Genomic DNA, 112,619 nt, shown 5'->3' with positions numbered 1-112,619 from the left:
CCATCAAACCGCCAGCCCGAGAGCGTGGAGCGTTGGAACTGTTCGTCGAGCTCACCTTCAAAGCCATGCACCACATGCTGCACATCAGAAAAACCGGCCGCTTCCAGTGCCTTGCCGGCGTCCAGCGTGCGCTTGCCGGATCGGCAAATCAGCAGCACCGGCTGCGCCTTGCCGGCAGCTTCGCGCGCCACGGCGTCGGCGAACTTTTGCGGGTCCGGCTGCAGGTCGGGGTATTCGTACCACGGCACGTTGACCACGCCTGGGGGGCGGCCGACGTACAGCGACTCGATCTCCATGCGCACGTCCACAAACAGTGCGTCAGGATGTGCCTGCAGCCAGGACCAGGCTTCTTTGGGTTGAAAGTTTTTCATGTTCAGGGCAATACCCCTATTGTGGCTGATGGCGCCCCCACGGTCGCTCACTGCGTGTAGCTCCCTGCCCCCAAGGGGGCGCTGCGCCTGCGGCCCGGCAAAGCCGGTTCCGCGGCCCTTGCTGGTTGAAGAGAACCCGTCGAAGTCTGCTGAAAAAGCTGCCGCGCCTTAAAATCGGAGCATGAAGCCAATCATCTACACACGCGGGCAGCAGCTGCCGGCCATCCTGGAACAACGTATCGCCATCCTTGACGGTGCGATGGGCACAATGATCCAGCGCTTCAAGCTCAACGAGGCCCAGTACCGGGGCGAACGCTTCAGGAATTTTCACAAAGACGTGAAGGGCAACAACGAGTTGCTGAGCCTGACGCGCCCCGACGTGATCCAGGACATCCATGAGGGCTACCTGGCTGCGGGCGCCGACATGATTGAAACCAACACCTTCGGCGCGACTACCGTGGCGCAGGCCGACTACGACATGGCCGACCTGGCCGTCGAGATGAATTACGAGTCGGCCCGCATCGCCCGTGCCGCCTGCGACAAGTATTCGACGCCCGACAAGCCGCGTTTTGTCGTCGGCGCCCTTGGCCCTACGCCCAAGACGGCGAGCATCAGCCCCGACGTGAACGACCCGGGCGCGCGCAACACCAGTTTCGAGGAGTTGCGCAAGGCGTACTACGAACAGACCGAGGCACTGGTCAAGGGCGGCAGCGACGTACTGCTGGTCGAGACCATCTTCGACACGCTCAATGCCAAGGCGGCGCTGTTTGCCATTGACGAATACTTCGACAACTCCGGCGAGCGCCTGCCCCTGATCATCAGCGGCACCGTGACCGACGCTTCGGGCCGCATCCTGAGCGGGCAAACCGTGACGGCCTTCTGGCACAGCGTGCGCCATGCCGCACCACTGGCAGTCGGCCTCAACTGCGCACTGGGCGCCACCCTGATGCGCCCCTACATCCAGGAGCTGGCCCGCGTGGCCGGAGACACCTTCATCAGCTGCTACCCCAATGCCGGCCTGCCCAACCCCATGAGCGACACCGGCTTTGACGAAACGCCCGACGTAACGTCCCGCCTGCTGCGCGAGTTCGCCGAGGAAGGCCTTGTCAACATCGTGGGCGGTTGCTGCGGCACCACGCCGGATCACATAGGTGCCATCGCCCACGCGGTCGCCCCGGTCGCCAGCCGCTCCTTGCAGCGTGGCGCCTTCTACAAAGAGGCCGCCTGAGGGCAGCGCTGCCCTGCATCACTTCCGGGTGATGCCGTCGGCTGGCCGAAAAAGCCGGTTCCCTGATGCACGTGTACTTAATAAGTATGCATATGAGATGACGTGCCCGGCGATGTCCCGAAAAGTCATATTTCGCGGCTATAGTCAGGCCCTTTTGCCGAACCCTGTTTTCATTCTCCGGCGCTGCGCCCTGCAGCGTTGATGGTTCGGCAAAACAACGCAACACAACACAACCAAGGAAATCATGAAGGTGGGTTTATTCATCAAGGCCGCAGCGGCATTCACGTTGGCGATGACGGCTTTCGCAGGCCATGCACAACTGTCGCCCCAAAAACCGGTGACGATCGTCGTGCCCTATCCAGCCGGCGGCCCGCTGGACAACGCTGCGCGCATCCTGGCCGAGAAGCTGCGTCCCCTGCTCAAAACCGAAGTCACGGTTGACAACCGGCCGGGGTCCGGCGGAAACGTGGGTGCGGCCCTCGTCGCCAAGGCGCCTGCAGACGGCCATACGCTGGTGATGGGGGCGGTGGCCACACATGCCATCAACCCGTGGCTCTACCCGAACATGCCCTATGACGCATTGAAGGACTTCACGCCCATCACGTTGGTGGCCCGTGTGCCGAACGTGCTGGTCATGAATGCCGAAACAGCCAGGCGGCTGAAAATCAAGGACACCAAGGACTTGATTGCCTACGCACGCAAGAATCCCGGCCGGCTGAACTATGCCTCCGGCGGCAATGGAAGCGCCGGCCACCTCGCGGGCGAGCTGTTCAAAAGCCTGGCCAAGATCAGCGTGGTGCACCTGCCTTCCAGCGGCTCGGCGCAGGCGCAGGCTGGCCTGCTGTCGGGCCAGACCGACCTGATGTTCGACAACCTGGCCTCTGCCAGCGCCAACATCAAGTCGGGCAAGCTGGTCGCTTTTGGCGTGACCACCATCAACCGCTCCAGCAGCTTTACGGAAATTCCGACCATCAACGACGTATTGCCCGGCTTTCACATCAGCACCTGGTTCGGCATCTTTGGCCCGGCCAACCTTCCCAAAGCTACGGCAGACCAGCTTCAGCGGGCATTCGCCGACGCGCTCAACACGCCCGACACCGCGGAAAAGTTTGCACGCATGAGCGCGACCCCCAGCCCCATGAGCTCTGCCGACTTTGCCTACATGGTGATGAAAGAGCATGCCGACTATGGACGCCTGATCAAGGTCGCCAAAATCAAGCTCGACTAAGTCGAAGGGGGCGGCCAGCCTGGCGCCTTCCCCGCTTTTCTGCCAGACGGAAATCAGCCCGGCATCAGCCGGTCGATTTCCTGCTGCATGGCTTGTACCAGCTGGCTGTACATCTTGAGTTTTTCGCTGGTGTCGCGCAGCCGTTCGGCGATGCGCAGTGAAACGGCAAACATCAGTTTGGCCGCAGTCACCGGTTGCTCTTCCCCCATTTTTTCAAGCGCTGCGCGCGACAGCACGGCGCAGCTCACGTCGCTGCTGGCAGTGCATGACGCCAGCCGCGCCTGGCCGTCGACCAGGCCCATCTCGCCGATCAGGCTGCCGGGGCCCAGCACCGTGATGGTGACCGGCGTGCGGCGGCTGACCACAATGCTTTCGACCGTGACTTCGCCTTCGAGCAGCAGCACCATATAACCGGTATCGCTCTTGTCCCCTTCGCGGATGAAGGTCGTTCCCTCGGAAATCCTGCGCGGCGTCATATAGCTGACGACGGTGAAAGCCTCTTCGGGCGTGAGCTGCATCAGGGCGGTTGGTGCAATCAGCAGCCTGGCGGCAAGCTCGGCCGTGCTGGAGCCTTCAATGGCCCGCATGCGGTCTTTGGGACGCATGGACTCGGGCGCATCGGGCGTTCCCTTCTGTTTTCTGCCGAACAGGTTTTCAAACATGGTGGCTCCGGCTATCCCCTGGACTTTTGTTGGTATCTCTTGCCATTGGCGCAAGGATATGGCGCGGGCGGCGTTCAGCCCTTAAAATGATGGTAACCCAAGGAGCGTTGCAGCGAACACAAGCGTTCGTCAGGCTTGGGTTACAGGCGGCGGCTTCCGGCGGCCCCTGCAGCAACGACGCTCACCTTTGCCTCAAGGTGAGTCCGTGTCTGAAACTGAATCTTTACCCAATGTCCCCCCCATGAAGCTGTCCGGCCTGGAGCCGGTCGCCATCGGCGCGGGCACGCTGTTCGTCAATATTGGCGAGCGTACCAACGTCACCGGCTCCAAGGCCTTCGCCCGCATGATCCTCAACGGTGAATACGAGCAGGCGCTGGCCGTGGCCCGCCAGCAGGTCGAAAACGGCGCGCAGATCATCGACATCAACATGGATGAAGCCATGCTCGACAGCCAGGCCGCCATGGTGCGTTTCCTGAACCTGATCGCCAGTGAGCCCGACATCGCCCGCGTGCCCATCATGATCGACAGCTCCAAGTGGAGCGTCATCGAAGCCGGCCTGCGCTGCATTCAGGGCAAGGGCATCGTCAACTCGATCTCGATGAAAGAGGGGCTGGAGCCCTTCAAGCAGCAGGCCAGACTGCTCAAGCGCTATGGCGCGGCGGCAGTGGTGATGGCTTTTGATGAAAAAGGCCAGGCCGACACCTATGAGCGCAAAGTCGAAATCTGCGAGCGCGCCTACCGCGTGCTGGTCGATGAGCTGGACTTTCCGCCCGAAGACATCATCTTCGACCCGAACATTTTCGCGATCGCCACCGGCATCGAAGAGCACAACAACTACGCGGTCGATTTCATCAACGCCACGCGCTGGATCAAGCAGAACCTGCCGGGCGCCAAGGTCTCTGGCGGTGTGTCCAACGTGTCCTTCAGCTTTCGCGGCAACGACCCGGTGCGTGAAGCCATCCACACCGTGTTCCTGTACCACGCGATCCAGGCCGGTATGGACATGGGCATCGTCAACGCCGGCATGGTCGGCGTGTATGACGACCTCGATCCGGTGCTGCGCGAGCGTGTGGAAGACGTGGTGCTCAACCGTACACCGGCCTACAAGTCCGGTGAGCCCGAACTCACGCCCGGTGAGCGTCTGATCGAAGTGGCCGAGACCGCCAGGAGCGGCGCCAAGGACGACAGCAAGAAGAATGAATGGCGTGCCCTGCCGGTGCGCCAGCGCCTGTCGCACGCGCTGGTCCACGGCATGAACGAGCACATCGTGACCGACACCGAAGAGGTCTACCAGGAGATCCTTGCAGAGGGCGGCCGGCCGCTGCATGTGATTGAAGGCCCGCTGATGGACGGCATGAACATCGTCGGCGACCTGTTCGGCCAAGGCAAGATGTTTTTGCCCCAGGTCGTGAAAAGCGCCCGTGTGATGAAGCAGGCCGTGGCGCATCTGCTGCCCTACATCGAAGCCGAAAAGCTGCTGCTCGAAGCCGCCGGCGGCGACGTCAAGACCAAAGGCAAGATCATCATCGCCACGGTCAAGGGCGACGTGCACGACATCGGCAAGAACATCGTGACGGTGGTCTTGCAGTGCAACAACTTTGAAGTCGTCAACATGGGCGTGATGGTGCCCTGCCATGAAATATTGGCGCGCGCCAAGGTTGAAGGCGCCGACATCGTCGGCCTGTCGGGCCTCATCACACCCAGCCTGGAAGAGATGCAGTACGTCGCCGCCGAGATGCAGAAAGACGATCACTTCCGCATAAAAAAAATCCCGCTGCTGATAGGCGGCGCCACCACCAGCCGCGTGCACACGGCCGTCAAGATCTCCCCGCACTACGAAGGCCCGGTGGTGTATGTGCCCGATGCGTCCCGCAGCGTGAGCGTGGCGCAAAGCCTGCTGTCCGACCAGGCCGCCAGATACATCGAAGAGCTGTATACCGACTACGACAAGGTGCGCACCCAGCACGCCAACAAAAAGCAGGTGCCGATGTGGCCGCTGGCCAAGGCCCGCGCCAATCCCACGTCAATGGACTGGGCCCACTACACACCGCCCGTGCCCAAGTTCATTGGCCGTCGCGTGTTCAAGAACTTCGACCTGTCGGAGCTGGCCCAGTACATCGACTGGGGTCCTTTCTTCCAGACCTGGGACCTGGCCGGAGCCTTCCCGGCCATCCTGAAGGACGAAGTCGTGGGCACCGAAGCTGTGCGCGTGTACGCCGACGCCCAGCGCATGCTCAAGCGCCTGATTGAAGGCCGCTGGCTCACCGCCAACGGCGTGATGGCGCTGTACCCCGCCAACAGCGTGGGTGACGACATCGAGATCTACACCGACGAGTCGCGCAGCGAAGTGGCCATGACCTGGTACGGCCTGCGCCAGCAAACCGAAAAAACCGCGATTCACGGCGTGATGCGCCCCAGCCGTTGCCTGGCTGATTTTGTCGCGCCCAAGGTGCTTGCTCCTGAATTGATAGCTGCTCGCGCTGAATATACGGGCGCTGCAGGCCAAAATGCCTCACAAATTCCGGACTACATCGGTCTTTTTGCCGTCACGGCAGGCATTGGCGCCGAGAAAAAGGAAAAGTACTTCCTGGATGACCACGACGATTATTCGTCCATCATGCTCAAGGCGCTGGCTGACCGCCTGGCCGAAGCGTTTGCCGAAAGCCTGCACCAGCGCGTACGCAAGGATTTGTGGGGCTATGTGCCGGCCGAGTCACTGGACAGCGAGGCGTTGATCGCCGAAAAATACCAGGGCATACGCCCGGCGCCAGGCTACCCGGCCTGCCCGGACCACAGCGTCAAGAAAGAAATGTTCGAGCTGCTCAAGGCCGAAGAGGTCGGCATGGCCCTGACCGAAAGCCTGGCCATGACGCCGGCTGCCAGTGTGAGCGGCTTTTACCTGAGCCACCCCGAGAGCACCTATTTCAACGTTGGCAAAATCGGCGACGATCAGCTGCAGGACCTCGCGCAGCGGCGTGGTCTGAAAGCCGGGGAATTGCAGCGCCTGCTGGCACCCAATCTTTAAGAGCCACTAATGAAACTCGAAGCGCTGCGGCAGGGATCAGGCGCCACGATCGGCGGCTTTTGCAATAGTGGTACATGCCTTAAAAAATGAAGTGGCAGATGGACAAGCAGCTTAAAGAGTACCTTGCGATCGTATGGAAGAAGAATTCAGGCGAGCCGGGCGTGCATGAAACGTTCTACGCACATAGCTATGAAGAAGTAAAGACAATGCTTGCAGAAAAGTACGGCGACGAGACAATAGTTTCCCTTACCGATGTTGAGGCCGCTGCCCGGCCACGTTAAGGTCGATGTCATTGGGGCAAATGGGAGTGATACGGAAATTCACTTCCACCGAAAACCCTCTTGGCGTTGTGCGCCGCCTTCCGCGGACCGTTTCGCTGGATTCTGTGGGCGTCTCCAGGAACAACAGGCCGCGTTACCGTTGCAATTCGCGTTTACGGCGACTTTGCCGGAGAATAACCTGCGTTTACATAAATACACAGCTGCCTGCCAAAGCATGTTTACCTTCGCGGCATGGGAAACGTTGAACAACGACAGATGAAACCCCGTTGCGGGACCAATTGATTTCACAGAGGGAAATGCCATGAACACATCCACCGAAAATCTTCAGCCGGGCCAGCAGGCCCCGTCGGCCAGCAAGCCCTTGTGGGCGGCCGTCGGCATACTGGGAGTGGCCGTCCTGGCCATGGGCGGGACCATGATTTACCAGATGCGTAACCCGGTTACGGCGACCCCGGTGGCACTCGCAGCACCGCAAGCCGCGCCGCAAGTGGCGCCCCCCATGGCCGCGGCCAGCAATGTGGCGGACGACATGGCTGAAAAGCCGGTTGCCGCACCCGCCAAGCCCGCGCCCGTGCCGACCAAAAAAGTGGTCAAGCCGACGCCAAAACCGGCACCCGCCCCGAGTTATGCGGGTATTTCGCCCGCACCGGCCCCTTACCCTGCACCGGTCGCTGTGGCGCCGGCGCCTGTGTGCCATCTATGCGGTGCGGTGGAGTCAGTGACACCGGTTGAGCGTTCCACCAAGCCGGCAGGCCCTGGCGTAGGTGCTGTGGCGGGTGGCGTGCTGGGCGCCGTGCTGGGTAACCAGGTCGGCCATGGCGGTGGGCGTACGGCGGCCACCATCCTGGGTGCGGTGGGTGGCGGTTTCGCCGGCAACGCCATCGAAGGGCATGTTCGCAAGGAAACGGTTTACCAGGTCGGCGTGCGCATGGAAGACGGTTCCCAACGCATGGTAGAAGTTGCCCGCGCTCCCAGCGTTGGCAGCCGCGTGACAGTGGAAGGGTCGACCTTGCGGACCCAGGATGGCGCCAGTTACGGTCCCAAGCCGCCGCCGGCCCCTGTGGTCACGCAGCAGCAGTCTCCCGACTACAGCAACCGCTGATCCAGTCAAAGACCGGAAGGCGTGCAGACTTCAGCACGATTGCCCGGTGATCTTTTCCCCATGTGCCGTGCGAAGGGATCCCTTCGCGCGGCACGCTCTTATGCTTCGACGGTGCGATGCTTGGCGCTATGATGGCCCCGCCATCACAAGGAGGATCGCATGCGTCGTTTTTTTGTGGCCGTGCTGGTACTTGCCGGAGGTCTGCACGCCTTTGCGGCAGGACCCAAACCCGGACTGAACAACCTGGAATTTGCCGGTGCGCATGACCAGAACACTCCTGTACTGCTGAGCGCCGCCTCACGCCCCGTGCCTTTTCGCGGCGCTGATGGGCGTGTGCACATCGATTACGAGCTGCAGGTCACCAATGCGCGGGCCGTGCCGGTCAAGCTGGTATCGCTGGAGGTATTGGATGCCGCTTCGGGCAAGGTGCTGACCACCGTCGCCGGGGCGGATGTTGCGGGCACTTTTTCGTTGCTGGACGGCGCGGGTGGTGACAGCATCGGCGCGGCACAGGCCGGTTTGTTCTGGATTGACGTGGTGCTGGAGGCCGGTCAGGCCATTCCGAAAGTCCTGTCGCACCGTGTGGTCACCGCCGGGCCCGAAATCAAGCTCACGGCAGCCGTCAAAACTGCCGGTGAGAGCAGCGTTCAGACCACGCAGACCGGTGGCAATGTTTCCGTCAGCACCCGGCCGGCTCCGCTGATCGGCCCGCCGCTTGAGGGGACCGGCTGGGTTGCATTCAATGGCTGCTGCAAAGAGGCGCCGCACCGGCGTGCCGGTATCCCGGTGAACGGCGTTCTTTATGTCAGTCAGCGGTTTGCGATCGACTGGATCAAGATAGACGCGAACTCGCAGCAAAGCAACGGCGACAGCAACAAGAACGAAAACTGGCCGACCTACGGGCAAAAAGCGATTGCCGTGGCGGATGCCAAAGTGGTTTCCGTGCTCGACGGGCTGCCTGAGCGGGTGCCCAATGCCTTGCCACCCGACACGACCATGCAGAACGTGACGGGCAACCATGTGATCCTCGATCTGGGGCGCGGCTATTACGCGTTTTATGCACACCTGCAGCCGGGTTCACTGAAGGTGCGCGTGGGCGACCGCGTCAGGCGCGGCCAGGTGCTGGCGTTGCTGGGCAATTCCGGCAACACCACGGCGCCGCACCTGCATTTCCACGTGTCGGACGGTATCGGTCCCTTGTCATCCCAGGGCGTGCCCTACGTGATCGACGCGTTCACGGCCAGGGGTGTTGCCACGGACGCGACCGAGCAGGGCAAAGTGCTGTGGACCGCGCTGCCGCAGCAGCAGGCCGTCCAGCGTGCAACCATGCCAATGAATGGCTATGTGGTTGACTTCCCCTCTTTGAAGTGAAGCCTGGGCGCTGCGAGCTACGCATTCCCCTGACGCGTAGCACGGTCCCGGCGGTCACCGCACCAACATGTTCAGACTTGCACTAACCCTTTTTGGCGGCGATGCGCTCGTGAAGCGCTGGAAGATCTTTCTGGTGGCGGGCCTGCTCGCGGTGTTGCTGGGTGCCGTGGTGCTGATAGACCTGGTCGATGGCGTGACCGACATGGCAGGCTGGGTGTTCGGCGCCGTGTTGCTGTTGCAAGGCCTGGTGGAGCTGGTGATAGGCACCACACACACACGTGCGCGGCGGCGCTTTGAAATGTTGCGCGGCGCGGCCATGGTGGTGTTTGCCTGTCTGCTGCTGGATTTCCCCTGGGACAATTCGATTGCTGCAGCCGTTCTTTTCGCCGCTGCTTTTACCTTCAACGGACTGGTGCGTATTGCGTCAAGTCTTTTAATCCGGTATCCGAACTGGCGCATCTCCAACGTCATCGGTTGGGGTTATCTGGTCATGGCGATATTGCTGGTGACCGACTGGCCCCTGCCTTCTGCGATGAACGTGTCTTTTTGCACCGGCCTTGCATTGATGGCGGGCGGCTACGTCGTGATGCGCGGCGCCTGGCGCCTGCAACGCTTGCCGCCGGGGTCACGGCTTGCGGCCATTGAGCTCTATAAAAGGAAAAGGGAGATGGGTGCCAGTACGCCCCCATCCGCCCCGCCCGCAGGTGCCGGCATGCCCGGCGAACAGATGGTGGTTCACATCTGGACCGCCGTGGATCAAAGCGAAGAGCGCATCCGCCTTCCGCTGGTCGACCGGTACATTGCGGCCCTCTCCCGCAAAGGCAGCGTTACCACCGGCCATGTCGCGCTGGAGTGCGGGCCGCAACTGTACATCAGCCACCATCCACGCGTGCGCCTGACCATCACGCAGCACAATCTTGTAAACCAGGTGCGCGCTACACAAAGCAACGACCATCCGGGGATGTGGCTTCCCTCTTATGAGCAGGAAGCCGGTGCGACGCGCCCTTCAACCTTTCGCATCCGCTTTCGCCTGTTTAACCGCAGCCACCTGCAGTCGTTCTGGGAAGCGTACCGTCAGGACGACACCTATAACCTGACGCATCGGAACTGCTCGGTGGTCGTGACCGAGGCTATCGACGCCGCGATGGAAGGTGTATTTGCCGACAAACCTTTCTGGCGAACCCTGCTGCGCCTGGCCTTTCACCCCGACATGTGGCTGGCCGGAAGCGTACGGGTGCGTGCCGAATCGATCGCGTGGACACCCGGGCTGGCGCTGGATTATGCCGGCGCGATCCGGCGCATCACCCACCCACATCAGGACTTGAGGGTGCACCTTGCGCGCTGGTGGAAGACACGCCGGCCCCAACGTCAGCGCGCAAAAAAAATCCCTTGAAAACTCGGCGAGGAGGTTGACCTGCGCTGTGTGAAGGGCGGACTCCAGAAGTCCGGATTTAGTGGCCGTTCCAAGGTCTGGCGGCCCCCATCCAAAAGGAAAAAGCATCAGGGCTGACGAACCTCAAAGGCGCAGCCCTGCCGCAGGCAACCTGTCTGCGTTTGACAGCCGGTGCATGTACGGCGCGTGTCGCACGGGTGTTATTGGCCATTCCCGCTTGCGGGAGCTGCATGGGCCGTAGATGCCGCCCCTCTGTCCGTTGTGAGGGATTCCGTTCACAAAAGCCGCAGTCATGCCTGGCTCAACAGCGGTTTCTTCAGGTATTTCCGCCTGCTGCCAAAAATGTCCACTTGGTTTGCATCGGCACAACGAAAAATTACAGAAAGAAACATATACAACTAATAGGGTTGTTAAAAAGTTCCACTTTTGTCACTTCAAACTAACAAAGTAGTAAATTTAGTATTAGAAAAAACGCAACATAGTTAATCTTCGCACTGTTTGTTACCGGTACGTTGTCTGACATGAGACATGCCGAGTAAACGCAGTGCGTCCTCTGCCAGCGTTGACTCGGTGCTCCTGCGGACTGCTTACCGGCACGGTTCCCAAGCATTCAAAGAGTCGAACTGCCTACTATGTTGTCCTCGAAATTTCTGGCGAAAGCCGCTGCCGGCTCCTTGCTTCGTGCTGCGGCTCTCGGATTGGCCATTGGATTGATGCCCGTTGCGGCCCAAGCCTTGACGGCTTCGGTGACCGCGATCATTCCGGCGCAAGGGATGTATCCCGGCGAGACGGCCACCTTGCGAATTACCCTGTCCAACAGCGATCCGGTGCCCGTCACCAATGTGGACTTCAGCAACAGCTTGCCTGGCCTTCTGCCCAACGGCCTCAGTGTTGCGTCTGCGGCCATCAATGGTTGCGGTGGGGCTTTAACCGCCAACCCGGGAACGCAGGCGCTTGCCCTGGCTGGCGGCACCATACCTGCCGCCGCCGGCGGGATTGACGGCCAGTGTGTCATCGACATTCCGGTCACGGTCGGCACCTCGACGGGTAACGCAACCTCCTACGCGTATCAAATCCTCAATGGTGCGGTGACCAGCAGCGGCGGCAGCAATGTAGGAGATGTCTCCCAGACCTTCGTGGTCAGGGCATTGCAGCAGCCGCAAATTTCAAAGGCATTCACCAGCTCGACGCTGGTGCTCGGCGGCGCTTCGACGCCTCTGACCATCACGCTGGTCAACCCGAACCCGGTGGCAATTTCCGGGTTCAGCATCACCGACAACTTTCCCCAGCTCGGCGGCAGCGCCATCATGAAGGTCGCGGCAGCGCCAGGCGCGAATGCAACGTGCACCAGCGGTCCGGTACCGGCCTTCAATCCCGCACCGGCAGCGGGCGCAACCAGTGTGACCGGCACCGGAGATCTGCCGGCGAACGGAAGTTGCACCTTCGTTGTGAACGTGGAGGCGAACCAGACCAACGGCCAGTTCTCGACCGGTGCCCAGAACAACATCATCAACCGGAGCACCGACTTCACCAATGTGCTTGGACTGCCCGCCCAGGCCAATGCGCAGGCCAGCGTGACGGTCCGGTCTCCGCTCGGTGTGTCCAAGGGCTTTACGCCCAGCACCTCCCTTTCAAGCGGTGCCTCGGGCTTTCTTACCCTTACCTTGAGCAATAGCGGCAATACGCCACTGACTGTCACCACCTTTGATGACACGCCGATCGACGGGATTGGTGGCGTCGACCCGACAAAAGGGTTAAACGTCACATCGGCGGTGACCAGCTGTGCGGGCGGCGCCGCTGCCGCGATCAACAGCAACAAAGGCGTCAGGCTGACCGGCGGGACCATTCCCGCCAATGGCAGCTGCACGGTGACAGTGAACTTCACCGCGGCTGTTCAGGCGAACGGCGTGCCGGTGACCTACACCAACAGCATCCCCCAAGGCGCCGTGGATGTGGGCGACCCCGCCATCAAGAGCCAGGCGGTATCGGCCACCATCCTGGTTGCCGACGACCTCCGTGTTCTCAAATCGGTACAACCCACGACACCCGTGGCGCCGGGCAACCCGATCCAGTACCAGATCACCGTGCAAAACTTCGGCGCTGGTGCGATCAATACCGTATCGGTGACGGACAACTTCACCAACGGCCAGACATTCCTCACCGGCACGATCAACGGCCTTAATTACACGCCGACTGTCAGCGCCGCTTGCGGCAACGTCAACTCTGCGAGCCCACTGGGCAGCAATGCGCCGGTCTTTACCATCGACACCGTCCCGGCCCGCACCAGTGTCAGCGTACCGGGTGCCTGCACCATCACCGTGTGGGCCATGGCGTCCACTGTTGCGGTGGCCACCTCGAACAACGTCATCGCTGCCGGTGGGGTTTGCTACAACGGCGGCGCCACTTGCAACGGGGGTGCTTCCAATTCCACCAGCGTAGGCACCAACCCGCCCGTGCTCGCAGCAACGAAGGCGTTTGCCCAGTCCTCTCCCGGCGCCAGCACGTTTGCCGAGGGAACCATTGTCCGCATGACCATCACGCTGACGAACAAGTCGGCGAACCCACTGACCAACGTTGCGGTTTCGGATACTCTGCAATTGGCAACCAGCGGTGGGGGCCAGCTCCGCATCGCAAATCCGGCCAACGCGGCAAGCACCTGCGGCGCCCCCGCCATCACGGCGGTTGCCGGCTCCACTTCGATCGGCATCACCGGCGGCACCGTTCCGGCTCGCGCCAACAACGGCACGGGTGCGGACGGCAGCTGTAACTTGCAGGTGGATGTCGTAGGGCCGGCCGGCGTTTATAACAACACCGCGACGGTCGACGGCACCGAAACCTACGGGAACGGCACGACACACACACTGGGTACGGTATCAACCAACACCCCCCAGCTGACCTACACCTCCGCGCTGACCGCGAACAAGAGCTTCAATCCACCCGGCGTGTCCTCGGGCGGCAAATCAACGGTCACGGTTCAGCTCCTGAATTCGAGCGCGCTCGCGCTGACAAACGTCAGTGTGACCGATCCGCTCCCGGCGGGCATGGTGCTGGCCACTCCGCCCAATGCGCAGACGACCTGCGCGGGAAGCACGTCCATCACGGCTGTTGCAGGGGCAGGCAGCGCAACGTTGACCGGCGCCAATGTGGCGGGCGGCGGAAATTGCGCTTTCCTGTTTGATGTGGTGGCAACAGGCGGCGCGAACTGGGTCAACAGCATCCCCCCCAACGGCATCCTCGCGGACGGCGGCGTGCGTAACGTCACCGCCGTTGTCGGCACGCTGCTTTTCAATGCTCCTACCGGCCTGGCCGTCAGCAAAACGACTTCCATCAGTTCCCTGGCTTTCCCCGGCCAGGTGAGCCGGCTGACGATCAACATATCCAACGGGTCCCAGGCGGTTACCAACCTGGATATCACCGACTACTTCACGGTCGGCGGTGTTGCAGGCGGCACCAACAATGGGTGGGTGGTGACGCCTACCCCGGCAACCGCAACGACATGCCCGGGCGGGGTTGTGACCGCTGCGGCGGGCGCGCGATCGGTCCGTCTGTCAGGGGTAAACCTGGCTGCAAACGCGACCTGCCAGGTATCGGTCAACGTGACGTCTGCCGTGACCGGTGGCAACACGAACACCATTCCGCCGGGTGCCATCATCACCGACCAGAACCTGACCAATGCCAACCCGGCAACGACCAGCCTGGCGATCAGCACGAACATTGGCATCGTCAAGCAGTTCACGCCTAACGTGGTGGCGCCGGGTACCCGGTCCCGCTTGCGCATCACTTTCTATAACCCGCTTTCACAGCCCGTCAGCGACCTGGCGGTCACCGACACCTTGCCGGCTGGTGTGACCGTTCCCAGTGGCGCGAATCCGACGACGACATGCCAGGGTGCGACGGTCTCTTCGACGGTCAACACGGTGCAGCTTTCGGGCGGCATCATCGTCGCCGCGGCCGGAAATGTGCCGGCAACCTGCCAGGTTGAAATCGACGTCTTTGTGGCGGCGCAAGGCGACTATGTCAATACCATTCCAGCCAACGCACTAACGGCAACCGCGGGCGGCAATGCCCTGGCGAACACCCAGCCTACGAGCGATACGCTGCGCGCGAGGTCACCAGTTGTGGTGCACAAGGCTTTCAGCGCCCGCACGCTGGACGCAGGCAATCCTGTCGGGTTCACGACCGGGTCCGACACCAAGGCGCCCGGTGCGGCGGCGGTCATGACGATCCGTTTCGACAATCCCAACAACACGCTGCTCAACGGCATGACCCTGACGGACGCATTGCCCGCCGGACTTGTCGTCGCGCCTACGCCGGCGGCGGCCACGACCTGTGCAGGCGGCACTGTTGTTGCCGCAGCGTCCGCCACCAGCGTTCGCCTGACCGGGGCCACACTCGCAGCCAATGGGTTCTGTACCGTCACGGTGAATGTTCTGAGCAACATTTCGGGCGTGTACACCAACACCATCCCGACCGGGAGCATTACTACCACCGAGGGCGTCACCAACCAGGAGCCCACCAGCGCACAGCTCATTACCTCCACCCCGCCGACCGTCGGCAAGCAGTTCACCCCTGCGGTGATCCCACCGAGCGGCGTATCGCGCCTGAGCATCGTCATCGGCAACACGAATGCCGCAGCAATGACCTTGAGCGCGGATTTTGACGACGTCCTGCCGACGGCACCCGGCCAGATCCGTTTGACGGCAGCTCCGGGCATGACGACCTCCTGCGGCGGTACTGTCGTGGCTGCCGCCAACGCCACCAGCGTGAGGCTCAATAGCGGCGGCACGATCCCCGCAGGTGGTTGTACGATTGATGTCAATGTGACGGGGCTGACGGCTGGCGTACACACCAACAACATTCCCGCCGGTGCCCTACAAACGAATCTGGGCAACAACCAGGCGCCTGCCAATGCGACGTTGACGATCAGCACCCTTGGCTACATCTCCGGCAAGGTTTTCAGAGACAACAACGTCACGCCCAACGGCACCTTTCAGAACGGCACCGACACGGGGATCGCCGGGGTCGGCATTGAACTGCGCAGCGGCGCAAACTGCAGTGGCGCACTGCTGACGACAGGAACCACCGATGCGCTCGGCAACTACCTGTTCTCCTCACTGGCTGCCGGCAGCTACTCCGTTTGCCAGCCGGCGCAGCCCGCGGGAACCACCAATGGCATCACGACCGCCGGCCCCATCAGTGGCATCAATGGCAGCACGGGTTCAGCCGGTACGGCATCCAACCCCACGGCTACCACCAGCCAGATCACCAACGTGGTTCTCAATGGTGACGGCGGAGCCGCCGAAATTTCGGGCTCCGCCAACAACAACTTTGCCGAAGTCGTTCCTTCGACCATTTCGGGCAAGGTGTTCAAGGACCTGAACAACAATGGCGCGCAGGACGGCGCGGATGATCCGCTCGCAGGCGTCACCATCGAGCTACGGGACGCAGGCAATGCGCTGGTCGCGACCACGGTCACCGATGCGGCGGGCAGCTATTCGTTCGGCAACCTTTTGCCTGGAACTTACAGCGTGGTGGAGCCCGCACAACCTGCCGGCACCTCTAACGGCATTACCACCGCGGGCGCTGTTCCGAACGGCGGAACACCCGGAACGGCGACCACACCGGCTGTCACACCGAGCCGGATCAGCAGCATCGTGCTGCCGCCCAATACGGTTTCGAGCGGCAACAACTTCGCCGAGGTGTCCAATGGCGGCACGATTTCCGGCAAGGTCTTCCTGGACTATGACAACAGCGGCCTGATGAATGGAAGCGATCACGGCATCGGCGGACAGACGATCAATCTGACGGGCACCGACATCAATGGGCTCGCTGTCTCCAGGTCAACGGTCACGCTGGCCGACGGTACCTATAGCTTTACGGGGCTCGCGCAGGGGACCTATACCGTGACGCAGCCCCTGCCGCAGGCCACCGGCACGACCAATGGCCAGACCATCGCGGGCAGTACCGGCGGAACGGCGACCTTGCCGGCCAACCCGGTGTCCTCGATTTCGACGATTCCACTCGCCAGCGCGAATGCCGTGTCAGCTGACAACAATTTCGCTGAAATCCCGGGCAATGCGCCTGACCTGGCGATCGCCAAAACGCACGCGCCGGTCAGCTTCGCCCAGGGATCCAGCACAGGCTTCTACACCATCACCGTTTCCAATGTCGGCGCAGCGGCAACGTCCGCCACCGTGACGGTGGTCGACACCCTGCCTGTGGGTATGACTGTAGCTGCCGTCAATGGCGGCGCAACCTGGTCCTGCTCCAACACCGCAACCACCGTCACCTGCAACACCAACAGCGTGATCGCCTCCGGTGCCACAGCGCCCGTCATCACGGTACGTGTTGCGGTGGCTGCCGGTTTGTCCGGACAGGTCCTGGTGAACACGGCGGTGGTCTCCGGCGGCAATGAGCCCAGCGGCTTTTCCGGCAACAACACGGCAACCGACCCCACGGCGATCTCCGACGTGGCGGCGGTGCAAGGCAGCGTGTGGCGCGACCTCAACCATGACCGTATCAAGGACCCAGGTGAACCATTGGTCCCGGGCTGGATCGTCGAGCTGACACTCGGCGGCGTGGTGGTGGGCACCACAACCTCCGATGCAAACGGCGCTTACAGCTTTTCCAGTGTGGCGCCGGGCTCGGGTTACCAAATCCGCTTTCGGGAGCCCACAAGCGGGCGCATCTATGGACGCCCGGTGCCCAATGAGACCGGATTGCCCTATACGAATGGACAGGTGAATTCGACCTCCAATCCGGCCGGTGCGAACAATACCGACGGAACGTTAAGAGGCCTCACGCTAACCGCCGGTACCACAACCTTGGCCCAGAGCCTGCCGCTGGATCCGAGCGGAGTGATCTACGACGCGGTCAGCCGTCAGCCTGTACCCAACGCCATCGTCACACTCTCGGCCCCAGGCCTCACCGCAGCCGATGTGATTGGCGGCAGCCTGACGCAGACGACGGGCGCTGATGGTTCTTACCAGTTCCTGTTGCTGGGCGGTGCTCCGGCAGGCGCGACCTTGTACACACTGACGGTGACGTCGCCACCGGGTTACCTGCCCGGTCCGTCGGCGATCATTCCAGCCTGTACCGCGACCCTGGGCGTGGGCCTGGCGCCTCCGAGCCCAGATCCGGCGTTGGTGCAGAACAGCAACTTCGCACCCACAGCGGGCGTGCCGCTGCACAACCCCGCAGCTTGCCCCAACAACACCCTTGCCCTTGCGGGCGGTGCGGCCACGACCCAGTACTTCTACACGTTCACTTTTGCCGCAGTACCAGGCTCGGCCAACGTGTTGAATAACCACATCCCGCTGGACCCGGTGCTGGGCGGCGCAATTGTGATGACAAAGAGCACGCCGCTGGTCAATGTGGTCCGCGGCGACCTGGTGCCGTACAACATCACGGCGACCAACACGCTGAATGCGGTGCTCGGCAACATCAACATCGTGGATGTGATTCCGGCGGGCTTCAGGTATCGCACCGGCTCGGCATCGCTCAACGGCGTGGCACTTGAGCCCACGGTGAGCGGACGCAATCTCACCTGGGCCGGCCAGACGTTTACCGCAGGTGAGCGCAAAACGCTTCGCATGCTGCTGGTGGTGGGCAGCGGTGTGTCGGAAGGCACTTACGTGAATCAGGTCGCAGCCCGCAATGCGCTGGTCAACGCCCAGGTGTCCAACACCGCCACAGCGACGGTGCGTGTGGTTCCCGATCCCACCTTCGATTGCTCCGACATCATCGGCAAGGTCTTTGACGACAAGAACGCCAACGGCTACCAGGACGAGGGGGAGCCGGGCATCGCGAATGTCCGCATTGCAACTGCGCGCGGGTTGCTGGTTACCAGCGACCATGATGGACGTTTCCACGTGGCTTGCGCGGCAATCCCGAACGCTGATCGCGGTTCCAACTTCGTGATGAAGGTGGACGAAAGAACCCTGCCTTCGGGCTATCGGTTGACAACCGAAAACCCGCGTGATGTACGGGTGACACGCGGCAAGATGGTGAAGCTCAATTTCGGCGCGACGGTCCATCGTGTGGTCCGGCTCGAACTCTCCGGCTCTGCATTCCTGAACGACGGCACGGAGTTACAGCCTGCGTATCTCGCGGTGCTGGAAAAGCTGCCTTCGCAACTCGCGACACGTCCATCCATCCTGCGCATTGCCTATCACCGAGGCGCCGAGGCGGCGGGGCTTGCGGAAAAACGCGTGTCGGCGATCGGTGACCGGATACAGGTCTTGTGGAAGGAAAGACGAAAGAAGGAGCGCGCGGAAACAGACAGTGAACCCCTCCATCCCTTGATGATTGAAACCGAGCTGGAGTCGGCGAAATGAATTTCCGTACACACACCATTGCAGTAGCCGTCAGCGTCCTTTGTGCAGGGTCTTCTGTATGGGCCGCCACCGAAGTCAGCGGCAAGCGAATTGACAATGGCCGTATCGACCTGTTCTCGGTGCCGCCGCCTGCGGAGGTGCAGCCGGCCATCAACTACCCGTTGCCTTCGGGCGTTACGCGGGAAGAGGCGGCAGGCATGCGCAGCCGCGCAGCGCAGTTGCCGCAGAGCGTGGCCTCCGTCAACAAGGCGCTGGAAGAAGCCAGGGGCCAGAGCCTTTTTGTGTCGGGCAAGGCCGAGTTGCTGCCCGCCGCCAAAGCATCCATTGAGGCGCTAGCCGCCGAGATACGCGCCAAGGGCGCGTCGTCTCCCGGTATGCGCATTGCTGTTGTCGGGCACACAGACAACCAGCGATTGGCGCCGGAGACAAAGCGGATATTCAAGGACAACCAGGGGCTTTCCGAGGCCCGCGCCCTGGCCGTTGCAGCCTATCTCAAGCAGCAGCTGAACAATCCCGCCATCACCTATTCGATCGAGGGTGCAGGCGAGAACAAACCGTTGGCATCGAACGCGACGCCTGAAGGGATGGCCCGCAATCGCCGCGTCGAGCTGCGCGTGTGGTTCGAGGCCGTAGCGCCGGCAGCCGTTCCTGTTCCGCTGGCGGCCGCCAAGCCCTGCACGCCACAGGCCGTGGGGCAGTCCACTGTGCCGTTTCGCATCACGATTGATGGCGAGCCTATCAATGCCTCCGAGATTCCCAATGAAGCAGATGGTCAGCGGTGCGCTGACGTCGCGCTCGAGAAGGCTGACATCCAGGTGCGTTATGACAGCCTGGCCATTGCGCCGGTGATGAATGCCTGGGCCACACCCAATGCAGCGGTCAAGGGCGAGGTGGTGGAGTTCCGGGCCTGGGCGAACTACATTCCCTGGATCAAAAAAGCCGAACTGCGGCTTTTCCGTGCAGGGCAGAAAACACAGGAGCAGCCTTTTGAGGTCGTGCCCATCACATGGTCAGGCGCGCTCAACTGGACCGTTCCGGCCAATACGGCCGGCGACCAGGTGTTCTACCTCCTGCGTGTTTATGACGCCCAGGGGCGTTTCGATGAGACCAGTCTGAAATCCCTGAACCTTCTGGTGCGCGCCATGCCGGTCAATGAAGATGCGGAGAAGCTCGAGCGCGAACGGCTGACGGGGTATGGCGAAAACAGCCTGGCGCTGCGCAATATTCCGGTGACCGGCGGCACCGTCACGGTCAACGGCACCAATCTCAAGCTGGGCCAGCGCATCGAAGCGCTGGGGCTGGAACTGCCGATCGATGCGCAGGGCAAGTTCGCCATGAAACAAATCATGCCGGCAGGTCCGCAGTCTGTAGAGGTGACGCTGAAAGAGTCGGACGGGCGCGCAAGCAACTTCCGCCGCAACCTCAACATCGCCGCGGATGACTGGTTTTACCTGGCACTGGGGGATTTGACGGTCGGGAAAAACAATGTCTCCGGGCCCGCCAAACTGGTGACCGGGGACTTAAGTCACTATGAAGACAAGGTGTATGTTGATGGCCGTGCCGCTTTCTACCTCAAGGGAAAAATCAAGGGCGAATGGCTGCTGACGGCTTCGGCCGATACCCGGGAAGGTCCTATCGAGGACCTGTTTTCCAACTTCTCCAGCAAGGATCCCAAATACCTTCTGCGCAGTATTGACCCCAACCTCTACTACCCCGTTTACGGTGATGACAGCACAACGGTGGATGATGCGCCGACGCAGGGCAAGTTTTTTGTCAAACTGCAAAAAGGCGACTCGCACGTCATGTGGGGTAACTTCCAGACCTCGTGGAGCGGGACGGAGCTGATGCAGTACTCGCGCGGCCTCTATGGCGCGCAGGTGCGCTACCGCTCTGAAGATGCCACGACCTATGGCGAAAAACAGACCCAGATTGATGCTTTTGCCGCCGATCCGGGAACGCTGGCTTCGCGCGAGGAATTTCGCGGCACGGGAGGCTCGCTCTACTACCTGCGCCACCTCGACATCACACAGGGCTCGGAGCGCGTCTGGATCGAGGTCCGCGACAAGGACTCCGGCATGGTGATCGAGCGCCGCGAACTCGCGCCTACGCAGGATTACGAGATCAACTACCTTCAAGGCCGTATCCTGTTGCAATCGCCCCTGTCGGCGACCGGCGCCGGCGCCGGCCTGATCATGGCGTCTGCGGTAGGCGGCCAGCCGGTCTACCTCGTGACGACATACGAGTTTGCACCCGGCGTCACGGCCATCAACAACCTGTCGACCGGCATTCGCGCGAGCCAATGGCTGAACGACCATGTGCAGCTGGGCGCCAGCAGCTACCACCAGGGCGAAACAGGCTCCAGTCAGACGCTCAAGGGGATCGACGGGACGCTGCGCTACAAGCCCGGCACCTGGCTGAAGTTTGAGGCGGCACGTTCCAAGGGGCCGGGCAATGGCGCCCAAACCTCTCTTGATGGCGGCTTTGGATTTAACACGCTGAACAACGGCGGCATCCAGTCGGCCGGCGCAGAACGTCTGGAAGGCTCGGTGGATCTCGCCGAAGTCACCGACAGCATGAAGGGGAAGATCACCTCTTATGTCCAGAACCGTGACCGCGGTTATTCGGCCCCGGGGCAGATTGGCATAGGCGGTGAGGCGGTCCGGCAGGCCGGTGCCGCTGCCGATGTGGAGCTTGTTCCGGGCACGCGCGTGCTGGTCAAGGCAGACAAGCGCGACGGCGATCTGCAGAATAACCAGAACGCCGAACTTGCGGTGCGGCAGACGCTGAACAGCGAATGGGAAGTCGCTGTCGGGGTCCGTGCGGACGATCGTTCCAATGTCACGCCAAATGCCAGCCCGTTGCTTTCCCAGACCGGATCGCGCACGGATGCGCAGGTGAGGGCGGATTACCGGCCTGATCGTGCGGGTGGGAAACCCGGGGAAAAAGAAAACTGGGAAGCTTACGGTTACGTTCAGGGGACGCTGGAGCGTGACGATACGCGCGACCCCAACAACCGCGTCGGCCTGGGTGGCGCACTGCAAGTCAGCGAACGCGTGAAGCTCAGCGGCGAAGCATCCGGCGGCAGCATGGGCGCCGGCGGCAAGCTGGGCGCCGACTACCGCATCTCCGACCGGAGCAATGCCTATCTGGCGTACACGATGGAAACAGAAAGCCCGGATGTCGCGTGGCGCGGCCGCCAAGGGACGCTGGTCTCTGGTGCAAGCACCCGCGTGTCCGATCAATTGCGGGTGTTCGGCGAGGGCCGTGCAGTCAATGGGGCCGGCCCGCAAAGCTTGACGCAAGCCTTTGGCATGGACTGGTCGCCTAATGACCGCTGGAACTGGGGCGCCAAGGTCGAGTTCGGAACCGTGTCCGACCCATTGGCCGGTGACCTCAGGCGCCGTGCGCTCGGTGGCTCTGTCGGCTACAAAAAGGACAGCCTGAAATACAGCGGTAATCTTGAGTGGCGCAACGACCGGAGCAATGTGTCCGGCGAACGTACCACCTGGCTGATGCGCAACACGGTGGGCATGCAGGTGGACCCTGCCTGGCGCGTGCTGGGCAAGCTCAATGTCTCGCGTTCAAGCAACAGCCAGGGGGCCTTTGTCGACGGTAACTACCATGAGTTTGTGCTGGGCAGCGCCTACCGGCCGGTTGACAACGACCGCTGGAACACCCTGTTCAAGTACACCAACCTGCACAACGTGCCGACCGCGGGCCAGCTGACCCCTTCGGGCCAGGCGGCCGACTACGCGCAGCGCAGCCAGGTGTTTTCCGTCGACACAATTTACGACGTGAAGCCGTGGCTTTCCGTCGGCGCCAAATACGCGTTCCGCGTCGGCGAGCTGAAAATGCCGGTTGCCGGCGGGGAGTGGTTCTCCAGCCGTGCTGATCTTCTGATCTTCCGGGCGGATCTTCACCTGGTCAAGGAGTGGGACGCCCTGATTGAATGGCGCAACCTGCGCGCCACGGAGGCGCAGGATGCAAAAGCCGGCATGCTCCTCGGTGTCTATCGCCACCTTGGCAAGGGGGTGAAGGTTGGGGTGGGATACAACTTCACCAAGTATTCCGATGACCTGACCGACCTGTCTTACCGCAGTCGGGGCTGGTTCCTGAATGTGCTTGCCACCTATTGAGCGATTGAGTTAGTCGGGCTTTTGCGCGGCTCGGCGGCCCTGGTCAATGGGCTGCCTTGAGCGCCCGACGGTACTGCACGGCTTCCGCGACGTGGACGACCTGGACGGCCTGTGCGCCTGCGAGGTCGGCAATTGTCCTGGCCACTTTCAGGCAGCGATGGATGCTGCGGCCTGACCACCCCAACCGCGCTGCTGCGGTGTTCAGGAATTTCGCGGCTGCGTCATCGAGCTGGCATTGCGCATCAATGGCCTGGCCTTCCAGCGCCTGGTTGGTGGTGCCCTGCCGGGCAATAGCACGATCACGTGCCGTGGCAACCCGGGCCCTGATAACGGCAGTGGCTTCGCCCGGCGGCGCGTTGACCAGTTCATCGGCTGCAAGCGCACCCACCTCAACATGCAGGTCGATGCGGTCCAGCAGCGGGCCGCTGAGCTTGCCCTGGTAACGCGACACCTGTTCGGGCGAACAACGGCAAGCCCGCAAGCTCGAGCCGAGGTAACCGCAGGGGCAAGGGTTCATCGCTGCGACCAGCTGAAAGCGCGCCGGGAACTCGGCGCGCTGGGCGGCTCGCGAAATGGTGATGGTGCCGGACTCCAGCGGTTCACGCAGGGCTTCCAGGGCTGCCCGCGGAAACTCCGGGAGTTCATCCAGAAACAGGATGCCGCGGTGCGCCAGGGAAATTTCACCAGGCCGCGGCGGGGAACCACCACCGACAAGCGCAACGGCGCTGGCCGTGTGGTGCGGCGCGCAGGTGGGGCGTATCGCCCATTTGTCCAGCGTGAACCGGCCGCCCAATGACGCCACCGCTGCGCTTTCCAGTGCTTCTTCGGTGGTCATGGCCGGCAGCAGGCCTGCAAAGCGCTGTGCCAGCATGGATTTTCCGGAGCCTGGGGCGCCCATCATCAGTACGCTGTGCCCGCCGGTCGCGGCAATTTCCAGGGCGCGCCGGGCCGCCGCCTGGCCTTTGACGTCGGCCAGATCAGGATATGGGGACTGCCCCGAAGGCACGATCGGCTTGACGCGAGACCAGCCTTCCCCTGCTTCAGTCGGGGTGTCGCCCGGCAAAAATTGCCTCACCACATCGAGCAAATGGTGCGCCTGAAAGATTTCGGCGCCGGGGACCAACGCTGCTTCCTGGGCACTGGCCTCTGGCAGAACCAGCTTCGGCAATTTCTCGGCGGCAAGCCGTGCCGGGCGCGCCAGGGCGAGGCTCATGGCAAGCGCTCCCCGAATGGGACGCAAGTCGCCGCCCAGCGACAACTCGCCGGCGAACTCATAGCCTTCCAGTTTGCGGGCGTCGATCTGGCCGCTGGCCGCCAGGATTCCGAGCGCGATGGGCAGATCGAAACGGCCGGAATCCTTGGGAAGATCAGCGGGTGCCAGATTGACCGTAATGCGTTTATTGGCGGGAAATTCCAGTCCGGCGTTCTGGATGGCCGAGCGCACGCGTTCACGCGCTTCCTTGACTTCCGTTTCCGCAAGCCCGACCAGCGTAAAGCTGGGCAAACCGTTGGCAAGATGCACCTCCACCTGCACGGGCCTTGCTTCCAGGCCCAACAAGGCGCGGCTATGCACTAAAGACAAGCTCATTCGAAACTTCCTCCCTCAGAGGCGGCATCACAACTGAACCCGAGGCCATCCCGGGTTGCAGGTGCACCATACCTTCACCTAAGACGAGTATCGCCTAGCGAGAGAAGCCACCCGCTGGTTCACCAGAAAGGTGTGCCCCGCTGCATCCGATAGTGGCACTCACTTTCGTCCCGTGCACTTGCCTGGTTGTGTCAGTACCAGGATCCGCCGTGGCATTCTTGCCGCCGATCTCCTGGTGCTGGCCGTCCCAGAAACGAACGTTGCAGAAGACCGCCGTGCACTAAAGACAGGCTTGGTGATGCCTTTTTAGCTTAATGCTCCAAAATTGTGCGCTTGATTGCCCTTTATTGGTGCATCGTATCCGGCGCGATTCGCGGAGGTTCGCTCGAAGTTCAGGGGCGGGCCGGTCATCCATGCAAAGCGTCTTTGGCACGTTACCTGCTAAGAAGTCCACGCAAGTTGCCAACCTTTGGAGCTTCTACGGAGACTCCATCAGCAATGACTCGTACAAAAGCCTTAATCCGGCTGAGGTGGTGCTTGACGATGCTGCTTCCCTATTCATCCCTGGAGGAACCCTGAAAATGAAACTCGTAACGGCCATCATTAAACCGTTCAAGCTGGACGAAGTGCGTGAAGCGCTTTCCGGCATTGGCGTGCAAGGCATTACTGTGACTGAAGTCAAAGGCTTCGGCCGCCAGAAAGGCCATACCGAGCTGTACCGCGGTGCAGAGTATGTCGTCGATTTTCTGCCCAAGGTCAAGATCGAAGCAGCAGTCTCCGACGATCTGGTGGATCGCGTGATTGAAGCGGTTGAGGGCGCCGCCCGCACCGGCAAGATCGGCGACGGCAAGGTTTTTGTTTACAACCTCGAGCAGGTCGTGCGCATCCGTACCGGTGAAACCGGCAAGGAAGCGCTGTAAGGCTTACCCCAAAAAACGAAGAGAACATAGACATGAAAAAACTACTTGCCTCCCTTGTACTGGGACTGAGCCTGCTGACGACCGGCGCCGTGATGGCGCAGGCCCCGGCAGCTGCACCCGCCGCTTCCGCTGCAGAAGCCAAGCCGGCTGAAGCTGCTGCTTCCGCCGCCGCGCCTGCCGCAGCGACAGCACCCGCCGCTGCAGCTGCAGCCTCTGCACCGGCTGCCGCTGCGCCCGTTCCCAACAAAGGCGACACCGCCTGGATGATGGTTTCCACGCTGCTGGTCATCATGATGACCGTGCCTGGCCTGGCCCTGTTCTACGGCGGTCTGGTCCGCAGCAAGAACATGCTGTCCGTCCTGATGCAGGTCATGGTGACGTTCTCGATGATCGTCGTGCTGTGGTTTATCTATGGCTACAGCCTGGCTTTCACCGAAGGCAACGCCTTCTTCGGCGGCTTCGACCGGCTCTTCATGAAGGGCATCTGGGACAACGTCGCGGGCACCTTTGCCAATGGCGCCACCTTCAGCAAGGGTGTCGTGATCCCCGAGATCGTGTTCGCAGCCTTCCAGGCCACTTTTGCCGGCATCACCTGCGCGCTGATCGTTGGCGCCTTTGCCGAACGCATCAAGTTCTCCGCAGTGCTGCTGTTCATGGCGATCTGGTTCACCTTCAGCTATGCACCTATTGCCCACATGGTCTGGTTCTGGATGGGCCCTGACGCCTACACCGGCAAGGAAGTCGCCGACGCCATGAGCGCCAAGGGCGGTTATATCTGGCAAATGGGCGCCCTGGATTTTGCAGGCGGTACCGTGGTGCACATCAACGCCGCTGTCGCCGGCCTGGTAGGCGCCTTCTGCATAGGCAAGCGTATCGGCTACGGCAAGGAAGCCATGGCCCCTCACAGCCTCACGTTGACCATGGTTGGCGCCGCATTGCTGTGGGTGGGCTGGTTCGGCTTCAACGCCGGCTCCGCCCTGGAAGCCAACGGTTTCGCCGCCCTGGCCTTCATCAACACGCTGGGTGCTACCGCTGCCGCTGTGCTGGCATGGTGCGTCGGTGAAGCGCTGATGCGCGGCAAGGCCTCGATGCTGGGTGCAGCGTCCGGCGCTGTCGCCGGCCTGGTGGCCATCACGCCCGCAGCCGGCAACGTCGGCATCGGCGGCGGCCTCATCATCGGCCTGATCGCCGGCTTCGCCTGCCTCTGGGGTGTGAACGGCCTGAAGAAACTGCTGGGCGCTGACGACTCGCTCGACGTGTTCGGCGTGCATGGCGTGGGCGGTATTCTGGGCGCGCTGCTCACCGGCGTCTTCAACTCGCCAGCCCTGGGTGGCCCAAGCTTCGTGGGTGACTGGGTGACCGCCACGGCCGTGACGCCTGACGCTTACACCATCGCCGGCCAGGTCTGGATCCAGGCCAAGGCCGTGCTGATCACCATCGTCTGGTCCGGTGTGGTTTCCTTCATCGCCTACAAGGTGGTTGACCTCACGATTGGCCTGCGCGTCAGCGAAGAAGACGAACGCGAAGGCCTGGACATCACCTCGCACGGTGAGACCGCCTACAACCGTTAATTCATAGTCAGACGAATTCGGGCTGCCCCAGGGCAGCCCCCTGATTGAGTATCTCCTTTGGATGTTCAGCCCGCTGGCGCAAGCCGGTGGGCTGTTTTTTTTGACGCGTGCCTCGTGGGCGTTGCACGATCGCCGGGATTCGGCTGCGGGGGCCGTTTCCGGCGGCGGCCCTGCCGGTGCTAACCTTGGGTCCCTGTCCACTTTTCAGCCTTTCAAGGAACGCCGCATGACATGGCAAACCGTTGTTGCACAACCCAGTGAACTGGGTGAATCGCCGTTCTGGCATCCCGACGAGCAAATGCTGTATTGGGTTGACATTCCAGGCCGGCAGATTCACCGTTGCAACGTCTTTATGGGGACGGTGCAAAGCTGGGCCATGCCGTCGGAGCCCGGCAGCATTGCGCCGGCCCGTACACAGGGGCAAGGCAGTGGCCTGGTGATCGCATTGCGCGACGGCATTTACCGCGCCCGCGAGTGGGGCGCCGAGCTCCAGCAGCTCATGCGGGCCGGCCATGACACCAACACGACGCGGTTCAACGACGGCAAGGCCGATCCGCGAGGCCGCTTCTGGGCCGGCACGATGTATGAACCACGGGACAAGTCCGTGGCCGAGCTTTTTTCCATCGACTGCCGCAACAGCCTTGTGCCTGCGGTGGAGCGCAAGGCAGGCGGCGCCATCATTGCCAATGGCCTGGCCTGGTCGCCGGACGCCGCAACCGTGTACTGGACGGATACCCCCACGCACACCACACATGCCTGGGACTGGGATGCCGACAGCAACGCCATGGCGAACCGCCGCGTGTTCCACCAATGGCCCGGCAAGCCTGCCGGCTGGCAGTTCGGCATGCCCGGTTATGGCGGGCGGCCCGACGGCGCAGCGGTGGACATCCAGGGCAACTACTGGGTGGCCATGTTTGAAGGTGCACGCCTTCTCAAGCTGTCACCGGCAGGAGAGTTGCTGGCCGAAATTCCCGTGCCCGCGCAGTGCCCGACCATGCCGTGTTTTGGCGGTGACGACCTGCAAACGCTTTACGTCACCACGGCACGCTACAACCGCCCGGCGGCCGAACTGCAGGCTTATCCCGAGTCCGGTTGCGTGTTTTCGATGCGGGTGGATGTGCCCGGCTTGCCGGTGAACTTTTTCGAGGACTGAGCTTCGCCCTCTGAAAAAACCGAACAGGCGGCATGCAAAAAGATCAACTCCCCAGGCGCGATACCCACGTACCATCCCAGCCATGCCTTCAGATACCGATGATGTGATGGAGTCCCTGACCGGGCGGATACGCACTGCCGCTGCCGCCGGCACGCCGCTGCGTATTCGGGGTGGCGGCACCAAGGACTTTTACGGCCAATCCCTGGAAGGTGACATCCTCGACATGACGCCATACGCGGGTGTCATCAGCTACGAACCGAGTGAACTGGTCGTGACTGCGCGCGCCGGCACGCCGCTGGCCGAACTCGAGGCCTTGCTGGCGGCCCAGGGCCAGTGCCTGCCCTTCGAGCCGCCCCGTTTTGACGGTTCAGGGGCAAAAGCCACCGTGGGCGGCATGGTTGCCAGCGGCCTGAGCGGGCCAGCACGCGCCAGCGTGGGCGCGGTGCGTGATTACATGTTGGGCCTCAAGCTCATCAACGGGCGTGGCGAACTGCTCACGTTCGGCGGGCAGGTCATGAAAAATGTGGCGGGTTATGACGTCTCCCGGCTCATGGTGGGTGCCCTGGGTACCTTGGGCGTGCTCACTGAAGTGAGCCTCAAGGTGCTGCCGGTAGCGCCTGCCGAGGCCACCCTGCGCTTTGAATGCAGCCAGGCGCAGGCGCTTGACTGGCTGAATGCCTGGGGCGGCCGGCCCTTGCCGCTCAATGCGAGCTGCTGGTCTGAAGAGGCCGGCATCGGTACGCTCTGTCTGCGATTGCGCGGCGCTGTCGCCGCCGTCGAAGCCGCCTGCAAGGTGCTGGGCGGCGAGAAACAAGGCAGCGCCGAAGCTGCCGGCTATTGGCAGGACTGTCGCAACCAGCAGCACCCGTGGTTCCGGGCACGCCAGGTCGACCAGGACTTGTGGCGGCTGTCCTTGCCGCAAACGGCCCATGTTCCGGATTTGCCCGACTCGCCGCTGGTGGAATGGCATGGCGCCCAGCGATGGGTACGGGCAGGCGCGGGGCAAGCACAGGCATTGCGTGCGGCCGCTGCACAGGCTGGCGGGCATGCTACTCTTTTTATAGCTGCCGGCGCAATACCAGCAGGTTCTACAGCCCGATTTGATGCATTAAAGCCGCCATTGGACCGGATCCACCGGGACCTCAAGCGCGAGTTCGATCCCGCCGGAATCCTTAACCGCGGCCGCATGGCGGCGGGCTGGTAATTCATGCGCCGCCTGCGCCATCTCACCGGGCAGCACCGCACGCCCACCATCAACCGCCTGCTCGGCGGCGTGCTTGCGTTCAATGCCGGGGCTGTCAACGCCGGGGGCTTCCTGCTGGTCAGCATGTACACCTCGCACATGACGGGGTTTGTCTCGATCGTGGCCGACAACCTCATCCTTGGGAACCTGACACTGGTGCTGGGTGCGGTGGGCGCCTTGCTGGCCTTCACCCTGGGTGCGGCAGTGACGGCCGTGCTGGTCAATTGGGCGCGCCACCGGCACCTTCGCAGTGAGTTCGCCCTGCCGCTGTTGCTCGAGTCCGTTCTTTTGCTGGTCTTCGGCCTGCTTGGCGCAACGCTGAACCGGCAGACGCCGTTCGCCGTGCCCCTGACCGTGCTGGTGCTGGCCTTCACCATGGGCCTGCAAAACGCGCTGGTCAGCAAAATCTCGTCCTCCCAGATCCGCACCACGCACATGACCGGCGTCATCACCGACCTTGGCATCGAGCTCGGCAAGATGTTTTACTGGAACCGTACCGCCAGCTCCATCGAGTCCCGTGTGCGTGCCAACCGCATCAAGGTACGGCTCTTGGGCACCTTGCTGGCCATGTTCATTGCCGGCGGCCTGGTCGGTGCGGCCGGCTTCAAATACGTCGGTTTCATCTGGGTCGTGCCCCTGGCCCTCATGCTGTTGACCTTGTCCTTGCCGCCGCTGTATGCGGATTTCCAGCGCGCTGCCCGGCGCAAGGCCCTCGCTCTGGCCCTGAAAGAAGGGTCCTGACGCCATGCAAACCCACCTCGCCCCTGAATTCAAAAACACCGCTGACGGCCTGGAGGCTGAAGCCATCCTGCGCAAATGTGTGCATTGCGGTTTTTGCACGGCCACCTGCCCCACCTACCAATTACTGGGCGACGAGCTTGACGGCCCGCGCGGCCGCATCTACCTCATCAAGCAAGTGCTGGAGGGTGAAGCGCCCACACGCAAGACCCAGCTGCACCTGGACCGGTGCCTCACCTGCCGCAACTGCGAAAGCACCTGCCCCAGCGGGGTGGAATACGGGCACCTGGTGGATATCGGCCGCAAGCTGGTTGACGAGCGCGTGCCGCGCCCGGCCGGTGAGCGTGCCGTGCGCTGGGCTCTCAAGGAAGGCCTTCCGTCGCCGCTTTTTGCGCCCGCCATGAAAGCCGGACAAGCCGTCCGCGGCCTCTTGCCCGCATCGCTCAAAAACAAGGTACCGGCCAGGCAGGCTGCCGGCCCATGGCCCGCGCGCCAGCACGCCCGCAAGATGCTCATGCTCGAAGGCTGCGTGCAGCCCGCCATGATGCCCAACATCAATGCCGCCACGGTGCGCGTGCTTGACGCCGCCGGCATACAAACGGTGGTGGCGCAAAAAGCCGGATGCTGCGGCGCCGTCAAATTCCACCTGAACGACCAGGAGGGCGGCAAGGAAGAAATGCGGCGCAACATCGACGCCTGGTGGCCGCATGTGGAAGCTGGCGAGGGCGCGGGTGTTGAGGCGATTGTCATGAATGCTTCGGGCTGCGGGGTCACCGTCAAGGAATACGGCCACATCCTCAGGGACGATCCCGCCTACGCGGCCAAAGCCGTACGCATCAGCGAACTCACGCGCGACCTCAGCGAGCTCATGCCGGAGCTGGTCGGTGAGCTGCAGGGCAAGGTCACGGCACGAACCGGCACGCTGGCGTTTCATCCGCCCTGCACGCTGCAGCACGGCCAGCAGCTGCGCGGCGGGGTCGAGACGCTGATGGGCACATTGGGTTTTGACGTAAAGCTGGCCGCTTGCGAAGCGCACCTCTGCTGCGGTTCGGCAGGCACCTACTCCGTGCTGCAGCCCGACATCGCGTATCAACTGCGCGACCGCAAGCTCGGCAACCTGCAAGCCGCTGCACCCGAAGCCATCATCTCGGCCAACATCGGCTGCATCACCCACCTGCAAAGCGGCACGGCAACGCCGGTGCGGCACTGGGTGGAGGTGCTGGACGCAGCACTAACTCCCACGCAGGCTTCCTGAGTCCCCGATTTTCGGTTTGGGCTGTGCCGTTCAGCCGTAGACAGCCAGGCCCAACAGCTGACGGGCACCCTCAATCAGCAACGCGCCGACGCAACCGGTGAGCCCACCCCAAAAAAGCCACCACTCCTTGCGCCCCGAAAAACCGAAAGCGGCAATCACACACGAAAGTGAGATGAAAAACAGGGCTGCAAAGAATGAGTCTGGTGGAAGCAGCGCTAATATGCCGCCCGAGCGCCCGGGGCGGTAGACGTAACGCCCGGAAATCAGTATCCATACCCCGACCGCTGCAAAACTCAACGGTAACAAGGGGCCAAGGTAGCGTGAAACAAACGAGGGCTTCTTAGCAGGTTGATCTGGCATAGCGAGCCATTATCGCGATCGACAAGGGAAGGCTACTGACATCACGCTGTCAGTAGCAGGTCAGCACCATCAAGGCGTCTTCAACACAAGGAGCCTCCCATGAAAAACGCCGTCACCTGGTTTGAAATTCCCAGCACCCAACTCGACAAAGCCCAGGCCTTTTACGAAGCGGTCCTCGAGTGCAAGATGCGCCGCGAGCCCATGGGCCCGTCCGAAGGCGCGGTGTTTCCCTATGAAGCGGAGGAGGGCGTGGGTGGTGCGATCCTGGCCGGCCCCACAGCGCCTGCTCCGGCGTCCGGCGGCACCTTGATTTATCTCGATGCCTCGCCTTCGCTGGATGCCGCACTGGCGCGCGCCGTCAAGGCCGGCGGCAAGGTCGCCTTGCCGCGCCAGGCGCTGCCGCCCGGTCTGGGTTTTTTTGCGCACATCACCGACCTGGACGGCAACCGCGTCGGCCTGCACGCCGCGGCTTGAGCGTGATGGGCCGCAAGAACTGGATTGCCGTTGCGAGCGCCGAGCATGCGCGGCGCGGCTGCGGGACGCCGGGGGCTGGCTACATGCAGGTGTGCCACGGCAAATGTGGGCCGCTGAAAAAGGTGCTGGCGGGGGACCGCGTGGCCTATTACTCGCCCGCGCTGACCATGGGCGGCAAAGACAAATTCCAGCGCTTTGTCTCTATAGGCGTGGTGCAGGCCGGTGAGCCCTATGCCTTCGACATGGGTGGCGGCTTTGTGCCCTTTCGCCGCGACGTGGCTTACGTGGCCGGGCGGGAGGTGTCCATACTGCCCTGGCTGGACGAGTTCGAGTTTGTGGAAAACCGCCAGCACTGGGGCTACAAGTTTCGCTTCGGCCTGTTCGAGGTCAGCGAGCACGACATGCGCCTGGTCGCGCGGGCCGTGCATGCGGACCTTGTGGCGCTGGGCTTTGAGGCGACTGGTACCGCCGCTGCGCCTCCGCGCCCCATGGCGCTATTTCCGGAGCTGTAGGTAACGACTAGGCCAGCTCGCGGTAAAACACCGTCGTGCCCACCAGCCCGCCGCGCGGCAGCAGCGCATAGCCGGGAATCACGCCCACGCGCTGCCAGCCCAGGCGCTGGTACAGGCGTTCGCCGTTATCGCCGGTCACGGTGTCCAGCACTAGCAACGTCTTGCCGCAGTCGCGCGCCATGTTTTCTGCGGCGCACATCAAGGCCTCACCCAGGCCCTGGCGCCGGCAGCGGCGGTGCACCAGCATCTTGGCCAGGTCGGCGCGGTGCGGCTGGTTCTCGGGCTGGGCCAGCACCAGCTGCACCGTGCCGCAGATACCCCGCGCATCCTCGGCGACCAGCAACGCGCGTTCGCCCGCGGCCACGCTCCGCGCCACACCGCGCCAGAAGCCCGCGGCGCGTTCGCGCGACAGCGGGTGCATAAAACTCACCGAAGCGTCGCCTTCGACGCAGTCGATCAGCACATCGGTGAGTCCGGCAATTTGCTCGTCAGTGACGGCGGGCAGGCGCCGCGGCGACCAGGTTGTCGTGTTCGTCATAGTTCAAGCCCGTTCGGTGGCGATCACCACCGCATAGCGCGCGGGCTTTCGCGTGGGGTTGTGGAACATGGTGGGCCGGTCCAGCTGCATGGCCAGGCAGTCGCCCTCGCGCAGCGCGTGGCGCGCGTCGCCCAGCGTGATGTCGATGGCGCCTTCGAGCACCCACACCTGCTGGTGCACACGCGCATCGCGCGCGCCGGTTTCAAAGGCCACGCGCCCGCCCGGCGGGAAATGCACTTCGACGATCTGCATGGGCTGCGGCACGCCCGGCGGCGAGATGTTGCGCCGCAGGTAGCCCGAAGCCGGGTCCTGCCACTGCAGTTGCTCCGCGTGGCGCGCCACCGGGCTGGCGGGCGCCCGGGCGGCGGGTGCGTCGAACAGTGAGGCCAGCATCACGCCCAGGCCGGTGGCCAGCCGCTCCAGCACCACGGCGGTGGGGCTGCTTTCTCCGCGCTCTATCAGCGAAATCATGGAGCGGCTCACGCCGCTTTTAGCGGCCAGTGCGTCAAGCGACAGGCTTTTGGTGGCTCGCAGCTCACGCACGCGCTCGGCGATGCGCTGGTTCAGGTCGGAGGAAGATTCTGTCATGGTGGAATTATTTTCCACCATATTGGAGGTTGTGTCCAGCGCCTGATCGTTAGGCAGACATGGGCGGCTGGCCGGGCTGAAAACACATGGGCTGCTCGTCGAATGCCAGCCAGCCTGACTGGTCGCACAGACTTTGCACCAGGGCCGAATAGTCGGCCCGCAGCGAGCAGCGCATGCTCAAGGTGTCCTCCGAGGCCGGCAACTGAAATTCGATCCAGCCTTCGTCGGCCTGCATGCGGCCGGTCTGCTCGTCATCATCCCAGGCGATAGCGGGAAGCATGCGCGAGAGCGCGGCCCGCACCGCGACAGCATCGTCCAGCGGGCGCACTGTGCTGTCGTTGAGTTCATCCGGGGTCAGCGGCAACCTTGCGGGTTCGAAGAAAAGGTAGCTATAGGCCATACAGGACTTAGACAGGCTTGAGCCGCACGACAGGCCGCTGCGGCTTGCGGCGCGCGACTTCCTTGAAGCCGGCATCGTCATACATGGACTTGGCGCCGAACCACATAGCGTCGTCATGGGAGCGGCCGGGCTTGTCCACGGGATAGGCCTCGAGCAGCGTGGCGCCCTGCTTTTTGGCGTAGGCGATGGCCCCATGCAGCAGTGCCCGCGCGACACCCTGGCCGCGATATTCAGATGGCACGACAAAACAGATGACCGACCAGACGGGTTTGTCATCGACCGGCTTCATCACCGGCGAACGTTTGAGCTTGGCATAGTCTTCGCGCGGCCCCAGCGACACCCAGCCGACAGGCACCTTGCCGCGGTAGCCGATCAGGCCGGGCGGGGTGTCGCCGCGAGTGAGTTTTTTCAGGTCGGCGCGATTGGCCTGGGGGGCGGTGGTGCCCGCGGGCAGTGGCTCGCGTGCGCCGCTGCGCCGGTAATACATGCACCAGCAGCCACGCGCGACCGAACAGCCTTTGGCTAAAAACAGCGCTTCAAGATCGGGCCAGCGCTCGGGCGTGAGGGGGCGGACGGTGAGCTTCATGGGGCTGTAAGGTCGATCCGATGTTGGCACTATAGTCAAGGCATTACGCCGGCCGCAAGCGTTAGCCCGTGTTGGCTTTGCACTGGATGGCGAAATCCACGTGGTAATGCTCGTCATGGCGAACCCAGGGCTTGCCTTTCGTGAAGTTCAGGTTTTGCTTCAGGTAAGCGCCGCGCGGCGTGGCGAACAGCCGGGGCAAAAACGGCGCATCAAGAATGACCAGGGCAATGCCGGCGCCGCGCGCTTTCGCGGCCAGGTCCAGTTGGTACAGATGCTCGGCGATCGCGGGGAAGTCGATGGTGTATTCGCCGTACTGGGCGTCGGCATTGAACTCAATGTCGTAGCTGAAGCGATTGCCGATCCCCGCCGGCAGCGGTACGGATTTTCCCTGCGCGTCGCGGACCGGCACAAAGAAGTCCACGGACAGGCCGTTCTGATGCGTACGGTGCGGCCGGAAACGCCCGCCAGAAGGCCAGCCCGTTTCGCCATAGACATAGGTGGTCGATGGGCTGGTGGCGTGGAGCGCCGCGTAGGACGCGGTGATGACGTCCGCGACCTTGGCATGCACATGCGTGCGGCCTGCCGTGGCGGCCATCGCGCTGTAAGCCGAGAAGTTGGGGCCGCTGGTCGGCAGCTTGACGCTGCCTTCGATGCGGCCCTTGCTGACCGTGCCGAAGCATTGGCTGTCGGCGGCAAGGGCTTGGACGGACAGGGTCGCCAGCATTGCGGCGATCAGGCAAGCGAGCTTATGCATGGAAGATCAGTTACCAGGCCCCGCGACCATACGAAACAGCAAGCGCGCCAAGAGTAAGTGAGCCGGCCACAAGGCCTCCCAGCGCCAGCCACTCAGCGGTGTTGAAATCCTTGAACGGAGGATCGAATGGGTTCAGGGCCTGCCACCACTTCTTCCCGAGCCGCCTGCGGTTCAGATAGAGCAGTAAATTTCCGCCGCCGACCCAGAGCACCGCTATTAACGAGAGCAGGATCAATTGACCGGGTGGCATGCTTGCCAGGACATCCTTAGCCGTCGGGATCGTGGATGGCGGTGCTGAGGCTTCCGGTATGAGACCGGCAGCCTTGGCCAGGAGGAAGGTCAACAGCATAGGCGCCACAAAGAGCGCCATGTTCTTCCAATAGACCGACTGCGTCTGGGCTCGCACCATGCGGAACCATGCGACGGGCGCGATCACCAGGGTTGCCACGATTGCGACGCAAGCGAGAATTTGAAGAAGCAGTTGCATGGTGATCACGGTTTGCACTATAGCCGGGTGGGCGCTCCCCTATCATCTGCAAACCATGCGCCGCGCCGACCGCCTTTTCCATCTCGTCCAGCTGATTCGCGGCCGCCGCCTGAGCACGGCGGAGTTCCTCGCCAAGCGGCTCGAAGTTTCCGAGCGCACGATTTACCGCGATGTGGCCGACCTGCAGCACCAGGGTGTGCCCATCGAAGGCGAGGCCGGCGTCGGTTACCGGCTGGGCGCGGGGTTTGATTTGCCGCCCTTGATGTTCACGCAAAAGGAAGCCAATGCGCTGGCCGCGTCAGTGCGCCTGGCGCAGGCCTGGCTGGACCCGGCTATGGCGGGTGATGCGGAGGCCGCCTGGGGCAAGATTTTTTCGGTGCTGCCGCCCGCGGCGCGCACAGCGGCCGAAGGCGTGCCGCTGTATGCGGTGGTGATCAATCCGGATGAGGCCATGCAGCGTAGCCTGCAGCTTTTGCGCGAAGCGGTGCATGCGCGTTGCAAGGTGGATGTGCGCTACCTTGATGCGGCCGGGCGTGAAAGCCGGCGCGTGCTCTGGCCGCTGGGCTGTTTTTACTGGGGCAGCGTCTGGACGCTGGGCGCCTGGTGCGAAGCACGGCAGGACTTCCGCAACTTTCGCGTGGACCGCATGGCCGCGATCAACGTGCTGGACGAGCGCATGGGCCATGAGGCCGGCCGTACGCTGGCGGATTATTTGCGGGCCGTCAAAGCCGGCCCCAAACCCCCTTGACGTGGGGCGCTGGCGGCTCAGGCCGCTAGCGCAGCCTCGATGTCCTTGGCCAGGTCTGCTGGCTTGTCGCTGGGCGCATAACGCCGTATGACTTTCCCGTCCTTGCCGACCAGGAACTTGGTGAAGTTCCATTTGATGGACTTGATGCCCAGCAGGCCGGGCGCCTCGGCCGACAGCCACTGGTACAGCGGGTGGGCGGCGGGGCCGTTGACGTCGATCTTGGACATCATGGGGAAACTCACGCCGTAGTTGACCTGGCAGAACTCGGCGATCTGGTCGTCACTACCGGGGTCTTGCGAGAGAAACTGGTTGCTGGGAAAACCCAGGACCGCCAGGCCTTTGCCGGCATATTGTTTGTACAGCTCTTCCAGCCCGGCGAACTGCGGCGTGAAGCCGCATTTGCTGGCGGTATTGACGATGAGCATGACCTTGCCCCTGAAAGCATCGAGTGCGACGTCTTTGCCTGTGATGTCTTTGGCCTGGAAGTCGTAAACCGTTTTTGCTGCGCTCATGGTTGTCTCCTGTGTGAACTGCCATTGAAACATGATGCAATTTCCCGCCGGGCCGCCCCAAGGGAAATTAGCCCCCCTCTTCTTGTGCAAGGGGCAGCGCATTACGCGCTAGCGAAAAGCGTGGGGGCTCTTATTTCAGTGCGATTCTGCACCGCCGGGCGCGGTTTGGGGTGTCGCCGATGGTGCGATGGCCGCCAGCACCGCGGCCAGCACGATCAGGCTGCCGCCCAGCAGCACACGCGGCGTAAGTTCGGCCGCGCCCAGCGCGGCCGACGACAGGCTGGCAAACAGGATTTCAGTCAGCATCACGATGGCGGTTGTGCCTGCAGCCAGCCGCGCCGCGCCATACTGCAGACCCGCATTGCTGGCCATGAAGGCCAGGCTGAGCGCCAACACTACCGGAATGCCCGCTGCAGCCAGTGCCGGCGCAGGCACCAGCAGCTGCGACATGCCGAGCAGCGCGGCGCCGGCCGCCATCAGGCCGCTACCCCCAAACATGGCCAGCATGCGTGATTCGCTGGGGGTGTGGTTGTACTTGCGCAGCACGGCGTTGGTCACGGCAAAACTGAAGCCGCCCATGATGGCCAGCCAGTCGGCGCCGCCTTGGGGGATGGGCCACGGCGAGTCGGGCGACTTGAGCACGATCAGCACGCCCGTCATGGCCAGCAAGAGGCGCAGCAGCGAGGCGGCCGAGGGCTTTTCGCCCAGCATGACCCAGGCCACCAGCACCGACCAGGCCGGCATCAGATAAAACAGCAGCACCACACGCACCACGTCACCCACTGTCACAGCCCAGTTGAATCCGACATTGGTGAGGCCCGAAGCCGCCGCCAGGAACCACAGCTGGGGATGCGCAACAAAACCACGCCAGGCGGTGGGGCGCAGCGTAAGCAAACCGGTCACCACGACCGCGTAAACCAGCGCCGTGGTCCACAGCGGGTGCAGGCCATGGCCTTGCAGCTGGCGCAGCGGCCACCACGAAACGCCCCAGACGAACGCATTCAGCGTGAGCGCGAGAACGGCTTTTGACGTGCCGCCGCGTACGGGAGCACCGGGAGCATCGGCCAGCATCAGTGCGATTTATCGCTGCGGGCGATGCTCAGCAGGTGGTCCACCTGCTCTTTGTATTTGACGGTGTTGCGCTTGTGCCAGCGCTGGATCACCCACATGAAGCCTGCCACCACTACGCCAAAGGCTGTGATGGCGCCGAAGGCCGACAGGCCCATGCCGGTGGAGAGGCTGTAGAAAGCCCCCAGGCTCAAAATGCAGGCCTGTTCGTTGAAGTTCTGCACGGCGATCGAGCGGCCCGCGCCCATGAGGTTGTGGCCGCGGTGCTGCAGCAGCGCGTTCATGGGCACGACCAGGAAGCCGCCCAGGCCACCCAGCAGGATCAGGAAAGGTGCGGCCACCCAGACATTGCCGATGAAGTTCATCAAGATGACCAGAAGGCCCATGGCAATACCTAGTGGCATCACGCTGGTGGCCTGGTCCAGCCGCATGCGCATGGAGGCCAGCACGGCACCGACGGCGGTTCCGATGGCGACCACACCGACCAGGGACGAGGCCTGCGTCGTGCTGTAGCCCAGGGCGGCCGCGCTCCAGGCCAGCACGATGTAGCGCAAATTACCCGACACGCCCCAAAACAGGGTGGTGGTCGCCAGGGAAATCTGACCCAGCTTGTCGCGCCACAAGGCTGAGTTGCAGTTCCAGAAATCGGGCAGTAGCTCGAGCTTGTTGCGCGGCATGGGCCGCATCTCCACGCCGGTGTCGGGGATGCGTGTGTTGAACCAGGCCGCGATGATGTAGAGCAGGATCAGCACGGAAATCGCGGCTTCAGGGGCGGTGTCGATGCCGGTAGTGAAAATGGGAAAGTCAAACGAAAGCAATAGCGACGACACTGAATGGCCCACGAGCTGGCCGCCCAGCAAAACGCCGAGGATGATGGAGGAAATCGTCAAGCCTTCAATCCAGCCGTTGGCCTTGACCAGCTGCGAAGCCGGCAGGAGTTCGGTGAGGATGCCGTATTTTGCGGGGGAGTAAGCCGCCGCCCCGAGCCCGACGATGGCATAGGCCAGCAGCGGATGGGAGCCAAACAGCATCATCAGGCAGCCGATGACCTTGATGGCATTGCTGACAAACATGACGTTGCCTTTGGGGCGGGCATCGGCAAAAGCCCCCACAAAAGGCGCTAACACCACGTAAAAGAGCGCAAACATGGGTACCAGCGCCGCCGGTTGCCATTTGGGCGCGCCGCTGGTTTTCAGCAGCTCCACGGCGGCCACAAACAGCGCGTTATCAGCCAGCGAGCTGAAAAACTGGGCCGCCATGATGGTGTAGAAACCGCGCTTCATTAAACTGTTGTGGTCACTGCATCAATGCATCAGCGGATCTGATGCGGCAAGATAAGGGTGAATGTCTCCAGACGATTCCGGTTTATAGCATGGGGGGCGGTGTCAGAATGCAAAAGACCTCATCCAGAGGCCTTTCGTCCCGACGGGCCCGCCAGCCTGCCACGCTCCCGGAAAACAATTTACTGCGCCATGCCACGTCCCATTCTTGCCACCATTCACACCGCAGCGCTTGCCCACAACCTTGCCCGCGCGCGCGCTGCCGCGCCCGATGCGCGGGTCTGGGCCGTCGTCAAGGCCAATGCCTATGGTCACGGCATCGAACGTGTTTTTGATGCGCTGCGCAGCGCCGACGGATTTGCGTTGCTGGACCTGGCTGAAGCGCAGCGCCTGCGCGCGCTTGATTGGCGCGGCCCCATCCTGCTGCTGGAGGGCTGCTTCGAGGCGCGGGATCTCGAGTTGTGCTCCCGCCTGGGCCTGTGGCATACCATTCACTGCAACGAGCAGATCGACATGCTGGCTGCCCACAAGACGCAGCTGCCGCACCGTGTCTTCCTCAAGATGAATTCGGGCATGAACCGGCTGGGCTTTGCACCCGAACGCTACCGTGCGGCGTGGACGCGCCTGAATGCATTGCCCCAGGTCGAAGAGATTACGCTGATGACGCATTTTTCCGATGCAGACGGCCCGAAAGGTATCGCCGCGGCGCTGAAGGCCTTCGACGCCGTCACACACGACCTGCCGGGTGAGCGCACCCTCAGCAACAGCGCCGCCACCTTGCGGCACGGCGATGTGCTGGCCGGGCGCTCCGACTGGGTGCGGCCCGGTATCCTGGTTTACGGCAGCGCGCCCGACTTCCCCGAGCACAGCGCGGCCGACTGGGATTTGCAGCCCACCATCACGCTGTCATCGAAAATCATCGGCATCCAGGAGCTCAAAGCCGGCGATACCGTGGGTTACGGCTCCTGTTTCACGGCCGACGGCCCGCTGCGCATCGGCGTGGTGGCCTGCGGTTACGCAGACGGCTACCCGCGCCACTGCAGCACAGGTACGCCGATGCTGGTGAATGGCGTGCGCACCAGCATGGTGGGGCGCGTCAGCATGGACATGATCACGGTGGACCTGACTCCCGTGCCCGGCGCGGGCATCGGCACCGAGGTGACGCTGTGGGGCCGCGCCTCCAGCGGCGCGGTGCTGCCGATCGACGAAGTGGCGCACGCCGGCGGCACCGTCGGTTATGAGCTCATGTGCGCGGTGGCACAGCGTGTGCCGGCGGTGGCGGACTGAATCCGCTGTGACTGCAAACTTGTTCAGGAAAAAAGAACCATGGAAACATCAGAACTTGAATATGCCGGCTTCTGGATACGCGTCTGGGCATCGCTGATTGATACCGTGTTGTTCTGCGTGCTGATCTTCCCGCTGCTGACGGTCATCTACGGCACCGCTTACTGGAACAGTACAAAGCTGGTTCAGGGGCCGGCGGATTTCCTGATCTCATGGGTTATTCCGGCTGTGGTGGTCGTGGGCTTCTGGATCGTTCGGCAGGCGACACCCGGGAAAATGGCGATTGCTGCCCGCATCGTGGACGCCAGGACCGGCCTCAAGGCCACGGCAGGCCAGTTCGTCATCCGCTACGTCGGTTATGTGCTGTCCACCATTCCCTTTTGCCTGGGTTTTTTCTGGGTGGCTTTCGACGCCCGCAAGCAGGGCTGGCACGACAAGCTCGCCGGCACGGTTGTCGTGCGCGACAAGGCCGGCACTACCCAGCCTGTCGCGTTCAACGGCTGATACCCGCTCTCTCCGGCATCAACCCTGCCTGCCATCATCAAGAGGTGCCCATGCCAGTGGCTTCATCCATCACCGTTCGTCCCATAGCGCCGCAGGATTTCGAGGCCTGGTTGCCCCTTTGGCTGGGCTACAACAAGTTCTACGGCCGATCCGGTGAGACGGCGCTGGCTGACGACATCACCGCAATGACCTGGTCGCGCTTTTTTGATGCGTATGAGCCTGTCCACGCTCTGGTGGCGGAGTCTGGCGGCGAACTCGTGGGCCTCACGCATTACCTGTATCACCGTAGCACCACCCGCATTGCGCCGGTCTGTTATTTGCAGGATCTGTTCACGGCTGAAGCCGTGCGCGGCCGGGGCGTTGGCAAGGCGCTGATTGAAGCCGTGTACGAGAAAGCCCAGGCCGCCGGTTCTACCCGCGTTTATTGGCAAACCCACAAAACCAACAACACGGCCATGAGGCTGTATGACCAGGTGGCGGAAAACTCCGGCTTCGTGGTGTACGCCAAGGCGCTTTAGGCGCCGTCGAACCGCGGCTCACTGCGGCGTGATTTTCGCGCCTGTGAGTTTTTCCTGTGCCGTCACAAGGGCGGTGACAAATTTCTTGCCCTGGCCCAGCGCGCTGGCGGTGGCCAGGCTTTGGTGCACGGCCTCGCCCACGAGAGAAGGAGCATTCACCATCTCGGCCAGGTGGGTGTAGTAGCGCAGGTCCTTGCGCGCGTTGTCCAGCTCAAACTTCAGGCCGTTGAAGTCGCCGTTCAGCGTCTTGGCCATGGCCTGGAAGAGGCCCGAGTTCACCGCGCCGGCCGAAATCACTTCCACCAGCTTTTGCGGCTGAATGCCCGCCAGTGCGCCCACGGCAAAGGCCTCGGCGGTAGCCGTGCAAATTGCCTGGCCGATGAAGTTGTTGAGCAGTTTGATCACATGCCCGGCGCTGGGGCCGCCTACGTGAAAGATGTTTTCGCAATAGGCGGCCAGTACCGGCCGGATTTTGTCGAACACGGCCTGCTCTGCGCCCACCATGGTGTTGAGCTTGCCGAGCTCGGCTTCCACCGGCGTGCGCGCCAGTGGTGCATCCACCAGCGTCGCACCGCGCTCGGCGCATAGGGCGGCCAGGCGGCGTGTGGATTCGGGTTCGCTGGTGGAGGTGTCGATCACGATCAACCCGGCGCGCGCCTTTGACAGTACGCCATTGGCCCCGAGCAGGGTCTCCTCGACCTGCGGCGATCCCGTCACGCAAATAATCACCGCGTCGCACGCGCCCAATTCGGCGGGGCTGGTGGCCTGCTTCGCACCGGCGGCCAGCAGGTCGGCCACGCGTTCCGTATTGCGGTGCACGGTCAGGCTGACGTTGAATCCCTTGGCCTGCAGGTTGCGTGCAATGCCGTGTCCCATGAGGCCCGATGCGCCGATAACGCCGATGTGTTTCATGCTGTCTCCTGAAAAGTGGTTGAGAAAAAAGCCAGAAAATCTTTGGGTCAATAAAGACCCTTGACGCGTGCCTGCAACCGGGCCAGCCCGAGTAAGGCGTCGGTATAAGGTGTGGGCACGGCCGTCAGTTGCCCCAGCTCGCGCACGGCCGTCACCAGTGCGTCCAACTCGACCGGTTTGCCGGCTTCCACGTCCTGCAGCATGGATGTCCTGAATGCGCCCAGCTTGCGTGTGATGACATGTCGCTCCGCAGGGGTCTGGTTGATCGGGATGCCGATGCGCGCCCCGATTTCCTTGGCTTCGAGCATCACGCTGTGGGTGAAACCCGTCACCAGTTCATCGTCCAGGACGCGGTCCATGGTCGCGCCGGTTAGCGCGCTGATCGGGTTGGCGGTCATGTTGCCCCAGAGCTTGAACCAGATGTCTTTCTGGATCTGCCCGGACACCGGCGCTTCAAAGCCGGCTTTTTCAAGCAAGGCCGCAAGTTGCTGCACCCGGGAGGTTTTCTCGCCGGAGGGCTCACCGATGATGAGCTTGTTGCCGAAGTGGTGGTGCACCTGGCCGGGCTCATCCAGCGAGCAGCTGGCATGCACCACGCAGCCGACGATGTGCTTTGCCGGAATGGCCTGCGCCACCTCGCCGCCGGGGTCCACTGAGGTCAACTGGGTGCCTTCAAGCGTCCCGCCGAACCCCTGCAAAAACCACCAGGGCACGCCATTCATGGCGGTCAGGACCATCGTTTCAGGGCCAATCAGCGGCGCGATCCGGCGCACCACCTCGGGCAGCGAAGGCGCTTTGACGGCCAGCACCACCAGGTCCTGCACGCCGAGGTCGGTTGGCGAGGCGCTGGAAGCCACGGCTTGCGACGTGATCTTGCCGCCCTGGTTCAGCCGCAGCCCGTGCAGCTGCAGGGCATCGAGCGTAGCGCCGCGCGCTATCACGCTGACGCGGCAACCTGCGTGAGCCAGCCCGTGGCCTATCCAGCCGCCAATGGCACCGGCGCCATAAATACATACCTTCATTGTTTCATGTCTCCATTTCCAAATTCCAAAAGCGGAAGGCCAGCAGGGGCCGCGGAACCGGCTTTGCCGGGCCGCAGGCGCAGCGCCCCCTCGGGGGGCAGCGCAGTACGCGAAGCGACAAGCGTGGGGGCTCTACTTCTAACCTTCAGGTGTAAAACCCACCGCCTTGACCAGCGGGCCCCATAACTCGGTGTCGGCCTTGAGCATGGCGGCCAGCTGTGCGGGCGAGGTCGGCGCTGCTTCCAGATAAGACACGGCCAGGCCGTCAATCACGTCCTGTGAGGCCAGCGCGGAGCGGATGCCGGCATTCAGGCGCTGCACCACATCCTGCGGCGCTTTGGCGGGCAGGAAGAAGCCGAACCATTCGGTGAACGCCATGTCCTTGAAGCCTTGCTCCAGCAGCGTCGGCGTGTTGGGGGTGAAACGACTACGTTTGGGGCCGCTGGTCGACAGCAGGCGGCACTTGCCCGATGCGACATGCTGGGTGAACTCGCCGGTAGGGCCCGACACGGCGGCAATCTGCCCGCCCACCATGTCCAGCACGGCTGGCTGGGTGCCGCGAAAAGCCACGTGGCGCAAGTCCACGTTGCCGGCCCGGCCCAGCAGCGCGCCGATGAAGTGCGGCGATGAGCCGGCGGCCGGTGAGCCGAAGTTGGCCTGGCCTGGGTTGGCCTTGCACCAGGCAAGAAAGTCCGGCACGTTTTTGACGCTGGCCGGCACCAAGGGGCCGACGGCGAAGCCGTAGTCGAAGATCGCGCCGGCAGATACCGGGGCCAGGTCGGCGACCGGGTCGTACGGCAGTTTCTTGTAGGTGTGCGGGTAGATGCCCAGCATGGACATGGGCGTCAGCAAAACGGTAGCGCCGTCGGGCGCGGCGGATTTGACGAACTGCACGGCGATTTGCCCGCCCGCGCCGGTCTTGTTTTCCACCACGGCGCTTTTGGCATATCCGGGGTGCAGCTTGTCGGCGACGCGGCGCGACACGATATCGGCGGTGCCGCCGGGCGCGAAGCCGACGATGACCTTGGTGCTTTCAAGGGCCTGGGCCCAGGCGCGCTGGCCGATGCCTGTGAGCAGTGCTGCAGCACTGGATGACTGGATGAGCTGGCGGCGCGAAATGTTCATGGTGTGTCCTCGTGAATCGGTGGGGGCTGCCGTGGCGCCGTGGCGGGCACGAAAAAGCCATTGTTGTGCAAGATGCGATTTTGTGCAGGATCAGGCGGCATCCAGATGCGCGGCGAGGTTGTTGCGCTTGCCTTCATACAAGGGCATGCCCTCGTCGATTTGCAATGTCATGCCCACAGCGTGCTGCGCGAACACTGCATCCAGGTGTGCACTGGCGCTGGCCAGCAGGGCGTCGCCGGCCCGCTTTTTCATGGCTTCGCTGCGGCCGGGGGTGATCAGGAGGTTCAGGTAGATAAAAGCGCGGTCGGGCCGCCCGTCCGCCACCGCAAAGTGTTGTGCCGGCCAGGCCATGACCCGCGTACCGGCCACCGGGAAAAGCGGCGCCACCCCGTCTTCTCCACGCAGGGCCACCAGTGTGGCGGCCAGCGTGTGGCACAAGGCGTTCATGTCGGTGAGGCTATCCAGGTTGGCGGTGTATTGAATGTTCAGGTGAGGCATGACGGAGTCTGGTGGGCTTGGCGGGTTGCACGGATGAACAGGACCCGCCATCATTACCAAAACGCAAAGGCTGGTTATTTATACAGTAATATCACGCATGGCTAAAGACAAAACGATTTACACCTGCACCGAATGCGGCGGCACCAGCCCCAAATGGCTGGGCAAATGCCCGCACTGCAATGCCTGGAACACGCTGATCGAGTCGGCCGCGGAAAACAGTGCGCCGGTCAAGAACCGCTACAGCAGCCAGTTCCAGTCACTGGCCAAGGCCTCTGACGTCACCGCCCTGGCCGACATCGAAGCCACCGACATGGAGCGCACGCCGACCGGGCACGAAGAGCTGGACCGCGTGCTGGGCGGCGGCATTGTCGAAGGCGGCGTGGTGCTCATTGGCGGTGACCCTGGCATCGGCAAGTCCACCTTGCTGCTGCAGGCGCTGGATTCATTGCAGCGCGCCGGGCTCAACACCTTGTACGTGACCGGCGAGGAGAGCGGCGCGCAGGTCGCGCTGCGTTCACGCCGGCTGGGGCTGGACGGCTCGCAGGTCAAGGTGCTGGCGGAGATCCAGCTCGAAAAAATCCTCGCCACGCTGGAGGCCACGCAGCCCGCCATCGCGGTAATCGACTCCATCCAGACGGTGTATTCCGACCAGCTCACGTCGGCGCCCGGCTCGGTGGCGCAGGTGCGTGAATGCGCGGCGCACCTGACGCGCGCCGCCAAGTCCAGCGGCGTGTGCATCGTGCTGGTGGGCCATGTGACCAAAGAAGGCGCGCTCGCCGGGCCGCGCGTGCTCGAGCACATGGTCGACACCGTGCTGTACTTTGAAGGCGACACGCATTCCAGCTTTCGCCTGGTGCGCGCCATCAAGAACCGTTTCGGCGCCGTCAACGAAATCGGTGTGTTCGCCATGACGGAAAAAGGCCTCAAAGGCGTGGCCAACCCGAGTGCGATCTTTTTGAGCCAGCACAGCGAGCCCGTGCCCGGCAGCTGCGTGCTGGTCACGCTGGAGGGCACGCGCCCCATGCTGGTTGAAATCCAGGCGCTGGTCGACAACGGCGGGCCCAGCCCGCGGCGCCTCTCGGTGGGCCTGGACCGGGACCGCCTTGCCATGCTGCTGGCGGTGCTGCACCGCCACGCCGGCGTTGCCTGCATGGACCGGGACGTGTTCGTCAACGCCGTGGGCGGCGTGCGCATCAGCGAGCCGGCAGCCGACCTGGCCGTGATGCTGGCCATCACCTCGTCCTTGCGCGGCAAGCCGCTGCCCAAGGGTTTCATCGCCTTTGGCGAGGTCGGGCTGGCCGGAGAAGTGCGCCCGGCCCCGCGCGGCCAGGAGCGCCTGAAGGAGGCCGCCAAGCTGGGTTTTAGCGTAGCCGTGGTGCCCAAGGCCAACGCGCCCAAGAAACCGATTGAAGGCCTCACCATCCACGCCGTCGAGCGCGTGGAAGAGGCCATGGAAGTGGTGCGCAGCCTGAGCTGAGGCATTGCACAATCAGGGCCATGAAACTCGCCGTCATCTCCGACATTCACGGTAACCTGCTGGCACTTGAGGCCGTGCTGGCGGACATTGCCGGGCAGGGCGTTGACCAGACCGTGAATCTGGGCGACATCCTGAGCGGCCCGTTGCAACCCGCGGAAACCGCCGACCTGCTGATGGCCCGCAACTTCACCACCATCCGCGGCAACCACGAGCGGCAGGTGCTGGAATTGCTGGACCAGGGCCAGCATCTCGACCCACTCGGTACCGACGGCTACACCGCGGGCCAGCTGACGTCGGCGCAGGTGGCGTGGATCAGGTCGCTGCCCACGCGCCTGGAGCTGGCGGGCGGTGACGTGCTGCTGTGCCACGGAACGCCCGGCAGCGATTTGATCTACTGGATGGAAACCACGGTGCCCGGTTTTCCTGACGCGCATCCGACGGGTATCCGGCCCGCCACGGCCGAAGAAGTTTTCCTGCGGCTCGGCGACGAGAGCCCCCGGGCGCATTCGCTGGTCCTCTGCGGCCACACCCATGTGCCGCGCTTGGTTCAGTGCGGCAATTTGCTGGTCGTCAATCCCGGCAGCGTCGGCCTGCAGGCCTATGACGACGACCATCCTCACCCGCATGTGGTGGAAAACGGTGCGCCGCACGCGCGCTACGCGGTCGTGGAAAAAACGGCCCAGGGCTGGCGGGTGGACTTGCGCGCAGTGCCCTACGACCATATGACGGCATCCAAAGCGGCATTTGGGCGCGGGCGCCCCGACTGGGCGTATGCCCTGGCGACCGGTTGGGCACAACGCGGCAGTTAACAAAGTGCTATTAAAAACATAGCTGCTGGCGCAATATCTGATTGGGCAGCAGCCACTTTTGGCTTAAAAAGAGCCCGCCACGCTGCCTGGAGGCCGCTTTCGGCGGTTTTTTCATGCGGCTACGCACTCCCCGCAGCGCCGGCGCCCCGGGTGGCTGCGAAAATAAGGCCATGAACTTCCAGAAAATCATTGTTCCCGTGGCCGGCATCGCCGGGGTCTTGCTGGCGTACCGCTTTTACGGCTGGGCCGGTGTAGCCGCCGCCGCCAGCGCCCTCGTGATGTGGGTGCTGCTGCATTTCACCCGCATGATGCAGGTCTTGAAGCGTGCAGCCAACCGGCCCATCGGTCATGTCGACAGCGCGGTCATGCTCAACGCCAAGCTCCGGCCCGGCATGACATTGCTGCATGTGGTGGCGATGACGCGGGCGCTGGGCCTGCTGCAGTCGGCCAAGGACGAGCAGCCCGAAATCTTCCGCTGGACAGACGGTTCCGAGTCGCATGTCACCTGCACCTTTGTGGGCGGCAAACTGTCGCACCATGAACTCTTCCGCCCCGTGCCCGCGGATTCGCCTGAGGCCGGGGGCGCAGCGCCGCCCGCACCGTAAAATCGGACTTTCGGGCTTTGCACCGCCTCCCGGGGTTGCCGGCAGGCGGGTGCGGCCGATGGCCAAAAATCATTCCACGACACTCATCACAGGATCAGCATCATGTCCCCAGTAGCACCTTCCATGGCAGACCGCGACGGCAAAATCTGGATGGACGGCCAGATGGTCGACTGGCGCGACGCCAAGATCCACGTGCTGAGCCACACCCTGCATTACGGCTGCGGCGCGTTTGAAGGCGTGCGGGCCTACAACGCCCAGGGCGGCACGGCGATCTTCCGGCTGCAAGAGCACACCGAGCGCCTCTTCAACAGCGCCAAGATCCTGCGCATGAAGATTCCCTTTAGCCAGGACGAAGTCAACGAAGCCACGAAAGCCGTCGTGCGCGAGAACAAGCTGGAGTCCTGCTACATCCGCCCGCTGACCTGGATCGGCTCGCAAAAACTCGGCGTCAGCCCCAAGGGCAACCAGATCCACCTGATGGTCGCGGCCTGGCCCTGGGGCGCCTACCTTGGCGAAGAAGGCATGAAGCGCGGCATCCGTGTGAAGACCTCCAGCTATACCCGCCACCACGTCAACATCACCATGACGCAGGCCAAGGCGGTGAGCAATTACACCAACTCCATCCTCGCCAACATGGAAGCGCTGGATGACGGCTACGATGAAGCGCTGCTGCTCGACGCGTCGGGCTTTGTCAGCGAAGGCGCGGGCGAAAACATTTTTGTGATCAAGGGCGGCGTGGTCTACACGCCCGACCTGTCTGCCGGCGCCCTCAACGGCATCACGCGCAACACCATCCTGCACATCTGCAAGGACCTGGGCCTGGAACTCGTGCAAAAACGCATCACGCGCGACGAGGTGTATATCTCCGACGAAGCCTTCTTCACCGGCACGGCCGCCGAAGTCACGCCCATCCGCGAACTCGACCGCATTGAAATCGGCGCCGGCTCGCGCGGCCCCATCACCGAGAAAATCCAGAGCGCGTTCTTTGACATCGTCAACGGCCGCAATCCCAAGTACGCTCATTGGTTGGCGAAAGTGTGAGCCCCCACGCTTGTCACTGCGTGTACTACGCTGCCCCCCGAGGGGGCCGTGCCTTGCTTGGGGCGGCCCGGCGCGGCGGCGTCTTTAACTAAAAAGGACTTTATGACCACGACGACTCTCCATTCATCCGCTGTCGAACTGCTGGCCTCCGACCTGAACGCCCAGGGCGGGGTCTACTGCCCCAGCCCCAAAGCCGACATGAAAATCTGGAACAGCCACCCCAAGGTCTACCTGGACGTGGCCCGCACCGGCCAGGCCAAGTGCCCGTATTGCGGCACGGTTTACGCGCTGAAAGCCGGCGAGCACTTCGGCGCTGGACATTGACCCACCCCCGAATCGGCCTGCGGCCGCTTCCCCCTCAAGGGGGCGCCATCTGCGGCCCGGCAAAGCCGGTTTCGCGCTGGCATTGGAAGGGAAGGCCACATGCCTGAGTCACTAATAATTTCGCCACAATGGATCGGGGATGCGGTGATGACGGAGCCGCTGATGCGCCGCCTGCATGCGCGTGGGGAACGCCTCACGGTAGGCGCCTTGCCCTGGGTGGCGCCGGTTTACCGGGCGATGCCGCAGGTGGCCGATGTCATTGAGTTCCCTTTCGCGCACGGCGGCCTGCAATTCCGCGAGCGTCGTGCGATCGCCAAACGCATCGAGGGTCGCTTCGACAAGGCCTATGTGCTGCCCAACTCGCTGAAAAGCGCGTTGCTGCCTTTTCTGGCCAGCATTCCGGAGCGCATCGGCTACTTTGGCGAAGCCCGCGTGGGCCTGCTCACGCACCGGCTTAAAAACCCCAAGAACAAGCCCCCCATGGTGGCGTTTTATTCAGCGTTGAGCGGTGGGGCGGACCTCGACAAAGACCGGCCGCAACTGCAGATGGCGCCAGCTGAAATTGAGCAGGTTCTGGCTGAACTGGGCCTGCAACGTGGCGGCTATTACGTGTTTGCGCCCGGTGCCGAATACGGCCCTGCCAAGCGCTGGCCCGCCCGTCACTTTTCAGAACTCGCCGCGCGGCTGGCTTTGCCGGTGATGTTGCTGGGCTCCGGCAAGGAAGCGGCGCTCTGCGAAGAAATTGCCGCGCCGGTGAACGCAGCGCAGCCCGGCAAGTGCCTGAACTTCGCGGGCAAGACCTCGCTGGTACAGGCGTTGTGCCTGATCGCCGCAAGCCAGAGCACGGTCAGCAATGACTCGGGACTGATGCACGTGGCTGCGGCCTTCGGTGTGTCGCAAGTGGCGATCTTCGGCTCATCCAGTCCGCTGCACACGCCGCCATTAAGCGACAAGGCCACTGTGCTGTGGCTCAAAGCCGATGCAGCCTACCAGCCGCCGCTGGACTGCGCACCCTGCTTCGAGCGCGAATGCCCGCTGGGCCATACGCGCTGCCTGAACGATTTGGGCGCCGAGCGGGTGCTTGCGGCGCTGCCACCGGTTTCCCGGGTGGAAAGTTAGGCCGGTCAGGCGGGGAAGGCCGCCAGCGGCGAAAAACCCGGTTTGCCCTGGGTCGGCGTACGCGCCACATTCATCACCCAGCACACCATCACAAAATAGCCGGCGAGGCTGACCAGCTCGACCACACCCTGTTCGCCGAAAGTTTCCACTGCCGCGGCGTAGGTGGCGTCGCAGCAGCCATGCTGGCGCAGCACTTCGAACGTGAGGTCCAGCGCGACGGCCTCATCGGCGGCCGGTTCACGGGGCTGCCTGCCTTCGGCGATCGCGTCCACAGTGGCCTGGCTCACGCCCGCAGCCACCGCCAGCGGCGCATGCATCAGCCATTCAAACTGGTTGGCGGTATGGCGGGCCGCCACGCAGGTAATGAGTTCGCGGATGCGCGCGTCCAGTGCGCTTTCAAAGCGCAGGTAAGCCCCCACGTCGCCAATGCGGCCCATGAGCTGCGGGCTGCGCAGCAGGGGAATGAAGGGGCCAAACACGGCCTTGCGCGGGCCGGCGATCAGTGCGTCCGCAGCGGCCTGCTGCGCGGGTGACATGGCCTCCCGCGGCATCAGCGGCATCCGGTCTTCGGCAAGCGGGAAGAAGCCCTGGGGGACGGCGAGAGTTGGGGGTGTGGTGGCAAGGCTCATGGGGTTCCTGTGGGTGGCTGAATCCCTGAGCGTATCAAAGGGCGCTCCGCCATGTCTTCAGGCAAAAAAAAGCCACCGCGAGGTGGCTTTTGCAAACTTCTTCCGTGAGGAAGATGTCGTTGGGAATCATTGAAATGTTTCACCGACGTTTGGTTTTTTAGTCCCTTTTAATTCCCCTGTTCCCCTACCCATTGTTGTGACAGCAACGGAAAGAAATGTCGGTGATTACACCCTGTCTGACCATTCTCCAAATAGAGGAGACACGCGGTTTAGTGTTGTTGGAGGCCATTTTTCGTGATTTATTTCACGTTTATGGATGGACAACCGGCAATTCAACAACAAAAGTCGCGCCGCCGCCGGGCCGGGCTTCGCAGCGAACGCTGCCCCCATGGCGCTGGCTGATCGACTTCACCAGGGCCAGGCCGAGCCCCACGCCGCCTTCGCGTTCACTGGCGCCGGGCAGGCGGTAAAAAGGCTCAAAAATACGCTCACGCTGCTCGGCGGGCACGCCTGGGCCGCGGTCATGGACCTTGATCACGGCCCGCTGTTTTGCCCCGGCCCGGGCCTGTGCCAGCTCCAGGCTGATCTCGCCGGTGCTATAGCGCCGCGCGTTTTCCAGCAGATTACGGATCAGCCGGCGCAAGAGGCGTGGAGAACCCTGCACCGTCAGGCTGTGGCTATCGGCATCAATGCCCAGACCGGCGCCAGGGCCGCTGGCATCCTGGTCCAGCTCGGCGCTCAATTCCGCATTGACGCGCGAGCATTCTTCCGCCGCCAGGCCGGTGAGGTCCAGGGTTTCAAAAGGCTCCGCGTCGGCCTGCTTGGCGTCGAGGCGGCTGGCCAACAGGATCTCATCGATCAGTTGGTCGAGTTCGGAGATGCTGCGGGAAATTTCCTTGCGCTGCGGCGATGCGGCGTCGGTGCCCATGAGTTCCAGCCCCATGCGGATACGCGCCAGCGGTGAGCGCAATTCGTGCGACGCGTTGGCCAGCAGCGATTTGTGCGACTCCATCAGGGTTTCGATACGCTCGGCCGCGTGGTTGAAGCGCCTGGCCAGGAAGGCCACCTCGTCCTTGCCGTCTGCATTGACGCGGGCCGACAAATCACCGGCGCCCCAGCGCTCCACGCCGCGCTGCAGGGCTTCCAGCCGCAGCGTCAACCTTCGCATCACGGGGTAGGCGCCCAGCGCCACGGCCAGGCCGACGACGACCAGCATCCAGCCAAAACCAAACGGAGGGCGATTCCACGGGTTATTGCCGGGTGGGCGTTTGGGCCGCGGCAACACCAGGTTCAGCGTCTGGCCGTCTTTGGTCAACACGTCAAATTCCAGGCCGTCACCGGGTTTGCGGTCGGGCTTGGTCTGCGCCGTGCCGATGACTTCGCCCTTGTCGTTGTGCACCAGCACTTCGCGTATCGGCAGCTGCGGCGGGTCGGCGCTCAGGCGCCACGCCGCGCCCACCAGAAAAGTGAGGACCAGCACTGTAGCGACAACAGCCAGCCAGATTCGCACATAGAGGTGCGATGTAAAACGTCCCCACATAAGAATCTAGTCCTGCTGTTTGGCAAAAACGTAGCCGACACCGCGCACCGTCAGAATGCGCTTGGGGTCTTTTGCGTCGGCCTCGATGGCGCTGCGGATGCGGCCCATGTGCACGTCGATGGAACGGTCAAAGGCCTCGAGTTCGCGGCCGCGTACGGCTTCCATGATCTGGTCGCGGCTCAGCACGCGGCCTGCACGTTCGGCCAGCGCCACCAGCAGGTCGAACTGGTAAGACGTCAGCTCGCAGGTGTTGCCGGACACCGATACGGTGCGTGCATCGCGGTCAATCTCCAGCGAACCGAAGCGCATGACCTTGTGGCCGCCGCTGGAGGCTGCCGCACCCGTTTCGCCGCCGCGGCGCAGCACGGCCCGGATGCGCGCCAGCAACTCGCGCGGCTCGAAAGGTTTGGGCAGGTAGTCGTCAGCGCCAATTTCCAGGCCGACGATGCGGTCCATCGGGTCGCCTTTGGCCGTCAGCATCAGCACGGCGGTGTTGGCGTTTTCGCTGCCCTGGCCCTTGATGCGCCGGCACACTTCCAGGCCGTCCATGTCGGGCAGCATCAGGTCGAGGATGACCAGATCGGGCGTTGCAGCTTCCAGCGCTGCCAGGCCCGCCGCGCCGTCGGCCGCGTGGGTAAAACCGTAGCCCGACTGGCGAAGGTATTCGCCCACCATATTGGCCAGGCGGGTATCGTCTTCAATCATCAAAAGCTGTTGGGTCATGGCTGGTCCTCGTGTGCAGGTGTTCCCCGTGGGGTGGAATCACAATGAAATTCATGGTGCGCCGGGCGCAACAATCCCGCTTGAAGCCACCGTAAAGTTACGGTAAACCGGGGCAGCGAGCCTCCAGCATACTCCGTGCACGGCACGTCCGCCATGGTGCGGAATTGCTATTGAATTAATAGCTGCTTGCGCTTATTCCTTCTGGGCTTGCGGCGTTTTAAGTCGTGAAGCAAAACCCACCAGAACCAGCACCGGCAGGCCCAGCAAGGCTGTTGCGGTGAAGAAGTTGCTGTAGCCAAAGGCGTCCACATACTTGCCCGAATAACCGGCAAGGAACTTGGGCAGCAATAGCATCATCGAGCTGAAGAGCGCGTACTGGGTGGCCGAGTAATTGATGTTGGTGAGGCTCGACAGGTAGGCAATGAAGGCGGCCGAGGCGATACCACTGGAAAGGTTGTCTGCCGAAATCACGAAGATCAACGCGTTGACGTCGTGCCCGCGCGTGCCCAGCCAGGCAAACAGCAGGTTGCTGGCAGCACTCAGCACGGCGCCCAGCATCAGCACGCGCATCACGCCGAAACGCATGGCCAGCGCGCCACCCACGAAGGCGCCTGCCAGCGTCATCACCACGCCGTAAATTTTGGTCACTGCAGCTACTTCGTCTTTGGTGTAGCCCATGTCGACATAGAACGGGTTGGCCATGATGCCCATGACAACGTCGCTGATGCGGTAGACCGCGATCAGGGCCAGGATCAGCAGCGCCTGCTTGCCGTAGCGGCGCAGGAAATCGGCGAACGGGTCGACCAGCGCGGTTTTAAGCCACTCTGCAGCGTTGCGCGATGGCGCCTGCGGGCGCGGCGCTGGTTCAGGCGACAGCAGCACCGTCGCCATGCCCAGCAGCATGGACGCCGCCATGACCAGGTAGGCCACTTGCCATGCGCCGTGCTGGTAAGTGAGGGCGTCGCCTGCGACTTCGGCACGCGCTGCAATCCACAGCGCCCCGGCGCCGGCCCAGATCATCGCGATGCGGTAACCCGTCTGGTAGGCGGCAGCCAGTGCGGCCTGGCGCTGGATATCGGCCGACTCGATGCGGTAGGCGTCCAGCGCGATGTCTTGTGTGGCCGACCCGAATGCCACGGCCAGTGCGCACCACACGACGGGTTGCAATGCCAGCTTGGGGTCCGTCAGCGCCATACCGACAAGCGCCGCCACGATGACCAGTTGCGACAACAGCAGCCAGCTGCGCCGGCGCCCAAGCATGCGCGTGAGCAGCGGAATCGGCATGCGGTCCACCAGCGGCGCCCACACCCACTTGAAGCCGTAGGCCAGCCCGACCCAGCTCAGGTAGCCGATGGTGGTGCGGTCTATGCCTGCTTCGCGCAGCCAGAAGCTCAGCGTGCCAAACACCAGCAGCAAGGGCAGGCCGGCGGAAAAGCCCAGAAACAGCATGCGCAGCGTGGCGGCCTCGGCATACACGTGCCAGACATCGCGCCAGGTGGGTTTGGGTGCGGCTTTCACAGTGGGGGCTGTAGATGCCGCGCTGTGCGCAGCGACAGGGGCGGGTGATGGCAGTTCGGAGGAGGGGGTTTTGTCTGACATGGGCATCTTGATTTGTGACTATTATTCACCCATGTGCTTTTTATGCGAGGCCAAACACTCTGCCTGGGCTGGCCGCCGGGCGTTCCTGCTGGCTGCCGGCGGCGCCGCAGCGACGGCCGTCACCACCCCGCTGCTCGCGCAGGTTGATGTCGGACCGTCATCGGGGCTGCGCAAGCTGATCCCTGCCGAGGAACTGGAAAACGCCGCCACGCAGGAATATGCCAAGCTGCTGGCGGAGGCGAAGTCCAAGGGCGCGCTGGCCTCGCCGGGCAACCCCCAGCTGCAGCGCATACGCGGCATCGCCACGCGGTTGGTGCCGCAGGCCGCGCAGTGGAACGACCGCGCCAACCAGTGGCGCTGGGAGGTCAACCTGCTTGGCAGCAAGCAGATCAACGCCTTCTGCATGCCCGGAGGCAAGATCGCGTTCTACACGGGCATCATCGATCAGCTCAAGCTCACCGACGATGAAATTGGAATGATCATGGGTCACGAAATGGCCCATGCGTTGCGCGAGCATGCGCGCTCCCGCATTGCCAAAAGCCAGGGCACGAGCATGGGCCTGTCCGCGTTGTCACAACTTTTTGGACTGGGACAGCTGGGCGATGTGGCCGCAAACATCGGCACTCAGCTGCTGACGCTGCGTTACAGCCGCGATGATGAAACCGACGCCGACCTCGTCGGACTGGAGCTGGCTGCGCGCGGCGGCTATAACCCGCAGGCATCCGTCAGCCTCTGGGAAAAAATGGCGCAGGCTGGTGGCGGTGCCGGCGGCCCGAGCTTTCTGTCCACCCACCCCTCCGGTCCTGAACGCATCCAGCAGCTGCAGGCCAACGTGCCCAAGGTGCAGGGTCTTTATCAACGCGCCCGCGGCTGATCGGGCTGAGCCCTGGTGACTGGGTTGACGCAGCGCGCCGCATTCTTCACGCGCGCGTGGTGGCGAGGCTTCCGGCCGGGACGCACCCGCATCAACTCACGCGAGCGGCTGCGCATTGTCATCGGGTCGCTGCTGGGCATTTTTGTGACAGGGCTGCTGTGCCACCTGGCTGACCGGATGATGCCGGGCCTGCCCTGGCTGGTGGCGCCGCTGGGCGCCAGCGCCGTGCTGGTGTATGCCGTGCCGGCCAGTCCTATGGCGCAGCCCTGGAATGTGGTGGGCGGTAATACCCTGTCGGCGCTTGCCGGCATTGCGGGCGTGCATGGCATGCATCTGCTGGGCTCGCCGGCGCTTGCGGCCGCGGTGGGCGTGGCCACGGCCATCGCGCTCATGCTGGCGTTGCGCTGCCTGCATCCGCCGGGCGGCGCCACTGCCTTGATGGTGGTGCTGGGCGGAGTTTCCGACCCGCTGTTTGCCTTCTATCCCGTGATGCTCAACTCCGTGCTGCTGGTGGCGGTCGGCGTCGCCTACAACAACGCCACGCGCAGGGCCTATCCCCACACGCAATTGGCCCCGCCGGGCCCCGCGCCGTCCGTAGAAGACCAGTTGCTTGATGCGGATCTGGACGCCGTACTGGCGCGCTACAACCAGGTGTTGGACGTCAGCCGCGACGACCTCAAGACCTTGCTGGCCGAAACCCGGCTGCGCGCGTACGACCGCAAACTGGCGGAAGTCCGCTGCGCTGACGTCATGTCGCGCGATCTCGTCACGGTGGAATTCGGCACGCCGCTGGAAGAGGCCTGGGCCCTGCTGAGGGAGCGCCGCATCAAGGCCTTGCCGGTGGTGGACCGTAGCTTCCGCATCGCGGGCATCATCACGCAGGCCGACTTCATGCGGGCGGCAGAACTCGATTTGTACGAAGGCTTTGACGCCAAGTTGAGGCAGCTGGTGCGCACCACGCGCAGCGTTTACTCCGACAAACCTGAAGTCGTCGGCCAGATCATGACCCGCAATGTGCGGGTGGCGGGCATGCACCGTCGGCTGGTGGAACTGGTGCCGCTGTTCGGCAGCACCGGTCACCACCACATTCCCATCATCGGGGAGGGGGGGCGGCTGGTGGGAATTATTACCCAGTCTGATGTGATCGCCGCGCTGGGGCGGGCTGCCGATCCATCGGCTTGATGCGCGCGGCGCCTCCAATGATTGAATACTAATGTATTTAGTTACCGCATAGATTCAGGGTTTTTTGCGATAAAGCAGTCTATAAGAATTAATTATCCGTCGGTACAGATGATTCGCTTCTGACATCCCGCCGCAAGCGGTGCACCCCAAGGCGAAACCTCGTACTTGTCCTACGCTGCGTTTTGGCACCTGCGCCGTAAGATAAGCCGCATGTGCTTTCTTCTTCATCAAGTGCAACATGCGTGCCCGCGCGGCTTGCATGCCAAGGCGACTTCGGGGCTGGTCACCAGCTTCTCCCGCGGCACCGCATCAAATAGCGCATGGCTGGCGCCAGCTTTCCGGATGCCATGACGCAACCCAACCCGGCCCTGCTCGCATTTCTGGAGGAGCAGCGCGCCGATTACACCCGCTCGTTGCCGCGTCGTCTTGAGCAGGTGGCGGCCTTATGGCAACAAATTCTCAACGGCGACGATCTGGCGCAGGCTCTGCCAACCCTGGAACGCCATGCGCACAGCCTGGCCGGATCTGCGGCAACCTTCGGATGGGTCGACCTCGGTCTTGCGGCCCAGGCGCTGGAACTGGCCATAGAACCTCATGTCGGTGCCGGCCGGCCGCTTTCGCCGCAGGTGCAGGCCGAAGTCGGACGGGCAGTTAAGGCACTGCAGCAGCGCTTTCCCGGTACTGCGTGAACGCCTACGATCAGATCGCACAAAATGTCCATGGTTTCCTCCAACGCTTTTCTGGTCAAGATCAAAATCGCATTGGCTGCAGGCCTCGTGCTGATGATGGTTGTGGGTGCGGCCTCGTACATCGGCATCGACCGCCTGATTGAAACGGCGCAATCCCGGGTGCGCACGGAAGACACGCTGGTGATGCTCGAGCGTGCGGACTCCGGCCTCCGCACGGCCGAGTCCACATTGCGGCAGTATCTTCTGAGCGGCAGCCCCCAGGAGCTGGAGGAGTTCCAGCGGGCTCGGGTCGAGTTGCGCGCGATCAGGGCACGCATGCGCAGCGCCAACGTGCTGCAGGAGGCCGTGGAGTTTGACGAACTGATCAACCAGCGCGCCCTGATCGCGAACCAGTCCATCGCGGCGCGCAAGGCGTCCGGCCCCGAAGCCGCTGCGACCGTTCTTGGCAGTGATGCCAGCCGGCAATTGAGGCTGCGCACCGACGGGTTGCTGGAAAACGCGCGTAATCGCGAGGTCCACAAGTGGCGTGACGCGCAGGCCGCGGCGGAGCATAGCGCCCAGTGGGCTCAGGGCTTCATCATCGCGGGAAACCTGTTGTTTGCCTGCATGCTGGCCTGGATGGTCTATGTGGTCAAGCACTATGAGCACGTGCGAAAACGCGGTGAGGAGCAATTGCGCGACACAGAAGTGATGAGCCGCAGCATTACCGAGGGGATGGTCGAAACGGTGATCACCACCACGTCCGACGACATCGTTCTGGAGGCCAACGCGGCGGCTTTACAGCTCTTTGGGTATGAGAAAAGCGATCTGATCGGCCGTGACGTGTCGGAATTGGTGCCGCCGCGGTTTCGCCAGCAATACAAGGATTTCACCTCCATGATGCGCGAGCAGCCGGAAACATTCCGGATATCCGGGCAGGAAGTGCGCGCCATGCGCAAAGATGGCAGCGAGTTCATGGTCAGTGTGTCTTTTAGTGATGTGCAGGTCGGCGGCCGCCGCCTTTTCACCGCGTTGATGCATGACATTACCGAGAGCAAGCGCATCAGCAAGGCCTTGCGGGCGAGCGAGTCCCAGCTGCGCCAGGTCACCGATACGGTGCCGGCCCTGATTGCCTACCTCGATACGGAGCAGCGCTTTCGCTTTCACAACCGCGCTTACGAAGCTGCTTTCGGCCTGAGCTTCGAGCAGATCGACGGGCACCCCCTGGCTGAAGTCCTGGGTCCGGAGATTTACGAAACCGTCCGGGAGAAAGTGGAAGAAGTGCTGAGCGGCAAGCCGGTCCGCTACGAACGCACCCAGGTGACGCCGCAAGGCGAGCGCAGGCACTTCGCGATGCAGTATTTCCCCCGCTACGGCGAAGGCGCAGCCAAAGACAAGGTCATCGGGTTCTTCTCAATGGGCACGGACATCACCGAGCTCAGGCGTATCGACCGCATGAAGACCGAATTCGTGTCCACCGTCAGCCACGAGCTGCGCACGCCGCTGACGTCCATACGCGGCTCTCTGGGGCTGATTTCCGGCGGCGTGGCCGGTGAGCTGCCTGCGGCGGTGAAGAACCTGGTGGGCATTGCCCAAAGCAACTGCGAGCGCCTGATCCGGCTGATCAACGACATCCTGGACAGTGAAAAAATCGAGTCCGGCAAATTGCGCCTGGACCTGCAGGTGGTGGACCTTCGGCAACTGGTGCAGCAGGCGCTGGTCGCCAACGAGGGCTTTGCCAGCCAGCACCGGGTAGACCTCGTGTTGCGGGCGCCTGACGTCGCCCTGCAGGTGCGGATCGACGCCGATCGCATGACCCAGGTTTTGACCAATCTTCTGTCCAACGCGGTCAAGTTTTCGCCGCCGGGCAGCCCGGTGGAGGTCAGGCTGTCACGGTCGGCGCAGCGCGTTCGCGTCGAGGTGGTTGATGTCGGCCCCGGCATTCCCGAGGAGTTCCACGGCCGCATTTTCCAGAAATTCTCGCAGGCAGATTCTTCCGACACCCGGCAAAAAGGCGGAACCGGCCTCGGCCTGAATATTTCCCGCGCGCTGGTGGAGAAGATGGACGGCACGATCGGCTTCAGCAGCGCGGAAGGCGTGGGAACCACCTTCTTTTTTGAAGTGCCGGAATGGACCAACCCGGTGCCACTGCTGCAACCCGTGCGGATACAGCCGGCTGTTTCAACCCGGCCCCGCATCCTGATCTGCGAAGGCGATCCCGATGTGGCCAGGCTGATCAGCATGATGCTGAGCAAGGCCGGGTTCGACTCCGACATGACACACAGCGCGGAGCAAGCGCTGGCTTGCCTGGCAGTTAACAGCTACGACGCCGTGACGGTAGACCTGAAACTGCCGGGGCAGAACGGCGTGGCTTTTATCGGCCAGCTGCGGGAGGACGAACGAACCCGCCACCTGCCTGTTGTGGTGATCTCGGCCATGGCCGAGCAAGGGCAGTTGCAGTTCAACCGCAAGCCGCACACGGTGTCGGACTGGCTGAAAAAGCCGATTGACGAGCGGCTCCTCATTCACAGCCTGCGCCGGGCCGTTGTCAGTGTGGATGAAGGCAAACCGCGCGTTCTGCATGTCGAAGACGACCAGGATATCCAGCAAATCACGGCAGCCATTGCGCAGGACTTTGCGACCTTCGAATTTGCCACCACGCTGGACGAGGCTCGCGCCCTCCTGCGCCAGCATTCATTCGACCTGATCCTGCTGGACCTGTCGCTCGGCAGCCATTCGGGCTGGGACCTGTTCGAGGATATCGACGCCCTGGATCCGCGCCCGCCGGTGATCGTGTTCTCGGCCGGCGACGTAAACCCGGCAGATGGCAAGCAGGCCGATGCGGTGCTGGTCAAGGCCCATACTTCCAATACCGAACTGCTCAATACAATCCAGCGTGTGCTCCAGATTCCCGCCGACTACCGCCCCACCCAATCCCAACCCCTGATCTGATCATGACCAAACCACTGACCCGTATCCTGTATGTCGAAGACGAACCCGACATTCGTATGGTTGCGCAAATGGCGCTGGAAGCCGTAGGCGGCTTCACCGTTATCGCCTGCGCTTCGGGCCAGGAGGCGCTGGATGCCGCACCGGGCGCCGGCGCCGACCTGCTGCTGCTGGACGTGATGATGCCCGGCATGGACGGGCCCAGCACGCTCAAAGGTCTTCGGGCATTGCCGGCCACGGCCGACACGCCGGTGATTTTCATGACCGCGAAGGTGCAGGCTGCAGAGGTCGCGGTGTATAAGGGCCTGGGCGCCATGGAGGTGATCCCCAAGCCGTTTGACCCGATGGAGCTGTCTACCCAGATCCAGCGCATCTGGGCGGCGCAGTAGAGCCCCCACGGTCGCTCACTTTATGTAGCTCCCTGCCCCCCGAGGGGGCCGCCCGCCTGCGGTCTGGCAAAGCCGAAAGATTGGCACACCCCTATCGGGCTCACTGCGTGTAGACCTTTTCCCCTTGCAGGGGACGGTGCCTGCGGCCCGGCAAAGCCGGATCCGCGGCCCCGGCTGGGTTGAAAATTCAGGGACTAACCAGCGGGGTATTCACCAGCAGGGGCCGCGGGACTGGCTTTGCCAGACCGCAGGCGCCGCCCCCTGGAAGGGGGGGACAGGCTACACGCAGTGAGCCTGGGCGGGGGTCAAAGTCCAAACTCATAGTCCACGCTCATGGGTGCGTGGTCGGAAAACCGCTGTTCCTTGTAGATATGTTCGCTGCGGGCCAGCGCGGCAAACGCCGGGGTGGCGAGGTGATAGTCCAGCCGCCATCCTACGTTCTTGGCATAGGCCTGGCCGCGGTTGCTCCACCAGGTGTAGGCCGCGTCCGTGGCTGTGGGCTGCAGCTTTCGGTAGACATCGACCATACCGCCGCCCTTGACCGAGGGGCCTGTGCGCTGTGTCAGCTCCTGTGCGGCTTCGTTGGCCAGCTCGGCATCGCGCAGCAGCTCGGTCATCCAGGCGCGTTCTTCGGGCAGGAAGCCGCTGTTCTTCTTATTACCCTTGAAGTTTTTCAGGTCGATTTCCTGGTGCGCGATATTGATGTCGCCGCACAGCACGAAGTCGCGCGTTTCCTTCAGGGCCAGCAGGCGCGGATAAAACTCGGCCAGGAAGCGGAACTTGGCGGCCTGGCGTTCCTCGCCCGAAGAGCCGCTCGGGAAATAGCAGCTGATGATGGACAGCTTGGGGCTTTGCTTGCGCCCGGGTCTGTCAAAGCGCAGTTCCACATAACGTCCTTCGGCATCGAATTCGGCGGAGCCGTAGCCCACGATGACGTCGCTGGGTTCGTGCCTCGTGTACACGCCGACCCCGGAGTAGCCTTTTTTCTCGGCGAAATGAAAATGGCCTTTCATGCCGGCGATTTCCTCGAACCGGCCGCTCATGTCGGCGGCCTGGGCCTTGAGCTCCTGCACACAAATACAATCCGGCATGGATTGTGCAACCCAGTCCAGCAACCCCTTGCTGGCTGCGGAGCGGATACCGTTGAGGTTGAGGCTGGTTAATTTAAACATGGGACTTTCAAATGAGCACGGCAGGGAAACTGGACAACAAGGACGAAGCGCATTCTGCGGACGGTGCGCTGGCACAGGAATTCGTGCAGTTTGCCGTCGAATCAGGCGTGCTGCGCTTCGGGCAATTCAAGACCAAGGCCGGGCGCATGAGCCCCTATTTTTTCAATGCCGGCCTGTTTGACGACGGGGCCAAGCTGGGCCGGCTGGCGCAATTCTATGCGCGCCACCTGCTGGCCGAAGAAGAGCGCAGCGGTCTTGAATTCGACATGATTTTCGGGCCCGCCTACAAGGGCATTCCGCTGGCTGCCGCGGTGGCCGTCGAGCTGGCGCGGCTGGGGCGCAATTTTCCGTTTGCCTACAACCGCAAGGAGGCCAAGGACCATGGCGAAGGCGGCACGCTGGTCGGCGCACCCGTCAAAGGCCGTGTGCTGATCATTGACGACGTGATGTCCGCAGGCACCGCCGCCCGCGAATCCATTGCCATCATCCGGGCAGCCGGGGCCATTCCCCACGCTGTGGCGCTGGCGCTGGACCGGCAGGAGAAGGCCACCGAAAACGGTGTGGATGTGAACCACAGTGCTGTGCAATATGTTACGAATCAGTTGGGGTTGCAGGTTTGTGCGATTGCGCGCCTGACCGACTTGCTGCAGTATCTCTCCAGGCAGGGCGGCACGTCGGCTATAAGCGCTCCTGAAACGTTATCTTTGCAAGCGCACTACCAGTCGGTGCTGGCCTATCGGGAACGATACGGCGTCAATTAAGGATTCGAATTGCTCCTGCGAACCCTGTTCACGGTCATCTGTGTTTCACTCATGTGCCTGGCCGTCCCCGTCGCAGCGCAAAACATCTACACCTGTGTTGACGGCAAGGGCCGCAAGATCACGGCAGATCGCCCGATCATTGAATGCATAGACCGCACGCAACAGGAACTGGGCCCCACCGGCCTGGTCAAGCGCCAGGTGGGCCCGTCGTTGACCGTGCAGGAGCGCACCGCCCTCGAGGAAAAAGAGAAGGCCGCAGCCGAAGTGCGCGCACGCGAAGCCGAGGAAAAACGGCGTGACCGCGCCCTGTTGCTGCGCTATCCGCGCCGGGAAGTGCACGACCAGGAACGCGTCACCGCGCTGGCCCAGATCGATGAGGTCATCAAGGCTGCGAGCAAAAGAACGGTGGAACTGGCCGCGCAGCGCAAGAGCATCAACAGCGAGCTCGAGTTCTACGCGAAAGACCCCGCCAAGGCACCTCCTGCGCTGAAACGCAGGATCGAGGAAAACGACAACAGCGCTCTGGTGCAGAAGAAGTTCATCCTGGACCAGGAGCAGGAAAAAAAACGCGTCAACCAGCGGTTTGACGAAGAGCTGGTCAAGCTCAAGCAGCTGTGGGCCGTTGCCGGCGCGCCTGCCATTGCGGCCAGTGGTGTTGCTGGCGCCGCAAAAAATTAGCGGCTCGCCCCTGGGCTGTTGTTAACTCCGTCAGAACGGTCAGCCCAGCTTCTTTTTGAGCAACTCGTTCACCTGGGCCGGATTGGCCTTGCCTTTGGTGGCTTTCATGGCCTGACCGACCAGTGCGTTCATGGCTTTGGCATTGCCCGACCGGACCTCTTCGACGTTTTTGGCGTTGGCGGCCAGAACATCATCGATGATCTTTTCCAACTCGCCGGTGTCGCTCATCTGTTTGAGGCCTTTGGCTTCGATGATGGCGTCTACGTCCTGGCCTTCGCCGGTCCACAACGCATCAAACACCTGCCTGGCAGCATTGTTGGAAATCGTGCCGTCCGCAATCCGGCCAATCAGGGCGGCAAGTTGCGCAGCGCTGACGGTGGAAGTTTCAATCGATTTTTCTTCACTGTTCAGCCGCCGCGACAACTCGCCCATGACCCAGTTGCTGGCCAGCTTGGGCTGTTTGCTGAGTGTTGCCACCGCTTCGAAATAGGCGGCAGTGGCTTTGCTTTGCGTGAGTTGGCCGGCATCGTATTCGGGCAGGGCGTAATCAGCCACAAAGCGCGCTGCCATCACGCGCGGCAGTTCTGACATGTCGGAGCGGGTTTTCTCCACCCAGTCACGGCCGATCACCAGCGGCGGCAGGTCCGGGTCAGGGAAGTAGCGGTAGTCCGCGGCATCTTCCTTGGTTCGCATCGAACGCGTCTCGCCCGTGTCCGGATCAAACAACACCGTGGCCTGCTGAATCACATGGCCGTCTTCAATCTGTTCGATCTGCCAGCGCACTTCATAGTCAATGGCCTGTTGCATGAACTTGAAGCTGTTCAGGTTCTTGATCTCACGGCGGGTGCCCAACTCGGCACCGGGTTTGCGCACCGACACGTTGGCATCGCAGCGGAAGCTGCCTTCCTGCATGTTGCCGTCGCAAATGCCGATCCAGGTGACGATCTTGTGCAGCTCCTTGGCGTACGCCACCGCCTCAGCGGACGAACGCATGTCGGGCTCGGTCACGATTTCGAGAAGCGGCGTGCCGGCGCGGTTCAAATCGATACCGCTCATGCCAATGAAATCTTCGTGCAGCGACTTGCCCGCGTCTTCCTCAAGGTGGGCGCGCACCAGGCGCACCGCGCGTTCCTCGCCGTCCAGGAAAAACTCGACGCTGCCGCCTTGCACCACCGGAATCTCGAACTGGCTGATCTGGTAGCCCTTGGGCAGGTCAGGGTAGAAGTAATTCTTGCGTGCGAACACGCTTTGCTCGGCGATGTGCGCATTGACGGCCAGGCCGAACTCAATGGCGCGCTGCACAGCACCCCTGTTCATTACCGGCAGGGCGCCGGGCAGGGCGAGGTCCACGGCGCAGGCCTGTGTGTTCGGCTCGGCGCCGAACGCGGTAGAGGCGCGGCTGAAAATTTTCGATTGCGTGGTGAGCTGCGTGTGGGTCTCAAAGCCGATGATGACTTCGTAACCTTGCACCAGCGGCCCGGTGGGGCGGCCGGCTTGCATTTCGGCGAAAGGGTTGACGGTGGATTGGGTCTGGCTCATGTCAAATCACTCAAAGGCTTGGGGGCTGGCGCAGGTGCCAGTCGGTAGCCAACTGAAACTGGTGCGCGGCGCCCAGCAGTTGCGCTTCCTTGAAGTAGTTGCCGATTAACTGCAGGCCGACGGGCATGCCGCCCGCGCCAAAGCCTGCGGGCACGCTCATGCCAGGCAAGCCGGCGAGGCTGGATGACAGCGTGTAGATGTCGGCCAGGTAGTTGGCCACCGGATCATCGGATTTCTCGCCGATCTTCCACGCGACGGTGGGTGAAACGGGGCCTGCAATGATGTCGCACTGTGTGAAGGCGGTCTGGAAATCCTGCGCGATCAGGCGGCGGATTTTCTGCGCCTTGAGGTAGTAGGCGTCGTAGTAGCCGTGCGACAACACATAGGTGCCGATCATGATGCGGCGCGTGGCCTCGTCGCCAAAGCCTTCCGAGCGCGACTTTTTGTACATGTCGTTGAGGTCGGTGTAGTTGGCGGCGCGGTGGCCATAGCGCACGCCGTCAAAGCGGCTCAAATTGCTGCTGGCCTCGGCCGGCGCGATCACGTAATACACGGGAATGGAGAGTTCGGTGAGCGGCAGGCTCACGTCAATCAATGTGGCGCCCAGCTTTTCATATTCACCCAGCGCGGCGCGCACGGCGGCCAGCACGTCAGGTGCGCAGCCCGAGCCGAAGAATTGCGTGGGCAGCCCGATTCTCAAGCCTTTTAACGGTTTTGCGCCCGCAGGTTCTGCGCCGGCAGCTATCAAATCAGTAGCGTAGTCCGTGATGGGCAGGTCCAGCGACGTGGAGTCACGGTCGGGGTCGGGCCCGGCCATGCTGGAGAGCAGCAGGGCGCAGTCGAGCGCGCTGCGCGCCATCGGGCCGGCCTGGTCCAGGCTGGAGGCAAAGGCCACCATGCCGTAGCGTGAACAGCGGCCGTAGGTGGGCTTGATGCCGGTGATGCCGGTGAGCGACGCGGGCTGGCGGATCGAGCCGCCGGTGTCGGTGCCGGTCGCGGCGGGCACCAGGCGGGCCGCAACGGCGGCCGCCGAACCGCCCGAGGAGCCGCCCGGAATGCGTTCCAGGTCCCAGGGGTTCTTCACCGGCTTGTAGGCGCTGTTGTCGTTGCCCGAGCCCATGGCGAACTCGTCGCAGTTGAGCTTGCCCAGCGTGACCATGCCGGCTGCGCCGAGCTTGCCCACCACAGTTGCATCAAAGGGGCTGCGGTAGTTTTCCAGGATTTTGGAGCCGGCTGTCGTGGGGAAGTCGCGCGTGACGAAAACGTCCTTGTGCGCCAGCGGTACGCCCAGCAGGGGCGCGCGCTCACCGGCGGCGAGGCGGACATCGGCTGCCCTGGCCTGCGTCAGCGACACGTCGGGGCTGGTGGCCAGGAAGGCGCCCAGGTTTTCCTGCCGGATCCGGGCCAGAAAATGCTGCGTGACTTCAACGCTGGAGACTTCGCCGGCGGCCAGTTTGGCGGCCAGCTGGGCAACGCCCAGGTCGTGGAGGTCAGAAGAAGCGGAAGAAGATTTCATGGCGCCGCTCATTCGATCACCTTGGGCACGAGGAAAAGGCCGCGCTCTACGGCGGGCGCACTCACCTGGCTGGCTTCGCGCTGGTTGGGCTCGCTGGCGACATCTTCGCGCAGGCGCAGGGCCACTTCACCGATCACGGCCGCTGGATGGGCCAAAGGCTCCACCCCTTCGGTATTGACGGCTTCCATCTGCTCGACCAGGGCGAAAAAGCCGTTGAGTTGGGCCAGGGTGTGCTCGGTTTCGTCGGGGCGCAATTCCAGCCGCGCCAGGTTGGCGACGCGGGCGATGTCTTGGGGTGTCAATGCCATGGGGTAGGGATGAAGGAAATACGGGAAAAATAAACCAGAAAACAGGGGCTGAAACGAGGTGTAAAGCTGAAAAAACAGGCAGGCTAAAGCTATTGATCTATAGGGGATGCGTTATTATCCCGCCTTTGGTGTGAAATCAGGGTTGGATGCGGGCTTTAGGCGTTTTTTAGGTGCCGGAAGCAGATTTCAGAGCGCCTCTGGCTCAACTTCCCCATAATTGCTTGATCAATAAAAAGGCGATGGAGCAACGAAGTTTGCTCATGCTCAACCGGACTCCTGCATATGTTTGAATCATTCCGTCGGTACTTCTCCACCGACCTGGCCATTGACCTTGGCACCGCCAACACCCTGATTTTTGTACGCGACCGCGGTATTGTGCTGGATGAGCCCTCTGTGGTCGCCATCCGCCACGAAGGCGGCCCCCAGGGCAAAAAAACCATCCAGGCCGTCGGCCACGAAGCCAAGGCCATGCTGGGCAAGGTCCCCGGCAACATCGAGGCCATCCGCCCGATGAAAGACGGCGTGATCGCCGACTTCACCGTGACCGAGCAGATGCTCAAGCAGTTCATCAAGATGGTGCACCCGCGCAGCCTGTTCAAGCCCAGCCCGCGCATCATCATCTGCGTGCCTTGCGGCTCCACCCAGGTTGAGCGCCGCGCCATCCGCGAAAGCGCGCTCGGCGCCGGTGCCAGCGATGTGTACCTGATTGAAGAACCGATGGCGGCCGCGATTGGCGCGGGCCTGCCCGTGTCGGAAGCCAGCGGCTCCATGGTGGTCGACATCGGCGGCGGCACGACCGAAGTCGGCGTGATTTCGCTGGGCGGCATGGTCTACAAGGGCAGCGTGCGTGTCGGCGGCGACCGTTTCGACGAAGCCATCATCAATTACATCCGCCGCAACTACGGCATGCTGATCGGCGAGCCCACCGCCGAGGCCATCAAGAAGAGCATCGGTTCGGCCTTCCCCGGCTCCGAAGTCAAGGAAATGGAAGTCAAGGGCCGTAACCTGTCCGAAGGCGTGCCGCGCAGCTTCACCATCTCCAGCAACGAAATCCTCGAAGCCCTGACCGACCCGCTCAACAACATCGTTAGCGCCGTGAAGAACGCTCTGGAGCAAACGCCCCCCGAACTGGGCGCCGACATCGCCGAGCGCGGCATGATGCTGACCGGCGGTGGCGCCTTGCTGCGCGACCTGGACCGCCTGCTGGCCGAAGAAACCGGCCTGCCGGTGCTGGTGGCCGAAGACCCGCTGACCTGTGTGGTGCGCGGCTGTGGCATTGCGCTGGAGCGCATGGACCGCCTGGGTTCCATCTTCACCTCGGAATAAGCGTCTTCACTTCATGCTGCACGCCGGGCATGAAGCGGGGCCAGCCTGACAGCGAACCATGCCTTTAGGAACCCTCGACAGATCCCCGCCGCCCTTTTTCAAACAGGGGCCTTCGGCGCTGTCCAAGCTGGTGTTTTTCAGCGCGCTGTCGCTGTTCCTGATGGTGGCCGATACGCGTTTTCGCATTACCCAACCGGTGCGCGCCGCGCTGGCTACGGCCTTGTATCCGGTGCAATGGCTGGCGTTGCAACCGGTGCGCGCGGTCAAAAGCAGCGGTGAATATTTCACCACCCTGAACCAGGCCAAAACCAGCAGCGAAGAAGCCGGCCGCAAGCTCGCGCTGCAATCGTTGCGTGCCGGCCAGGTCGAGCAGCTCACGCAGGAGAACAACCGCCTGCGCAAGCTCATGGGCCTGCGCGAGCAGCTCGGCACGCCGGTGATGGCGGCCGAAGTGCTGTACGACGCTGCGGACCCTTACACCCGAAAGGTGATCATCGACAAAGGCATGGCGCAGGGCGTTGACCTGGGCTCGCCGGTGCTGGACGAGTCCGGCGTGCTGGGCCAGGTCACCCGCGTGCATCCGCTGGTCAGCGAAGTGACCTTGCTGGTCGACCGCGACCTGGCCATTCCGGTGCTCAATGTGCGCACAGGCGCGCGCAGCGTGGCCTATGGCGACCCGACCGTTTCGGGCAGCGGCCTGGAACTGCGCTTCATGGGCAGCAACTCGGACGTGCAGCAAGGCGACCTGCTGACCACCAGCGGCGTCGACGGCGTCTACCCGGCCGGCCTGCCGGTGGCCAAAATCAGCCGCATCGAGCGGCGCGCGGAATCGGCGTTCGCAAAAATTTTCTGTACACCGCAGGCGCTCGTGACGGGTGCGCGGCACGTCATCGTGGTCAAGCCCGGCACCGGCCAGATCCCGCCGCGGCCCGACGACACCCCCGAGCCCGCGCCCAAGAAGAAGGGGGCTTCGAAATGATCATGCAGGGAGTGACAACATGATCATGCGATCAGGCCAGCAGCTGCTGCTGCCCGCCAACCCCGTCTTCATCTGGTGCAGCCTGATCGCGGCGCTGCTGCTGGACATGCTGCCCTTGGGCCGCGTGCCGTGGATGCCCGACTTCCTGGCCCTGGTGCTGGTGTTCTGGAACGTGCACCAGCCGCTGCGTGTCGGCATCGGCGTGGCTTTCATGTTCGGCCTGGGCATGGACGTGCACCAGTCTTCGCTGCTCGGTCAGCATGCGCTGTCGTATACGGCGCTGAGCTTTTTTGCCACCATGATCCATCGCCGCCTGCTCTGGTTCACGGTGCCGTCGCAGGCCTTGCAGGTGCTGCCGCTGTTTGCGGTGGCGCATGGTGTGGAGCTGGTGATCCGCATGATCGGCGGCGGTATTTTCCCGGGCTGGATCATGCTGCTGGCGCCGCTGATAGAGGCCGTTCTGTGGCCGGTGGTGAGCGTGCTGCTGCTGGTGCCGCAGCGCCGTGCACCCGATCCTGACCAGAATCGACCACTCTAGATATGGCCCCCACGGTCACTCACTTGGTGTGTTCCCTGCCCCCCGAGGGGGCCGCCCGCCTGCGGCCTGGCGAAGCCGGTTCCACGGCTCATGCTGGCCTTTTTCGGCTCGCTTCGCATCGCCTCTTTCTTTTCAGAGGTAAGCGGACGGGGTTGTGGGCACTTTCCGGCGGCTGTAGAGTCACACGGCCATGACTGAACTGCGCAACGTTGAAGCCGATTTGTCGCGCTTTCGCGCGCGGGTGCTGGTGGCCAGTTTTGCGGTGCTGTGTGCTTTTTCTCTGCTGGCGGCGCGGCTGGTGTATTTGCAGGTGTACCGCCATGCCGACCTGAACGAGCAGGCGGAAAGCAACCGGACGGCCATCGTGCCCATCGTGCCCAACCGGGGGTTGATCCTGGACCGCAATGGCGTTGTGCTGGCCACCAACTATTCGGCCTACACGCTGGAGATCACGCCTTCCAAGGTTGACAACCTGGAAGAAACCATTGCCGCACTGGAAAAGGTGGTCGACATCCAGGTGCGCGACAAGCGGCGTTTCAAGCGTTTGCGCGAAGAATCCAAAAGTTTTGAATCGCTGCCCATACGCACGCGCCTGACCGACGAGGAAGTCGCCCGGTTCGCGGCGCAGCGTTTCCGGTTCCCGGGTGTGGACATCAAGGCCAGGCTGTTTCGCAGCTACCCGTATGGCGAGCTGGGAAGCCACGTGGTGGGCTACATCGGCCGCATCAACCAGGCAGAAAAAGAAGTCATCGAAGGCAGCGAAGACGAAGGCAACTACCGCGGCACCGACTACATCGGCAAGCTCGGCGTCGAGCAGAGTTTTGAGCAGCAGCTGCACGGCACCACCGGTGTCGAACAGGTCGAGACCTCGGCGGGCGGCCGCGCCATGCGCAAACTCGCCAGCAACCCGGCCACGCCCGGCAACACCGTCATGCTGTCGCTGGACATCCGCCTGCAGAAGCTGGTGGAAGACATGTTCGGCGACCGGCGCGGCGCGCTGGTGGCGATGGACCCGAAGACCGGCGACGTGCTGGCGTTTGTCAGCAAGCCGACGTTCGACCCCAACCTGTTCGTGGACGGCATTGACACGGAGAGCTGGCAATACCTGCGCGACTCGCTGGACAAGCCCCTGCTCAACCGCGCGCTGCGCGGCACCTACCCGCCGGGCTCCACCTACAAGCCCTTCATGGCCATGGCGGCACTGGAAACCGGAAAGCGCTCCGCCAGTTTCATCGTCAACGACAACGCCTCCTGGAGTTTCGGCGGCCACGTCTTCCGCAGCCACGGCGACATCGCACTCGGGGCTGTGGACATGTACCGCGCCATCGTGAAGTCCAGCAACGTGTACTTTTATTCACTGGCCAACGAACTCGGCGTGGACGCCATGCACGACTTCATGCAGCCGCTGGGCTTTGGGCAAATCACCGGCATCGATATCAGCGGTGAAGTCACGGGCGTGCTGCCCAGCCAGGACTGGAAACGCAAGGCCTATAAAAGGCCGGAGCACCAGAAGTGGTACCCGGGTGAAACCATTTCGCTGGGTATCGGGCAGGGCTACAACACTTTCACCATGCTGCAGCTGGCGCAGGCCACGGCCGTGCTGGCCAACAACGGTGTCAAGCACAGGCCGCGGCTGGTGATCGGCACGCAGGACCCGGTGACGCGCGTGATGCACCCGCTACCGGCCGATGCGCCGGAAAACCTGGGCTACAAGGCTGAAAACATCGCGATCGTGCGCAAGGCCCTGGTCGGCGTTACCCAGGAAGGCACCTCGGCCCGCGTGTTTGCCGGCGCGGGTTACCTGAGCGGCGGCAAAACCGGCACGGCGCAGGCGGTCACCATCGGCCAGAAAGACAAGTACAACAGCAGCAAGATGGAAGAGTACCAGCGTGACCACGCTGTTTACATGGCGTTTGCGCCGGCCGAAGACCCCAGGATCGCGCTGGCGGTGATCGTGGAAAACGCCGGCTGGGGCGCCGGGGTGGCGGCGCCGATTGCACGGCGTGTTTTTGACTATGTGCTGCTGGGCCAATACCCGAGCGAGGAAGACATGGTGGCGGTGCAGAAGGGGCTGGCGGCAGCGCCCATCGGCAAGCCGCGTCAGGCCGCCGACGTGGCCGGCCAGCTGTCGGCCGGCGCAGCAGGCGCTTCCCCCGGCCCCACGAACGCCGCGGCTGCCGCTGCCGCCAAGGCCAGGACGGCGGCGATTGCGGAGGCGCTCAGCAAGCTGCCGCCGCCCATGGCGGCGGCGGGCATCAACCCCGATTGAGCCGGCCGTCGCTATCGATTTGAGAGCTGCTTGCGCATGCCTTTATTGGGCTGGACGCCAATTTGGTCATTAAACAGTGATGGCCGGATTTCAAGCAAAATCCGCCGAAAACCCATACAGGACGTGCGCAAGAAGCTACTAAATCAATAGCAAACTGGCAGCACGCCGTCAGCGCGCAAATGCGTCAAAAGCGGTTTTCAGGATCAGCGCGCTGACCACGGCGATAAACACCCCGCGCACAAAACCAGCCCCATGTTTCAAGGCCAGGCGGGTGCCCAGCAGGCTGCCTGCTACGTTGGCCACGGCCATCGTGAGGGCGAAATGCCACCAGACATGGCCTTTATAGGCAAAGAGCGCCAGCGCCGCCAGGTTGGTGGCGGTGTTGAGCAGCTTGGCCGAAGCCGACGCGTTCAAAAAGTCATAACCCAGCCAGCGCACAAATAAAAATACAAAAAAGCTGCCGGTGCCCGGGCCGAAGAAGCCGTCGTAAAACCCCAAAACCAGCCCGATGCAGCAGGCCGCCGCGGTCTCGGCACGGCCGGTAAAGCGGGGCGTGTGGTGGCGGCCCAGCTCCTTCCTGGCCAGGGTGTAAAGCAGTACCGCCAGCAGCACAAAGGGCAGGGCCTTGCGCAAAAATCCCGGCGAGATGACGGTAACCAGCCAGGCGCCCGCCAGCGAGCCGGTAAACCCGGCGGTGGCCGCCGGCAGCAGTGCCGTCCAGCGAAGCTCCACGCGGCGGGCATATTGGGCCGTGGCAACCGCGGTGCCCCAGACCGAGGCCCCCTTGTTCACCCCAAACAGGGTGGCAGGATGCGTGGTGGGGAAAACCGCAAAAAGGGCCGGCACCAGGATCAGCCCGCCGCCCCCGACGATAGAGTCCACAAAACCGGCGAGCAGGGAGGCCAACGAGACGATGAATAATTCCATGGCCCGGATTGTCCCATCGCATTGAACAGACTCATTGCTATCAAATAGATAGCTGTTGGCGCAAGACAGTCAATGGTTGCAAAGGTTTTTGAGGGTTTTACCCATCACGGCGGAGGCATAAAAAAAGCGCTGGGGTTGCCAGCGCTTTTTGCAAATCTGCATCTCTTGTGGAATGCCGCTTTGCTTGTGTACTTCTTAATGACTCTCTCGTGTCTCCTCGGCTCCTCGCGTTGCGAGCAGCAAGGCTCGTCAGCAAGTCATCCAATATAGCGGGCGCACTGTCCCAGTGCATTGGGGGTTTCCCGGCCCCGGGCTTTGGGCGGCCGCTGGTTCTGTGGATGTTTTTGGGGCACCACGCCAATCGTTTGCGCACTTTTGCAGTACATATTTTCCGTCGCAGTCCCATCACACGAGCTACTGCGGTATTGGCACGACTTATGCCTGTTGTTACCAATTGTTGGTTGATTGAACAGGCGGGCACCGTATGCATATGAACAGATTTCTGGCCTTGAGTATGTCTTTATGCTTGGGCCTGGCATGCCAGCAAGCCCTGGCACAGACCACGGCTCCCCCGGCAGTGGCGCCGCCAGCAGCCACTGCCAGTGCTCCGGAAGTCGCACCGTCCCCCGCACCGGCCACGGTTCCTGCGCCTCCTGTCGCCCCGGTGGCTGCCGCCTCAGCGCCCCTTCCTGTGCCTCCTGCGGCTGCCCCGGCACCGCTGACGCAGCCAGGACTGGTCGGTGTGGAGACCCTCAATGGTGCCGACACCGCATGGATGATGACCTCCACCGCACTGGTATTGCTCATGACCCTGCCCGGCATCGCCCTTTTCTACGGCGGCATGGTGCGCAGGAAAAGCGTGCTCAATGTCATGGCCTGCGTCGTCGCTATCTGTGCCGTTGTCAGCCTGCTCTGGTTTGCGGTGGGGTACTCCATCGCCTTCACGCCCGGCAAAGGTGCGCTTGGGCACTATCTGGGTGGTCCCGAGCGGCTCTGGTTCACCGGGCTGGACTACGTGAAGGATGCGCAGAAGGTGGCCGTGAGCCATATCGCGCCCAACATTCCCGAGTCGGTCTACGCCATGTTCCAGCTGACCTTCGCCATCATCACGGCCGCGCTGGTGGTCGGATCGTTTGTGGAACGCATGCGGTTTTCCGCGATGCTGGTGTTCATGTCGCTGTGGACCGTCGTCGTTTACGCACCCATTGCCCACTGGGTCTGGGAGCCCAATGGCTGGCTGGCGCGCATGGGCGCGCTGGACTTTGCCGGCGGCTCGGTCGTGCACATCAATGCCGGCATTGCCGGGCTGGTCTGTGCCTACGCGCTCGGGCCACGCCACGGCTACGGCCGTGAACCGTTTACGCCTTTCAACCTGGGCCTGACCATGGCCGGTGCCGGCATGCTGTGGGTCGGCTGGTTTGGCTTTAACGCCGGCTCCGCCGTGGCCTCCGACGGCCGGGCCGGCCTGGCGATGGCCGTCACGCACATCGCGGCGGCCGCGGGCGCTCTCTCGTGGATGGCGGCCGAATGGATTGTTCGCGGGCGTCCTTCCCTGCTGGGACTGTGCTCGGGCCTGGTCGCCGGGCTGGTCGCCATCACGCCGGCGGCGGGCTTTGTCTCGCCGCGCGCGGCCCTGGTGTTTGGCCTGGTGGCCGGCGTGGCCTGCTACTGGGGCGCTACGGGCCTCAAGCGCCTGCTCAACGCCGACGATTCACTGGACGTGTTCGGCGTGCACGGCGTGGGCGGCATTGTGGGTTCGCTGCTGACCGGCATTTTTGCCAGCAAGGCCATCTCCGGTGTCGAGGGCAGTCTGATGACCCAGGCGATCGGCGCAGGCGCCGTCATGCTCTACAGCCTGTTCATGACGGCGCTGGCCTTGTGGGTCACCTCGCTGATCGTCAGCCTGCGCGTCAGCGAAGCCGCCGAGAGCGACGGCCTGGACATCACCCAGCACGCCGAGCGGTTGGGCACGTAACTGACAAACAACGGACTCCACTTTCAAGGATTGCGCACCATGCCCTCCAGTGAAAAAATTGCCGTTGCGGCCCACCTGCATGTGCTGTTGCGCCGCAAAACCGGCCGCGTGACCGACACCGAGTGGATGGCCGGTAACCAGGAATACGCCGCCGAAATAGCGCGTTTTGCGCGGGAAAAAGCCGCCGAGGATGGCCACGTGGACCTGGCGGTGTGGGCCGACCGGCTTGAAGAAATCATGGCCACCCCCGAGCCCAAGGCACGCGTGCCGCTGGTGCAGTTGGTGTCCGAGGTGGTGAAGGAGCGCAGCCAGCCGGTGCTTGCCCCGGCGCCTGTGCCCGACCGCCAGAGCGCCCGGTCTATCGATACCGAGGAAGAGGTCTATCCTGAATCAGGTTTTATCGAGTCGACATTCGGTGCCATTTTCGGCGAGGGCGAGTCGCCGCGAGAGCGCCGCCAGCGCGACCCGAACGCGCCGCGCTATGTGAAGGGCCTGCGATAACTTGTAGCCCCCTGTCTCGGCTCACTGCGTGTAGCCGGAACCCCCCTCAGGGTGGCAACACCTGCAGCCCGGCAAAGCCGGTTCTGCGGTGTTATTGCCCCGAACGCGCCGCGCTTCGTGAAGAGCTTGCGCTGAACGCTGCGGGGGTTTTCCCGCTTAATTACTTTGCCGGCGCGGCATGCGGCGCTGCGGCTTCCCGAACGCGGTTCAGGCTGTGCGCCAGCATGTTGCGGGTGCGAATGCGGATGTTGGCGCTGGCATCTTCAGCAAACGCGGCCACATAAGGGTGGCCTGCGTTGTCCGCCAGGATGCTGCGCCGCACCTGATCCAGGCCGGCATCGCAGGCCGCCAGTGCGGCATCGGCGAGCACAAACACGGACTGCTCCGGGTTGTCTTTCAGCGACTGCAAGGCGCTCTGGGCACAGCGCTGGTAGTCGTTGATGGCCGTGGCCACCGGGGCGCGGGCAATCGACAGCGGGTCCTGGCTGGCGCGCGGCGCCGGGCTACAGGCAGACAGGGCAGTCAGCAGCATGGCGATCAGGAAGGTGGGCAGACTCTTCATGATTTCGGTCGGGCGGCGGTGGTCTGCGGCATCTTCCGATTGTGTCATCGGGGTGCAAATGCAAGCGGGCGCCCACCATGTCATGAGGGTGGTGGAAAAAGTTGACAGGGGTAAATTGCGCTAGCCAGCGCCGGACACACGCAGTAGCATGCGTGAGCTTTATATAAGGAGAGGCTTATGCTGAGGAGATGGATGTTAGGGACCCTGGTGTTGGGGTTCAGCCAGTTTTGTATGGGCACTGCCAATGCCCAGGCGCAGGCCCAGCAACTGATACTGGGCATCAGCGAAGGCACTTCGGGTGGCCTCGACCACGCCCAGGTGATTGCCAAATACCAGGGGCTGGCCGAGGTGATCGGCAAAGCCATGAAGGCCAAGGTCAGCGTGGTGTTTGCGCGCGAATTCAAGCAGCTGGAAGAAGGCATGCAGACCGGCCGCTTCGACCTGGTGATGGCACGCCCGAGCGACTACCCGGCGCGCGGCATGCGCGACTACGGCTACAGCTATATCGCCAGCACCAAGCCCGACGGGCAGTGCTTCATCATTGCGCCCAAGGGTTCGGCCCTCAAGACCATCGACGACGTCAAGGGCAAGCGGATTGCCTTGCCCGAGCAGATTGCCTATATGTCCCGCTTCTGTGCCGCAGAGCTCAGGGACAAAGGCATCCTGGTCGACAAGGAAAACGTGCAGTTCGTGCGCGAACAAGCTGCCGTCGGGTTCTACCTGGACAACAAGTTTGCCGATGTGGGCGGTGTCGCTTCCTACTCGGGCATCGGCAAAAAATGGGAAAAAGACGGCGGCCGCATCCTGCACAAGAGCGTGGCGCAGCCCTACTTTCCGCTGGTGGCCCATAAACGCGTCAAGCCCGAACAGCTCAAGGCGATCCAGGAGGAATTGCTGGCGCTGCCCGCCAGCGATGCCGGCAAGGACGTGCTCAAGCGCATCGGCATCGAGCAGTTCGACACCACGTCGGAAGCGCGCATGCGCGAGCTGCTGAAGTGGCTCAATATTTGAGCCAGGCCTTCGCCGGCTGTTGCCGGCGCCAGGCCGGGCCACGGCGAAACTGACTGACCGCTAGCGTCAGCGGCACACCCAGTGTGCCGAATCGCCGTCTGCCGGGCGACCCAATTTCCTCCATCCCCTGCGGGGGGAGTCATCCTTCATCCAGGGTTTCCTCCTGCGGATTGCCTTGCGGGCCGGCTGGTCCGCCGCGCAAACATGCCTTGGTACGCCCTAGGGTTTTCACTAGAAAAAAAAGGCTTAATCACGTTGTAATAGTTATTATTCATAACCATAATTGGCTTCCGGAAACACACTTCACATGACCCCAAAATACCTTCATCTCGAAATGCACGGCAATGTCGCCGTGGTCCGCCTGGCGCGCCCTGCCAAACGCAACGCCCTGGGTGACGCCCTGATCCTGGCACTGCGGAACCTGTTCGAAAGCCTTCCTTCCGAAACAAAAGCCGCCGTGCTTTGCGGCGAGGGTGACCACTTCTGTGCGGGGCTTGACCTGAGCGAACTCAAGGAGCGTGATGCCAGCCAGGGCCTGCACCATTCGCGCATGTGGCACGCAGCGCTGGAGCGGGTGCAGTACGGCCCGGTGCCCGTGATCGCGGCCCTGCACGGTGCCGTGGTCGGTGGTGGCCTGGAGCTGGCAAGTGCCTGCCATATCCGGGTTGCCGACGAAAGCGCTTTCTACGCGCTGCCCGAAGGCTCGCGCGGCATCTTTGTCGGTGGTGGCGGTGCGGTGCGCATCCCGCGGCTGATCGGCGCCGCGCGGATGACCGACATGATGCTGACCGGCCGTGTCTACAACGCGGTGGACGGTGAGCGCATAGGCATTGCGCAATACCTGGTGCCCGAGGGCCAGGCTTTCGCCAAAGCCCTTGAACTGGCCACTCGCGTGGCAGAAAACGCGCCGCTGACCAACTACGCCCTCATGCATGCGTTGCCGCGCATTGCCGAGCAACCGGCAGACCAGGGGTTCTTCACCGAGGCCCTGATGGCCGCAGTGGCGCAAAGCGCGCCCGAAGCCAAGAGCCGCGTGAAAGATTTCCTGGACGGCAAGGCCCGCAAGGTCCAGAAGGGCTGACCAGGCCGGGCGGGCAGGCAAGAGAGACATCCAGAAAAAAGACAGAAGACAAGAGACAGAAGAGACAACCATGAGTGCCCCGAAATTTCGTCCCATGGCCTTTGGCGTGACCCGTGTGGTTTTGCGCGACGGCGTACCCGGTGTGCGCTATCTGCGCGCAGACCAGGCCCTGCAAGCCTTCCCGACCCGTATCACTGACCGCCTGCAGCATTGGGCGCAGACGGTCCCGGGCCGCAGCTTCATGGCGCGGCGCGAAAAGCTGGCTGATGGCAAGACCGGCGACTGGCGGCACATCACTTATGCCGAAGCTTGGGTCTCGGCCCGCAACATCGCACAGGGGCTGGTCGACCGGGGCCTGAGCGCCGAACGCCCGGTGGTCATCCTGTCGGAAAACGACCTGGAGCATGCGTTGCTGGCGCTGGGTTGCATGCTGGCCGGCGTGCCCTTTGTACCGACGTCTCCGCCCTACAGTCTGGTCAGCCAGGACTACGACAAGCTGCGCCACGTGCTCAAGACCGTGACGCCGGGTCTGGTGTTTGCCGCCGACGGCGCCCGCTACGCCAGGGCCATCAGCGCAGCCATTGGCAACGACGTCGAGGTGGTGCTGGCTACCGGGCAGGTCGAAGGGCGCGCCACCACGGCGTTTGCCGAACTGGCTGCAACGCCGGCCACGGAGGCCGTAGACCGCGCCATGCAGGCCACAGGGCCGGACACGATCGTGAAATTCCTGTTCACCAGCGGCTCCACCAAGATGCCCAAGGCGGTCATCAATACCCAGCGCATGTGGTGTGCCAACCAGCAGCAAATGGCGCAATCGATGCCCGTGCTGCAGGACGAGCCGCCGGTGCTGGTCGACTGGCTACCCTGGAACCACACCTTCGGCGGCAACCACAATTTCGGCATGGTGGTGTTCCATGGCGGAACGCTCTACATCGACGACGGCAAACCGACCCCGGCGCTGATGCACGAAACCCTGCGCAACCTGCGCGAGATTGCCCCCACGGTGTACTTCAACGTGCCTACCGGCTTTGAGGCCATCGCCAGCGCCATGAAAACGGACGCAGAGCTGCGGCGCAACCTGCTGTCGCGCGTGAAGATGTTTTTTTATGCCGGCGCTGCGCTGGCCCAACCCGTGTGGGACAGCCTGTACGAGTCCGAAGAAAAAGAAGTGGGCGAGCGCATTGTCATGGCGACCGGCCTGGGCATGACCGAGTCCGCGCCGTTTGCCATTTTTGTGACCAACCCCAACGTGAAAGCCGGCGACCTCGGCGTGCCCGCGCCCGGCATCGAGCTCAAGCTGGTGGACACCGACGGCAAGACCGAGGTGCGCTACAAGGGCCCCAACATCACGCCCGGCTACTGGCGCGCACCGCAGGAGACGGCAGCAGCCTTTGACGAAGAAGGTTTCTTTTGTACCGGCGACGCCGTCAAATGGATTGATGAGGGCAACATTCACCTCGGGCTCAAGTTCGACGGGCGCATCGCCGAGGACTTCAAGCTGGCCACGGGCACCTTTGTCAGTGTGGGCCCGCTGCGTGCAAAGATCGTCGCTGCGGGAGCGCCTTACGTGCAGGACGTGGTACTCACGGGCATCAACCTCAAGGAAGTGGGCGCACTGGTTTTCCCGACACCTGCGGTGCGCACGCTGGCCGGACTGCCGCCCGACGCGCCGCTGCGCCAGGCCGTTGAAAGCCCGCAGGTGGTAGCGCACTTTCAGGAGATGATGAACAAGCTCGCGGAGGGCGCGACCGGCAGCGCCAGCTGCATCCGGCGCCTGCACCTGATGCATGAGCCGCCCTCATTCGACAAGGGTGAGGTCACCGACAAAGGCTCCATCAACCAGCGCGCCGTGCTGACGCACCGTGAAGCTTTGGTGGTAGCCCTGCACGATGACACGGCGCACCCCATCGTCAAACCCGCACCATAAAACCCGACGCACAAACACCATGCAGCCCAAAGGATTTTTCTCCGCTTTCGAAGACGTCTGGATGCTCGACGGCATCCGCACGCCCATGGTCGACTACTGCGGCGCCCTTGGTCATATATCGCCCACCGACCTCGGCATCAAGGCCGCGCGCGCCGTGCTCCAGCGCTCGGGTGTCAGTGGCGGCGATGTCGATTCGGTGCTTGCCGGCAACATGGCTCCTGGTGATTTTGAGCAGTTCATGCTGCCGCGCCATATCGGCCTTTACGCCGGGGTGCCTGTGGAGGTGCCGGCCATCATGGTGCAGCGCATCTGCGGTACCGGCTTTGAATTGTTCCGCCAGGCCGGCGAGCAGATCCAGAGCGGAGCCGCCAGCGTGGCGCTGGTCGTCGGCGCCGAGAGCATGACGCGCAACCCGATCGCCGCCTTCGAGCACCGTACGGGTTTCAAGCTGGGCGCGCCGGTCGGCTTCAAGGACTTCATGTGGGAGGCCCTCAAGGACTCGGCCGCCGGCATCGACATGATCCAGACCGCGGAAAATCTCGCGAAGAAATATGGCATCGCGCGGGAAGCCGTCGATGAATTTGCCTCCAGCTCGTTTGCCAAAGCCGTGGCCGCCCGCGAGGCGGGTTTTCACGCCGGTGAAATTGTGCCGGTGGTCACAGAAGAATTTGAACTCGCCGGCTATGCCACGCGCGGCATACGCCTGCAGGGCAAAGCCACGGAAGTCGCGCAGGACACCCACGCACGCTTGTCCCCCGTCGAGGTGCTGGCCAAACTCCGGGTGGTTCACGCCGGCGGGGTGCAGACCGGCGGCAACAGTGCAGCGCTGGTGGATGCGGCAGCGGCAGCCGTGGTGGCCTCGGGCGAGTACGTGAAGGCGCATGGAAAAAAACCGCTGGCACGTGTCGTGGCTGCCGCGGTGGTGGGGGTGCCGCCCGAAATCATGGGCATAGGTCCCGCGCCAGCGATTCGCCTGCTGCTGGCGCGCTGCGGCCTGACGCTGGACCAGATCGGCCGCTTCGAGATCAACGAAGCCCAAGGCGCGCAAACGCTGGCGGTGGCGCGTGAACTGAACCTCGATCTGAGCAAGCTCAATGTCAATGGTGGTGCCATCGCGATGGGTCACCCGCTGGCGGTCACCGGTGTCCGCCTGACGGTCACCGTCGCGCGTGAAATGCAACGCGCGGGCCTGCGTTACGGCATTGCATCCGCATGCGTGGGCGGCGGGCAGGGCATTGCCCTGTTGCTTGAAAACCCCGAAGGGGCCGAAATTTCTTGAGCAAATGGTGGCTGCAGTGCACAGCAGACAAGCGCAAGCAGCTATAAAAACAATAGCAACCGATCTGGAGAGAAGGCATGAAGATTGAAGGACTTGCGGCGCTGGTGACGGGAGGCGGCTCAGGGCTGGGTGAAGCCACTGCCCGTGAGCTGGCACGCCTGGGCGCCAGGGTTGCCGTGCTGGATGTGAATCTCGCCGGAGCAGAAAAAGTCGCGGCCGACATTTGCGCCACGCACGGGAGCGGCACCGCAGTGGCGTGCCAGTGCGACATCACCGACAGCGCCAGCCTGGCGGCCGCGCTGGAAAAAGCCGCAGCTGCGCATGGCCCGGCCCGCATCCTGATGAACGTTGCCGGCGTTGGCTCGGCCAGGCGCGTGGTGGGCAAAGACGGCAGCCCTGCGCCGCTCGAAGACTTTGCCAAAGTCGTCACCATCAACCTGGTGGGCACCTACAACGCGAGCCGCCTGTTTGCGGCCGCCTGCGCCAAACTGCCCGCGCTGGAAGATGGCCAGCGCGGCGTCATGATGTTCACGGCCTCGGTGGCGGCCTTTGACGGCCAGGTGGGCCAGCAGGCTTACAGTGCCTCCAAGGGCGGCCTGGTCGGCATGACACTGCCGATGGCGCGCGACCTGGCGCAGCACGGCATCCGCGTCTGCACGGTGGCGCCGGGCCTGTTCGCAACGCCGCTGATGCAGCAATTGCCCGAGGCGGTGCAGGCTTCGCTTGCCGCCAGCATTCCTTTTCCGCAGCGCCTGGGCAAGCCCGAGGAGTTTGCCCAGCTGGCCGCGCACATCGTGGCCAACGACCATCTCAACGGCGAAGTCATCCGGCTGGATGGCGCATTGCGCATGGCGCCAAGGTGAACAGCATGAGCAAGACCGTTGTTTACGAAGTTTCCGTTGCGTTTGGCGACTGCGATCCCGCAGGTATCGTGTTCTTTCCCAATTTCTCGCGATGGATGGACGCCTCGTCGCTGAACTTTTTTGTCAAGTGCGGCGTGCCAACATGGCGTGAGCTTGTCAAGACCACCGGCATCATCGGCACGCCGCTGCTCGAGATCAATACGCGGTTCACCCAGCCCGCCGTCTATGGCGAGACGCTGCAGATTCACACAAGTATTGAGGAGTGGCGCGACAAGGTATTCATCCAGAAGCATGTGATCAAACGTGGTGACGACCTGATTTGCGAAGGCCGTGAAACCCGGGCCTTCTGCATTCGCCGTCCGGAGAATCCTGAGCGCATCAAGGCCATTGCCGTGCCGCAAGACATTCGGGCCCTGTGCAGCTAGACGCTTCGCGTTCCGCTTTGTTTTCGTCTTTCAGTTTTTGATTTCGGTTTTGTTTTTTCGACCCGTTGGACATCATTAAAAAAGGAGACATTTCATGCAAACACGCCGTCATTTTGTGCAGGCAGCCGCAACGCTCACCGCAGCCGCCGGCTTCGCCCCGTTCTCTGCCCATGCGAGCCCGCTGGAGCAGGTCAAGATCATTTACGGATTCCCCGCCGGCAGTGCGGGCGACATCTGCGCGCGCCGTGTCGGCGACAGGATGGGCGGCACCGCCTATTCCAAAAACAACGCCATCGTGGACACCAAGGCCGGCGCCGGCGGCCGCATCGCGCTGGAGACGCTGAAGATGGCACCCACGGACGGCTCCGTCATTGCCATGACGCCGTTTTCCTGCATGTCGCTGTATCCCCACATCTACAAAAAGCTGGCCTATGACCCGTTCGCGGATTTTGTATCCGTGGGCACCGCGTCCATGATTCACCATGGGCTGGCTGTGGGGCCGCTGGTGCCCGCTTCCGTGAAGACCGTCCAGGACTTCCTGGTATGGGCCAGGGCCAATCCGAAGGATGCGAGTTATGGCTCGCCCGCTGCGGGATCAACCCCCCACTTTTTGGGCGCCTTGCTGGGCCTGAACAACCAGGTGGAACTCAAACATGTGCCTTACCGCGGTTCCGTGCCCGGCGTGACCGATGTGGTGGGCGGCCAGCTTGCGGCCATGTTCACGCCGCATGGCGACTTCATCCCCAATCACAAGGCCGGCAAGCTGCGCATCCTGGCAACGTCCGGAAAGCAGCGCTCACCCTTTGTGCCCGAAGTACCGACCTTCGCCGAACAGGGCTTTGCCGACCTGACCGTGGAGGAGTGGTTCGGTTTTTGTGCCCCCGCCAAAACGCCGGCCAGTGTGGTTGCCGCCGCCAACGCCGCCATCAACGCCGCCATCAAGGACAAATCCGTCATCGACTCGCTGACGGTGGTGGGCCTGATTCCCTACGGCGGCACGGCGGAGGACATGGCGACCAGCCAGAAGCGCGAACTCGACCGCTGGGGCCCGCTGATCAAGAAAATCGGCTTTACCGCCGAGTCCTGATCAGAACGCGGTGCCGATGACTGATGCCGGGAGCCCTGAGGCACCCGATCATGGATCGGCACCGCTTGGCATAATCGGGGCTGGACTGGCCGCATGCCGTGCGGCGGTCCGTATTGCCCGATGACGAAAGCTTCCTGACCACCTATGCCAGCGTCCCTCAAACCAGCGCCCGCTGTCGAAGAAGTCGATACCTCCTACCTTGAAACACTGATTGGCTACAACGCCACGCGTGCTTCGCTCAAGGTCATTGAACTGTTCATGAAACGCATGGCGGTGTATGACCTGCGACACGTGGATTTTTCCATCCTGTCGCTGATCACGCACAACCCGGGCATCACCTCGCGCCAGCTGTGCAGTGCGCTGAGCATCTTGCCGCCCAACCTGGTCGGGAAAATCGGCACGCTGGAAAAGCGCGAGCTCGTTCACCGCAAGCCGCACCCGCAGGACGGCCGCGCTGTGGGCCTGTATCTCACCGAGGCAGGCGAGGCGCTGATGCGGGAGGCTGAGCGCACCGCCACCAGCCTCGAATCAGATGCCACCGAGCGGCTGAGCGCGGCGGAAAAAAAGACGCTGGTGCGTCTTCTCCAAAAAATCTATCTTTGATCTGTTTCGAAGGGGCGGTTCAGCCGGAGGCTTGCGGGCAGCTTGGGCACGGCGTTGCCTTCAAATGCCGGCCTGAATCCATTCGGCGGCCTTCTCCGCAATCATGAGCGTGGGTGAGTTGGTGTTGCCGCTGGTGATCAGCGGCATCACACCGGCATCCACCACGCGCAGGCCGCGAACCCCGCGCACCCGAAGGTGCGAGTCCACTACCGCCATGGGGTCGTCTTCCTTGCCCATTTTGGTGGTGCCCACCGGGTGGAAGATGGTGGTGGCAATGTCGCCCGCCAGCCGCGTGAGTTCTTCGTCCGTCTGGAACTGCACGCCGGGTTTGAATTCTTCGGGCTTGTATTTGGCCAGCGCGTCCTGGCTGACGATCTTTCGGGTCACGCGCAGGGAGTCGGCTGCCACCTGCCGGTCTTCGGCCGTGCTCAGGTAGTTGGGTGAAATCGCCGGTGCATCCTCAAAGCGGTTGCTCTTGATGTGCACGGTGCCGCGGCTGGTCGGGTTGAGGTTGCATACGCTGGCGGTGAAAGCGTTGAAGCTGTGCAGCGGCTCGCCGAAAGCGTCCAGCGACAGCGGCTGCACATGGTATTCGATGTTGGGGTAGGGCTGGTCGGGCGATGAGCGAGTGAAGGCGCCCAGTTGCGACGGCGCCATGCTCATCGGGCCGGTCTGCTTCAACGCGTACTCCAGGCCGATGCGGGCCTTGCCCCATAACGTGTTGGCCATGGTGTTGAGCGAAAGCCCCCAGCGCTGGTCGCCGTGCACCTTGTAGACCGAGCGGATCTGCAAGTGGTCCTGCAGGTTGGCGCCCACGCCCGGCAGGTCCTGCAGCACCGGAATGCCGTGCTGTTGCAGCAGGGTGGCCGGGCCAATGCCTGAAAGCTGCAGGATTTGCGGCGAGCCGATGCTGCCTGCGCACAGGATGACTTCGCCCATGTGCCCCGAGTCGCGTGTCGAATGCGCTGTCACCCGCTCGTCGCCGGCCCACACTTCCACGCCGGTGCAGCGCTGGCTGCCGTCGGCCTGCGTTTCAACCACGAGCTTGCACACCTGGGCGTTGTTCCACAATTCGAAATTGGGCCGGGCATAACAGGCGGGACGCAAAAATGCTTTGGCGGTGTTCCAGCGCCAGCCTTTTTTCTGGTTGACCTCGAAGTAGCCCACACCCTCGTTGTCGCCGCGGTTGAAGTCGGAAGTCGCCGGGATCCCGGCCTGCTGCGCCGCTTCGGCAAATGCATCGAGGATGTCCCAGCGCAGGCGCTGTTTCTCGACACGCCATTCGCCGCCCGAATTGTGGTGACGCAGCAGCTTCTGGTAGGGCTGGCTTTTGTCCTGCATGAGCTCGGGTGCCACGCCGCGCGCACCGTGCATCGCGTCGGCACCCTTGTGGTGGTCTTCGTGCAGCTTGAAATGCGGCAACGCGTTGTCCCATCGCCAGGCCATGTCGCCCGTCAGCTGGGCCCACTGGTCGTAGTCGCGTGCCTGGCCACGCATGTAGATCATGCCGTTGATGCTGGAGCAGCCGCCCAGCGTCTTGCCGCGAGGGTAGCGCAGTGCCCGCCCGTTGAGGCCGGCGTCCGGCTCGGTGTTGTAGAGCCAGTCGGTGCGCGGGTTGCCGATGCAATGCAGGTAGCCCACCGGGATGTGGATCCAGTGGTAGTCGTCCTTGCGGCCGGCCTCGATGAGCAGTACCCGTTTGGACGCGTCGGCGCTCAGGCGGTTGGCCAGCAGGCAACCCGCGGTTCCGGCGCCGACGATGATGTAGTCAAAAACCTGGCTGTCGTCTTGCATGGATGTTTTGTCTCTTGGCTTTCAGCCGTGTGTTTTTGAGGGGCCGGGTAGCTGTGCTGTTTTGGCAGCGTTCCTTCGCCGCAGGCTCCCATCCTGCCATCCCAGCCTAACGCGAGGCTGACCGCGCGGCAGTGGTTCGATTGTGGCAAAAACGGCGCTATCCCTGCGGCGGGGATTACCCGCTGGCCTTTCCTTCCGGCACGGGGTCCCGGCGGGTTGTAGGACCAAGGCGATAGCGCGTTTTTGGGGCTGTGTATTTGTGTTTCCTGCAGTTACCATGACTGTTTTGCAATTCGGGCGCCGCCCGCCATTGCAGACTGCCGGCAAGCGCCGGGCACCACCGGACGCCTTTACCGAATGCACATGGAAGAATCCACGCCCCGCATCGAACAGCAGGACACGCCGCAAGGCCGGATGTTTGTCGTTCGCGGTGCCTGGACAGCCGCCGACCTCACCGCACAGGAAGTCTGGCAAGGTTTGACGGCGCAACTGCAAGCCCTGCAGGGCGGCGCAGCCCAATCCGCCGGCTGGAATCTGGAGCCGCTCGAAAAGCTTGACCACCTGGGTGCGCAGGTGCTGTGGAACCATTGGGGGCGCGACTGGCCTGCGCAACTGCAGGTGCACGCGAGCCAGCGCGCGGTGCTGGAAACCGTCGCCAAATTCAGTGCGGATCCGCCCAAACCCCGCAAGCCTGACTGGACCGGGCCCTTCATCCTGCTGGGTACACGGGTGCTGCGTCTGGTCGACCACCTCAAAGGCCTGGTGCGCCTGATCGGCCAGCTGCTGCTCGACATCATCCGGCTTTTCAGGCACCCGCAGGAAGGCCCCTGGCGCGACCTGTCGGGCCACCTGTTTCATATCGGTGCCACCGCCTTGCCCATCACCGCACTGGTGGGGTTTTTGATTGGCGTGGTGCTGGCTTACCTGATTTCGCAGCAGCTGCGCCAGTTCGGCGCCGACGCCTTCATCGTGAACATCCTGGGTATCTCGTTGATCCGCGAACTCGGGCCGGTGCTGGCCGCCATCCTGATCGCCGGGCGCAGCGGTTCGGCCATCACTGCGCAGATCGGTGTCATGCGGGTCACCGAAGAGCTCGACGCCATGCGTGTCATGGGCATCGCGCGGGGCTTTCGCCTGGTCATGCCGCGCGCGCTGGCGCTCGCCGTGGTGATGCCACTCATCAGCGTGTGGACCACCATCGCAGCGTTGCTGGGCGGCATGCTGGCCGCCGACATTTCCATGGGCGTCACGCCGTCCTACTTCATCAATTCGCTGCCGGCCGCAGTTGACGTGGCCAACCTCACGCTGGCCACGGCCAAATCCGTTGTGTTCGGGGTGTTGATTGCATTAGTCGGCTGCCACTATGGCCTGCGTGTCAAACCCAACACCGAAAGCCTGGGGCAGGGCACCACGGCGTCGGTCGTAACGTCCATCACGGTGGTGATTCTGGTCGACGCATTGTTCGCCGTATTGTTCAAGAGTGTGGGCATATGAACAGGGCCCCCACGTTCGCCCACTGCGTGTGGCTCTCTGCCCCCCAAGGGGGCGCATTTTCCTTGGGGCGGCCCGGCGGAAAATTGCACACGTCAAAACACCTTCGGCGTTTTCCCAATGACTGATTCCATCGTCGATATCAAAAAACTCTGGACCGTGTTCCAGAACGGCGACAAAAAAGCCGTAGTGCACAAGGACCTGGACCTCACGGTGGAGCGGGGGGAGGTGTTGTCGCTGGTGGGCGGGTCGGGTACCGGTAAAACGGTGTTGCTGCGCCAGATACTGGGGCTGGAGAAACCCACCCAGGGCGAGATCACTGTGCTGGGCAGGCCGGCCGCCGAACTTGGCAAGCGGGGAGCGGCCAGCCGTGTCGGCATGCTGTTCCAGCAGGGTGCGCTGTTTTCGGCCTTCACGGTGCTCGAGAACATCGCCTTCCCGTTGCGTGAGCTCAAGACTTTGCCGCGCGCACTGGTCTACGAAGCGGCCATGGTCAAGCTGCGAATGGTGGGCCTGGGCCCCGACGCGGCCGACAAGATGCCGAGCGATCTGTCGGGCGGCATGGTCAAGCGCGTGGCATTGGCGCGCGCCCTCATCATGGACCCGCCGTTGCTGCTGCTTGACGAACCCACGGCGGGCCTGGACCCGGAAAGCTCCGACAGTTTCGTCTCGCTGCTGCGCTCGCTGCACCGCGACATGGAGCTCACGGTGGTGATGGTGACGCATGACCTGGACACGCTCTTTGAGCTCAGCACGCGCATCGCCGTGCTGGCCGAACAAAAAGTCATCGTTAACGATGTGCCCAAGGAAGTGGTGGCGTTTCCGCACCCCTTCATTCACGAATTTTTCCTTGGCGAAAGGGGTCAGCGCGCGATGGAATTGCTGCGCGAATACCCCTTTACTGTTTAGAAAGGCTTCGATATGGAAAACAAAGCCCATGCCATGGCCGCCGGCGCATTTGTACTGGTGGTGACCGCCCTGCTGGCCCTGCTGGCGATCTGGCTGACGCGCGACAACACCGAACGCGACCTGTACGACATGAGCACCAGCGAAACTGTTTCGGGCCTGCAGCCGCAGGCCACGGTGCGGTTTCGCGGCGTGCCGGTCGGCAAGGTCGAGCTCATCGGGTTTGACACCAAGGTCAAGGGCAATGTGCTGATCCGTGTCTCGATCGACCGCAGCGCGCCGGTCACCAAATCCACTTTTGCCACGGTGGCATCACAAGGTGTCACGGGGCTCGGGTTCATCCAGCTCGACGACGACGGAAAGTCCGCTGAGCGGCTGGCGGTGAACGACGACGACCCGCCGCGCATTCCGCTCAAACCAGGTGGGCTGGACAAGCTGCTCAAGCAAAGCGAAGTGATCTTCAACCAGGTCGAAGAAGCCAGCACGCGTTTGAACAAACTGCTGTCCGACGAGAACCAGGCGGCGGTCACTTCCGCCATCACGCAACTCGGCGAAGCGGCCAGCGGCATCAACCGTGTGGCCAAAGGCCTCGAGCCTACGGTGGCGAGCCTGCCGGGCCTGTCGCGCGACGCGACGGCGACGCTGAAATCCGTCAGGACGGCTGCCGACGACGTCAGCGCGACCGCCACGCGCCTGAGTGAAAAAGGCGGGCCGCTCGACAAACTGTCCGAGGGCGGCGCCGCGCTGGCCTCGGGGGTGGAGACCTTCAGCGCCGGCACGCTGCCCAAGCTGGGCGAAGTGGCCGACGAAACGGCCCGCACCATGCGCCAGTTGCGCCGCACGGTCAACGCGGTCGACGACAACCCGCAGTCGCTGATTTTCGGCAACGGTCCACCGGTGCCCGGTCCGGGCGAGCCCGGTTTTTCTGCCAACGGAGAGAAAAAATGACATTCGATTTTTTCAAGATCTTTTCATCTGCTATGAATTCAGTAGCTGCTTGCGCCCGTCCATCAAAGGCCTTGGCCATTTTTTCCTCGATAGTCATGGCGCTGGCGGTCAGCGGCTGCTCGGGCCTGCCCGACAAACCCACGCGGGCCACCATGTATGACTTCGGCCCTGGCCCTTTGGCCATTCAGCCCAGCACGCGGCAGGCGCCGTTGCCGCCGCTGGCGCTTGACGACATCTCCACCTCCGGCGGCGCGCTCGACAATATGGCGGTGCTGTACCGTCTGGCGTATACCGACGCACAGCAGCTGCGGCCGTATTCGCAGGCGCGCTGGAGCATGCCGCCCGCACAACTGGTGCGCCAGCGCCTGCGCGAACAGCTTGGCCAGCGCCGCGCCGTGTTCAGCGCCGGCTCCAGTGTGGCACTCAACCGCAGCCAGAACGCGGTGCTGCCGCTGCTGCTGCGCCTGGACCTGGAAGAATTCAGCCACTTCTTCAGCGCGCCCAACACGAGCGTCGGCCTGATCCGCCTGCGCGCCACGCTGCTTGAAATCACCCCCGCAGGCGAGAAGCTGGTGGGGCAGCGCAATGTCATCGTGCAGCGTCCTGCGCCCAGCAACGACGCTCCCGGCGGCGTCCGGGCCCTCACGGCAGCCACCGACGCTGCCATCGAGGAGCTGGACCAATGGCTGCAGCAAACACCCGCGCGCTAAAACGCCTTGCGCCATGAAAACGCTGGAAGAACAACTGGATGCCGCCGGGCTGCATGTATTCGGCTGCTGCGAGCAGCTGAGCGCTTACGGACCCGACCTGCTGCAGAACTCGCAGCTGCTGCAGGACTTCACGCCTGCCGAAGCCGACATCCTGGGCGCGTCCATGCTGCTGGTTCGCGCCGAACCGGGGCAGGTGATGATCCGCGAAGGCGAAGCCGGCGACTGGATGATGCTGATCCTCAAGGGCACGGTCGATGTGACCAAACGGCTTGAATCAGCGGCCGAAGCGGCGCAGGCCGAAGCCGGCGCGGAACCGGTCGTCTCGCGCGTGGCCGTGGTGCGCAGCGGCGCGGCAATAGGCGACATGTCCATGCTCGACAGCGAGCCGCGCTATGCCACCTGCACCGCCATCGAATCTGTCGAGGCCGGCGTCTGGGGCCGCCATGAAATTGCCCTGCTGATTCGCGACCACCCCGGCGTGGGCGCCAAGCTGCTGGTCAAGATCACGCAGATGATGGCCCAGCGCCTGCGCAACACCAGCAATCAGCTGGTCAAGTTGCTTCGAAAGAAGTAGACCCCCCGTCCAGGCTCACTGCGTGTAGCCCGTTCCCCCCTCGAGGGGGCGGCGCCTGGGGCCGGCGAAGCCGGACCCTCGGCCCCCACTGGTGGAATACTCCCACTGAATACGCCCTGAATCTTCAACCCAGCATGAGCCCCGGGACCGGCTTTGCCGGGCCGTAGGGCGGGCGGCCCCCTCGGGGGGCAGGGAGCTACACGCAGTGAGCGACCGTGGGGGCGCCACTTCACCCTCACTTCACATAAGCGGCCCGCAGCTCATCTTGAGCTCACACACGATTTGCACACTTCCCTTCGTTGTTCAAACGAAAGGAAGTCATGAAACAAAAACTCTTCGCGCTGGCCCTGGTGGTGGTTTTGCTGGTCGTCGCGCTGTTCCAGATCAGTGGCGTGGTGCACGACCGCCAGACCTACCGGCAAATTGCCATCCAGAGCGTGGCGCAGAGCCTGGCCGGCCCGCAGACGCTGACCGGCCCGCTTATCCACCGGGCCTGCACCGAGGAGTGGGACATCAAGTATGAGGACAAGAAAGTACAAACCGAGCGGCGTGAGTTCACCCTGGTGGCCGCGCCGGCTTCGCTGACCGTCAAGGGCGGCAGCAAACTCGAGGCGCGGGCACGCGGCCTGCATGCGACGCAGGCCTTTAACCTCAAGGCCGACATCGTGGCCGAATGGACCGACACCGAAGCACTCAAGCCCGTGGCCGAACACGCCGGCTCACGCATGAACTGCGGCCAGCCGCTGTTGATGATGGCGGTGTCCGACTCGCGCGGCATCCGCCATGCCAGCGTCAAGATCGGCGAGCAGGTGCTGGCGCTCAAGCCCGGTACCTTCTATGGCAGCTACCCGCGCGGCGTGCATGCGCCGTTACCCATGGCCATGGTGGGAGCGGCGCCGCTGCAGGCGAAACTGGAACTTGAACTCGTGGGCACCGAAAGTATTTCGGTGGTGCCGTTAGGTGGCGACACCCGGGTGCAGCTCACGTCGAACTGGCCGCACCCGAGTTTTGGCGGGCAGTTTCTCCCGGTGGACCGCAAAGTGACGGACCAGGGTTTTGAAGCCAGCTGGCGCGTCAGCTCGCTGGCCAGCACTGCGCAGCAGGAGGTGGCGCAGCCCGACCCGGGCAAGCGCAAGAGCGTTTGCCTGCCCTACAGCGATGGCTCGGCCACCAACTCCTGCGTGGAGGCCTTCAGCGTGACCTTTGTCGACCCTTCCAATACCTACGCGCTCAGCGACCGGGCTACCAAATACGGTCTGCTGTTTATCGGCCTGACTTTTTTGGCCGTGGGGCTGTTCGAGTTCATGAAGTCACTGCGCGTGCACCCGATCCAGTACCTGCTGGTGGGTGCGGCCATGAGCATGTTTTTCCTGTTGCTTGTGAGCCTTTCGGAGCACATGCCCTTTGAAACTGCTTATGCGATTGCCGCCGCCGCCTGTGTGCTTCTGCTGACGTATTACGCCAGCCACATGCTGGGCCGCTGGTCGCGCGGCCTGCCGTTTGGCCTGGGCATCACCACGCTGTACGGCATGCTGTTTGTGCTGCTGCGGATGGAGCAAACAGCCTTGCTGCTGGGTGCAGTGGCCTTGTTCGCCGTGCTCGCGGCCATCATGATGCTGACGCGGCAGGTAGATTGGTACGCACGGTTCAAACAGGCTGAACCGGTCAAACCTGAACCGGCAAAGGTGGCCGCGTGATGCGCGCGCCGCGGTTAGAAATGCAGCTCGACCCGCAACCCGGGCTGCGTGTTGCGCACCACCATGCGCCCGCCGTGCAGCAGCATGATCTGCCGCACGATGGCCAGCCCCAGGCCCGAGCCTTTGGTGTGTCCGTCGGGCCGCACGGTCGAGAAAAAGCGCTCGCCCAGGCGGGGCAGGGCGTAGTCCGCCACGCCGGGCCCGGCATCTTGCACGGCGATGAAGTCTGGCCCCGCTTCCAGGGTGATCGCCGAGCCCTCGGGTGCGAACGAGCGCGCGTTTTCCAGCAGGTTGCTCAGCGCCAGGCCCAGCAAGCCGGGCTCCGCATGCACGCCGGCATGTTCCGGACGGATTACGACTTTGATCGCATGCTGGGTCCGGCCGGCGCCGGTCTCCAGCTCAAAAGACTGGAGGAAGCCGGCCCACGCAAGGCGCTCGCGCTCTACCTCTGTATGGCGCTGCTCCAGCTTCGTCAGCTCGAGCATGCGGTCCACCAGCGCCTGCATGCGGCCGGACTGGGCCAGTACCTGCCCGGAAAACTCGCGGCGCGCGTGTTCGGGAAGCTCGTCCTGCAAGAGCTCGCCTGCGCTGCGGATCGCGGCGAGCGGGCTCTTGAGCTCATGGGTCAGGGCGCGCACGTAATCTTCTATGTACTCGTGGCCCTCCAGCTTCAGGCGCATGGCATCGACTGCCATGGCCAGATCGCCAAGCTCGCCCGGTATCTGCGGAACCGCGGGTTTCTCGCCCTGGCCGACGGCGTTGGCATAGCGGCGCAGCTTGCGAATGCTCCACACCACCCACAGCGTCACGGCCACACCGATGGCCAGCGACAACACCAGCAACAGCAGGCCGCTTAGGAAAATCTTCCGTTCGGCCCGGTCAATGAAGGCCTGGATGGTGGCCATCGGCTTGGCGACGGTCAGCACGCCGATGATTTTGCCGTCCTGCTGCACCGGCGCGGCGACGTACATTACGGAGCTGCGGTCGTCCTGCTGCACTTCACGGGTGGCGCGCGCGCCGTACTCGCCGCGCAGCGTGCGGGCCACATCGCGCCAGCGCGAATAATCCTGGCCGGTCGCCACGTTCTCCGAGTCAAACACCACCTTGCCGGCGGCGTCGGTCACGTACACCCGGAAGTCCAGCGATTGCTTGGCCAGGCCCCAGATCTGCGCGTCAATCGGCCGCTGCGCGTAGTTGCGCACATGGCCGGCGAAGCGCCCGTTGGCGATGGCGCCGGCCGACAGGTCGTCGCTGGCCAGTTCGGCGAGGATGTTGGCGGTGTCCACCATCATGTCTTCCATGACCTCCCGCACGCTGGGCTTGACCTCTGCCATGAAGACACGCAGCACAAAAAAAGCAGCAAGGCCCGTGACCAGAAAAAAACCGAACAGCAGCCGTATGCCCAGGCGCATGTCAGCTGCCTTTGGTGCGATTGATATCCAGGGAGTAACCCATGCCACGGTGTGTGACGATGTAGTCATGCTCCGGCGCTGCTTCCTGCAGCTTCGCACGCAGGGTTTTGATGTGGGTGTCTACGGTGCGGTCTGTGCTGTCCGAATCCGTGCCCCAGACCGCAGTGAGCAACTCATCACGCGAACGGATGCGTTCGCGGTGACGCAGCAGCTCGGCCAACAGGCCGAATTCGCGGCGCGTCAGGTTGAGTGGAAGGCCATGCAGGTTTGCGCGTTGGCCCGCGGTGTCAATCACGAAAGGACTGGCGCCAGCCGGCGCCGCTGCAGGGGCAGGCATGCGCGCGCGCCTGAGCAGGCTGCGCACGCGCGCCAGCAACTCGCGCGGACTGAAGGGTTTGCTCACATAGTCGTCGGCGCCCAGTTCCAGCCCGAGCACACGGTCGATCTCCTCGCCCTGCGCGCTCAGCATCAGCACCGGCAGGCTGCCGGCGGCGCGCAGTTCGCGGCACAGATCGAAACCGCTGCCATCGGGCAAGCCGACATCCAGGATCACGGCGTCGGGCAGCTGCAGCGCAAGCTGGCGGCGCGCATCGCCCAGCAGCAGGCTGTGTGTCACGGTGAGGCCGTCGCGCTCCAGTGTGTAGATGATGGACCGGGCAATCGCCGGGTCGTCTTCAACAAGAAGAATGCGCGCGCCGGCCATCAGCTTCTCAGGATAGGGAAGAGTTTTCCTAGACCACCGGCCATCACCTCGACCGCCAACGCGGCCAGGATCAGACCCATCAAACGTGTCATGACGTTGATACCGGTTTTTCCCAGCACGCGGGCAATCGGCTCGGCCAGCGAAAAGCTGATGGCAGTCACCAGCGCAATCACCACACCGTAGCCGACCAGCGCGGCAACCTGCAAGGCCGTCTGGGCCTTCTCTGCGTAAATCACCACGGTCGACATGGTGGCCGGGCCGGTCAGCAGCGGAATGGTGAGCGGCACCACCGCGATGCTGGCGCCGCGCGCAGCCTTCTCGGCGCCGTCTTCCATTTCATTGGTCAGGGGTTTGGCTTCGGCCGGTTGCGCATTCAGCATGTTCATCGAGCTGATCAGCAGCAGCATGCCGCCGCCGACCTGGAAGCTCGCCAGCGAGATACTGAAGAAGTCGAGGATCTGCAGGCCCAACAGCGCGCTGATGGCGATAACGACAAAAGCCGAAAAGGCTGCCACCAGGATGGTGCGGCGGCGCTGCTCGTCGGAGAAGCCCTGCGTGTAGTGGATAAAAAACGGCACGATGGCCAGCGGGTTGACGATGGCCAGCAGCGTGACAAGCGGTTTGAAATCCATCGTTTTTCCTTAGAGGCAATTCAAGTGGCAAGCCCAAAAGCGGGCTAGCCAGCACATTCCAGCCGGGGCCGCGGAACCGGCTTCGCCGGGCCGCAGGCGCAGCGCCCCCTCGGGGGGCAGCGCATTACGCGAAGCGAAAAGCGTGGGGGCACTACCTCCCTCCGGCGACGTCGAGCAGTGCACCTGTTGTATAGCTCGCATTGTCGCCGAGCAGCCAGACAATCGACTCCGCCACTTCGCCAGCGGTACCCGGCCGCTGCATCGGCACCAGCGGCGCCAGTTCACGGGCCCGGTCGGGCAAGCCGCCCGAAGCGTGAATGTCGGTGTCGATGATGCCCGGGCGCACGCCGTTCACACGAATGCCTTCGGTGGCCACTTCCTTGGCCAGCCCGACCGTGAAGGTGTCGATGGCGCCCTTGGCGGCTGCGTAGTCCACATACTGGCCGGGCCCGCCCAGCCGCGCTGCGGCGCTCGAGACGTTGACGATGGCGCCGCCCGCACCGCCGTAGCGCGTGCTCATGCGTTTGACGGCTTCGCGTGCGCAGAGGAACGAGCCGAACACATTGATCTCGAACATGCGCCGCACCCTTTCCAGCGTCATGGCGTCAACGCGGCTGGTGCGGTCCACCACGCCGGCATTGTTGACGAGGCCGTCCAGCCGGCCGAGCTTGGCATCCACTTTTTCAAACATGGCCAGCACCTGCGCCTCGTCGGCCACGTCGGCCTGAACCGTGATGCCCTGGCCGCCGCCCTGGCGGATCTGCCGCACCACTTCGTCGGCTGCCAGCGAGTTGCTGGTGTAGTTGACGGCCACCGCCCAACCCTGGCGCGCCGCGAGCAGGGCGCATGCGGCGCCTATGCCGCGCGAGCCGCCTGTGATCAAAACAACTTTTGACAAACCGGACCTCCTGCAGAAAATGGCAATCCCGGGTAAAAACGGGGATTGCATCGGGTCAATGTACTTGAACAGGCCCCCAAAACCGGAGACGATCATGAGCACCGTTGTGGATTATTACTTTACGCCGCAAAGCCCATGGACTTATCTGGGCCACGAACGCTTTGCGCAGATCGCCCGCGCAGCGGGCGCTACCGTGAATGTGCTGCCTATCGATCTGGGCGGCAAGGTGTTTCCCATCTCGGGCGGGTTGCCGCTGGGGCAGCGTGCGCCGCAGCGCCAGGCCTACCGCCTGCTGGAATTGCAGCGCTATTCAGACTACCTGCATGCGCCGCTGAACCTCAAGCCCAAATATTTCCCGGTGTCGGGTGATGAGGCCTCGCGCCTTATCATCGCCGTGGACCTGCATGACGGCAGCGAAGCCGCGATGAAAATCGGCGGCGCGATCTTCAGCGCCGTGTGGGTGCGCGAGCGCCACATCGCCGACGAAAAAGTGCTGGCCGAACTGCTCGCCGAATGCGGCTTGCCGGCCGGGCGGCTGGAGCAATCCTTCAGCCAGGCAGTGCAGGAGCGCTACGAAGCCAATACCCAGCAGGCGATCGACGCCGGCGTGTTCGGTGCGCCCAGTTATGTCATCGACGGCGAACTGTTCTGGGGGCAGGACCGGCTCGATTTCGTGGAGCGAAAGCTTAAGGCCGGGGCATAAACCGCTGGCCGTTTCCCCTCCAGTTTCCCTTCATCCACACCGATCAACCAATTCAACGGAGCATCCATCTCATGGGCCAATTCACCAACCTCACCGCCGCCGACGGCTTCGTCGTGCCGGCTTATGTGGCGAAACCGGAAGGCAAGCCGCGCGGCGGCATCGTTGTTGTGCAGGAAATTTTCGGCGTCAACTCGCACATCCGCGGCGTGACGGACCGCTTTGCGGCGGAAGGCTACCTGGCAGTGGCGCCCGCCACGTTCGAGCGTGTCAAGCCTGGCGTCGACATGGGTTACAGCGAGGCGGACATGAAGATCGGCTTCGAGCTGAAAACCGCTGTCAGCGCGCTGCCGGGCGCCGGTGTGCTGCAAGACATCCAGGCGGCGATTGACCACGCGGCCAGGGCCGGTGGCGGCAAGGTCGGCATCATCGGGTTTTGCTGGGGCGGTCTCTTGACCTGGCGTGCGGCCTGCCTGCTCAAGGGCTTGTCCGCAGCCGTTCCCTACTACGGCGGCGGCATCACGGCCGAGGAGGAAATCGCGCGCCAGCCGAAATGTCCGGTCATGGCCCATTTCGGTGACCAGGACCACTGGATCCCGATGGAAGGCGTTGAAGCCTTCCGCAAGGCGCACCCGGAAGTCGAGGTGCATGTGTACCAGGCCAACCACGGCTTCAACTGCGACCAGCGCGGCTCCTACAACGAAGCGGCGGCGAAGCTGGCACGCGAACGTTCGCTGGCGTTCCTTGCCGCCAAACTGGCCTGACCGTGCGCCCTGTCTCCGGATTCAAGCCTTTTCGGGTTGCAGCCCTTTGCGGATGTGCGCGAGCAGCTATTATTTTGATAGCGTTTTCGGCGACTGCCCGAGCGGCCGACTACGCCGGTCCGTTGTTTGACACGCACCTGCATTACAACGAAGAGGCCTGGAACGGAAACAGCGGTCCACACTCGCCAGCTGATGTTCTTGCGCGCATGAAGCGCAACGGCGTCAAAGCCATCGTCGCCAACTCCCGGCCCAACGACGGCACGAAGTCGCTGGCTGCCATGCCGGAAACGCGCAAGACCGGCGTTACCGTGGTCCCGTTTATCCGCCTGTACCGTAACCGCGCTGACTATGACAACTGGTTTCGCGACGAATCCATTTACGAAATGGTGGAAGCCGAGTTTGCGCGTGGCGTCACGGGCGACCAGGCGGGGCCTTACAAGGGCATCGGTGAATTTCATTTGTACGACAGCGCCAATGCCAGCGGACCCGTGGCCAAAAAGCTCATGCAGTTCGCTGCGAAGAACAAGCTGGCCGTGCTCTCGCACGTAGACGACACGGCGATCGACTTGTTGATGGCCCACGCACCGGATGCGCGGCTCATCTGGGCGCACACCGGCATAGGCGGCGCACCGGTGGCACGTGTTGATGCGCTGCTGGGCAAATACCCGCAGTTGATGGGTGAGCTGTCCTATCGCCCCGGCCTGACCTGCGAAGGCGGAAAGCTGTGTGCGGAGTGGCGCACGCTGCTGCTCAAGTACCCAGGCCGCTTCATGATCGGTTCCGACACCTGGGTCAACCAGCGCTGGTTGTATTACGACGAACTCATGAAGGGCTACCGCACCTGGCTGGGCGATTTGCCAGCCGATGTGGCCCGCAAGATCGCCTGGAGCAATGCGGCCGGTATCTTCGGTCTGTAAAATCCACCCCCGTCCAGGCTCACTGCGTGTAGCCTGTTCCCCCTCGAGGGGGCGGCGCCTGCGGTCTGGCAAAGCCAGTCCCGCGGCACCTTGCTTGCAGATGCGGGGAGAAGCGTGGGGCACAATATTCAGATGTACTTTCTGCACTTCTCTCCCAGTTCCGCCGCCATGGCGCCCCACATCCTGCTCCAGGAACTGGGCGTGCCGTTCGAAAAAGTCCTCGTCGACACCAGCACCGGCGCGCACCGGTCGGAGGCTTACCGCAAGCTCAACCCCAATGGCCTGATCCCGACGCTGGTCGACGGTGACCTGGTGCTGTATGAAACCGCCGCGATCTGCCTGCACCTGTGCGATACGCATCCCGAGGCCGGTCTGGCCCCAGCCGTCGGCACCACCGAACGCGCGCATTTCTACAAATGGTTGATCTGGTTGACCAACACCATGCAGTCGGCGCTGATCATTTATTTCTACACCGACCGCTGGATGAACCCTGGCAACGACCCCGGCGTAGCCGAGTTGAAGTCGCACGCCGAAGCCAAAGTCGGCCTGATGCTGGACCAGCTGGACGCGGAGCTGGCAAGGCTGGAGAAAATCCATGACCAACCCTGGCTGTTGGGTGCGGCGTATTCGGCCGTGGATATCTATGCGCTGACGCTGTGCCGCTGGACGCGCAACTTTGCGTCGTCGCCGGCACGCAACCGGCCCCACCTCGGCCCCTACCTGCAGCGTGCGCTGGCGCGGCCTGCCGTGATCAAAGCCTTCCACGCCGAAGGGCTGGCCCAGCCTTGGGTCTGAGTCTCTAAGCTTTCGCCGCAGATGGGTTGTCGCGCTGCGCCTGCTCGATCTGGGCGACCAGCTTTTCGGGGTCGGTGTTTTCCTTGAGGATGGGAATGTCCGGGTCGCCCTCGATGTTGGCGCCTACCTTTTTGGCGATGCGCTCCAGGATCTGGATCATCTTGGTGTTTTCCTGCTCGGTCAACAGGTTGATCTGCAGGTCAAGCTGGTTGCGCCGGTCACTGATGCGCAATTCATAGTTCTGGCTGATCAGGATAAAAGACGAGAGGAAGATGGCTTCCAGTGACACCATCAATGTGAGGAAGGTGAAGGGGTAGGGGTCGAAATGCGCCAGCCCCGGCCATGAATTGAAGCTGATCCAGAACGCAAACGCAGCCACGTGCATCCAGACAAAAGGCATGGAGCCGCAAAAGCCGGCGACAAAGGCGGCGATGCGGTCAGCCCGGCTGCGGTTGGCCAGTGCCGTTTCTTCCACGCGCCGCATGGCTTCGACATTTTCGCGCGTCAGGTCATCGGCGCAGGTTGTATGGCCGTTCAGCGCCTTCTTGCCGGCTTGATTGCTCATGGGACATCCTTTTCGGGGTGCTGCTACCCACTCCTGCAGGTCAGCTTCGTGCCAGCTTGCCGGTGAGGAGAAGCGCGTCGGGCACTGCAGCGCCGTTGGCCGTATTGTCAAAGATGCACCAGACGCCGGCGTCGGACGCCGCCGCAAGCTCAAGCCGGACGGCAAGCGTATCCAGCACATCGGGTGCATAGGCCGAGTAGTACATCTTCGGCGACCCATGCAGCCGCACATAGACCAGGCCGGGATGTCCACCCGGCTGGGCGGCTGTGTCAAACAGAACCGGGTCGGCCAGGACGCGGGCTATTTTCATGGCCTTGAGCAAGCCGTCGGCCGCTGGTGTGAACCAGCTGACATGGCGCGGCTCCAGCGCAACGCCGCCGGCATGGCGTTGCCGCAGTGCGGTGAGGAAGCTTGTGGCCGTTGCTGGATCAAAAGCCAGGCTGGGCGGCAGCTGCACCAGCAGGCAACCGAGTTTGTCGCCCAGGCAGCGGACCTGTGCCAGGAAAGTATCCAGGAGGGCATCGCAGCGGCGCAGCCGTTGTTCGTGCGTGATGGCTTTGGGCAGTTTGACGGAAAAGCGGAAATGCGCCGGTACCGTGGCCGCCCACCGCGCATAGGTGGCCGGCTGGTGCGGGCGGTAGAAGGAAGAATTGATCTCGACCGCATTGAAACGGGCGGCATAGCGCTCAAGGTGGCTGCCGTCCGGCGGGAATTCGGGCCAGGTGTCGCGCGGCAGGCTCCAGCCTGCGCAGCCAACCTTCACGCCGCAAGGATTGTGAGGCCGGGTTTCAGGCTGCATGGCGGCAGATCGCGGCGGTGGCTTTCGGGGACCGTTTGCGGGCGCCGTGTCAGCGGCGCGTCCTGGCCAGGTACTGCTTGCGCCAGAACACCGTGGCGACCACCACGACGATCAGGACCATGACCCCGAAGGTCCACCAGAAACCGGTGGAGGCGTGAAGAAAGGGCATGAACTCGAAGTTCATGCCGAAGAACCCGGTGATCAGGTTCAGCGGCAGGAAGATGGCGGTGAGCGCCGTCAGCGTGCGCATGATGTCGTTGGTGCGGTTGCTTTGCGCCGAGAAATGCATTTGCACCGCGGTTTCGGCGCTTTGCTCCATGCGGCGCACATGGTGCACCACGCGTTCGATGTGCTCAAGCACATCGCGTGAGCGGATTTTGAGCAGTTCGCGCTCGCGCACTGCGGCGGGTGTCCCGCCTTCGGGCCAGGTTTCAATCGAATCGATCCAGTCCTGCAGAGCGGCCCGCTGGTCTTCGCAGATTTCATCGAGGTGGTGCATGGCCAGCCGCGCATCGAGCACCGAGCTCCAGTTGGTAAAGCGTGTGCCGGGCCGCAGCAGTTCGGACTGCCAATGGTCGAGCTGGCGCGTGAGTTCGCGCCGCAGCTCGAGGTAGCCGTCCACCATCTGGTTGACGATGCGCAGCATCAGGTCGGCGGGGCTGGCGGGCAGTTTGACGCCGCTGGAGCGCGACTCCGCCGTGGTCGCATTGAGCAGGCGGGCCGCGTAGGCATCGCGCACCGCGCAGTCGGCGGGGTGCACCGTCAGCACCACCTTGTCAAACACGGCAAAGCCGACCGGGCTGGTGTCGATGCGCTTGAGGACCGGTGGGCCGCTGCGTTTCATGCGCTCGTGCAGCGGTTCGCCGGGCTGGCTGAGGTCGGTTTCGCTTTGCCCGGCCGCCAGGCGGCGGAACACCAGGATGTCGTACTGCGAGGTGTAGTCGTAGTGCGAAGGGAGCTGGTTGTTCAGCAGGTCGGCCACATGCAGGTCAACCAGCTGGGTGCCGCACAGCGTTTGCAGTGCCGCCTGGATCTGCGCCTGCGTCACCTCGAACTCGCGGCGGGCGCAGGCAATCCAGACAAAACCCTGCGCCGGCAACTGGGCCGGCAGGGTGTCTGTCTCGGTGATGCCCTGGGTGCCGGAAGCGATGGTGAAAACGCGCATGAAAGCTCTTCTTATCCTTGTTTTTAGGTATTAAATCGGCATTCCGGCAAAGCAGGATGGGCGCAAGCAGCTATGATTTTAATAGCGATTGTGCGCGGCACCTGCCGCCCGGTTCAGCCTTGCCGCAGCTTGCGGGCAGCGTCGATGGCGAAATACGTCAGCACACCGTCGGCGCCGGCGCGCTTGAAGGCCAGCAGGCTTTCCATCATCACGGCGTCGTGGTCCAGCCAGCCGTTTTGCGCGGCCGCCTTGATCATCGCGTATTCGCCGCTGACCTGGTAGGCGAAGGTGGGCACGCCGAATTCGTCTTTCACGCGGCGCACCACGTCCAGGTAGGGCATGCCGGGTTTGACCATCACCATGTCGGCGCCTTCGGCGATGTCCATGGCCACCTCGCGCAGCGCTTCGTCGCTGTTGCCCGGGTCCATCTGGTAGGCCTTTTTGTCGGCTTTGCCCAGATTGTTGGCCGAGCCGACCGCGTCGCGGAAGGGGCCGTAGAACGCGCTCGCGTACTTGGCGCTGTAGGCCATGATGCGGGTGTGGATCAGCTTTTTGGCCTCCAGTGCCTGGCGGATGGCGCCAATGCGGCCGTCCATCATGTCGCTGGGCGCGACCATGTCCACGCCGGCTTCGGCCTGGCAAAGCGCCTGCCGCACCAGCATGGCCACCGTCTCTTCATTGAGGATGTAACCGTTTTCATCCGGCAGGCCGTCCTGCCCATGCGTGGTGAAGGGGTCCAGCGCCACGTCGGTCATCACGCCCAGGTCGGGGAAGTGCTTTTTCAGTGCCCGCACCACCCGCGGGATCAGGCCATCGGGATTGGTGGCTTCGACGCCGTCGTAGGTTTTGAGCGAGGCGTCCACCACCGGGAACAAGGCCATCACCGGAATGCCCAGCTTCACGCATTCCTCCGCCACCGGCAGCAGCAGGTCAAGGCTCAGCCTTTCGACGCCGGGCATGGAGGCCACCGCCTGGCGCTGCTGCTGGCCGTCCACCACAAAGACGGGATAAATGAGGTCGTGCGGGGTAAGTGCGTGTTCACGTACCAGGTTGCGGGTGAAGGCATCACGGCGCAGGCGCCGTGGGCGCCCGGCGGGAAAGGGCGCGAAGTTGGAGGCGTGCTGTGTCATGCGCAAATTGTGCCAAAGGTTGATCAAGGCCTGAAAGTATTTGGCCGGGCGTCATCTGCTATCTATCTATATGGAGACATGCTTGGTGCCGCGCCATTTCGGAGGTGGCAGGCTTTACATGGAATTACTTAGTTAACTTATGAAATCATTGCCAATGCGCAGCCAGCGTGGTTAGAATTGCTACGTGTGGTTACCAATTTGGCAACTGCATCCCGCTTTTCCTCCCTGAGCGGGGCCTTTGCGTGTGACAGCAAAAAGGCTTACCAGCCCGGTTGGCCCAGTGCCATCCGGGCATTTTTTTGGCCCGTGGCCACGGCGCCGCCATCGTCTCAGGGGATGGGTGCGGGTTTTAAACCAGCATAAGCCGCGGAACCGGCTTTGCCGGGCCGCAGGCGGGCGGCCCCCTCGGGGGGCAGCGACCCACACGAAGTGGGGGAGCGTGGGGGCTACACTTCCTTATGCTCTGGGTCAAATCACTCCACATCGTTTTCATCGCCAGCTGGTTTGCCGGGCTGTTTTACCTGCCGCGCATTTTTGTGAACCTGGCCATGGTGCCGCCGGAAAGCGTGGCTGAGCGCGAGCGGCTCATATTGATGGCACGCAAGCTCATGCGTTTCACCACCATCCTGGCCGTGCCTGCGTTGGGCTTTGGCCTGTGGCTGTACCTGGGTTACGGCATAGGCCGCGGGCCCGGCAACGGCTGGATGCATGCCAAGCTCGCCGTTGTGGTGCTGGTGATCGGCTACCACCACGCCTGCGGCCGCCTGCTGGCCAGGTTCGTCGCCAACCACAACGCTCGCAGTCACAAATGGTTTCGCTGGTTTAACGAAGTGCCGGTGCTGCTGTTATTGGCAGCAGTCATCCTCGTCGTGGTCAAGCCCTTCTAAGGTCACAACCGGGCGCAGCAGTGAAAAAGAAGGCCCCTCCCCAACCAGCAGACGCGGTCGAACCGGCTTCGCCGGGCGCCTCGCGTCGCCCCCTGCAAGGGGGGGAGGAACTACACGAAGCGAAGCGCAGTGAGAACGGCGGGGGTGTGCACAGAACAACCGCCTGGCCGCTGTCCCTGGCAACCATTTGCCTGGTCATCTACGCAAGCCTTTACCCCTTTGCCGACTGGCGCGACCAAGGCATTTCACCCTTCAGGTTTCTGGCGGCGCCCCTGCCGCAGTACTGGACGGGGTTTGACGTGGGCGCCAACCTGTTGGGCTACGCGCCGCTGGGCTTCCTGCTGGCGCTGTCGGCACTGCGCAGCCGGCGTGTTTCCTGGGCTGTGACGGTGGCGGTGCTGGTCAGCGCGCTGCTGTCGCTGGCCATGGAAACGCTGCAAAGCTACCTGCCTTCGCGCATTCCCTCCAATGTCGATCTGGCGCTCAACACCACCGGTGCATGGCTGGGCGCGTGCTGTGCGTGGACGCTGGAAAAAGCCGGCATTGTCGACCGCTGGAGCCGCTTTCGGGCACGCTGGTTCGCGCAGGATGCGCGGGGTGCGCTGGTATTGCTGATGCTCTGGCCGCCCGCGTTGCTGTTTCCTGCTTCCGTGCCGCTGGGGCTGGGACAGGTGTTCGAGCGCCTGGAGTCGGCGCTTGCCGAGGTGCTGGCCGACACGCCTTTCCTCGAATGGATGCCGGTGCGCGACATGGAGCTGCAGCCGCTGGTGCCCATCGCCGAATTGCTGTGCGTGGCGCTGGGCGCGCTGATTCCCTGCCTGCTCGGCTATTGTGTGATCCGCACGCTGTGGCAGCGCGCGGCGTTTTCGGCGGCCATCATTGCGGTCGGCATTGCCGCATCGGCGCTGTCGGCCGCGCTCAGCTACGGGCCGGACCACGCCTGGGCCTGGCTGGACCTGCCGGTGCAGGTGGGCATCGGGTTTGCCGTTGTGCTGGCGGCGCTGCTGCTACCTGTGCCGCGCCGGGCGGCGGCGGCGCTGGCCTTGCTGGCGCTGACCGTCCATTTGGGGCTGCTCAACCAGGCGCCCGCCGACCCATACTTTGCACAAACCCTGCAAACCTGGGAGCAGGGCCGCTTTATCCGTTTTCACGGCCTGGTGCAGTGGCTGGGCTGGCTGTGGCCGTATGCGGCCTTGCTGTATGTCCTGGTGCGGCTTTCAGGCCGCGAGCCACGCGCTGATGCGCGCCGGTGATTCGCCTCTGCTAATATCGGCCTGCGATCTCCCTCAAGAGTTGCCGTAAGCGTTTACGTCAATCAACGCGCCTACTACCGCCGGCCATGCCGGGGTTGTGTTCCCTGCATCCCCACCGGCTGCCGGGAAGGCGCCTTGACTGGACGGCTTATGGAACCCTGTATGAACTCTTCGAAACCTTCATCGCGCACCCTTTTCGGTTTGACAAAACTCCCCGCTCGCAGCGCGCGATGGGTCACACCCTTGCTGCTTTCGGTGTTGATGACCTGCATCGTGTCGATCATCAGCACGCTCAAGGGCGTCGGTATCGCGCCCGGGGTCCTGCGCATCTGGCTGGGTGCCTGGGCGCTTTCCTGGGTCGTTGCATTCCCGGCGCTGCTGCTGGCGCTTCCGCTGGTGAAAAAAGCCACGGCGCTGGTCGTTGAGACGCCTTGATCCCGGGCCAATGCGGGAACCTTCTCCGGTACACATCCACTAAAGTCACACCATGCCTGAACAAAATTCCTATTACGAACGCCATGTCTTCTTTTGCCTGAACCAGCGCGCCAACGGCGAAGACTGCTGTGCCGACCACCGCGCACAGGAAGGCTTTGATCGCTGCAAATCGCAGGTGAAAGCCGCGGGGCTGGCCGGGCCAGGCAAGGTCAGGGTCAACAAGGCTGGCTGCCTGGACCGCTGCGCAGCCGGCCCTGTGGCCGTGGTCTACCCCGAAGCGGTCTGGTACACCTATGTCGACGCCAGCGACATTGATGAAATTGTCGAGTCGCACCTGAAAAACGGCAAAGTCGTTGAGCGCCTGCTGGTGCCTGCGCACGTCGGGCGGTAGGCCGGGGGCGGCGCAGCGTACGTAAATTTGCATCTTTTCCCTTCCGGACCAATAGGGATATGCGCGAGTAGCTCCTTATTTGATAGCAACCTGTTTGAATGGATCCGTCACAGTGAATTCGCAGACCCGCAAATCGATCATCCAGGGCCCCGCCGGCGCGCTTGAAATCGCCGTAGACCTTCCCGCCGGCGACTCGCGCGGCGTGGCGGTCATTGCGCATCCGCACCCGCTGTTTGCGGGCACCATGGACAACAAGGTGGTGCAGACGCTGGCCCGGGCGTTTGTGCAATGCGGATGGACCGCCGTCCGGTTCAATTTCCGCGGTGTGGGCGGCAGCGCCGGCAGCCATGACGAAGGCCGGGGCGAGCTCGAAGACCTGCTGGCCGTGGTGGAGCATGCGGCACCGGCCAGCAGCGGCCAGGTGCTGGCACTGGCCGGGTTTTCGTTTGGCGCCTTTGTCACCACCCACGCCTTTGAGCGCCTCAGTGCCGCTCGCGCCATTGAAAAACTGGTGCTGGTCGGCACCAGCGTGAGCCGCGCGCCTGCTGCGCCCATCGACGAAGCAGCCCATCTGAAAACCCTGGTCGTGCACGGTGAGCAGGACGACACGGTGCTGCTGTCTGCCGTGCTGGACTGGGCCAGGCCGCAGGCACTGCCTGTTACCGTTGTGCCTGGGGGGAGCCATTTCTTTCATGGACAATTGCCCCTGCTGAAAAATCTTGTGGTTCGCCACCTGTCTTCGCCCTCCGCCTGATGCTGTTTGCCAAGCGCTCCCTGACTCTGACCCTTACCCTTCACCGAATTTCACTGAACCACTACTGATGCAAGCTTCACTCAAGGCCCTCCGCGCCGCCCCCGGCCTGCGCGCTTTTGCCGCCACCGTGTTCCTGGCTTTCTCTGCGGTGCTGCCCGTGGCGCATGCCCAGGTGCCGCAAGCGCCCGAAATCGCCGCACGCTCCTATTTGCTGCTGGATATCACCGCCAACCAGATCCTGGCGGCCAAGGACATCGATTCGCCGGTGGAGCCTGCATCGCTGACCAAGCTGATGACCGAATACCTGGTATTCGATGCACTCAAATCCAAAAAAATCGATCTGAAGCAGACCTTCCCCGTCAGCCAGCGGGCCTGGAAGATGCCGGGTTCGCGCATGTTCATCGACCCGAAGATGCAGGTGCCCGTGGAAGACCTGATCAAGGGCATGGTGGTTCAATCGGGCAATGACGCGACCATGGCGCTCGCTGAAGGCGTGGGCGGCTCGGCCGAAAACTTTGTCCGCCTCATGAACGAGCAGGCCAAGGCGCTGGGCATGAAGTCCACGTCCTATAAAAACCCGGAAGGCCTGACCGAACCCGGCCACACGACCACCGCGCGTGACCTGAGCATCCTGTCTACCCGGCTAATGCAGGATTTCCCCGATTACATCGGCTATTCGGCGATCAAGAAATACCGCTATCCCGGCACGCCTGCGGCCAACGACACCAACCGCAATACCCTGCTGTTCCGCGACCCGACGGTGGACGGCCTGAAAACCGGCCATACCGACGCCGCCGGCTATTGCATGATCGCCACGGCAAAGCGCGACTTCCCCAACCTGGGTGCTGCCGGTGCGCCAGGCGGGCGCCGGTTGCTGGCCATCGTGCTGGGCACGGTCAGCGACAGCGCACGCGCCAATGAATCACAAAAACTGCTGAATTGGGGCTACACGGCCTATGAAGCCGTGAAGTTGTTCGACGCCGGCCAGGCCGTGGTCACTCCATCGGTCTGGAAAGGCACCTCCTCGACCGTGAAGCTGGGCCGTCCGCAGGCCATCGTGGTGGCCATCGCTGCCGGCGGTGCCGCCAAAGTCAAAACCCAGGTGGCGCGGCCCGACCCGTTGGTGGCGCCGTTTGCCAAGGGCCAGGCTGTTGGCACGCTGAAGGTCACCTTGGGCGACAACCCCGCCCCGGTGGCCGAAGTGCCGCTGGTGGCACTGGAGGCGGTGGGCGAGGCCGGCATCCTGGGCCGTGCTTGGGACGCCATCCGGCTGTGGATTAAATAAGACGAAGGGCATGGTGGGTCTGGGCGGATACGTTCACATCCAGCCCTTCCCGACACCGTTACCTCAGGTGTCGCTGGTTATACAGGGCGTTGATACCGGCGCTTTCCCCTGGTTTTCAGGCAAATTGCGGGCCGCCAATACCCTGTCGGAGATTGGCGGACTCTTCCTCCAGGGCATCCGGCGGGAAAACTCACTTGGAGTGGGCGCTAACATCGAATCTTTGGGCGCCGAACTTCTCTTTGCCGGCCATTTCGTGTGTTCAGGCCGCGCGTTCTGCTTGAGGGATTCCCCTATCCGGTTTATACTAGAAGGCTTTTCCGCTTTCGTGGCGGGAAATATTTGTGGCCGTATCAACACGGTAAATTAGTTTTCAGACGTTTAGGGACGTTTTCAATGCCAACCATTAATCAGTTAGTCCGTCAGGGGCGCGAGGTCGAAAAGATCAAGTCCAAGAGCCCTGCGATGGAAAATTCTCCGCAGCGCCGCGGTGTATGCACCCGTGTGTACACCACGACGCCTAAAAAGCCCAATTCCGCTCTGCGTAAGGTTGCCAAAGTGCGCCTGACCAACGGTTTTGAAATTATTTCCTACATCGGCGGCGAAGGCCACAACCTGCAGGAACACAGCGTGGTGCTGGTTCGCGGCGGTCGTGTCAAGGACTTGCCCGGTGTGCGTTACCACATCGTCCGTGGTTCGCTCGACTTGCAAGGCGTGAAAGACCGCAAGCAGTCGCGCTCCAAGTACGGTGCGAAAAAGCCAAAGGCCAAATAAGCCAAACCGGTTCGGGTTTTTCTCTTCACTGAGAGCTCGCGCCAGAAGAAGTTGTCACGGAAAGCCTGTGATAGTTCCTTCAAAACAAGGTGTTTCACTCGCCCTGGCAGGTGTCTGAAACGAAGTGACCCAAGTGCAAATAGTTGCACCGGTCGAGTAAGTGAGGGTTTTGATAACTCTCGCGGTGTTGCCAAAAGCAATGCCAACTGAAGCAAAGAGGTGAAAAAATGCCACGTCGTCGCGAAGTCCCTAAACGTGAAATTCTTCCTGATCCAAAATTTGGCGATGTTGATCTCGCCAAGTTCATGAACGTGATCATGCAAGGCGGCAAAAAGGCCGTCGCAGAGCGCATCATTTATGGCGCGCTCGACTTTATCGAGAAAAAGAACCCCGGCAAAGACCCGCTCGAGGCTTTCCACATGGCCATCGGCAACATCAAGCCCATGGTTGAAGTGAAATCCCGCCGCGTCGGCGGCGCCAACTACCAGGTGCCGGTTGAAGTGCGTCCTGTCCGCCGTATGGCTCTGGCCATGCGCTGGCTCAAGGAAGCCGCCAAGAAGCGTGGCGAGAAGTCCATGTCTTTGCGTCTGGCCAATGAGCTGATGGAAGCGACCGAAGGCCGCGGCGGCGCCATGAAAAAGCGTGATGAAGTTCACCGCATGGCAGAAGCCAACAAGGCGTTCAGCCACTTCCGCTTCTAATTTTCGATTGCAGTAATTGCTGCGCTGAATTGACGGGTTGCTGGTTGGTTTCAAGGTGCTGGGTGCCTTGATTGCCGGCCGTTCAACCCCAATTTCTGCCAGCCGGGTGTGGTGCACAACACCCTTCCCGGCCAGCAGACGCGTAGAAGAAATGAAGGATGCCCGGACTGCGGGCAGTCTTTCAACGAGTCTTTGTTCGTAACCCCGAACTGAAAGTAATTTATGTCCCGCGCTACCCCCATTTCCCAATACCGCAACATCGGCATTTCCGCGCACATTGATGCCGGCAAGACCACCACCACCGAGCGGATCCTTTTTTACACCGGCGTGAACCACAAGATTGGTGAAGTTCACGACGGCGCTGCCACCATGGACTGGATGGAGCAAGAGCAGGAGCGCGGCATCACGATTACTTCCGCCGCCACCACCTGCTTCTGGAAGGGCATGGACACGTCCCTGCCTGAGCACCGCATCAACATCATCGACACCCCGGGCCACGTGGACTTCACGATTGAAGTCGAGCGTTCCATGCGCGTGCTTGACGGCGCCTGCATGGTGTATTGCGCCGTGGGTGGCGTTCAGCCCCAGTCGGAAACCGTCTGGCGCCAGGCCAACAAGTACAAAGTTCCCCGCCTTGCGTTCGTCAACAAGATGGACCGCACCGGCGCGAACTTCTTCAAGGTCGTCGAGCAGATGAAGCTGCGCCTGAAGGCCAGCCCTGTGCCCATGGTGATCCCCATCGGCGCTGAAGAAAGCTTCACCGGCGTGGTCGACTTGCTGAAAATGAAGGCCATCATCTGGGATGAGGCCTCGCAAGGCATGAAGTTCACCTACAGTGATATCCCCGCCGAGCTCGTCGAGCTGGCCAAGGAATGGCGCGAGAAGATGGTTGAGGCTGCCGCCGAGTCGTCTGAAGAGCTGATGAACAAATACCTTGAAGAAGGTGATCTGACCGAAGCTGAAATCAAGCTGGGCATCCGCACGCGTACCATCGCCAGCGAAATCCAGCCGATGTACTGCGGCTCTGCCTTCAAGAACAAGGGCGTGCAGCGCATGCTGGACGCCGTGATTGAATTCATGCCGTCGCCGATCGACATTCCTCCCGTCAAGGGCATGGACGAAGACGAAGCGCCTGTCACCCGCAAGGCTGACGACGAAGAGAAATTCTCTGCGCTGGCATTCAAGCTGATGACTGACCCGTTTGTGGGCCAGCTCACCTTCGTGCGCGTTTACTCCGGCGTCCTGAAAAAGGGCGACAGCGTTTACAACCCGATCAAAGGCAAGAAAGAGCGTATCGGCCGTATCGTGCAGATGCACGCGAACAACCGTGAAGAAGTCAGCGAAATCCGCGCCGGCGACATCGCCGCCTGCGTGGGTCTGAAAGACGTGACCACGGGCGAAACCCTGTGCGATCCGGATGCCATCGTCATGCTTGAGCGCATGGTGTTCCCCGAGCCTGTGATTACCCAAGCCGTGGAACCCAAGACCAAGGCTGACCAGGAAAAAATGGGCATCGCCCTGCAGCGCCTGGCGCAGGAAGATCCCTCTTTCCGCGTCAAGACCGACGAAGAGTCCGGTCAGACCCTGATCGCCGGTATGGGCGAGCTGCATCTGGAAATTATTGTCGACCGCATGAAGCGCGAATTCGGCGTGGAAGCCAACGTCGGCAAGCCGCAGGTGGCTTACCGCGAAACCATCCGTAAAACGGTGGAAGACGCTGAAGGCAAGTTCGTGCGCCAGTCCGGCGGTAAAGGCCAGTACGGTCACGTTGTGCTCAAGATTGAGCCGAACGAAGCCGGCAAGGGCATCGAGTTCGTCGACGCCATCAAGGGCGGTGTGGTTCCTCGCGAATACATCCCTGCGGTGGAAAAGGGCATCAACGAGGCCGTCACGTCCGGCGTGTTGGCTGGCTATCCGGTGGTTGACGTCAAGGTCACGCTGCACTTCGGTTCGTACCACGATGTGGACTCGAACGAGCTGGCCTTCAAGATGGCCGCCATCTTCGGCTTTAAGGAAGGCTGCCGCAAGGCAAGCCCCGTGATTCTGGAGCCCATGATGGCCGTGGAAGTTGAGACGCCTGAAGACTACGCCGGCAACGTGATGGGCGATCTGTCCTCACGCCGCGGCATGGTGCAGGGCATGGAAGACATGGTCGGTGGCGGCAAAGCCATCAAGGCGGAAGTGCCGCTGTCTGAAATGTTCGGCTATTCGACCACGCTGCGTTCGATGTCGCAGGGCCGTGCTACGTACTCCATGGAGTTCAAGCACTACTCTGAAGCTCCGCGCAATGTGTCGGAAGCCATCATGGCTTCGCGCGCCAAGTAAGTAACGTTCGCTGCCGATTCCGGATGGGGTTGGCAGCTTTTTTCCTTGTCTGCGATTGTGTGCCACTTCGTGCCCGTGCGAAGTGAATCAGCAACACAGTGCAGACGTTAAACCGTACACGGGCATGTTCTTTATCTGGAGAGAAAAATGGCAAAAGGCAAATTTGAGCGGACCAAGCCGCACGTCAACGT

At 62.9% G+C, this 112,619-nt stretch carries 104 protein-coding genes and 1 riboswitch (1 of these 105 running past the window's edge); of the genes, 68 read left to right on the top strand and 36 right to left on the bottom strand.

The genetic code is table 11. The features are described 5' to 3' along the window. On the bottom strand, positions 1–371 hold the 5' portion of the coding sequence (locus AC1DWQ_RS14695) for a rhodanese-like domain-containing protein (RefSeq protein WP_477670307.1). 22 nt of this gene lie to the left of the window's left edge; only the first 371 of its 393 coding nucleotides appear in the window; the start codon lies at positions 369–371; its stop codon lies beyond the left edge, outside the window. 181 nt (positions 372–552) lie between these two features. On the opposite strand from AC1DWQ_RS14695, the gene AC1DWQ_RS14690 reads away from it, so the two are divergent. Together AC1DWQ_RS14690 and AC1DWQ_RS14685 are read left to right on the top strand one after the other, a co-directional pair. Beyond that, a complete protein-coding gene (locus AC1DWQ_RS14690; protein WP_477670306.1) occupies positions 553–1,599 on the top strand; it encodes a homocysteine S-methyltransferase family protein in 1,047 nt (348 codons plus the stop codon). A 244-nt stretch (positions 1,600–1,843) separates the two neighbouring features. Continuing rightward, entirely contained in the window at positions 1,844–2,827 is a 984-nt protein-coding gene (locus AC1DWQ_RS14685) for a Bug family tripartite tricarboxylate transporter substrate binding protein (RefSeq protein WP_457281759.1), read from the top strand. A 53-nt stretch (positions 2,828–2,880) separates the two neighbouring features. On the opposite strand, the gene AC1DWQ_RS14680 is transcribed toward AC1DWQ_RS14685, so the two are convergent. Next, complete coding sequence (locus tag AC1DWQ_RS14680) at positions 2,881–3,489, bottom strand: Crp/Fnr family transcriptional regulator (protein WP_477670305.1); 609 nt, start codon at positions 3,487–3,489, stop codon at positions 2,881–2,883. A 93-nt stretch (positions 3,490–3,582) separates the two neighbouring features. After that, positions 3,583–3,679, top strand: a riboswitch (S-adenosyl-L-homocysteine riboswitch). 15 nt (positions 3,680–3,694) lie between these two features. On the opposite strand from AC1DWQ_RS14680, the gene metH reads away from it, so the two are divergent. The 7 genes from metH (at position 3,695) to AC1DWQ_RS14645 (ending at position 23,133) form a co-directional block, all read left to right on the top strand. Then, a complete protein-coding gene (gene metH / locus AC1DWQ_RS14675; protein WP_477670304.1) occupies positions 3,695–6,514 on the top strand; it encodes a methionine synthase in 2,820 nt (939 codons plus the stop codon). Positions 6,515–6,612: 98 nt separating this feature from the next. Then, positions 6,613–6,795 carry a hypothetical protein gene (locus AC1DWQ_RS14670; RefSeq protein ID WP_477670303.1) on the top strand — a complete coding sequence of 61 codons (183 nt, stop codon included), beginning with the start codon at positions 6,613–6,615 and terminating at the stop codon, positions 6,793–6,795. Between the two features lie 301 nt (positions 6,796–7,096). Beyond that, on the top strand, positions 7,097–7,897 hold the full coding sequence (locus AC1DWQ_RS14665) for a glycine zipper 2TM domain-containing protein (RefSeq protein ID WP_477670302.1): 801 nt from the start codon (positions 7,097–7,099) through the stop codon (positions 7,895–7,897). 159 nt (positions 7,898–8,056) lie between these two features. Continuing rightward, complete coding sequence (locus AC1DWQ_RS14660) at positions 8,057–9,268, top strand: M23 family metallopeptidase (protein ID WP_477670301.1); 1,212 nt, start codon at positions 8,057–8,059, stop codon at positions 9,266–9,268. Between the two features lie 67 nt (positions 9,269–9,335). Next, complete coding sequence (locus AC1DWQ_RS14655; protein WP_477670300.1) at positions 9,336–10,661, top strand: DUF308 domain-containing protein; 1,326 nt, start codon at positions 9,336–9,338, stop codon at positions 10,659–10,661. 632 nt (positions 10,662–11,293) lie between these two features. Then, positions 11,294–18,997 (top strand): DUF7933 domain-containing protein, encoded by a 7,704-nt coding sequence (locus AC1DWQ_RS14650; protein WP_477670299.1) that lies wholly within the window; start codon positions 11,294–11,296, stop codon positions 18,995–18,997. After that, entirely contained in the window at positions 18,994–23,133 is a 4,140-nt protein-coding gene (locus AC1DWQ_RS14645; RefSeq protein WP_477670298.1) for an OmpA family protein, read from the top strand. The genes AC1DWQ_RS14650 and AC1DWQ_RS14645 overlap by 4 nt, the downstream gene beginning before the upstream one ends. A gap of 43 nt (positions 23,134–23,176) precedes the next feature. On the opposite strand, the gene AC1DWQ_RS14640 is transcribed toward AC1DWQ_RS14645, so the two are convergent. Continuing rightward, positions 23,177–24,721: a YifB family Mg chelatase-like AAA ATPase gene (locus tag AC1DWQ_RS14640; protein WP_477670297.1), complete on the bottom strand. Its 1,545-nt coding sequence runs from the start codon at positions 24,719–24,721 to the stop codon at positions 23,177–23,179. A 581-nt stretch (positions 24,722–25,302) separates the two neighbouring features. Here AC1DWQ_RS14640 and glnK point away from each other — a divergent pair. The 6 genes from glnK (at position 25,303) to glcF (ending at position 31,601) form a co-directional block, all read left to right on the top strand. Then, on the top strand, positions 25,303–25,641 hold the full coding sequence (glnK, locus tag AC1DWQ_RS14635) for a P-II family nitrogen regulator (RefSeq protein WP_007873831.1): 339 nt from the start codon (positions 25,303–25,305) through the stop codon (positions 25,639–25,641). 32 nt (positions 25,642–25,673) lie between these two features. After that, a complete protein-coding gene (locus tag AC1DWQ_RS14630; protein ID WP_477670296.1) occupies positions 25,674–27,212 on the top strand; it encodes an ammonium transporter in 1,539 nt (512 codons plus the stop codon). A gap of 226 nt (positions 27,213–27,438) precedes the next feature. Beyond that, positions 27,439–28,365, top strand: a complete 927-nt coding sequence (locus AC1DWQ_RS14625) for an SMP-30/gluconolactonase/LRE family protein (protein ID WP_477670295.1) — start codon at positions 27,439–27,441, stop codon at positions 28,363–28,365. Between the two features lie 82 nt (positions 28,366–28,447). Beyond that, positions 28,448–29,569 carry a glycolate oxidase subunit GlcE gene (gene glcE / locus AC1DWQ_RS14620; protein ID WP_477670294.1) on the top strand — a complete coding sequence of 374 codons (1,122 nt, stop codon included), beginning with the start codon at positions 28,448–28,450 and terminating at the stop codon, positions 29,567–29,569. Between the two features lie 3 nt (positions 29,570–29,572). After that, the gene (locus AC1DWQ_RS14615) at positions 29,573–30,349 is read left to right on the top strand and encodes a YoaK family protein (protein ID WP_477670293.1); all 777 of its coding nucleotides are present in this window, start codon (positions 29,573–29,575) and stop codon (positions 30,347–30,349) included. Between the two features lie 4 nt (positions 30,350–30,353). After that, positions 30,354–31,601 carry a glycolate oxidase subunit GlcF gene (gene glcF / locus AC1DWQ_RS14610; RefSeq protein WP_477670292.1) on the top strand — a complete coding sequence of 416 codons (1,248 nt, stop codon included), beginning with the start codon at positions 30,354–30,356 and terminating at the stop codon, positions 31,599–31,601. Between the two features lie 30 nt (positions 31,602–31,631). Here the strand turns inward: glcF and AC1DWQ_RS14605 are convergent, their stop codons facing one another. Then, complete coding sequence (locus AC1DWQ_RS14605) at positions 31,632–31,961, bottom strand: hypothetical protein (RefSeq protein ID WP_477670291.1); 330 nt, start codon at positions 31,959–31,961, stop codon at positions 31,632–31,634. A 99-nt stretch (positions 31,962–32,060) separates the two neighbouring features. Here AC1DWQ_RS14605 and AC1DWQ_RS14600 point away from each other — a divergent pair, with 99 nt between their 5' ends. Both AC1DWQ_RS14600 and AC1DWQ_RS14595 read left to right on the top strand, forming a co-directional pair. Beyond that, positions 32,061–32,435, top strand: coding sequence for a VOC family protein (locus AC1DWQ_RS14600; protein ID WP_477670290.1), 375 nt, complete (start codon positions 32,061–32,063; stop codon positions 32,433–32,435). A 5-nt stretch (positions 32,436–32,440) separates the two neighbouring features. Continuing rightward, complete coding sequence (locus AC1DWQ_RS14595; protein ID WP_477670289.1) at positions 32,441–32,947, top strand: EVE domain-containing protein; 507 nt, start codon at positions 32,441–32,443, stop codon at positions 32,945–32,947. A gap of 7 nt (positions 32,948–32,954) precedes the next feature. Here AC1DWQ_RS14595 and AC1DWQ_RS14590 read toward each other — a convergent pair whose 3' ends face one another. The 6 genes from AC1DWQ_RS14590 to AC1DWQ_RS14565 form a co-directional block, all read right to left on the bottom strand. Then, positions 32,955–33,485, bottom strand: a complete 531-nt coding sequence (locus tag AC1DWQ_RS14590; protein WP_477670288.1) for an N-acetyltransferase family protein — start codon at positions 33,483–33,485, stop codon at positions 32,955–32,957. 3 nt (positions 33,486–33,488) lie between these two features. Then, a complete protein-coding gene (locus AC1DWQ_RS14585; RefSeq protein WP_477670287.1) occupies positions 33,489–34,073 on the bottom strand; it encodes a helix-turn-helix domain-containing protein in 585 nt (194 codons plus the stop codon). A gap of 49 nt (positions 34,074–34,122) precedes the next feature. Continuing rightward, positions 34,123–34,473, bottom strand: coding sequence for a hypothetical protein (locus AC1DWQ_RS14580; protein WP_477670286.1), 351 nt, complete (start codon positions 34,471–34,473; stop codon positions 34,123–34,125). Between the two features lie 7 nt (positions 34,474–34,480). Then, positions 34,481–35,059 (bottom strand): GNAT family N-acetyltransferase, encoded by a 579-nt coding sequence (locus AC1DWQ_RS14575; protein WP_477670285.1) that lies wholly within the window; start codon positions 35,057–35,059, stop codon positions 34,481–34,483. Between the two features lie 61 nt (positions 35,060–35,120). Beyond that, positions 35,121–35,813 (bottom strand): penicillin-insensitive murein endopeptidase, encoded by a 693-nt coding sequence (locus AC1DWQ_RS14570; protein ID WP_477670284.1) that lies wholly within the window; start codon positions 35,811–35,813, stop codon positions 35,121–35,123. Positions 35,814–35,823: 10 nt separating this feature from the next. Beyond that, a complete protein-coding gene (locus AC1DWQ_RS14565; protein ID WP_477670283.1) occupies positions 35,824–36,309 on the bottom strand; it encodes a hypothetical protein in 486 nt (161 codons plus the stop codon). A 46-nt stretch (positions 36,310–36,355) separates the two neighbouring features. On the opposite strand from AC1DWQ_RS14565, the gene AC1DWQ_RS14560 reads away from it, so the two are divergent. After that, positions 36,356–37,048, top strand: coding sequence for a helix-turn-helix transcriptional regulator (locus AC1DWQ_RS14560; RefSeq protein ID WP_477670282.1), 693 nt, complete (start codon positions 36,356–36,358; stop codon positions 37,046–37,048). A gap of 17 nt (positions 37,049–37,065) precedes the next feature. Here AC1DWQ_RS14560 and AC1DWQ_RS14555 read toward each other — a convergent pair whose 3' ends face one another. From AC1DWQ_RS14555 to lplT, 3 genes are all read right to left on the bottom strand, one after another. Next, on the bottom strand, positions 37,066–37,560 hold the full coding sequence (locus AC1DWQ_RS14555; RefSeq protein ID WP_477670281.1) for a glutathione peroxidase: 495 nt from the start codon (positions 37,558–37,560) through the stop codon (positions 37,066–37,068). A 135-nt stretch (positions 37,561–37,695) separates the two neighbouring features. Beyond that, positions 37,696–38,631, bottom strand: a complete 936-nt coding sequence (locus tag AC1DWQ_RS14550; protein ID WP_477670280.1) for a DMT family transporter — start codon at positions 38,629–38,631, stop codon at positions 37,696–37,698. Beyond that, positions 38,631–39,911 (bottom strand): lysophospholipid transporter LplT, encoded by a 1,281-nt coding sequence (gene lplT, locus AC1DWQ_RS14545; RefSeq protein ID WP_477651481.1) that lies wholly within the window; start codon positions 39,909–39,911, stop codon positions 38,631–38,633. The genes AC1DWQ_RS14550 and lplT overlap by 1 nt, the downstream gene beginning before the upstream one ends. Before the next feature lie 189 nt (positions 39,912–40,100). On the opposite strand from lplT, the gene alr reads away from it, so the two are divergent. The 3 genes from alr to AC1DWQ_RS14530 are packed head-to-tail and all read left to right on the top strand — an operon-like array spanning position 40,101 to position 42,214. After that, positions 40,101–41,195, top strand: a complete 1,095-nt coding sequence (gene alr / locus AC1DWQ_RS14540) for an alanine racemase (RefSeq protein ID WP_477670279.1) — start codon at positions 40,101–40,103, stop codon at positions 41,193–41,195. 39 nt (positions 41,196–41,234) lie between these two features. Further along, positions 41,235–41,696, top strand: a complete 462-nt coding sequence (locus AC1DWQ_RS14535; protein WP_477670278.1) for an RDD family protein — start codon at positions 41,235–41,237, stop codon at positions 41,694–41,696. A 50-nt stretch (positions 41,697–41,746) separates the two neighbouring features. Next, entirely contained in the window at positions 41,747–42,214 is a 468-nt protein-coding gene (locus AC1DWQ_RS14530; protein WP_477670277.1) for an N-acetyltransferase family protein, read from the top strand. An 18-nt stretch (positions 42,215–42,232) separates the two neighbouring features. Here the strand turns inward: AC1DWQ_RS14530 and AC1DWQ_RS14525 are convergent, their stop codons facing one another. The 4 genes from AC1DWQ_RS14525 to AC1DWQ_RS14510 form a co-directional block, all read right to left on the bottom strand. Next, positions 42,233–43,126 carry an NAD(P)-dependent oxidoreductase gene (locus AC1DWQ_RS14525; RefSeq protein ID WP_477670276.1) on the bottom strand — a complete coding sequence of 298 codons (894 nt, stop codon included), beginning with the start codon at positions 43,124–43,126 and terminating at the stop codon, positions 42,233–42,235. A 47-nt stretch (positions 43,127–43,173) separates the two neighbouring features. Next, a complete protein-coding gene (locus AC1DWQ_RS14520; protein ID WP_477670275.1) occupies positions 43,174–44,148 on the bottom strand; it encodes a 2-dehydropantoate 2-reductase in 975 nt (324 codons plus the stop codon). Between the two features lie 138 nt (positions 44,149–44,286). Further along, entirely contained in the window at positions 44,287–45,273 is a 987-nt protein-coding gene (locus AC1DWQ_RS14515) for a Bug family tripartite tricarboxylate transporter substrate binding protein (RefSeq protein ID WP_477670274.1), read from the bottom strand. Positions 45,274–45,363: 90 nt separating this feature from the next. After that, a complete protein-coding gene (locus tag AC1DWQ_RS14510; protein ID WP_477670273.1) occupies positions 45,364–45,771 on the bottom strand; it encodes a 5-carboxymethyl-2-hydroxymuconate isomerase in 408 nt (135 codons plus the stop codon). 97 nt (positions 45,772–45,868) lie between these two features. Here AC1DWQ_RS14510 and radA point away from each other — a divergent pair, with 97 nt between their 5' ends. From radA to waaF, 6 genes are all read left to right on the top strand, one after another. Beyond that, positions 45,869–47,248 carry a DNA repair protein RadA gene (radA, locus tag AC1DWQ_RS14505; protein WP_477670272.1) on the top strand — a complete coding sequence of 460 codons (1,380 nt, stop codon included), beginning with the start codon at positions 45,869–45,871 and terminating at the stop codon, positions 47,246–47,248. A gap of 20 nt (positions 47,249–47,268) precedes the next feature. Then, positions 47,269–48,057, top strand: a complete 789-nt coding sequence (locus AC1DWQ_RS14500; protein ID WP_477670271.1) for a metallophosphoesterase family protein — start codon at positions 47,269–47,271, stop codon at positions 48,055–48,057. Positions 48,058–48,227: 170 nt separating this feature from the next. Beyond that, a complete protein-coding gene (locus AC1DWQ_RS14495) occupies positions 48,228–48,662 on the top strand; it encodes a glycerate kinase (protein WP_477670270.1) in 435 nt (144 codons plus the stop codon). 102 nt (positions 48,663–48,764) lie between these two features. Beyond that, complete coding sequence (locus AC1DWQ_RS14490; protein WP_477670269.1) at positions 48,765–49,703, top strand: branched-chain amino acid transaminase; 939 nt, start codon at positions 48,765–48,767, stop codon at positions 49,701–49,703. 102 nt (positions 49,704–49,805) lie between these two features. Next, a complete protein-coding gene (locus tag AC1DWQ_RS14485; protein WP_477670268.1) occupies positions 49,806–50,027 on the top strand; it encodes a zinc-finger domain-containing protein in 222 nt (73 codons plus the stop codon). A 99-nt stretch (positions 50,028–50,126) separates the two neighbouring features. Next, positions 50,127–51,146 (top strand): lipopolysaccharide heptosyltransferase II, encoded by a 1,020-nt coding sequence (gene waaF / locus AC1DWQ_RS14480; protein WP_477670267.1) that lies wholly within the window; start codon positions 50,127–50,129, stop codon positions 51,144–51,146. A gap of 5 nt (positions 51,147–51,151) precedes the next feature. On the opposite strand, the gene AC1DWQ_RS14475 is transcribed toward waaF, so the two are convergent. The 4 genes from AC1DWQ_RS14475 to AC1DWQ_RS14460 form a co-directional block, all read right to left on the bottom strand. Then, on the bottom strand, positions 51,152–51,775 hold the full coding sequence (locus tag AC1DWQ_RS14475; protein WP_477670266.1) for a carboxymuconolactone decarboxylase family protein: 624 nt from the start codon (positions 51,773–51,775) through the stop codon (positions 51,152–51,154). Between the two features lie 310 nt (positions 51,776–52,085). Next, the gene (locus tag AC1DWQ_RS14470) at positions 52,086–53,315 is read right to left on the bottom strand and encodes an ATP-binding protein (protein WP_477670265.1); all 1,230 of its coding nucleotides are present in this window, start codon (positions 53,313–53,315) and stop codon (positions 52,086–52,088) included. Positions 53,316–53,321: 6 nt separating this feature from the next. After that, the gene (locus AC1DWQ_RS14465) at positions 53,322–54,038 is read right to left on the bottom strand and encodes a response regulator (RefSeq protein WP_477670264.1); all 717 of its coding nucleotides are present in this window, start codon (positions 54,036–54,038) and stop codon (positions 53,322–53,324) included. Between the two features lie 192 nt (positions 54,039–54,230). Continuing rightward, positions 54,231–55,637, bottom strand: coding sequence for an AmpG family muropeptide MFS transporter (locus tag AC1DWQ_RS14460; RefSeq protein ID WP_477670263.1), 1,407 nt, complete (start codon positions 55,635–55,637; stop codon positions 54,231–54,233). Between the two features lie 31 nt (positions 55,638–55,668). On the opposite strand from AC1DWQ_RS14460, the gene AC1DWQ_RS14455 reads away from it, so the two are divergent. The 5 genes from AC1DWQ_RS14455 (at position 55,669) to AC1DWQ_RS14435 (ending at position 61,699) form a co-directional block, all read left to right on the top strand. After that, on the top strand, positions 55,669–56,511 hold the full coding sequence (locus AC1DWQ_RS14455; protein ID WP_477670262.1) for a M48 family metallopeptidase: 843 nt from the start codon (positions 55,669–55,671) through the stop codon (positions 56,509–56,511). A gap of 24 nt (positions 56,512–56,535) precedes the next feature. After that, positions 56,536–57,693 carry an HPP family protein gene (locus AC1DWQ_RS14450; RefSeq protein ID WP_477670738.1) on the top strand — a complete coding sequence of 386 codons (1,158 nt, stop codon included), beginning with the start codon at positions 56,536–56,538 and terminating at the stop codon, positions 57,691–57,693. 320 nt (positions 57,694–58,013) lie between these two features. Further along, positions 58,014–58,382, top strand: coding sequence for an Hpt domain-containing protein (locus AC1DWQ_RS14445; RefSeq protein WP_477670261.1), 369 nt, complete (start codon positions 58,014–58,016; stop codon positions 58,380–58,382). Positions 58,383–58,412: 30 nt separating this feature from the next. Beyond that, positions 58,413–61,313, top strand: coding sequence for a PAS domain S-box protein (locus AC1DWQ_RS14440; RefSeq protein WP_477670260.1), 2,901 nt, complete (start codon positions 58,413–58,415; stop codon positions 61,311–61,313). Positions 61,314–61,315: 2 nt separating this feature from the next. Further along, positions 61,316–61,699 (top strand): response regulator, encoded by a 384-nt coding sequence (locus AC1DWQ_RS14435; protein ID WP_477647940.1) that lies wholly within the window; start codon positions 61,316–61,318, stop codon positions 61,697–61,699. Positions 61,700–62,004: 305 nt separating this feature from the next. On the opposite strand, the gene AC1DWQ_RS14430 is transcribed toward AC1DWQ_RS14435, so the two are convergent. After that, positions 62,005–62,871 carry an exodeoxyribonuclease III gene (locus AC1DWQ_RS14430; protein ID WP_477670259.1) on the bottom strand — a complete coding sequence of 289 codons (867 nt, stop codon included), beginning with the start codon at positions 62,869–62,871 and terminating at the stop codon, positions 62,005–62,007. An 11-nt stretch (positions 62,872–62,882) separates the two neighbouring features. Between AC1DWQ_RS14430 and pyrE the strand changes: the two genes are divergently transcribed. Then, positions 62,883–63,632: an orotate phosphoribosyltransferase gene (gene pyrE, locus AC1DWQ_RS14425; protein ID WP_477670258.1), complete on the top strand. Its 750-nt coding sequence runs from the start codon at positions 62,883–62,885 to the stop codon at positions 63,630–63,632. 51 nt (positions 63,633–63,683) lie between these two features. Continuing rightward, positions 63,684–64,310 (top strand): DUF4124 domain-containing protein, encoded by a 627-nt coding sequence (locus AC1DWQ_RS14420; protein WP_477670737.1) that lies wholly within the window; start codon positions 63,684–63,686, stop codon positions 64,308–64,310. Positions 64,311–64,349: 39 nt separating this feature from the next. Here the strand turns inward: AC1DWQ_RS14420 and gatB are convergent, their stop codons facing one another. Genes gatB through gatC form a run of 3 tightly spaced genes read right to left on the bottom strand, consistent with a single transcriptional unit; the run spans position 64,350 to position 67,673 of the window. After that, the gene (gatB, locus tag AC1DWQ_RS14415) at positions 64,350–65,849 is read right to left on the bottom strand and encodes an Asp-tRNA(Asn)/Glu-tRNA(Gln) amidotransferase subunit GatB (RefSeq protein ID WP_477670257.1); all 1,500 of its coding nucleotides are present in this window, start codon (positions 65,847–65,849) and stop codon (positions 64,350–64,352) included. Between the two features lie 10 nt (positions 65,850–65,859). Continuing rightward, entirely contained in the window at positions 65,860–67,365 is a 1,506-nt protein-coding gene (gene gatA, locus AC1DWQ_RS14410) for an Asp-tRNA(Asn)/Glu-tRNA(Gln) amidotransferase subunit GatA (protein WP_477670256.1), read from the bottom strand. A gap of 8 nt (positions 67,366–67,373) precedes the next feature. Then, a complete protein-coding gene (gene gatC / locus AC1DWQ_RS14405) occupies positions 67,374–67,673 on the bottom strand; it encodes an Asp-tRNA(Asn)/Glu-tRNA(Gln) amidotransferase subunit GatC (RefSeq protein WP_477670255.1) in 300 nt (99 codons plus the stop codon). A 282-nt stretch (positions 67,674–67,955) separates the two neighbouring features. On the opposite strand from gatC, the gene AC1DWQ_RS14400 reads away from it, so the two are divergent. From AC1DWQ_RS14400 to mrdA, 4 genes are all read left to right on the top strand, one after another. After that, positions 67,956–68,999: a rod shape-determining protein gene (locus AC1DWQ_RS14400; RefSeq protein ID WP_457281706.1), complete on the top strand. Its 1,044-nt coding sequence runs from the start codon at positions 67,956–67,958 to the stop codon at positions 68,997–68,999. A gap of 58 nt (positions 69,000–69,057) precedes the next feature. Then, positions 69,058–69,978, top strand: a complete 921-nt coding sequence (gene mreC, locus AC1DWQ_RS14395) for a rod shape-determining protein MreC (protein WP_457281705.1) — start codon at positions 69,058–69,060, stop codon at positions 69,976–69,978. Positions 69,979–69,997: 19 nt separating this feature from the next. Beyond that, the gene (gene mreD / locus AC1DWQ_RS14390) at positions 69,998–70,516 is read left to right on the top strand and encodes a rod shape-determining protein MreD (protein ID WP_457281704.1); all 519 of its coding nucleotides are present in this window, start codon (positions 69,998–70,000) and stop codon (positions 70,514–70,516) included. A 190-nt stretch (positions 70,517–70,706) separates the two neighbouring features. Further along, positions 70,707–72,785: a penicillin-binding protein 2 gene (mrdA, locus tag AC1DWQ_RS14385; RefSeq protein WP_477670254.1), complete on the top strand. Its 2,079-nt coding sequence runs from the start codon at positions 70,707–70,709 to the stop codon at positions 72,783–72,785. Positions 72,786–72,953: 168 nt separating this feature from the next. Here mrdA and AC1DWQ_RS14380 read toward each other — a convergent pair whose 3' ends face one another. Next, positions 72,954–73,712, bottom strand: a complete 759-nt coding sequence (locus AC1DWQ_RS14380; protein ID WP_477670253.1) for a sulfite exporter TauE/SafE family protein — start codon at positions 73,710–73,712, stop codon at positions 72,954–72,956. A 514-nt stretch (positions 73,713–74,226) separates the two neighbouring features. Between AC1DWQ_RS14380 and AC1DWQ_RS14375 the strand changes: the two genes are divergently transcribed. Both AC1DWQ_RS14375 and AC1DWQ_RS14370 read left to right on the top strand, forming a co-directional pair. Next, positions 74,227–75,687 carry an ammonium transporter gene (locus AC1DWQ_RS14375; RefSeq protein WP_477670252.1) on the top strand — a complete coding sequence of 487 codons (1,461 nt, stop codon included), beginning with the start codon at positions 74,227–74,229 and terminating at the stop codon, positions 75,685–75,687. Positions 75,688–75,726: 39 nt separating this feature from the next. Beyond that, a complete protein-coding gene (locus AC1DWQ_RS14370; RefSeq protein WP_457281700.1) occupies positions 75,727–76,188 on the top strand; it encodes a hypothetical protein in 462 nt (153 codons plus the stop codon). Between the two features lie 160 nt (positions 76,189–76,348). Here the strand turns inward: AC1DWQ_RS14370 and AC1DWQ_RS14365 are convergent, their stop codons facing one another. Continuing rightward, positions 76,349–76,798, bottom strand: a complete 450-nt coding sequence (locus AC1DWQ_RS14365) for a hypothetical protein (RefSeq protein ID WP_477670251.1) — start codon at positions 76,796–76,798, stop codon at positions 76,349–76,351. Positions 76,799–76,981: 183 nt separating this feature from the next. On the opposite strand from AC1DWQ_RS14365, the gene AC1DWQ_RS14360 reads away from it, so the two are divergent. From AC1DWQ_RS14360 to AC1DWQ_RS14325, 8 genes are all read left to right on the top strand, one after another. Then, the gene (locus AC1DWQ_RS14360; RefSeq protein ID WP_477670250.1) at positions 76,982–77,761 is read left to right on the top strand and encodes a phosphate/phosphite/phosphonate ABC transporter substrate-binding protein; all 780 of its coding nucleotides are present in this window, start codon (positions 76,982–76,984) and stop codon (positions 77,759–77,761) included. Between the two features lie 307 nt (positions 77,762–78,068). Continuing rightward, a complete protein-coding gene (locus AC1DWQ_RS14355) occupies positions 78,069–78,842 on the top strand; it encodes a crotonase/enoyl-CoA hydratase family protein (protein ID WP_477670249.1) in 774 nt (257 codons plus the stop codon). 70 nt (positions 78,843–78,912) lie between these two features. Next, positions 78,913–80,769, top strand: a complete 1,857-nt coding sequence (locus AC1DWQ_RS14350; RefSeq protein ID WP_477670248.1) for a feruloyl-CoA synthase — start codon at positions 78,913–78,915, stop codon at positions 80,767–80,769. A 19-nt stretch (positions 80,770–80,788) separates the two neighbouring features. Further along, positions 80,789–82,048 (top strand): thiolase family protein, encoded by a 1,260-nt coding sequence (locus tag AC1DWQ_RS14345; protein ID WP_477670247.1) that lies wholly within the window; start codon positions 80,789–80,791, stop codon positions 82,046–82,048. Between the two features lie 77 nt (positions 82,049–82,125). After that, the gene (locus tag AC1DWQ_RS14340; RefSeq protein WP_477670246.1) at positions 82,126–82,911 is read left to right on the top strand and encodes an SDR family NAD(P)-dependent oxidoreductase; all 786 of its coding nucleotides are present in this window, start codon (positions 82,126–82,128) and stop codon (positions 82,909–82,911) included. Positions 82,912–82,916: 5 nt separating this feature from the next. Then, a complete protein-coding gene (locus tag AC1DWQ_RS14335; protein ID WP_477670245.1) occupies positions 82,917–83,336 on the top strand; it encodes an acyl-CoA thioesterase in 420 nt (139 codons plus the stop codon). A 94-nt stretch (positions 83,337–83,430) separates the two neighbouring features. Continuing rightward, a complete protein-coding gene (locus AC1DWQ_RS14330) occupies positions 83,431–84,423 on the top strand; it encodes a Bug family tripartite tricarboxylate transporter substrate binding protein (RefSeq protein WP_477670244.1) in 993 nt (330 codons plus the stop codon). Between the two features lie 144 nt (positions 84,424–84,567). After that, positions 84,568–85,026: a MarR family winged helix-turn-helix transcriptional regulator gene (locus AC1DWQ_RS14325; protein WP_457281691.1), complete on the top strand. Its 459-nt coding sequence runs from the start codon at positions 84,568–84,570 to the stop codon at positions 85,024–85,026. Positions 85,027–85,086: 60 nt separating this feature from the next. On the opposite strand, the gene AC1DWQ_RS14320 is transcribed toward AC1DWQ_RS14325, so the two are convergent. Next, positions 85,087–86,820: a GMC family oxidoreductase gene (locus AC1DWQ_RS14320; RefSeq protein WP_477670243.1), complete on the bottom strand. Its 1,734-nt coding sequence runs from the start codon at positions 86,818–86,820 to the stop codon at positions 85,087–85,089. A gap of 363 nt (positions 86,821–87,183) precedes the next feature. Between AC1DWQ_RS14320 and AC1DWQ_RS14315 the strand changes: the two genes are divergently transcribed. The 6 genes from AC1DWQ_RS14315 to creD all read left to right on the top strand — a co-directional run bounded on the left by AC1DWQ_RS14315 (position 87,184) and on the right by creD (position 93,146). Then, on the top strand, positions 87,184–88,314 hold the full coding sequence (locus AC1DWQ_RS14315; protein ID WP_477670242.1) for an MlaE family ABC transporter permease: 1,131 nt from the start codon (positions 87,184–87,186) through the stop codon (positions 88,312–88,314). 117 nt (positions 88,315–88,431) lie between these two features. Next, complete coding sequence (locus AC1DWQ_RS14310) at positions 88,432–89,220, top strand: ABC transporter ATP-binding protein (RefSeq protein ID WP_477670241.1); 789 nt, start codon at positions 88,432–88,434, stop codon at positions 89,218–89,220. A 12-nt stretch (positions 89,221–89,232) separates the two neighbouring features. Further along, the gene (locus AC1DWQ_RS14305) at positions 89,233–90,165 is read left to right on the top strand and encodes an MlaD family protein (RefSeq protein WP_477670240.1); all 933 of its coding nucleotides are present in this window, start codon (positions 89,233–89,235) and stop codon (positions 90,163–90,165) included. Continuing rightward, the gene (locus tag AC1DWQ_RS14300; protein ID WP_477670239.1) at positions 90,162–90,875 is read left to right on the top strand and encodes an ABC-type transport auxiliary lipoprotein family protein; all 714 of its coding nucleotides are present in this window, start codon (positions 90,162–90,164) and stop codon (positions 90,873–90,875) included. Before AC1DWQ_RS14305 ends, AC1DWQ_RS14300 begins: the two co-directional genes overlap by 4 nt. 13 nt (positions 90,876–90,888) lie before the next feature. Beyond that, on the top strand, positions 90,889–91,449 hold the full coding sequence (locus AC1DWQ_RS14295) for a Crp/Fnr family transcriptional regulator (protein ID WP_477647965.1): 561 nt from the start codon (positions 90,889–90,891) through the stop codon (positions 91,447–91,449). Between the two features lie 320 nt (positions 91,450–91,769). Further along, positions 91,770–93,146, top strand: coding sequence for a cell envelope integrity protein CreD (creD, locus tag AC1DWQ_RS14290; RefSeq protein ID WP_477670238.1), 1,377 nt, complete (start codon positions 91,770–91,772; stop codon positions 93,144–93,146). 14 nt (positions 93,147–93,160) lie between these two features. On the opposite strand, the gene creC is transcribed toward creD, so the two are convergent. The 4 genes from creC to AC1DWQ_RS14270 form a co-directional block, all read right to left on the bottom strand. After that, positions 93,161–94,558, bottom strand: coding sequence for a two-component system sensor histidine kinase CreC (gene creC, locus AC1DWQ_RS14285; protein WP_477670237.1), 1,398 nt, complete (start codon positions 94,556–94,558; stop codon positions 93,161–93,163). A 1-nt stretch (position 94,559) separates the two neighbouring features. After that, a complete protein-coding gene (creB, locus tag AC1DWQ_RS14280) occupies positions 94,560–95,261 on the bottom strand; it encodes a two-component system response regulator CreB (protein ID WP_477670236.1) in 702 nt (233 codons plus the stop codon). Next, positions 95,261–95,893, bottom strand: coding sequence for a MarC family protein (locus AC1DWQ_RS14275; protein ID WP_457281681.1), 633 nt, complete (start codon positions 95,891–95,893; stop codon positions 95,261–95,263). Before AC1DWQ_RS14275 ends, creB begins: the two co-directional genes overlap by 1 nt. 151 nt (positions 95,894–96,044) lie before the next feature. Beyond that, positions 96,045–96,791, bottom strand: coding sequence for an SDR family oxidoreductase (locus AC1DWQ_RS14270; RefSeq protein ID WP_477670235.1), 747 nt, complete (start codon positions 96,789–96,791; stop codon positions 96,045–96,047). A 94-nt stretch (positions 96,792–96,885) separates the two neighbouring features. Between AC1DWQ_RS14270 and AC1DWQ_RS14265 the strand changes: the two genes are divergently transcribed. From AC1DWQ_RS14265 to AC1DWQ_RS14250, 4 genes are all read left to right on the top strand, one after another. Further along, on the top strand, positions 96,886–97,494 hold the full coding sequence (locus tag AC1DWQ_RS14265; protein WP_477670234.1) for a DsbA family protein: 609 nt from the start codon (positions 96,886–96,888) through the stop codon (positions 97,492–97,494). Positions 97,495–97,565: 71 nt separating this feature from the next. Beyond that, positions 97,566–98,255, top strand: coding sequence for a dienelactone hydrolase family protein (locus AC1DWQ_RS14260; protein ID WP_477670233.1), 690 nt, complete (start codon positions 97,566–97,568; stop codon positions 98,253–98,255). Positions 98,256–98,323: 68 nt separating this feature from the next. Further along, positions 98,324–99,172, top strand: a complete 849-nt coding sequence (locus AC1DWQ_RS14255) for an amidohydrolase family protein (RefSeq protein WP_477670736.1) — start codon at positions 98,324–98,326, stop codon at positions 99,170–99,172. Between the two features lie 132 nt (positions 99,173–99,304). Continuing rightward, positions 99,305–99,967: a glutathione S-transferase family protein gene (locus AC1DWQ_RS14250; RefSeq protein WP_477670232.1), complete on the top strand. Its 663-nt coding sequence runs from the start codon at positions 99,305–99,307 to the stop codon at positions 99,965–99,967. Between the two features lie 4 nt (positions 99,968–99,971). Here AC1DWQ_RS14250 and AC1DWQ_RS14245 read toward each other — a convergent pair whose 3' ends face one another. From AC1DWQ_RS14245 to hemB, 4 genes are all read right to left on the bottom strand, one after another. Further along, positions 99,972–100,532, bottom strand: coding sequence for a DUF1003 domain-containing protein (locus AC1DWQ_RS14245; RefSeq protein WP_477670231.1), 561 nt, complete (start codon positions 100,530–100,532; stop codon positions 99,972–99,974). Positions 100,533–100,572: 40 nt separating this feature from the next. Then, positions 100,573–101,331 (bottom strand): DUF72 domain-containing protein, encoded by a 759-nt coding sequence (locus tag AC1DWQ_RS14240; RefSeq protein ID WP_477670230.1) that lies wholly within the window; start codon positions 101,329–101,331, stop codon positions 100,573–100,575. A 49-nt stretch (positions 101,332–101,380) separates the two neighbouring features. Further along, the gene (locus tag AC1DWQ_RS14235; protein ID WP_477670229.1) at positions 101,381–102,496 is read right to left on the bottom strand and encodes a magnesium transporter CorA family protein; all 1,116 of its coding nucleotides are present in this window, start codon (positions 102,494–102,496) and stop codon (positions 101,381–101,383) included. A 113-nt stretch (positions 102,497–102,609) separates the two neighbouring features. Beyond that, positions 102,610–103,626 (bottom strand): porphobilinogen synthase, encoded by a 1,017-nt coding sequence (hemB, locus tag AC1DWQ_RS14230; RefSeq protein WP_457281674.1) that lies wholly within the window; start codon positions 103,624–103,626, stop codon positions 102,610–102,612. Between the two features lie 458 nt (positions 103,627–104,084). Between hemB and AC1DWQ_RS14225 the strand changes: the two genes are divergently transcribed. From AC1DWQ_RS14225 to fusA, 10 genes are all read left to right on the top strand, one after another. Further along, positions 104,085–104,513 carry a CopD family protein gene (locus tag AC1DWQ_RS14225; protein ID WP_477670228.1) on the top strand — a complete coding sequence of 143 codons (429 nt, stop codon included), beginning with the start codon at positions 104,085–104,087 and terminating at the stop codon, positions 104,511–104,513. Between the two features lie 146 nt (positions 104,514–104,659). Further along, the gene (locus AC1DWQ_RS14220) at positions 104,660–105,766 is read left to right on the top strand and encodes a VanZ family protein (protein WP_477670227.1); all 1,107 of its coding nucleotides are present in this window, start codon (positions 104,660–104,662) and stop codon (positions 105,764–105,766) included. A gap of 162 nt (positions 105,767–105,928) precedes the next feature. After that, positions 105,929–106,201 carry a DUF2798 domain-containing protein gene (locus AC1DWQ_RS14215; RefSeq protein ID WP_477670226.1) on the top strand — a complete coding sequence of 91 codons (273 nt, stop codon included), beginning with the start codon at positions 105,929–105,931 and terminating at the stop codon, positions 106,199–106,201. Positions 106,202–106,253: 52 nt separating this feature from the next. Next, positions 106,254–106,592, top strand: a complete 339-nt coding sequence (locus AC1DWQ_RS14210; protein WP_457281670.1) for a (2Fe-2S) ferredoxin domain-containing protein — start codon at positions 106,254–106,256, stop codon at positions 106,590–106,592. 112 nt (positions 106,593–106,704) lie between these two features. After that, positions 106,705–107,346: an alpha/beta hydrolase gene (locus tag AC1DWQ_RS14205; protein WP_477670225.1), complete on the top strand. Its 642-nt coding sequence runs from the start codon at positions 106,705–106,707 to the stop codon at positions 107,344–107,346. A gap of 67 nt (positions 107,347–107,413) precedes the next feature. Further along, on the top strand, positions 107,414–108,631 hold the full coding sequence (locus AC1DWQ_RS14200) for a D-alanyl-D-alanine carboxypeptidase family protein (RefSeq protein ID WP_477670224.1): 1,218 nt from the start codon (positions 107,414–107,416) through the stop codon (positions 108,629–108,631). Positions 108,632–108,641: 10 nt separating this feature from the next. Next, positions 108,642–108,998: a hypothetical protein gene (locus tag AC1DWQ_RS14195; protein ID WP_477670223.1), complete on the top strand. Its 357-nt coding sequence runs from the start codon at positions 108,642–108,644 to the stop codon at positions 108,996–108,998. 26 nt (positions 108,999–109,024) lie between these two features. Beyond that, entirely contained in the window at positions 109,025–109,402 is a 378-nt protein-coding gene (rpsL, locus tag AC1DWQ_RS14190) for a 30S ribosomal protein S12 (protein ID WP_092130055.1), read from the top strand. 227 nt (positions 109,403–109,629) lie between these two features. Further along, complete coding sequence (rpsG, locus tag AC1DWQ_RS14185; protein ID WP_011481226.1) at positions 109,630–110,103, top strand: 30S ribosomal protein S7; 474 nt, start codon at positions 109,630–109,632, stop codon at positions 110,101–110,103. 222 nt (positions 110,104–110,325) lie between these two features. After that, positions 110,326–112,428 (top strand): elongation factor G, encoded by a 2,103-nt coding sequence (gene fusA, locus AC1DWQ_RS14180; RefSeq protein ID WP_457281667.1) that lies wholly within the window; start codon positions 110,326–110,328, stop codon positions 112,426–112,428. Positions 112,429–112,619 lie beyond the last annotated feature (191 nt).

It is taken from the genome of Polaromonas sp. P2_G11 (assembly GCF_056403595.1).
This window is presented reverse-complemented; position numbering and strand designations above follow the sequence as displayed.

Coding starts and splice junctions, on each gene's coding strand:
- AC1DWQ_RS14690 (WP_477670306.1), top strand. CDS start 553: ATGAAGCCAATCATCTACACACGCGGGCAGCAGCTGCCGGCCATCCTG.
- AC1DWQ_RS14685 (WP_457281759.1), top strand. CDS start 1,844: ATGAAGGTGGGTTTATTCATCAAGGCCGCAGCGGCATTCACGTTGGCG.
- AC1DWQ_RS14680 (WP_477670305.1), bottom strand. CDS start 3,489: ATGTTTGAAAACCTGTTCGGCAGAAAACAGAAGGGAACGCCCGATGCG.
- AC1DWQ_RS14670 (WP_477670303.1), top strand. CDS start 6,613: ATGGACAAGCAGCTTAAAGAGTACCTTGCGATCGTATGGAAGAAGAAT.
- AC1DWQ_RS14665 (WP_477670302.1), top strand. CDS start 7,097: ATGAACACATCCACCGAAAATCTTCAGCCGGGCCAGCAGGCCCCGTCG.
- AC1DWQ_RS14660 (WP_477670301.1), top strand. CDS start 8,057: ATGCGTCGTTTTTTTGTGGCCGTGCTGGTACTTGCCGGAGGTCTGCAC.
- AC1DWQ_RS14655 (WP_477670300.1), top strand. CDS start 9,336: ATGTTCAGACTTGCACTAACCCTTTTTGGCGGCGATGCGCTCGTGAAG.
- AC1DWQ_RS14650 (WP_477670299.1), top strand. CDS start 11,294: ATGTTGTCCTCGAAATTTCTGGCGAAAGCCGCTGCCGGCTCCTTGCTT.
- AC1DWQ_RS14645 (WP_477670298.1), top strand. CDS start 18,994: ATGAATTTCCGTACACACACCATTGCAGTAGCCGTCAGCGTCCTTTGT.
- AC1DWQ_RS14640 (WP_477670297.1), bottom strand. CDS start 24,721: ATGAGCTTGTCTTTAGTGCATAGCCGCGCCTTGTTGGGCCTGGAAGCA.
- glnK (WP_007873831.1), top strand. CDS start 25,303: ATGAAACTCGTAACGGCCATCATTAAACCGTTCAAGCTGGACGAAGTG.
- AC1DWQ_RS14630 (WP_477670296.1), top strand. CDS start 25,674: ATGAAAAAACTACTTGCCTCCCTTGTACTGGGACTGAGCCTGCTGACG.
- AC1DWQ_RS14625 (WP_477670295.1), top strand. CDS start 27,439: ATGACATGGCAAACCGTTGTTGCACAACCCAGTGAACTGGGTGAATCG.
- glcE (WP_477670294.1), top strand. CDS start 28,448: ATGCCTTCAGATACCGATGATGTGATGGAGTCCCTGACCGGGCGGATA.
- AC1DWQ_RS14615 (WP_477670293.1), top strand. CDS start 29,573: ATGCGCCGCCTGCGCCATCTCACCGGGCAGCACCGCACGCCCACCATC.
- glcF (WP_477670292.1), top strand. CDS start 30,354: ATGCAAACCCACCTCGCCCCTGAATTCAAAAACACCGCTGACGGCCTG.
- AC1DWQ_RS14605 (WP_477670291.1), bottom strand. CDS start 31,961: ATGCCAGATCAACCTGCTAAGAAGCCCTCGTTTGTTTCACGCTACCTT.
- AC1DWQ_RS14600 (WP_477670290.1), top strand. CDS start 32,061: ATGAAAAACGCCGTCACCTGGTTTGAAATTCCCAGCACCCAACTCGAC.
- AC1DWQ_RS14595 (WP_477670289.1), top strand. CDS start 32,441: ATGGGCCGCAAGAACTGGATTGCCGTTGCGAGCGCCGAGCATGCGCGG.
- AC1DWQ_RS14590 (WP_477670288.1), bottom strand. CDS start 33,485: ATGACGAACACGACAACCTGGTCGCCGCGGCGCCTGCCCGCCGTCACT.
- AC1DWQ_RS14585 (WP_477670287.1), bottom strand. CDS start 34,073: ATGACAGAATCTTCCTCCGACCTGAACCAGCGCATCGCCGAGCGCGTG.
- AC1DWQ_RS14580 (WP_477670286.1), bottom strand. CDS start 34,473: ATGGCCTATAGCTACCTTTTCTTCGAACCCGCAAGGTTGCCGCTGACC.
- AC1DWQ_RS14575 (WP_477670285.1), bottom strand. CDS start 35,059: ATGAAGCTCACCGTCCGCCCCCTCACGCCCGAGCGCTGGCCCGATCTT.
- AC1DWQ_RS14570 (WP_477670284.1), bottom strand. CDS start 35,813: ATGCATAAGCTCGCTTGCCTGATCGCCGCAATGCTGGCGACCCTGTCC.
- AC1DWQ_RS14560 (WP_477670282.1), top strand. CDS start 36,356: ATGCGCCGCGCCGACCGCCTTTTCCATCTCGTCCAGCTGATTCGCGGC.
- AC1DWQ_RS14555 (WP_477670281.1), bottom strand. CDS start 37,560: ATGAGCGCAGCAAAAACGGTTTACGACTTCCAGGCCAAAGACATCACA.
- AC1DWQ_RS14550 (WP_477670280.1), bottom strand. CDS start 38,631: ATGCTGGCCGATGCTCCCGGTGCTCCCGTACGCGGCGGCACGTCAAAA.
- lplT (WP_477651481.1), bottom strand. CDS start 39,911: ATGAAGCGCGGTTTCTACACCATCATGGCGGCCCAGTTTTTCAGCTCG.
- alr (WP_477670279.1), top strand. CDS start 40,101: ATGCCACGTCCCATTCTTGCCACCATTCACACCGCAGCGCTTGCCCAC.
- AC1DWQ_RS14535 (WP_477670278.1), top strand. CDS start 41,235: ATGGAAACATCAGAACTTGAATATGCCGGCTTCTGGATACGCGTCTGG.
- AC1DWQ_RS14530 (WP_477670277.1), top strand. CDS start 41,747: ATGCCAGTGGCTTCATCCATCACCGTTCGTCCCATAGCGCCGCAGGAT.
- AC1DWQ_RS14525 (WP_477670276.1), bottom strand. CDS start 43,126: ATGAAACACATCGGCGTTATCGGCGCATCGGGCCTCATGGGACACGGC.
- AC1DWQ_RS14520 (WP_477670275.1), bottom strand. CDS start 44,148: ATGAAGGTATGTATTTATGGCGCCGGTGCCATTGGCGGCTGGATAGGC.
- AC1DWQ_RS14515 (WP_477670274.1), bottom strand. CDS start 45,273: ATGAACATTTCGCGCCGCCAGCTCATCCAGTCATCCAGTGCTGCAGCA.
- AC1DWQ_RS14510 (WP_477670273.1), bottom strand. CDS start 45,771: ATGCCTCACCTGAACATTCAATACACCGCCAACCTGGATAGCCTCACC.
- radA (WP_477670272.1), top strand. CDS start 45,869: ATGGCTAAAGACAAAACGATTTACACCTGCACCGAATGCGGCGGCACC.
- AC1DWQ_RS14500 (WP_477670271.1), top strand. CDS start 47,269: ATGAAACTCGCCGTCATCTCCGACATTCACGGTAACCTGCTGGCACTT.
- AC1DWQ_RS14495 (WP_477670270.1), top strand. CDS start 48,228: ATGAACTTCCAGAAAATCATTGTTCCCGTGGCCGGCATCGCCGGGGTC.
- AC1DWQ_RS14490 (WP_477670269.1), top strand. CDS start 48,765: ATGTCCCCAGTAGCACCTTCCATGGCAGACCGCGACGGCAAAATCTGG.
- AC1DWQ_RS14485 (WP_477670268.1), top strand. CDS start 49,806: ATGACCACGACGACTCTCCATTCATCCGCTGTCGAACTGCTGGCCTCC.
- waaF (WP_477670267.1), top strand. CDS start 50,127: ATGCCTGAGTCACTAATAATTTCGCCACAATGGATCGGGGATGCGGTG.
- AC1DWQ_RS14475 (WP_477670266.1), bottom strand. CDS start 51,775: ATGAGCCTTGCCACCACACCCCCAACTCTCGCCGTCCCCCAGGGCTTC.
- AC1DWQ_RS14470 (WP_477670265.1), bottom strand. CDS start 53,315: ATGTGGGGACGTTTTACATCGCACCTCTATGTGCGAATCTGGCTGGCT.
- AC1DWQ_RS14465 (WP_477670264.1), bottom strand. CDS start 54,038: ATGACCCAACAGCTTTTGATGATTGAAGACGATACCCGCCTGGCCAAT.
- AC1DWQ_RS14460 (WP_477670263.1), bottom strand. CDS start 55,637: ATGTCAGACAAAACCCCCTCCTCCGAACTGCCATCACCCGCCCCTGTC.
- AC1DWQ_RS14455 (WP_477670262.1), top strand. CDS start 55,669: ATGTGCTTTTTATGCGAGGCCAAACACTCTGCCTGGGCTGGCCGCCGG.
- AC1DWQ_RS14445 (WP_477670261.1), top strand. CDS start 58,014: ATGGCTGGCGCCAGCTTTCCGGATGCCATGACGCAACCCAACCCGGCC.
- AC1DWQ_RS14440 (WP_477670260.1), top strand. CDS start 58,413: ATGGTTTCCTCCAACGCTTTTCTGGTCAAGATCAAAATCGCATTGGCT.
- AC1DWQ_RS14435 (WP_477647940.1), top strand. CDS start 61,316: ATGACCAAACCACTGACCCGTATCCTGTATGTCGAAGACGAACCCGAC.
- AC1DWQ_RS14430 (WP_477670259.1), bottom strand. CDS start 62,871: ATGTTTAAATTAACCAGCCTCAACCTCAACGGTATCCGCTCCGCAGCC.
- pyrE (WP_477670258.1), top strand. CDS start 62,883: ATGAGCACGGCAGGGAAACTGGACAACAAGGACGAAGCGCATTCTGCG.
- AC1DWQ_RS14420 (WP_477670737.1), top strand. CDS start 63,684: ATGTGCCTGGCCGTCCCCGTCGCAGCGCAAAACATCTACACCTGTGTT.
- gatB (WP_477670257.1), bottom strand. CDS start 65,849: ATGAGCCAGACCCAATCCACCGTCAACCCTTTCGCCGAAATGCAAGCC.
- gatA (WP_477670256.1), bottom strand. CDS start 67,365: ATGAAATCTTCTTCCGCTTCTTCTGACCTCCACGACCTGGGCGTTGCC.
- gatC (WP_477670255.1), bottom strand. CDS start 67,673: ATGGCATTGACACCCCAAGACATCGCCCGCGTCGCCAACCTGGCGCGG.
- AC1DWQ_RS14400 (WP_457281706.1), top strand. CDS start 67,956: ATGTTTGAATCATTCCGTCGGTACTTCTCCACCGACCTGGCCATTGAC.
- mreC (WP_457281705.1), top strand. CDS start 69,058: ATGCCTTTAGGAACCCTCGACAGATCCCCGCCGCCCTTTTTCAAACAG.
- mreD (WP_457281704.1), top strand. CDS start 69,998: ATGATCATGCGATCAGGCCAGCAGCTGCTGCTGCCCGCCAACCCCGTC.
- mrdA (WP_477670254.1), top strand. CDS start 70,707: ATGACTGAACTGCGCAACGTTGAAGCCGATTTGTCGCGCTTTCGCGCG.
- AC1DWQ_RS14380 (WP_477670253.1), bottom strand. CDS start 73,712: ATGGAATTATTCATCGTCTCGTTGGCCTCCCTGCTCGCCGGTTTTGTG.
- AC1DWQ_RS14375 (WP_477670252.1), top strand. CDS start 74,227: ATGTCTTTATGCTTGGGCCTGGCATGCCAGCAAGCCCTGGCACAGACC.
- AC1DWQ_RS14370 (WP_457281700.1), top strand. CDS start 75,727: ATGCCCTCCAGTGAAAAAATTGCCGTTGCGGCCCACCTGCATGTGCTG.
- AC1DWQ_RS14365 (WP_477670251.1), bottom strand. CDS start 76,798: ATGACACAATCGGAAGATGCCGCAGACCACCGCCGCCCGACCGAAATC.
- AC1DWQ_RS14360 (WP_477670250.1), top strand. CDS start 76,982: ATGGGCACTGCCAATGCCCAGGCGCAGGCCCAGCAACTGATACTGGGC.
- AC1DWQ_RS14355 (WP_477670249.1), top strand. CDS start 78,069: ATGACCCCAAAATACCTTCATCTCGAAATGCACGGCAATGTCGCCGTG.
- AC1DWQ_RS14350 (WP_477670248.1), top strand. CDS start 78,913: ATGAGTGCCCCGAAATTTCGTCCCATGGCCTTTGGCGTGACCCGTGTG.
- AC1DWQ_RS14345 (WP_477670247.1), top strand. CDS start 80,789: ATGCAGCCCAAAGGATTTTTCTCCGCTTTCGAAGACGTCTGGATGCTC.
- AC1DWQ_RS14340 (WP_477670246.1), top strand. CDS start 82,126: ATGAAGATTGAAGGACTTGCGGCGCTGGTGACGGGAGGCGGCTCAGGG.
- AC1DWQ_RS14335 (WP_477670245.1), top strand. CDS start 82,917: ATGAGCAAGACCGTTGTTTACGAAGTTTCCGTTGCGTTTGGCGACTGC.
- AC1DWQ_RS14330 (WP_477670244.1), top strand. CDS start 83,431: ATGCAAACACGCCGTCATTTTGTGCAGGCAGCCGCAACGCTCACCGCA.
- AC1DWQ_RS14325 (WP_457281691.1), top strand. CDS start 84,568: ATGCCAGCGTCCCTCAAACCAGCGCCCGCTGTCGAAGAAGTCGATACC.
- AC1DWQ_RS14320 (WP_477670243.1), bottom strand. CDS start 86,820: ATGCAAGACGACAGCCAGGTTTTTGACTACATCATCGTCGGCGCCGGA.
- AC1DWQ_RS14315 (WP_477670242.1), top strand. CDS start 87,184: ATGGAAGAATCCACGCCCCGCATCGAACAGCAGGACACGCCGCAAGGC.
- AC1DWQ_RS14310 (WP_477670241.1), top strand. CDS start 88,432: ATGACTGATTCCATCGTCGATATCAAAAAACTCTGGACCGTGTTCCAG.
- AC1DWQ_RS14305 (WP_477670240.1), top strand. CDS start 89,233: ATGGAAAACAAAGCCCATGCCATGGCCGCCGGCGCATTTGTACTGGTG.
- AC1DWQ_RS14300 (WP_477670239.1), top strand. CDS start 90,162: ATGACATTCGATTTTTTCAAGATCTTTTCATCTGCTATGAATTCAGTA.
- AC1DWQ_RS14295 (WP_477647965.1), top strand. CDS start 90,889: ATGAAAACGCTGGAAGAACAACTGGATGCCGCCGGGCTGCATGTATTC.
- creD (WP_477670238.1), top strand. CDS start 91,770: ATGAAACAAAAACTCTTCGCGCTGGCCCTGGTGGTGGTTTTGCTGGTC.
- creC (WP_477670237.1), bottom strand. CDS start 94,558: ATGCGCCTGGGCATACGGCTGCTGTTCGGTTTTTTTCTGGTCACGGGC.
- creB (WP_477670236.1), bottom strand. CDS start 95,261: ATGGCCGGCGCGCGCATTCTTCTTGTTGAAGACGACCCGGCGATTGCC.
- AC1DWQ_RS14275 (WP_457281681.1), bottom strand. CDS start 95,893: ATGGATTTCAAACCGCTTGTCACGCTGCTGGCCATCGTCAACCCGCTG.
- AC1DWQ_RS14265 (WP_477670234.1), top strand. CDS start 96,886: ATGAGCACCGTTGTGGATTATTACTTTACGCCGCAAAGCCCATGGACT.
- AC1DWQ_RS14260 (WP_477670233.1), top strand. CDS start 97,566: ATGGGCCAATTCACCAACCTCACCGCCGCCGACGGCTTCGTCGTGCCG.
- AC1DWQ_RS14250 (WP_477670232.1), top strand. CDS start 99,305: ATGTACTTTCTGCACTTCTCTCCCAGTTCCGCCGCCATGGCGCCCCAC.
- AC1DWQ_RS14245 (WP_477670231.1), bottom strand. CDS start 100,532: ATGAGCAATCAAGCCGGCAAGAAGGCGCTGAACGGCCATACAACCTGC.
- AC1DWQ_RS14240 (WP_477670230.1), bottom strand. CDS start 101,331: ATGCAGCCTGAAACCCGGCCTCACAATCCTTGCGGCGTGAAGGTTGGC.
- AC1DWQ_RS14235 (WP_477670229.1), bottom strand. CDS start 102,496: ATGCGCGTTTTCACCATCGCTTCCGGCACCCAGGGCATCACCGAGACA.
- hemB (WP_457281674.1), bottom strand. CDS start 103,626: ATGACACAGCACGCCTCCAACTTCGCGCCCTTTCCCGCCGGGCGCCCA.
- AC1DWQ_RS14225 (WP_477670228.1), top strand. CDS start 104,085: ATGCTCTGGGTCAAATCACTCCACATCGTTTTCATCGCCAGCTGGTTT.
- AC1DWQ_RS14215 (WP_477670226.1), top strand. CDS start 105,929: ATGAACTCTTCGAAACCTTCATCGCGCACCCTTTTCGGTTTGACAAAA.
- AC1DWQ_RS14210 (WP_457281670.1), top strand. CDS start 106,254: ATGCCTGAACAAAATTCCTATTACGAACGCCATGTCTTCTTTTGCCTG.
- AC1DWQ_RS14200 (WP_477670224.1), top strand. CDS start 107,414: ATGCAAGCTTCACTCAAGGCCCTCCGCGCCGCCCCCGGCCTGCGCGCT.
- AC1DWQ_RS14195 (WP_477670223.1), top strand. CDS start 108,642: ATGGTGGGTCTGGGCGGATACGTTCACATCCAGCCCTTCCCGACACCG.
- rpsL (WP_092130055.1), top strand. CDS start 109,025: ATGCCAACCATTAATCAGTTAGTCCGTCAGGGGCGCGAGGTCGAAAAG.
- rpsG (WP_011481226.1), top strand. CDS start 109,630: ATGCCACGTCGTCGCGAAGTCCCTAAACGTGAAATTCTTCCTGATCCA.
- fusA (WP_457281667.1), top strand. CDS start 110,326: ATGTCCCGCGCTACCCCCATTTCCCAATACCGCAACATCGGCATTTCC.